The organism is Pseudomonas sp. CFSAN084952 (assembly GCF_009648855.1).
GTDB lineage: Bacteria > Pseudomonadota > Gammaproteobacteria > Pseudomonadales > Pseudomonadaceae > Aquipseudomonas > Aquipseudomonas paracarnis.
Genome location: NZ_CP045767.1, coordinates 3,098,810 through 3,214,152, shown reverse-complemented (window position 1 = coordinate 3,214,152; position 115,343 = coordinate 3,098,810). Strand labels below are relative to the sequence as shown.

94 protein-coding genes and 4 tRNA genes (1 of these 98 cut by a window edge) are annotated in these 115,343 nt (G+C 61.0%); 47 read left to right on the top strand and 51 right to left on the bottom strand.

Annotation, left to right across the window (positions count from 1 at the left end; all coding sequences use genetic code 11):
- On the bottom strand, positions 1-60 hold the 5' portion of the coding sequence (locus GH769_RS14220) for a 3-methyl-2-oxobutanoate dehydrogenase (2-methylpropanoyl-transferring) subunit alpha (protein WP_014719015.1). It extends 1,176 nt beyond the left edge of the window; only the first 60 of its 1,236 coding nucleotides appear in the window; its start codon is at positions 58-60; its stop codon lies off the left edge, out of view.
- Between the two features lie 195 nt (positions 61-255).
- Between GH769_RS14220 and bkdR the strand changes: the two genes are divergently transcribed.
- Positions 256-744: a Bkd operon transcriptional regulator BkdR gene (gene bkdR, locus GH769_RS14215; RefSeq protein ID WP_003174877.1), complete on the top strand. Its 489-nt coding sequence runs from the start codon at positions 256-258 to the stop codon at positions 742-744.
- Positions 745-1,438: 694 nt separating this feature from the next.
- Here bkdR and GH769_RS14210 read toward each other — a convergent pair.
- The gene (locus GH769_RS14210; RefSeq protein WP_014719014.1) at positions 1,439-2,302 is read right to left on the bottom strand and encodes an MBL fold metallo-hydrolase; all 864 of its coding nucleotides are present in this window, start codon (positions 2,300-2,302) and stop codon (positions 1,439-1,441) included.
- 94 nt (positions 2,303-2,396) lie between these two features.
- Here GH769_RS14210 and GH769_RS14205 point away from each other — a divergent pair, with 94 nt between their 5' ends.
- The 5 genes from GH769_RS14205 (at position 2,397) to GH769_RS14185 (ending at position 7,762) form a co-directional block, all read left to right on the top strand.
- A complete protein-coding gene (locus GH769_RS14205; RefSeq protein WP_003174875.1) occupies positions 2,397-2,732 on the top strand; it encodes a helix-turn-helix transcriptional regulator in 336 nt (111 codons plus the stop codon).
- 51 nt (positions 2,733-2,783) lie between these two features.
- Positions 2,784-4,028 (top strand): FAD/NAD(P)-binding oxidoreductase, encoded by a 1,245-nt coding sequence (locus tag GH769_RS14200; RefSeq protein WP_032903433.1) that lies wholly within the window; start codon positions 2,784-2,786, stop codon positions 4,026-4,028.
- On the top strand, positions 4,029-4,835 hold the full coding sequence (locus tag GH769_RS14195) for a sulfite exporter TauE/SafE family protein (RefSeq protein ID WP_032903434.1): 807 nt from the start codon (positions 4,029-4,031) through the stop codon (positions 4,833-4,835).
- A gap of 141 nt (positions 4,836-4,976) precedes the next feature.
- A complete protein-coding gene (locus GH769_RS14190; RefSeq protein ID WP_014719011.1) occupies positions 4,977-6,620 on the top strand; it encodes an MFS transporter in 1,644 nt (547 codons plus the stop codon).
- Positions 6,617-7,762, top strand: a complete 1,146-nt coding sequence (locus GH769_RS14185) for an HlyD family secretion protein (protein ID WP_014719010.1) — start codon at positions 6,617-6,619, stop codon at positions 7,760-7,762. The genes GH769_RS14190 and GH769_RS14185 overlap by 4 nt, the downstream gene beginning before the upstream one ends.
- Here the strand turns inward: GH769_RS14185 and GH769_RS14180 are convergent.
- The 9 genes from GH769_RS14180 to copC form a co-directional block, all read right to left on the bottom strand.
- The gene (locus GH769_RS14180; protein ID WP_014719009.1) at positions 7,751-8,626 is read right to left on the bottom strand and encodes an aldose 1-epimerase; all 876 of its coding nucleotides are present in this window, start codon (positions 8,624-8,626) and stop codon (positions 7,751-7,753) included. The two genes, GH769_RS14185 and GH769_RS14180, sit on opposite strands and share 12 nt — an antisense overlap.
- A 163-nt stretch (positions 8,627-8,789) precedes the next feature.
- The gene (locus GH769_RS14175; protein ID WP_153649786.1) at positions 8,790-10,070 is read right to left on the bottom strand and encodes a TRAP transporter large permease; all 1,281 of its coding nucleotides are present in this window, start codon (positions 10,068-10,070) and stop codon (positions 8,790-8,792) included.
- Position 10,071: 1 nt separating this feature from the next.
- On the bottom strand, positions 10,072-10,599 hold the full coding sequence (locus GH769_RS14170; protein WP_032903437.1) for a TRAP transporter small permease: 528 nt from the start codon (positions 10,597-10,599) through the stop codon (positions 10,072-10,074).
- A 65-nt stretch (positions 10,600-10,664) separates the two neighbouring features.
- On the bottom strand, positions 10,665-11,627 hold the full coding sequence (locus GH769_RS14165) for a TRAP transporter substrate-binding protein (protein WP_014719006.1): 963 nt from the start codon (positions 11,625-11,627) through the stop codon (positions 10,665-10,667).
- 45 nt (positions 11,628-11,672) lie between these two features.
- Positions 11,673-12,548 (bottom strand): SMP-30/gluconolactonase/LRE family protein, encoded by an 876-nt coding sequence (locus GH769_RS14160; RefSeq protein ID WP_032903438.1) that lies wholly within the window; start codon positions 12,546-12,548, stop codon positions 11,673-11,675.
- Positions 12,549-12,574: 26 nt separating this feature from the next.
- Positions 12,575-13,393 (bottom strand): NAD(P)-dependent oxidoreductase, encoded by an 819-nt coding sequence (locus GH769_RS14155; protein ID WP_032903439.1) that lies wholly within the window; start codon positions 13,391-13,393, stop codon positions 12,575-12,577.
- 230 nt (positions 13,394-13,623) lie between these two features.
- Positions 13,624-14,886: an OprD family porin gene (locus tag GH769_RS14150; protein WP_019818080.1), complete on the bottom strand. Its 1,263-nt coding sequence runs from the start codon at positions 14,884-14,886 to the stop codon at positions 13,624-13,626.
- A gap of 262 nt (positions 14,887-15,148) precedes the next feature.
- On the bottom strand, positions 15,149-16,009 hold the full coding sequence (copD, locus tag GH769_RS14145) for a copper homeostasis membrane protein CopD (RefSeq protein WP_032903440.1): 861 nt from the start codon (positions 16,007-16,009) through the stop codon (positions 15,149-15,151).
- A gap of 3 nt (positions 16,010-16,012) precedes the next feature.
- A complete protein-coding gene (gene copC, locus GH769_RS14140) occupies positions 16,013-16,378 on the bottom strand; it encodes a copper homeostasis periplasmic binding protein CopC (protein WP_014719001.1) in 366 nt (121 codons plus the stop codon).
- Between the two features lie 116 nt (positions 16,379-16,494).
- On the opposite strand from copC, the gene GH769_RS14135 reads away from it, so the two are divergent.
- Positions 16,495-17,115, top strand: coding sequence for a TetR/AcrR family transcriptional regulator (locus GH769_RS14135; protein ID WP_014719000.1), 621 nt, complete (start codon positions 16,495-16,497; stop codon positions 17,113-17,115).
- A gap of 113 nt (positions 17,116-17,228) precedes the next feature.
- On the opposite strand, the gene preA is transcribed toward GH769_RS14135, so the two are convergent.
- The 3 genes from preA to hydA form a co-directional block, all read right to left on the bottom strand.
- Positions 17,229-18,503: an NAD-dependent dihydropyrimidine dehydrogenase subunit PreA gene (gene preA / locus GH769_RS14130; RefSeq protein WP_014718999.1), complete on the bottom strand. Its 1,275-nt coding sequence runs from the start codon at positions 18,501-18,503 to the stop codon at positions 17,229-17,231.
- Positions 18,503-19,870, bottom strand: coding sequence for an NAD(P)-dependent oxidoreductase (locus tag GH769_RS14125; RefSeq protein ID WP_014718998.1), 1,368 nt, complete (start codon positions 19,868-19,870; stop codon positions 18,503-18,505). The genes preA and GH769_RS14125 overlap by 1 nt, the downstream gene beginning before the upstream one ends.
- Positions 19,871-19,975: 105 nt before the next feature.
- Entirely contained in the window at positions 19,976-21,415 is a 1,440-nt protein-coding gene (gene hydA, locus GH769_RS14120; RefSeq protein WP_019818077.1) for a dihydropyrimidinase, read from the bottom strand.
- Positions 21,416-22,008: 593 nt separating this feature from the next.
- On the opposite strand from hydA, the gene GH769_RS14115 reads away from it, so the two are divergent.
- Both GH769_RS14115 and GH769_RS14110 read left to right on the top strand, forming a co-directional pair.
- Positions 22,009-23,496 carry an NCS1 family nucleobase:cation symporter-1 gene (locus tag GH769_RS14115; protein ID WP_019818076.1) on the top strand — a complete coding sequence of 496 codons (1,488 nt, stop codon included), beginning with the start codon at positions 22,009-22,011 and terminating at the stop codon, positions 23,494-23,496.
- Between the two features lie 148 nt (positions 23,497-23,644).
- Positions 23,645-24,928: a Zn-dependent hydrolase gene (locus GH769_RS14110; protein ID WP_020301675.1), complete on the top strand. Its 1,284-nt coding sequence runs from the start codon at positions 23,645-23,647 to the stop codon at positions 24,926-24,928.
- 119 nt (positions 24,929-25,047) lie between these two features.
- Here the strand turns inward: GH769_RS14110 and GH769_RS14105 are convergent, their stop codons facing one another.
- Genes GH769_RS14105 through GH769_RS14095 form a run of 3 tightly spaced genes read right to left on the bottom strand, consistent with a single transcriptional unit; the run spans position 25,048 to position 30,827 of the window.
- The gene (locus GH769_RS14105; protein ID WP_020301674.1) at positions 25,048-26,463 is read right to left on the bottom strand and encodes an efflux transporter outer membrane subunit; all 1,416 of its coding nucleotides are present in this window, start codon (positions 26,461-26,463) and stop codon (positions 25,048-25,050) included.
- Positions 26,447-27,616, bottom strand: a complete 1,170-nt coding sequence (locus tag GH769_RS14100) for an efflux RND transporter periplasmic adaptor subunit (RefSeq protein ID WP_020301673.1) — start codon at positions 27,614-27,616, stop codon at positions 26,447-26,449. Before GH769_RS14100 ends, GH769_RS14105 begins: the two co-directional genes overlap by 17 nt.
- Complete coding sequence (locus GH769_RS14095) at positions 27,606-30,827, bottom strand: efflux RND transporter permease subunit (protein WP_032903441.1); 3,222 nt, start codon at positions 30,825-30,827, stop codon at positions 27,606-27,608. Before GH769_RS14095 ends, GH769_RS14100 begins: the two co-directional genes overlap by 11 nt.
- A 206-nt stretch (positions 30,828-31,033) precedes the next feature.
- Here GH769_RS14095 and GH769_RS14090 point away from each other — a divergent pair, with 206 nt between their 5' ends.
- Positions 31,034-31,444 (top strand): hypothetical protein, encoded by a 411-nt coding sequence (locus tag GH769_RS14090; protein WP_003192269.1) that lies wholly within the window; start codon positions 31,034-31,036, stop codon positions 31,442-31,444.
- Here the strand turns inward: GH769_RS14090 and GH769_RS28850 are convergent.
- Positions 31,441-31,602, bottom strand: coding sequence for a hypothetical protein (locus GH769_RS28850; RefSeq protein WP_003192266.1), 162 nt, complete (start codon positions 31,600-31,602; stop codon positions 31,441-31,443). The genes GH769_RS14090 and GH769_RS28850 overlap by 4 nt on opposite strands.
- Before the next feature lie 211 nt (positions 31,603-31,813).
- Between GH769_RS28850 and GH769_RS14085 the strand changes: the two genes are divergently transcribed.
- Positions 31,814-32,476 carry a cysteine peptidase family C39 domain-containing protein gene (locus GH769_RS14085; protein WP_032903451.1) on the top strand — a complete coding sequence of 221 codons (663 nt, stop codon included), beginning with the start codon at positions 31,814-31,816 and terminating at the stop codon, positions 32,474-32,476.
- 111 nt (positions 32,477-32,587) lie between these two features.
- Here GH769_RS14085 and pbpG read toward each other — a convergent pair whose 3' ends face one another.
- Both pbpG and folD read right to left on the bottom strand, forming a co-directional pair.
- Positions 32,588-33,511 (bottom strand): D-alanyl-D-alanine endopeptidase, encoded by a 924-nt coding sequence (gene pbpG / locus GH769_RS14080; protein ID WP_014718990.1) that lies wholly within the window; start codon positions 33,509-33,511, stop codon positions 32,588-32,590.
- Positions 33,512-33,719: 208 nt separating this feature from the next.
- Complete coding sequence (folD, locus tag GH769_RS14075) at positions 33,720-34,574, bottom strand: bifunctional methylenetetrahydrofolate dehydrogenase/methenyltetrahydrofolate cyclohydrolase FolD (RefSeq protein ID WP_014718989.1); 855 nt, start codon at positions 34,572-34,574, stop codon at positions 33,720-33,722.
- 275 nt (positions 34,575-34,849) lie between these two features.
- Between folD and GH769_RS14070 the strand changes: the two genes are divergently transcribed.
- The 10 genes from GH769_RS14070 (at position 34,850) to GH769_RS14025 (ending at position 44,274) form a co-directional block, all read left to right on the top strand.
- A tRNA-Arg gene (locus GH769_RS14070) sits at positions 34,850-34,926 on the top strand.
- 32 nt (positions 34,927-34,958) lie between these two features.
- Positions 34,959-35,034 (top strand) — tRNA-His (locus GH769_RS14065).
- Positions 35,035-35,092: 58 nt separating this feature from the next.
- Positions 35,093-35,177: transfer RNA gene (locus GH769_RS14060), tRNA-Leu, on the top strand.
- Between the two features lie 77 nt (positions 35,178-35,254).
- Positions 35,255-35,330, top strand: a tRNA-His gene (locus GH769_RS14055).
- A 401-nt stretch (positions 35,331-35,731) separates the two neighbouring features.
- The gene (tig, locus tag GH769_RS14050; protein ID WP_014718988.1) at positions 35,732-37,042 is read left to right on the top strand and encodes a trigger factor; all 1,311 of its coding nucleotides are present in this window, start codon (positions 35,732-35,734) and stop codon (positions 37,040-37,042) included.
- A 91-nt stretch (positions 37,043-37,133) separates the two neighbouring features.
- Entirely contained in the window at positions 37,134-37,769 is a 636-nt protein-coding gene (gene clpP, locus GH769_RS14045; protein WP_153649785.1) for an ATP-dependent Clp endopeptidase proteolytic subunit ClpP, read from the top strand.
- A 112-nt stretch (positions 37,770-37,881) separates the two neighbouring features.
- Entirely contained in the window at positions 37,882-39,165 is a 1,284-nt protein-coding gene (gene clpX / locus GH769_RS14040) for an ATP-dependent Clp protease ATP-binding subunit ClpX (RefSeq protein WP_003192254.1), read from the top strand.
- 187 nt (positions 39,166-39,352) lie between these two features.
- A complete protein-coding gene (lon, locus tag GH769_RS14035) occupies positions 39,353-41,749 on the top strand; it encodes an endopeptidase La (RefSeq protein WP_003192252.1) in 2,397 nt (798 codons plus the stop codon).
- 149 nt (positions 41,750-41,898) lie between these two features.
- Positions 41,899-42,171, top strand: a complete 273-nt coding sequence (locus GH769_RS14030) for an HU family DNA-binding protein (protein ID WP_003174819.1) — start codon at positions 41,899-41,901, stop codon at positions 42,169-42,171.
- 228 nt (positions 42,172-42,399) lie between these two features.
- Positions 42,400-44,274, top strand: a complete 1,875-nt coding sequence (locus GH769_RS14025; protein ID WP_020302360.1) for a SurA N-terminal domain-containing protein — start codon at positions 42,400-42,402, stop codon at positions 44,272-44,274.
- A 200-nt stretch (positions 44,275-44,474) separates the two neighbouring features.
- Here GH769_RS14025 and nhaA read toward each other — a convergent pair whose 3' ends face one another.
- Together nhaA and GH769_RS14015 are read right to left on the bottom strand one after the other, a co-directional pair.
- The gene (gene nhaA, locus GH769_RS14020) at positions 44,475-45,818 is read right to left on the bottom strand and encodes a Na+/H+ antiporter NhaA (protein WP_032903442.1); all 1,344 of its coding nucleotides are present in this window, start codon (positions 45,816-45,818) and stop codon (positions 44,475-44,477) included.
- 118 nt (positions 45,819-45,936) lie between these two features.
- Positions 45,937-47,118, bottom strand: coding sequence for an MFS transporter (locus GH769_RS14015; RefSeq protein ID WP_020302358.1), 1,182 nt, complete (start codon positions 47,116-47,118; stop codon positions 45,937-45,939).
- Between the two features lie 116 nt (positions 47,119-47,234).
- On the opposite strand from GH769_RS14015, the gene GH769_RS14010 reads away from it, so the two are divergent.
- Entirely contained in the window at positions 47,235-48,134 is a 900-nt protein-coding gene (locus tag GH769_RS14010) for a LysR family transcriptional regulator (RefSeq protein WP_014718984.1), read from the top strand.
- 88 nt (positions 48,135-48,222) lie between these two features.
- Positions 48,223-49,014, top strand: coding sequence for a DUF2242 domain-containing protein (locus GH769_RS14005; RefSeq protein WP_014718983.1), 792 nt, complete (start codon positions 48,223-48,225; stop codon positions 49,012-49,014).
- 366 nt (positions 49,015-49,380) lie between these two features.
- Here GH769_RS14005 and GH769_RS14000 read toward each other — a convergent pair whose 3' ends face one another.
- Both GH769_RS14000 and GH769_RS13995 read right to left on the bottom strand, forming a co-directional pair.
- Positions 49,381-50,415: an AraC family transcriptional regulator gene (locus GH769_RS14000; RefSeq protein ID WP_032903443.1), complete on the bottom strand. Its 1,035-nt coding sequence runs from the start codon at positions 50,413-50,415 to the stop codon at positions 49,381-49,383.
- A 4-nt stretch (positions 50,416-50,419) separates the two neighbouring features.
- Complete coding sequence (locus tag GH769_RS13995; RefSeq protein ID WP_019819478.1) at positions 50,420-51,550, bottom strand: carbon-nitrogen hydrolase family protein; 1,131 nt, start codon at positions 51,548-51,550, stop codon at positions 50,420-50,422.
- Between the two features lie 211 nt (positions 51,551-51,761).
- On the opposite strand from GH769_RS13995, the gene GH769_RS13990 reads away from it, so the two are divergent.
- Together GH769_RS13990 and GH769_RS13985 are read left to right on the top strand one after the other, a co-directional pair.
- Entirely contained in the window at positions 51,762-53,801 is a 2,040-nt protein-coding gene (locus GH769_RS13990) for an NADPH-dependent 2,4-dienoyl-CoA reductase (protein WP_019819476.1), read from the top strand.
- 57 nt (positions 53,802-53,858) lie between these two features.
- A complete protein-coding gene (locus tag GH769_RS13985; RefSeq protein ID WP_032903444.1) occupies positions 53,859-54,749 on the top strand; it encodes a 1-aminocyclopropane-1-carboxylate deaminase/D-cysteine desulfhydrase in 891 nt (296 codons plus the stop codon).
- 151 nt (positions 54,750-54,900) lie between these two features.
- Here the strand turns inward: GH769_RS13985 and GH769_RS13980 are convergent, their stop codons facing one another.
- The 3 genes from GH769_RS13980 to GH769_RS13970 form a co-directional block, all read right to left on the bottom strand.
- Positions 54,901-55,455 (bottom strand): cytochrome b, encoded by a 555-nt coding sequence (locus GH769_RS13980; RefSeq protein WP_014718978.1) that lies wholly within the window; start codon positions 55,453-55,455, stop codon positions 54,901-54,903.
- Between the two features lie 114 nt (positions 55,456-55,569).
- Positions 55,570-56,397: a phosphonoacetaldehyde hydrolase gene (phnX, locus tag GH769_RS13975; protein WP_014718977.1), complete on the bottom strand. Its 828-nt coding sequence runs from the start codon at positions 56,395-56,397 to the stop codon at positions 55,570-55,572.
- A 28-nt stretch (positions 56,398-56,425) separates the two neighbouring features.
- Positions 56,426-57,535 carry a 2-aminoethylphosphonate--pyruvate transaminase gene (locus tag GH769_RS13970; protein ID WP_032903445.1) on the bottom strand — a complete coding sequence of 370 codons (1,110 nt, stop codon included), beginning with the start codon at positions 57,533-57,535 and terminating at the stop codon, positions 56,426-56,428.
- Positions 57,536-57,647: 112 nt separating this feature from the next.
- Here GH769_RS13970 and GH769_RS13965 point away from each other — a divergent pair, with 112 nt between their 5' ends.
- Positions 57,648-58,502 carry a LysR substrate-binding domain-containing protein gene (locus tag GH769_RS13965; protein WP_014718975.1) on the top strand — a complete coding sequence of 285 codons (855 nt, stop codon included), beginning with the start codon at positions 57,648-57,650 and terminating at the stop codon, positions 58,500-58,502.
- Here GH769_RS13965 and GH769_RS13960 read toward each other — a convergent pair.
- On the bottom strand, positions 58,478-59,368 hold the full coding sequence (locus GH769_RS13960; protein ID WP_014718974.1) for a LysR substrate-binding domain-containing protein: 891 nt from the start codon (positions 59,366-59,368) through the stop codon (positions 58,478-58,480). The genes GH769_RS13965 and GH769_RS13960 overlap by 25 nt on opposite strands.
- 258 nt (positions 59,369-59,626) lie before the next feature.
- On the opposite strand from GH769_RS13960, the gene GH769_RS13955 reads away from it, so the two are divergent.
- Both GH769_RS13955 and GH769_RS13950 read left to right on the top strand, forming a co-directional pair.
- Positions 59,627-60,952, top strand: coding sequence for an MFS transporter (locus GH769_RS13955; protein ID WP_020302353.1), 1,326 nt, complete (start codon positions 59,627-59,629; stop codon positions 60,950-60,952).
- 109 nt (positions 60,953-61,061) lie between these two features.
- A complete protein-coding gene (locus tag GH769_RS13950; RefSeq protein WP_020302352.1) occupies positions 61,062-61,766 on the top strand; it encodes a YebC/PmpR family DNA-binding transcriptional regulator in 705 nt (234 codons plus the stop codon).
- Between the two features lie 122 nt (positions 61,767-61,888).
- Here the strand turns inward: GH769_RS13950 and GH769_RS13945 are convergent, their stop codons facing one another.
- A complete protein-coding gene (locus tag GH769_RS13945) occupies positions 61,889-63,187 on the bottom strand; it encodes a protein kinase (protein WP_032903446.1) in 1,299 nt (432 codons plus the stop codon).
- 37 nt (positions 63,188-63,224) lie between these two features.
- Positions 63,225-64,319, bottom strand: a complete 1,095-nt coding sequence (zapE, locus tag GH769_RS13940; RefSeq protein WP_032903447.1) for a cell division protein ZapE — start codon at positions 64,317-64,319, stop codon at positions 63,225-63,227.
- Positions 64,320-64,509: 190 nt separating this feature from the next.
- On the opposite strand from zapE, the gene GH769_RS13935 reads away from it, so the two are divergent.
- The 7 genes from GH769_RS13935 (at position 64,510) to GH769_RS13905 (ending at position 70,825) form a co-directional block, all read left to right on the top strand.
- Positions 64,510-65,001, top strand: coding sequence for a spore coat U domain-containing protein (locus GH769_RS13935; RefSeq protein WP_093114405.1), 492 nt, complete (start codon positions 64,510-64,512; stop codon positions 64,999-65,001).
- Positions 64,995-65,540: a spore coat protein U domain-containing protein gene (locus GH769_RS13930; protein ID WP_014718969.1), complete on the top strand. Its 546-nt coding sequence runs from the start codon at positions 64,995-64,997 to the stop codon at positions 65,538-65,540. The genes GH769_RS13935 and GH769_RS13930 overlap by 7 nt, the downstream gene beginning before the upstream one ends.
- Positions 65,541-65,558: 18 nt before the next feature.
- Positions 65,559-66,101, top strand: coding sequence for a spore coat protein U domain-containing protein (locus GH769_RS13925; RefSeq protein WP_003192220.1), 543 nt, complete (start codon positions 65,559-65,561; stop codon positions 66,099-66,101).
- Positions 66,102-66,103: 2 nt separating this feature from the next.
- Positions 66,104-66,592 carry a spore coat U domain-containing protein gene (locus GH769_RS13920; RefSeq protein WP_014718968.1) on the top strand — a complete coding sequence of 163 codons (489 nt, stop codon included), beginning with the start codon at positions 66,104-66,106 and terminating at the stop codon, positions 66,590-66,592.
- Between the two features lie 25 nt (positions 66,593-66,617).
- On the top strand, positions 66,618-67,406 hold the full coding sequence (locus tag GH769_RS13915) for a molecular chaperone (protein ID WP_014718967.1): 789 nt from the start codon (positions 66,618-66,620) through the stop codon (positions 67,404-67,406).
- Positions 67,407-67,478: 72 nt separating this feature from the next.
- Positions 67,479-69,827, top strand: a complete 2,349-nt coding sequence (locus GH769_RS13910; RefSeq protein ID WP_050587238.1) for a fimbria/pilus outer membrane usher protein — start codon at positions 67,479-67,481, stop codon at positions 69,825-69,827.
- Positions 69,828-69,904: 77 nt separating this feature from the next.
- On the top strand, positions 69,905-70,825 hold the full coding sequence (locus tag GH769_RS13905; RefSeq protein WP_014718965.1) for a spore coat U domain-containing protein: 921 nt from the start codon (positions 69,905-69,907) through the stop codon (positions 70,823-70,825).
- Here the strand turns inward: GH769_RS13905 and GH769_RS13900 are convergent.
- On the bottom strand, positions 70,822-71,559 hold the full coding sequence (locus GH769_RS13900; protein ID WP_032902816.1) for an anti-sigma factor: 738 nt from the start codon (positions 71,557-71,559) through the stop codon (positions 70,822-70,824). The two genes, GH769_RS13905 and GH769_RS13900, sit on opposite strands and share 4 nt — an antisense overlap.
- Positions 71,556-72,062, bottom strand: coding sequence for a sigma-70 family RNA polymerase sigma factor (locus tag GH769_RS13895; RefSeq protein WP_014718963.1), 507 nt, complete (start codon positions 72,060-72,062; stop codon positions 71,556-71,558). The genes GH769_RS13900 and GH769_RS13895 overlap by 4 nt, the downstream gene beginning before the upstream one ends.
- Before the next feature lie 167 nt (positions 72,063-72,229).
- Between GH769_RS13895 and GH769_RS13890 the strand changes: the two genes are divergently transcribed.
- The gene (locus GH769_RS13890; protein WP_014718962.1) at positions 72,230-73,312 is read left to right on the top strand and encodes a catalase family peroxidase; all 1,083 of its coding nucleotides are present in this window, start codon (positions 72,230-72,232) and stop codon (positions 73,310-73,312) included.
- Positions 73,309-73,848 carry a cytochrome b gene (locus GH769_RS13885; RefSeq protein ID WP_003192209.1) on the top strand — a complete coding sequence of 180 codons (540 nt, stop codon included), beginning with the start codon at positions 73,309-73,311 and terminating at the stop codon, positions 73,846-73,848. The genes GH769_RS13890 and GH769_RS13885 overlap by 4 nt, the downstream gene beginning before the upstream one ends.
- Before the next feature lie 158 nt (positions 73,849-74,006).
- Here the strand turns inward: GH769_RS13885 and GH769_RS13880 are convergent, their stop codons facing one another.
- Together GH769_RS13880 and GH769_RS13875 are read right to left on the bottom strand one after the other, a co-directional pair.
- Complete coding sequence (locus tag GH769_RS13880; protein ID WP_014718961.1) at positions 74,007-75,158, bottom strand: M14-type cytosolic carboxypeptidase; 1,152 nt, start codon at positions 75,156-75,158, stop codon at positions 74,007-74,009.
- Between the two features lie 465 nt (positions 75,159-75,623).
- Entirely contained in the window at positions 75,624-75,917 is a 294-nt protein-coding gene (locus GH769_RS13875; RefSeq protein ID WP_014718960.1) for a DUF6124 family protein, read from the bottom strand.
- Positions 75,918-76,104: 187 nt separating this feature from the next.
- On the opposite strand from GH769_RS13875, the gene GH769_RS13870 reads away from it, so the two are divergent.
- Positions 76,105-76,740, top strand: a complete 636-nt coding sequence (locus GH769_RS13870) for a LexA family transcriptional regulator (protein ID WP_014718959.1) — start codon at positions 76,105-76,107, stop codon at positions 76,738-76,740.
- Here GH769_RS13870 and GH769_RS13865 read toward each other — a convergent pair.
- The 4 genes from GH769_RS13865 to GH769_RS13850 form a co-directional block, all read right to left on the bottom strand.
- Entirely contained in the window at positions 76,737-78,662 is a 1,926-nt protein-coding gene (locus GH769_RS13865; RefSeq protein ID WP_032902817.1) for an acetyl/propionyl/methylcrotonyl-CoA carboxylase subunit alpha, read from the bottom strand. The genes GH769_RS13870 and GH769_RS13865 overlap by 4 nt on opposite strands.
- A complete protein-coding gene (locus GH769_RS13860; RefSeq protein WP_014718957.1) occupies positions 78,659-79,465 on the bottom strand; it encodes a gamma-carboxygeranoyl-CoA hydratase in 807 nt (268 codons plus the stop codon). Before GH769_RS13860 ends, GH769_RS13865 begins: the two co-directional genes overlap by 4 nt.
- 161 nt (positions 79,466-79,626) lie before the next feature.
- On the bottom strand, positions 79,627-81,234 hold the full coding sequence (locus tag GH769_RS13855) for a carboxyl transferase domain-containing protein (protein WP_014718956.1): 1,608 nt from the start codon (positions 81,232-81,234) through the stop codon (positions 79,627-79,629).
- A gap of 12 nt (positions 81,235-81,246) precedes the next feature.
- The gene (locus tag GH769_RS13850) at positions 81,247-82,410 is read right to left on the bottom strand and encodes an isovaleryl-CoA dehydrogenase (RefSeq protein WP_019819448.1); all 1,164 of its coding nucleotides are present in this window, start codon (positions 82,408-82,410) and stop codon (positions 81,247-81,249) included.
- A gap of 150 nt (positions 82,411-82,560) precedes the next feature.
- Between GH769_RS13850 and GH769_RS13845 the strand changes: the two genes are divergently transcribed.
- Entirely contained in the window at positions 82,561-84,192 is a 1,632-nt protein-coding gene (locus GH769_RS13845) for an AMP-binding protein (RefSeq protein ID WP_019819446.1), read from the top strand.
- 638 nt (positions 84,193-84,830) lie between these two features.
- Here GH769_RS13845 and GH769_RS13840 read toward each other — a convergent pair.
- From GH769_RS13840 to GH769_RS13830, 3 genes are read right to left on the bottom strand one after another with little or no spacing between them, the layout of a single operon-like run.
- Positions 84,831-85,733, bottom strand: coding sequence for a hydroxymethylglutaryl-CoA lyase (locus GH769_RS13840; protein ID WP_020302343.1), 903 nt, complete (start codon positions 85,731-85,733; stop codon positions 84,831-84,833).
- A gap of 16 nt (positions 85,734-85,749) precedes the next feature.
- A complete protein-coding gene (locus tag GH769_RS13835; protein ID WP_003192195.1) occupies positions 85,750-86,142 on the bottom strand; it encodes a MerR family DNA-binding transcriptional regulator in 393 nt (130 codons plus the stop codon).
- Between the two features lie 53 nt (positions 86,143-86,195).
- Positions 86,196-87,125, bottom strand: coding sequence for a LysR family transcriptional regulator (locus tag GH769_RS13830; protein ID WP_014718952.1), 930 nt, complete (start codon positions 87,123-87,125; stop codon positions 86,196-86,198).
- Positions 87,126-87,276: 151 nt separating this feature from the next.
- Between GH769_RS13830 and GH769_RS13825 the strand changes: the two genes are divergently transcribed.
- A complete protein-coding gene (locus GH769_RS13825; RefSeq protein WP_014718951.1) occupies positions 87,277-88,506 on the top strand; it encodes an acyl-CoA dehydrogenase in 1,230 nt (409 codons plus the stop codon).
- Between the two features lie 121 nt (positions 88,507-88,627).
- Here the strand turns inward: GH769_RS13825 and GH769_RS13815 are convergent, their stop codons facing one another.
- A complete protein-coding gene (locus GH769_RS13815) occupies positions 88,628-89,959 on the bottom strand; it encodes a substrate-binding domain-containing protein (protein WP_019819443.1) in 1,332 nt (443 codons plus the stop codon).
- Between the two features lie 197 nt (positions 89,960-90,156).
- On the bottom strand, positions 90,157-90,969 hold the full coding sequence (gene xthA / locus GH769_RS13810; RefSeq protein ID WP_014718949.1) for an exodeoxyribonuclease III: 813 nt from the start codon (positions 90,967-90,969) through the stop codon (positions 90,157-90,159).
- Positions 90,970-91,135: 166 nt separating this feature from the next.
- On the opposite strand from xthA, the gene GH769_RS13805 reads away from it, so the two are divergent.
- The 3 genes from GH769_RS13805 to GH769_RS13795 all read left to right on the top strand — a co-directional run bounded on the left by GH769_RS13805 (position 91,136) and on the right by GH769_RS13795 (position 97,264).
- Positions 91,136-91,786 (top strand): N-acetyltransferase, encoded by a 651-nt coding sequence (locus GH769_RS13805; protein ID WP_014718948.1) that lies wholly within the window; start codon positions 91,136-91,138, stop codon positions 91,784-91,786.
- Positions 91,787-91,850: 64 nt separating this feature from the next.
- The gene (locus GH769_RS13800) at positions 91,851-93,578 is read left to right on the top strand and encodes an autotransporter assembly complex family protein (RefSeq protein ID WP_014718947.1); all 1,728 of its coding nucleotides are present in this window, start codon (positions 91,851-91,853) and stop codon (positions 93,576-93,578) included.
- On the top strand, positions 93,578-97,264 hold the full coding sequence (locus GH769_RS13795; protein ID WP_177484474.1) for a translocation/assembly module TamB domain-containing protein: 3,687 nt from the start codon (positions 93,578-93,580) through the stop codon (positions 97,262-97,264). Before GH769_RS13800 ends, GH769_RS13795 begins: the two co-directional genes overlap by 1 nt.
- 130 nt (positions 97,265-97,394) lie before the next feature.
- On the opposite strand, the gene GH769_RS13790 is transcribed toward GH769_RS13795, so the two are convergent.
- The 8 genes from GH769_RS13790 to GH769_RS13755 all read right to left on the bottom strand — a co-directional run bounded on the left by GH769_RS13790 (position 97,395) and on the right by GH769_RS13755 (position 110,382).
- On the bottom strand, positions 97,395-99,875 hold the full coding sequence (locus GH769_RS13790; protein WP_020302338.1) for a fimbria/pilus outer membrane usher protein: 2,481 nt from the start codon (positions 99,873-99,875) through the stop codon (positions 97,395-97,397).
- An 85-nt stretch (positions 99,876-99,960) separates the two neighbouring features.
- Positions 99,961-100,710, bottom strand: a complete 750-nt coding sequence (locus tag GH769_RS13785; protein ID WP_020302337.1) for a molecular chaperone — start codon at positions 100,708-100,710, stop codon at positions 99,961-99,963.
- Positions 100,711-100,784: 74 nt separating this feature from the next.
- On the bottom strand, positions 100,785-101,372 hold the full coding sequence (locus tag GH769_RS13780; RefSeq protein ID WP_020302336.1) for a fimbrial protein: 588 nt from the start codon (positions 101,370-101,372) through the stop codon (positions 100,785-100,787).
- Positions 101,373-101,482: 110 nt separating this feature from the next.
- The gene (locus GH769_RS13775) at positions 101,483-102,130 is read right to left on the bottom strand and encodes a response regulator (RefSeq protein WP_020302335.1); all 648 of its coding nucleotides are present in this window, start codon (positions 102,128-102,130) and stop codon (positions 101,483-101,485) included.
- A gap of 22 nt (positions 102,131-102,152) precedes the next feature.
- Entirely contained in the window at positions 102,153-105,308 is a 3,156-nt protein-coding gene (locus tag GH769_RS13770) for a hybrid sensor histidine kinase/response regulator (RefSeq protein ID WP_153649784.1), read from the bottom strand.
- 61 nt (positions 105,309-105,369) lie between these two features.
- Positions 105,370-106,557, bottom strand: coding sequence for an EAL domain-containing protein (locus GH769_RS13765; RefSeq protein ID WP_020302333.1), 1,188 nt, complete (start codon positions 106,555-106,557; stop codon positions 105,370-105,372).
- The gene (locus tag GH769_RS13760; RefSeq protein WP_020302332.1) at positions 106,544-109,366 is read right to left on the bottom strand and encodes an ATP-binding protein; all 2,823 of its coding nucleotides are present in this window, start codon (positions 109,364-109,366) and stop codon (positions 106,544-106,546) included. Before GH769_RS13760 ends, GH769_RS13765 begins: the two co-directional genes overlap by 14 nt.
- Before the next feature lie 53 nt (positions 109,367-109,419).
- Positions 109,420-110,382, bottom strand: coding sequence for a fimbrial protein (locus GH769_RS13755; RefSeq protein WP_020302331.1), 963 nt, complete (start codon positions 110,380-110,382; stop codon positions 109,420-109,422).
- Between the two features lie 197 nt (positions 110,383-110,579).
- Here GH769_RS13755 and GH769_RS13750 point away from each other — a divergent pair, with 197 nt between their 5' ends.
- From GH769_RS13750 to GH769_RS13735, 4 genes are read left to right on the top strand one after another with little or no spacing between them, the layout of a single operon-like run.
- Positions 110,580-111,053, top strand: coding sequence for a MarR family winged helix-turn-helix transcriptional regulator (locus tag GH769_RS13750; protein WP_032896609.1), 474 nt, complete (start codon positions 110,580-110,582; stop codon positions 111,051-111,053).
- Positions 111,050-112,501: an efflux transporter outer membrane subunit gene (locus GH769_RS13745; protein ID WP_108538463.1), complete on the top strand. Its 1,452-nt coding sequence runs from the start codon at positions 111,050-111,052 to the stop codon at positions 112,499-112,501. Before GH769_RS13750 ends, GH769_RS13745 begins: the two co-directional genes overlap by 4 nt.
- A 15-nt stretch (positions 112,502-112,516) precedes the next feature.
- A complete protein-coding gene (locus GH769_RS13740) occupies positions 112,517-113,716 on the top strand; it encodes an efflux RND transporter periplasmic adaptor subunit (RefSeq protein WP_032902822.1) in 1,200 nt (399 codons plus the stop codon).
- Positions 113,716-115,245: a DHA2 family efflux MFS transporter permease subunit gene (locus GH769_RS13735; protein WP_003192178.1), complete on the top strand. Its 1,530-nt coding sequence runs from the start codon at positions 113,716-113,718 to the stop codon at positions 115,243-115,245. The genes GH769_RS13740 and GH769_RS13735 overlap by 1 nt, the downstream gene beginning before the upstream one ends.
- Positions 115,246-115,343 lie beyond the last annotated feature (98 nt).

Sequence of the window (115,343 nt, the reverse complement as noted above, 5' to 3'; positions counted from 1 at the left end):
GCCTGGGCGGCCCGAGGGTTCGGGAACATGCAGGCGCAGCGGTGCATACGGCTGGGTCATGGCTTTCTACGCTCTATCTTGTGAATTTCTTGTAGTGGGCGCGCTAGCTGACAGTCAGTCTTCGGGTAGAAGAAATCTTGTCCTACAACAATCATAGGCGTGGCGTAGAAGAATATTTATCTGTGTTTCATTGCGCTCACGGTCATTTGCGGATAAAAAAACTGCATAAACATAATAAACAGGTGATTTTGTCTCATGCGCAAACTGGACCGTACCGATATCGGCATTCTCAACGCCCTGCAGGAGAATGCCCGGATCACCAATGCCGACCTGGCCCGCTCGGTCAACCTGTCGCCCACGCCGTGTTTCAACCGGGTCAAGGCGATGGAAGAACTGGGGCTGATTCGTGAGCAGGTCACGCTGCTGGATGCTGATTTGCTGGGGCTGCACGTCAATGTGTTCATCCATGTGAGCCTGGAAAAACAGAACGAGCTGGCGCTGCAGCAATTCGAAGGGGCGATCTCGGATCGGCCTGAGGTGATGGAGTGCTACCTGATGGCCGGCGACCCGGACTATTTGATCCGCGTGTTGGTGCCCACGATCCAGTCCCTGGAGCGCTTTATGATGGACTTTTTGACCAAGGTGCCGGGGGTGGCGAACATTCGCTCCAGCTTTGCCTTGAAGCAAGTGCGCTACAAAACCGCATTGCCATTGCCGGCCAACGGCATCAGCCTCGGTTCCTGATTCAACACGGGACAAAATGTGGGGCTTGCCTGGGATGACGGCCTGCCAGCCGACGCCAATCTACCTGACACCCAACGATCCAACTGTGGGAGCTGGCTTGCCTGTGATGGCGGCCTGACAGCCGACGCCAATCTACCTGAGACCCCCGCAGTCCAAATGTGGGAGCTGGCTTGCCTGCGATGACGGCCTCCCAGGCGACACATATCTACCTGACACCCCCGCAATCCAACTGTGGGAGCGGGCTTGCTCGCGAAGGCGGCCTGGCAGGCGACACAGTTGGATTGTGTACATATCCATTCCTGCGGTAACGGCCACCTAGGGTTCCGCTTTTACAGCGGGTCACTTTTGGAAAAGAGCCCCAAAAGTAACCAAAAGGGCTCTTGCCCCACCACTCGGCACCTCGCCCAGGCTCGGTGTGCCCGTAATCCGCCAGTGATTTGGGGGGCCGCCGCCACGCGCCATCCATGGCGCGGGGCGGCTAAACCGGCATCCCTGCCGGTTTACCCCCCAAATCCCTGTCGAATTCCGGCCATCGTGGTTTAACGGGGCGCCTAAGATCAACAGCAGATCAAGATCAAGATCAAGAGCGGCTCGCTTCGCATCGTGGTTACCGTTTGCTGCGACAGCCTAAAAAGTTGTGTAGATACCTATGGCTATCGCAGTTCAAGCCAGCTCCCACAGGGGATCGGTGTTTCTAGAGTTGGTTGAGGGGGATTTTCAGGTACGTCACGCCGTTCTCTTCCGCCGGCGGCATATTCCCCGCCCGCACATTTACCTGTATCGCCGGCAGCAACAACGTCGGCATGCCCAATCCAGCATCGCGTTGGGTGCGCATCTCAACAAACGCCGCTTCATCCACGCCATCATGCACATGAATATTCCCCGCCCGTTGTTCCGCTACGGTCGTTTGGCACTTCGCCTCTCGACCCTCGGGCGGGTAGTCATGACACACGTACAACTTGGTGTCCGAAGGGAACGCCAACAGCTTGCGCATCGACGCGTACAACTGTCGCGCATCGCCGCCGGGGAAGTCGCAACGGGCGGTGCCGACGTCGGGCATGAACAGGGTGTCGCCCACCAGGATCAAGCGGCCATCGATCAAATAGGCCATGTCGGCGGGGGTGTGTCCGGGCACATGCAACGCCTGGGCCTTCAAGTTGCCGATATGAAAGATGTCATCCGGCGCAAACAGGTGATCGAACTGCGAGCCGTCCACGCGAAATTCCGGCTCGAGGTTGAACAGGTTTTTGAACACGCCCTGCACCTTGCTGATCGACTCGCCTATCGCGATCTTGCCGCCCAAGGTGCGACGCAGGTAGGGCGCGGCGGACAGGTGGTCAGCGTGGGCGTGGGTTTCCAGCAGCCATTGCACGTGCAGGCCATGCTCGCGCACAAAGGCAATCACCTTGTCGGCTTGCGTCGTGTCGGTGCGCCCGGACGCCGGGTCGTAATTGAGCACCGAGTCGACGATGGCGCAAGGGCCGCCATCGGCTTCATAGACGATATAGGTGTAGGTCGACGATGCGTCATCCAGAAAGGCTTGAATCAACGCTGGCATGGCGGCTGTCTCTGCTGAAGAAAAAATTGGTTACAATCAGTTTACGTTTACACATAATGTTTTGAGCTTAAGTGACTTAAAGGACCCGAGGCAAATGGAATCTACGTTGAGTGAGGGCGAGGTCGCCCAGCTGCGTGCATCGGCGTCCAAGGCCTGTGCCTTGCTCAAGGCCCTGGCCAATGAAGACCGCTTGTTGATCCTGTGCCAGTTGACCCAGGGCGAGCGCAACGTCGGCGAGCTGGAAGCCCTGACCGGGGTACGCCAGCCCACCCTGTCACAACAGTTGGGCATCTTGCGCGATGAAGGGTTGGTCGCCACCCGTCGGGAAGGCAAATACATTTTCTACGGGCTGGCCAGCCATGAAGTGATTCAAGTGATGAAGACCCTGTCCGGGCTGTATTGCGGCGCGGTCATAAAAAGCTGGGCGTGACGCCATCCGGCAGCGACCCTTGTGTGCATTGACTCAAAAAGGCAGTAGACAATGACCGAACAACACTGGGGACCCACCATCAGTGGCGATATCGTAGTCATCGGCGGCGGCTCGGCAGGCATCGGCCTGCTGGCCAGCCTGCTCAAGCGCGACCCGCAGCTGAACATCACCCTCATCGAACCTAACGACTACCACTGCTACCAGCCCGCCTGGACCCTGGTCGGCGGCGGCGCCTACGACCTGCAAAAGACCCGCCGGCCCCTGGCCGATGTGCTACCCAATGGCGTCAGCTGGGTGCAGGCCGCCGTCAGCGAAGTGCTGCCCGATGAAAACACCCTGGTGCTCGACAGCGGCCAGCGCGTCACCTGGAAGAACCTCATCGTCTGCCCCGGCCTGCGCCTGGCCTGGGAAAAAATCGAAGGCCTGCAAGACACCCTGGGCCAACACGGCGTCACCTCCAACTACAGCTACGAGCACGCCGCCTACACTTGGCAGCTGGTGCAGCAGCTCAAGGGCGGCAAAGCGTTGTTCACCCAGCCGGCGATGCCGATCAAATGTGCCGGCGCGCCGCAAAAAGCCCTGTACCTGTCCTGCGACCACTGGCTCAAGCAGGGCGACCTCAAACACATCGACGTCGAATTCAACCTGGCCGGTGCCGCGTTGTTCGGTGTGCCAACCTTTGTGCCGCCATTGATGAAGTACGTGGAGAAATACAACGCGCGCCTGGCGTTCAATTCCAACCTGGTGAAAGTCGATGGCCCGGCGCGCAAAGCCTGGTTTGAAGTCAAAGACGCCGAAGGCAACGCGACGGTCGAAGAGAAAACCTTCGATATGCTCCACGTCGTACCGCCGCAGTTGTCCCCGGACTTTATCCGCCAGAGCCCGCTGGCCGATGCCGCCGGCTGGTGCGAAGTGAACCCCCACAGCCTGCAACACCTGCGCTACCCACATATCTTCGGCCTTGGGGATGTGTGCGGCACCACCAACGCTAAGACTGCTGCGGCGGTGCGCAAGCAAATCGTGGTAGTGGCGGAAAACCTGCTGGCCGTGCGCAAACAGGCGCCATTGCCGCTCAAATACGACGGCTACGGTTCCTGCCCACTGACGGTGGAAAAGGGCAAGGTGGTGCTGGCCGAGTTTGGCTACGGCGGCAAGTTGCTGCCGACCTTTCCCCTCGATCCCACGCAGGCACGCCGTTCGATGTGGTTCCTCAAGGCCACGCTGCTGCCGTGGTTCTACTGGAACGGCATGCTCAAGGGCCGTGAGTGGCTGACCCGTCTGAGCAAGGTGGACTGAATGCTGCTGGCCAGTGTGTTGGGTGTATTGATGGGCCTGGTCATGGGTCTGACCGGCGCAGGCGGCGGCATCCTCGGGGTGCCGGCGCTGGTGCTGGGGCTGGGCTTGACCATGACCCAGGCCGCGCCCGTGTCATTGCTCGCGGTGGGCGCAGCGGCAGCGGTGGGGGCCATTGATGGCTTGCGCCATGGCCTGGTGCGGTATCGCGCGGCGTTGCTGATCGCCTTGCTTGGCGCGTTGTTTTCGCCGTTGGGTGTGTTCGTCGCCCATCAACTGTCGGAGCCGGTGCTGATGGGACTGTTCAGCGCGCTGATGGTGCTGGTGGCCTGGCGCATGCTGCAACGGGAAAAGCGCGAGGCCGGGCCGAGTGACCATGGTTCGGCGTCGTGGGGCCAGAAGAACTGCATGCTCAACCAGCAGACCGGGCGCCTGGCCTGGACCGCCAAGTGCAGCGCCACCCTGGCCGCATTGGGTGCGGTGACCGGCGCCGTGTCGGGGTTGTTGGGCGTGGGCGGCGGCTTCCTGATCGTACCGGCGTTCAAGCAGCTCACCGATGTGCAGATGCGTGGCATCGTCGCCACGTCGTTGATGGTGGTCAGCCTGCTGTCGCTGATCGGCGTGGCCGGTGCGTTTCATGCGGGCGTGAGTATCGAGCCGGTGGGCTGGGCGTTTATTGGTGCGAGTGTCGTCGGCATGTTGGCGGGAAGGCGGTTGTGTTCGGTGATTCCCGCGCGGGCCTTGCAAGTGGGGTTTGCCAGTTTGTGCGTCGTAGTGGCTGTTGGCATGTTATTCAAGGCCGCCCTATAAGGTTAAAAGCTTCTACTTGTGACTGTGTCCACCTGAGGATCAAATGCGTCCACGAGATGGCAAGATGAACGCCTCTCAGGTTACTGTTCCTCTGTGTAACGGATTCACCGGCCTTGCACCCCGGCTTACCAAGGTCACCGAATGGATAAATACACCCCCCACACCTGGCAACCCCACGAGCGGCCGAGCCTGCCTGGCTCGCCGTCGACGCCGCTGCACCCTACGCATAAGCGCTGGCTCTTCGCGCTGGTCGGCGTGCTGGTGGCAATCACCGGCGGCTTGGGTAACGCCCTGGTCATCGCCAACCTGCAATACCTGCAAGGCGCCCTGGGCGCGACCACCGCGGAAATGGCCTGGCTGCCCGCCGCCTATGTGATGACCAACGTGTGCATGAACCTGCTGCTGGTGAAGTTTCGCCAGCAGTTCGGCCTGCGTGCGTTTACCGAGGTGTTCCTGGTGCTCTACGCGCTGGTGACCTTCGGCCACTTGTTCGTCAATGACCTCAGTTCGGCAATTGCGGTACGGGCCGCCCATGGCATGGTGGGTGCGGCGCTCAGTTCGTTGGGCTTGTACTACATGATCCAGGCATTCCCGGCCAAGTGGCGGCTGAAAGCGCTGGTACTGGGGCTGGGCACCGCGCAGTTGGCGTTACCGCTGGCGCGGCTGTTTTCCGAAGACTTGCTGCAAATCGCTGAATGGCGCGGGCTGTATTTGTTTGAACTGGGCCTGGCGCTGATCTGCCTGGGCTGCGTGTTCCTGCTCAAGCTGCCGCCGGGTGATCGCTTCAAGACCTTTGAAAAACTCGATTTTCTAACCTTTGCCATCCTCGCCAGCGGCGTAGCCTTGCTCTGCGCTGTGCTGTCCCTGGGGCGTATTGACTGGTGGCTGGAAGCGCCGTGGATCGGCGTGGCCTCCGCCTGTTCCCTGGTGCTGATCATGGCGGGGCTCGCCATCGAGCATAACCGCAGCAACCCGATGCTGATGACGCGCTGGCTGGGCAGCGGCGTGATGATCCGCCTGGCGTTGGCGGTGGTGCTGATTCGCATGGTGCTGTCCGAGCAATCCACCGGTGCGGTGGGGTTCATGCAGATGTTGAACATGAGCTACCAGCAGATGCACACCCTGTACGTGGTGATGCTGGCCGGGGCGATTGCCGGGCTGGTGGTCAGCGCGTTGACGATCAACCCGGCGCATTTGCTGATGCCGCTGATCATCTCCCTGGCGCTGATGGCTACCGGTTCGGTGATGGACAGTTTTTCCAGCAACCTGACCCGTCCGCAGAACCTCTATATCAGCCAGTTCCTGCTAGGCTTCGGCGGTACATTCTTCCTGGGGCCGACCATGGTGCTGGGCACCAAAAACGTACTGACCAACCCGCGCAACCTGGTGAGCTTCTCGGTGATGTTCGGGATCTGCCAGAACCTTGGCGGCCTGATCGGCGCGGCGTTGCTGGGCACCTTCCAGATTGTGCGCGAGAAGTACCATTCGAGCATGATCGTCGAGCACCTGACCCTGATCGATCCGCTTGTGGCGGCGCGGGTGCAGAGTGGTGGGGCGGCCTATGGCAAGATCGTCGCTGACCCGGAACTGCGCAACCTCATGGGCATCCGCAGCCTGGCCACGGCGGCCACCCGTGAGGCGAACGTCATGGCTTACAACGATGTCTTCATGCTGATCGCGATTATCGCGATCCTGACCATGCTGTGGATCTTCACCCGCAGCCTGTGGCTGATGAGCACTACCAAGGCAACTCCTCCTGTTCAACCCAGCGGCGCGACTTCATGACTGAACCTTCAACCACCACCACGACTGCCATTGCCGCCACGCCGGAAGGCAGCACGCCACCGGGCGCGGTGCCCACCCAACTGCGGTCCTTGCGCGTGCGGATCATCTCGTCCCTGGGCTTTGCCGCCATCGCCATCATCGGTGTGCTGATCGTGTTGTACGCCTGGCAACTGCCGCCGTTCAGCAGCGCGGTGGAAACCACCGAAAACGCCCTGGTGCGTGGGCAGGTGACGATTATCGGCCCGCAACTCAGTGGCTATGTGTTCGAAGTGCCGGTGCAGGACTTCCAGTACGTCAAGACCGGCGACCTGCTGGTGCGCCTGGATGACCGTATCTACAAGCAACGCCTCGACCAGGCCCTGGCACAACTGGCGGTGCAGAAGGCCTCGTTGGCCAACGTGGTGCAGCAACGCAACAGCGCCGAAGCGACCATCAAGCTGCGCCAGGCCGCGTTGGTCGACAGTCAGGCTCAGGCACGCAAGAGCACTGCGGATTTGCGCCGCAATGAAGAACTGATCAGCGATGGTTCGGTGTCCAAACGCGAACTGGACGTGACCCGTGCCGCCAACGCGCAGACCATCGCTGCCGTGGCCCAGGCCCAGGCCAGCCTGGAAATTGCGCGCCAGGATTTGCAGACGGTGATCGTCAACCGCGGCTCCCTGGAGGCAGCTGTCGCGAGCGCCGAGGCGGCAGTGGAACTGGCGCGCATCGACCTGTCCAATACCCGCATCACGGCGCCACGGGATGGTCAGCTGGGGCAGATTGGCGTGCGCCTGGGCGCTTATGTCAATTCCGGCGCGCAACTGATGGCGCTGGTGCCCAAGCAGTTGTGGGTGATTGCCAATATGAAAGAAACCCAGATGGACAATGTGCAGGTCGGCCAGCCGGTGACGTTCACCGTGGATGCGCTGAACCACCGCAAATTCCATGGCACGGTGCAGCATATTTCCCCGGCCACCGGTTCCGAGTTCAGCCTGTTGCAGGCGGACAACGCCACCGGCAACTTCGTCAAGATCGCCCAGCGGGTGCCCGTGCGCATCACCGTGGATCCGGATCAAGCCGAGAGTGAGCGCTTGCGGCCGGGGTTGTCGGTGGTGGTGAGTATCGACACGGCAGGGCGTCTCAAAAATTCACCGCCCTGACACTGGCACGCTTGGCGTGTATTTCAGGTTGAAATTGAGGTGGGTTGACTGGCCTTGCTCCAACAGCTTCAGGCCAGGCTTGCCCGCCAGGTGATGGGCATTCACCGGATGGCTCACCGGCTCGATGCAGAAAAACTCCAACCCCGGCGGGCAGTACAACAGGAAATAATCGGCGCCGCTGGCCTGGCATTCGAGACGGTAGCCAAGCTCCGGTTGTTCGATCAGGCAGTGCCCATCCCAGCCGCAAAAGCCGTTGTCCACCAGCCCCTCTGGCAATCCTTTGAGTTGCCGGAAATCCCAGGCTTCGGGAACCGGTGCCAACTCGGTGGGCAGCTTGGCTGCATCACTCATCCACACTTGCCCAGCCTTGGCCTGCAGCCGCGTACCCGGCCGGCGAGGTAAGTACGGATGCAAGCCCAGCCCATGCCACGCGGGTTGCTCGGCCAAGTGAGTTACACACAATTGAATATTCAACTCACCGTTGTTCAAGCGCAACCGCTGGCGGGCGTGATAGGCGAAGGGTGTGGCGCATTCCAATTCCAGCACCACTTCATGCGTGGTATGGCTCACCACCTGCCATGCCTGCTGCCAGGCCGAGCCGTGAATCGGTAAAGGATCAGTGAGGCTATTAGCTGCCAGTGCCAGCCAACCACCGGGGTTGTCGAACCCGCCTTGGGCGATTCGGTTGGACCAGGGTGCCAAGGGATAGCAACCCAGCTTGCCCGGCAGCCCGGTATTGATCGCCTGTGCATCGCTGTGCCGTAACAGCGGCTGCCCGGTGGCGCGCACCGTCCAGTTGACGAGGCTGCCGCCGATGGCGGGGGCGAGCACCAGATGGGTGAATTGATCCGAAAGCTCAATCACGATTGACCTGCCTGATGAAGTCAAAACAAACACTGAGGATGCAAGTGTGGGAGCTGGCTTGCCTGCGATAGCGACCTGTCAGTCAATGCATCCGTGACTGATACACCGCTATCGCAGGCAAGCCAGCTCCCACAGCTGCTCACTTTTGTTTCTGAAAGAAGGTTTACAGCACCAAATGGGGTAACCACAGCGACAACGCCGGAACGTAGGTCACCGCAATCAGCACCAAGAACAACACCGCATAAAACGGCAGCAGTGCCTTCACGGTTTTCTCGATGCTGGTCTTGCCCACCGCCGCACCAACGAACAGCACCGCGCCCACCGGCGGGGTAATCAGGCCGATACCCAGGTTCACCAGCATGATCATGCCGAAGTGTACCGGGTCGACGCCGATGCCCAGGATCACCGGCATCAGGATCGGCGTGAGGATCAGAATCAGCGGCGCCATGTCCATCACCGTGCCCAGCAACAACAGCATGACGTTGATGCACATCAGGATCACGTAGCGGTTGTCCGACAGGGTCAGGAACAGCGTGGTGATCTTCGCCGGGATCTGCATCAGGGTCATGATGTAGCCGAAGCTGGCGGCGAAGGCGATCAGGATCATCACGATGGAAATGGTGCGCACCGTGCGGTGCATCAGCTTGGGCAGCTCGCGCCATTTGTAGTCGCGGTAGATGAACATGGTCACGAAGAATGCCCACAACACCGCAATCGCAGCCGACTCGGTGGCGGTGAAGATGCCCGAGAGGATGCCGCCGAGGATGATCACCATGGCCATCAGGCCCCAGAGCGCATCGGCGGCGATCTTCAGCGCCTGCTTCAAGGGGATGACTTCGTCTTTGGGGTAGTCGCGCTTTTTCGCGAAGATCAGGCAGAGCACCATCAGGCACGCGCTCATCAACAAGCCCGGCACCACACCGGCCATGAACAGCGAGGCGATGGAGACGGTGCCGCCTGCCGCCAGGGAGTACAGCACCGAGTTATGGCTGGGCGGCGTCAGCAGCGCCTGCACCGAACCGCTGACGGTCACGGCGGTGGCGAATTCGCGCGGATAACCCCGCCGTTCCATTTCCGGGATCAGCACCGAGCCGACCGAGGCGGTATCGGCCACGGATGAGCCGGAAATCGCGCCAAAAAACGTCGAAGCCATGATGTTGACCAGGGACAACCCGCCACGCACAAAGCCCACCAGCACCCCGGCAAAGGCCACCAGGCGCCGCGACATACCGCCCTCGGCCATGATCGCCCCGGCCAGCACGAAGAACGGAATCGCCATCAGCGAAAACTTGTTCACCCCACCGGCAATCTGAATCATCAGGGCCTGGAACGGGATGTCGATCCACCACGCGCCAATCAGCGCCGACAGCCCCAACGCGTAGGCCACCGGCATGCCGATCAGAATCAATACAACAAAGCTGCCCAACAGAATCAATGCGTCCATATCAGGCGGCCCCTTCGTTTTCTTCAACCAGGTCGAAACGCACCACCTTGCGGTTGCTCTGATCACCGAGCAGCAGCTTTTCGACCACGAACACCAGGGTCAGCACGCCGCCAATCGGGATCGGCATATAGGTGATGCCTACGCGCAGGGTAGGGATGGCGCTCATGAATTGGTTCCAGGTGGACAGGCACAGCTTGGTGCCCCAAATCGTCATGAACACGCAGATGGTGCCCATCAGCAGTTGCGAGAGGATGCCGACGAGGCGGCGTTGGACGGGCGGCAAGCGGTCAGTGATCATCGCCACCGACATGTGCGCGCCGGCACGGTAACTGGCAGCGGCGCCGATAAAGGTGAACACCAGCATCAGGAGGATGGCGGTGGGCTCCGGCCAGCTGGAACCGGTACCGAGGGCGTAGCGGGTGAAGATACCCCAGGGAATGATCAAGGCCACCCCCAGGACCGAAAGGCCGGCGACCCAGATACAGGTCATGTAAAGGCAGTCATTGAAGCGCAGCAGTAAAGTCTTCATGGCGTTCACCGTGACCGGGCGCGTCGATGCCGACCGCGCCGGGCCTTATGCAGGGGCAGGGGAGGTTATTGAACCGCGTCGATGCGCTTGATCATGTCCGCATACGGCGCACCGTACTTGGCACGCACCTGGGCGGTGGCCTCATAGAAGGGCTTTTTATCGACGGTGATGAACTCCACGCCGGCCTTCTTGAGTTTCTCTTCACTGCTGGCGGACTTGGCGTCCCAGAGCACGCGCTCGTCGGCCTGGGCGGCCTTGGCAGCGGCCTTGACCATGTCCTGCTGGGCGGGGTCGAGCTTGTTCCAGGTGATTTTCGACATCACGATGGGTTCAGGCAGGATCAGGTGTTCGGTGAGGGTGTAGTACTTGGCGTTCTGAAAGTGGTTGTGTTCCAGCAAGGTCGGCGGGTTGTTTTCCGCGCCGTCGATGACCCCGGTCTGCAGGGCGCTGAAGATCTCGCCGGTGTCCATGGCAATGCCGTTGGCGCCCATGGCGTTGAAGGCTTCGATGAAAATCGGGTTGCCTTGCACGCGGATCTTCATGCCCTTGAGGTCTTCGATCTTGCGCACCGGTTTCTTGGTATAGAGATTGCGCGTGCCGCCATCCATCCAGGCCAGGGCCACCAGGCCGAACTCGGAGTTGGTGATCTTGGCGAGGATCTCGTCGCCAATCTCGCCATCGATGACCTTGCGCATATGCGCCTGGTCGCGGAATACGAACGGCAGGTTGAACACGTTCACGTCCGGCACCACCGGGCCGACGATGCCGAGGCTGACGCGGGTCATTTGCACGGCGCCGACCTGGGCCTGTTCGACCACTTCCTTCTCGGAGCCCAGCACACCGCCGGGGAAGTACTTGAAGGTCAGCTCGCCGTTACTCGCCTTGGTCAGGGCCTTGCCCATGTTCTCTTCGGCGACCACGGTGGGGTAGCCAGCGGGGTGGATGTCGGCGAACTTGATTTCCAGCGCGTGGGCGGCGCTGCTGAGGGTGAAGATTGCAGCGGCGAGCAAGGTGCGTTTGAAGTCCATGGAAGTCACTCCTGTCTTGTTATTGTTGTATTCAAGGCACAGCGATTAAACGATGAAGCGGGGTTCGGGCAGCCCTTGGACGCCGGGGTTGAGGGCGAACACGCCACCAGACAGCGACTGCTCACTCGGGTCGTCACGGATGGAAGTGACGTACAAGGTGTCCAGGCGGCTGCCACCGAAGGCGCACATGGTGGGTTTTTTCACGGGCACGCTCAGGGAGCGGTCCAGGCGGCCGTCCGGGGTGAAACGGTGAACCAACCCGGCGTCGTTGGCGCAGATCCAGTAGCCGCCCTCGGCGTCCACGGCTGCACCGTCGGGCCGCCCGGGGAAGTCGTTCATATCAACGAACAGGCGGCGATTGGACGGTGTGCCGGTCTCGATGTCGTAGTCGAACGCCCAGACCTTTTGCACCTTCGGGTGCGAATCGGAAGCGTACATCGTGCGGCCATCGGGGCTGAAGGCCAGGCCGTTGAGGGTGATGAACCCGTCCAGTTGCGCGTGGGGCGTAGCCCCGGACCCATAGCGATAAAGGACACCATCGGCGGCGTTCAAGCCCATGTCCAGCACCATGCTGCCGGCCCAGAAACGGCCCTGGCGATCGCAGCGGCCATCGTTCAAACGCATGTCCTTGCGCGAATGCTCGAGGCTGGCCAGCGGCACGGTGTCGAGGCTGCCGTCGTTGTGGGGCGTGAGTTGGAAGAAGCCGGTTTGCATGCCGGCGACCCAATTGCCTGCTTGAGTGCGCGCAATACAGGCGAGCATCTCTGGGGCTTTCCACGCTGCCAGATGGCCGGTGGCGGCGTTCCAGCGTTGCAAGCCACCGTTGGGGATATCCACCCAATACAGCGCGTTTTCTTCAGGCACCCACACCGGGCATTCGCCCACGGCATTGCGGGCATCGACAATCAATTCAGCAGTCATGGTCATTCCCTTGGGTTGCTGGGCACTCAGTCACCGAACGGCCCCGCCGCGCAGAACGCACCGCCCTGGTAGACCTTGGCCGGGTCATCGGCGGCCACGGGCGGTTGGGCTTCGACCTGGGCGCGGAACACTTCGGAGCTGTCCTTGGGGGCAAAGCCCAGGTGCGCGGCGTAGCGGTTGTCCCACCAGGTGTCGAGGTTGGCCGACATGCCGTACACCACGGTATGGCCGACGTTGGGCGTGTACAGCGCCCGTTCGAGCAGTTGGGTCAGGTCGTCGAAGCTGAGCCAGGTGTGCATCATCCTTCGGTTCTGCGGTTGCGGGAACGAGGAGCCGATACGGATGCTCACGGTCTCGATGCCATAACGGTCGAAGTAGAAACTGGCCATGTCTTCGCCGTAGGACTTGGACAGGCCGTAGTAACTGTCCGGGCGGCGCGGGGAATGGGCGTCAAGTTGCTCGCCCTGTTTGTAGAAACCGATCACGTGATTGGAACTGGCGAAGATCACCCGCTTGACCCCGTGGCGGCGGGCGGCTTCGTAGATATGGAACACGCCACTGATATTCGCGCCCAGTACTTCTTCGAACGAGCGCTCCACCGAAACGCCGCCAAAGTGCAGGATGGCGTCGACGCCCTCTACCAACTGATGCACGGCGTGTTTGTCGGCCAGGTCGCAGGTGTGTACCTCTTCGCGAGCATCGGTGGCGGGGGCCATTTCAGCGATATCCGAAAGGCGCAGCACCTGGGCATAAGGACGCATGCGTTCACGCAGGACTTTGCCCAGGCCGCCGGCGGCACCAGTGAGCAACAGACGATTGAAGGGAGCGGGGGTGGTGGTGGTCATGGGCCTTCCAGATTTTTGTTGTAGGTTGTCGTATGACTATGGGGAAATAGTGTTAGGGATTCCTGGTGTTGTCAACGTCCTTCCAGGCACATGAGATCAAAGGTGGGAGCTGGCTTGCCTGCGATAGCGGTGAGTCTGAAAAGGATGTGGTAACTGACCCACCGCTATCGCAGGCAAGCCAGCTCCCACATGGATAGGTGGCACCTTAGAGATCGGATTTGCCTTTGGAGCTACAACAACGAAATCGGATAGCTGATAAAAATCCGGTTCTCATCGAACTCGTTATTGCTGAAATCCCGACGCATGGTCGAGTTGCGCCACTTCACATTGAGGTTCTTCAGCGCACCGCTCTGCACCGTGTAGGCCAACTCCGACTCACGTCCCCACTCCTTGCCGTCGGTGATCGCTCCGGTGTGTACATTGCTGCCGCTGATATAGCGGTTCATCAGGGTGAGCCCTGGAACGCCGAGCACCACAAAGTTGAAGTCGTGGCGCACCTGCCAGGACTTTTCCTTGGCGTTGTCGTAGCTGGCGTTGTAGCTGTCGTTGGCCAGAGTGCCGCCACTGGTGCCGTTGATGCGCATCCAGGCGCTGTCGCCGCTGAGTTTTTGCAGGCCAACGTAGAAGGTGTGGCCGTTGTATTTGGCCGAGAGCAGAGCGAACAGGGTCTTGTTATCGAGGTCGCCGGCCAGGGCGCTGCCGTCTTCCTTGCCGTTGAAGAACCCGAGGTTGGCGCCCAGAGTCCAGTCGCCCAGCGGCTGGCTGTGGGTGAGGTTGAGGTACTGCTGTTGGTAGATATCAGTCAGTTCGGCGTACCACAGGCCGACCTGGGTACGTTTGTCGTTGAAGGTGTATTCGCCGCCGCCGAAGTTGAAACGGTCCGAAGTGAACGCGGCTTTGCCGTTCATGAACATGTCTTCCATGCTCGCGTCGTTGCGCGGGCTGTTGCCGCGAAACTGGCCACCGTAGAGCGTCAGGCCGGCGATTTCATTGGAGGTGATTTGGCCGCCACGAAAGGTCTGGGGCAGGGAGCGGCCATCATCGGAACGCAGGATCGGCAGCACCGGCATCCATTCGCCAACCTTCAACTCGGTCTTCGACAGCCTGGTTTTCAGCGCGACACCCAGACGCCCGAAATTGTCGGCGGGGCGGCCATCGTCATGCACCGGCAACAGTTGGGTGCCGGCGGTGCCTTTGCCGCCATCAAGCTTTTGCGAATACAGGCCCAGCACGTCAATCCCGAAACCGACCGTGCCCTGGGTAAAGCCGGACTTGGCATCAAGGATAAAATTCTGCGTCCACTCTTCGGCCTTGCCCTGGGGGTTGGTCGGGTTGGTGAAGTTGCGATTGAAGTAGGCATTACGCAGGTTGAGCGTGGCCTTGGCGTCGTCGATAAAACCTTCGGCGTTGACGCCCAGCGGCAGGGTGACGGCCAGGCTGCCGAGACCGAGAAGGCCCAGGCGCGTGCAAGAATGACGGGCGGATTGACTCACAGTGAGGCTCCCTTTGTTTTGTTGTTTTTATTATTTGTTATACGTTGTCGTACAACATTGAGCGCGATATTTGCGAGGTTTTGAGGGCGTGTCAAGCAGAAGTTATACGATGACCTGGGTGAAACGATTCAACTGATGGGGGCACGGTCAGTGTGGGAGCTGGCTTGCCTGCGATGGCGGCGAATCAGACAGTATGCAGTCACTGATCCACCGCCATCGCAGGCAAGCCAGCTCCCACGTTGATTGCATTGCACAAGACTTTTCAGCCAGCCATGACCATCGGCGGCAGGGTGCCAAGCAGGGAAACCGCAGCCACCGCTGCAATGCCCAACAGCCACTCCATCATCACGCTGGCTTTCAAACTGCCCAGGCGTTGCTCGCAGCGTTTGATACGCAACCGATTCAACAGCGCCAACCCGAGCATGCCCAGCACCAGCCCCACCTTGATCAGCAAAATCAAGGCAAACCCTTGGAACAGCGGCGTGGGCCACAGTTGCCCAGTGAGCACCCGCACATTGATCAAGCCAGTCACCAACAGGCCGGCGACCAGGCCATATCCCACACCACTGAAGCGGCGCAAAATCGGCTTTAGGCGATGGTCTTGCGCATGCCTGAGGATCAGCACTAACACCAGCAACCCCCCGAGCCAGGCCCCCACGCACAGCAGGTGCACCACCTGGTTAAGGATCAGCAACCGCCCACTCAGCCCGTCGAGCATGGCGCCGTGGCCTACGGGGGCCAGGGTCGCCAGCAGCAGGGCGAGCAGCGGCAAGCGCAAGGCCGGCCAGGGCTTGATCAGCACGATCACCAGCAGCAGGTTAAGCAGCAGATGCCAGGTCCATACCTGGCCAAAAAAGGTCTTGCCCAGCACCAACTGCACCGTGGCCGGTTGCAGCGCCGAGTCCCAACTGCCAGCCATGCTGGCGGTGATCAACAGCAGCCACGCAACCCCGGTGAGCAGCCCCAGGCTGGCCAGGCCACGGGTGATGCGCAGCAATTGCCGGTCCAGTGTCGGCTGCACGACGTGAGCGCCGAGCAGCCAGGGCCTGAACACCCAGGCCCCGAACATCAGCAACACGACGCAAAAGTGCAGGAAGCGGCACAGCACCAGCAGGGTCGCCATGGGTTATTGGCCGACCTTGAAGCTGTAAGTGCCTTCGCTTTTGTGAGTGTCGACGGACACCGCATGCCATTCGACCTTATACGTGCCGCTTGCCAGCGGAGCGGCAGGCGTGACCACCAGGGTTTTCTTGTCGGCGTCCGGGGTTTCCAGGCCCTTGATGGCAATTTCGGTGCCGTCCTTGCTCAGGGAGACCTTGGTAAAGGTGGCTTCGACGCCTTCGCTGAAGGTCAGGCGCAGGTCTGTGGGGGCGGCGACGCGGCTGTCAGCCGCAGGTTGCGCGCTCTTGAGGTGGGCGTGGGCAAACGCGGCAGAAGCGCCCAGCAGGGCAGTGAACAGGACAGCAGCGGTCAGGGACTTCTTGAGCAACATTGTTCAACACCGATCAGAGGATAGGAGCCGGCAGTGTACGAAGTTTCGGCTTGGCCTGTCGCCCCGATCTAGAGCCGGTGGTAGTCTTTAGGCCGTGTTGTTGTCAGGGAGCCCTTATGGGCAATCACAAGATCGGAATTCGTCGGGTCAACGTCGAGAAAATCCTGCTGGCGGCGGAGAAGGTCTTCGCCAACAAAGGCTATGGCAGCACCGCCATGGCCGACATCGCCGAAGAAGCGCAACTGCCGCGCTCCAACCTGCATTACTACTTCACCACCAAGAGCGAGCTGTACAGCGCGGTGCTGTTCGACCTGCTGGAATTGTGGAAGCAGGACGCCCTGAGCTTTGAAACCTTTGATGACCCCCGTGTGGTGCTCAGCAGCTACATCCGCGCCAAGATGCAGCGCTCGCGCACGCGTCCGTATGGCTCCAAGGTCTGGGCCAATGAAATCATCCACGGCGCGCCCACACTCGGCGAGGCCTTGGATGAAAGCCTGTACGACTGGGCCAAGATGAAGGAAGCGAAGATTCGCCAATGGGTGCAAGACAAACGCATCCTGCCGGTGGAGCCCTCGAGCCTGCTGTACATGATCTGGGCCTCGACCCAGCACTATGCCGACTTTGACCACCAAGTGAAGATTTTGAATGATCACCAGCCGTTGTCGGACAGGCAGTTCGAGAAGGCCATTCAGACAGTGACCGGTGTGATTTTGCGCGGGATTGGCTTGGAACCCTGAGCTGATCGTTCCCACGCTCCGCGTGGGAATGCAGCCCTGGACGCTCTTGCCAGGGTGACGCGGAGTGTCACAGGATGCGTTCCCACGTGGAGCGTGGGAACGAGGGGCAAGGGTTACACCGCTTCGCGGTAAGGATTGCGCGGGTCCTGCGTCCAGTTCAAAAACGGCTTGCCGTTATCGATCGGCACCATCTCGATGCAGCCGGCCACCGGGCAGGTGATCTGGCACAGGTTGCAGCCGACGCACTCATCGTCGATCACCTCATACAGATGCGTGCCATCAGCCTGCTTCAAGCTGGCAATGGCCTGGTGCGAGGTGTCCTCGCAGGCAATATGGCAACGCCCACAGCCAATGCACGCCGCTTGATCAATCTTGGCGATGACCTGGTAGTTGATGTCCAGGTACTTCCAGTCTGTGGTATTGCCCACCGCCCGCCCGGAAAACGCCTGCAGGTTGGCATGGCCCTGGCTGTCCATCCAGCGCGACAAGCCGTCCTTCATCTCTTCAACGATGCGAAACCCATGCAGCATCGCCGCCGTGCACACCTGCACCGCGCCGCAGCCCAGGGCGACGAATTCCGCGGCGTCGCGCCAGGTACCGATGCCGCCGATGCCGCAGATCGGCAGGCCGTTGGTCTGTGGGTCACGGGCGATTTCGGCGACCATGTTCAACGCAATCGGCTTGACCGCCGAGCCGCAGTAACCGCCATGGGTACTCTGGGTGCCGACCACCGGCAGCGCGACCATGCGTTCCAGGTCCACGCTGGTGATGGAGTTGATGGTGTTGATCAGCGACACCGCATCGGCGCCACCGCGATAGGCCGCTCGCGCCGCCACGCGGATGTCGGTGATGTTCGGCGTGAGTTTGACGATCACCGGCAGCGAGCAATAGGTCTTGCACCAGCGCGTCACTTGCTCCACGTACTCCGGCACCTGGCCGACGGCGGCGCCCATGCCCCGTTCGGGCATGCCGTGAGGGCAGCCGAAGTTCAGCTCGATGCCGTCGCAGCCGGTCGCCTCCACCAAGGGCAGGATGTTTTTCCAGGACGCTTCGACACAAGGCACCATCAGCGAGACGATCAGCGCGCGGTCCGGCCAGTCCTTTTTCACCTGGGTGATTTCCCGCAAGTTGATCTCCAGGGAGCGGTCGGTGATCAGTTCGATATTGTTGATGCCCAGCACTTCGCGGTTGGCGCCATAGTGCGCGGAGTAACGCGACGACACGTTCACCGCCGCCGGATCTTCCCCCAGGGTTTTCCACACGACGCCACCCCAGCCGGCCTCGAAGGCGCGCACTACGTTGTAGGCTTTGTCGGTGGGCGGCGCGGAAGCCAGCCAGAACGGATTGGGCGCTTTGATTCCGGCGAATACAATCGAGAGATCGGCCATTACGCAGCCTCCACAGTCAGCATGAGTTGGGCATGCATGGCTTCGGCGGCCCGCTTGCCATGTTGTACTGCCTGAACGGTTAGGTCCTGGCCGAGGCTGACGCAGTCGCCGCCGGCATACACCCCAGGGATGCTGGTGCGCAGTTGCTCATCGACGAAGATGCGCTCGCCGACGCGGTGCAGCTGCTGGGCCAGCGGGTCGTGCAGGGCGTCGTTGTCGAAGCCTTGCCCGATCGCCTTGAAGATCGCATCGGCGGCCAGTTCGAAGGTTTCCCCGGTAGGCAGCAGGCGACCGTTCTCCAGGCGGGTGCGGGCAAAGCGCATGCCGCGTACGCGGCCTTGGTCGTCGAGTAACACCTCGTCGGGTTGGGCCCAGGTCAACAGCCGGACTTGATTGGCCTTGGCGATGTCCTGTTCGTGGTGGGTTGCGCCCATGTCGGCCAGACCACGGCGGTACACCAGGTTGACATCGCGGGCACCGAGGCGGGCCATCTGCACGGCCATGTCGATGGCGGTGTTGCCGGCGCCGAGCACGATGCAGCGGTCGGCCAGGGGCAGTTGGGTGAGGTCGTCGGCCTGGCGCAGTTCGCGGATATAGTCGGTGGCGGCGAGCAGGCCGGGGGCGTCCTCAAAGGGCAGGCCCAGCTGTTTGCTGGCAGCGAGCCCCAGGCCGAGGAACACCGAATCGAACTGCTGGTGCAGTTCGCTCAAGGTCAGGTTGTCACCCAGGCGCTGGCCGTGGCGAACCTCGATGCCGCCAATCTGCAGGAGGAAATCCAGTTCCTTCTGGGCGAAGTCGTCCACCAGTTTGTATTTGGCGATTCCGTATTCATTCAGGCCGCCGGCTTTTTCCCGCGCCTCGAATATCACCACGTCATGACCGTGCAAGGCGGCGCGGTGAGCGCAGGCCAAACCGGCAGGCCCGGCGCCGACCACGGCGATACGCTTGCCGGTGGACGCGGCGCGTTGGAACGGGTGTTCGCTGAAGTGCGCGTTGTCGATGGCGTAGCGTTGCAGCAGGCCGATCAGCACGGGGGCGCATTCTTCGGCGTTATTGCGTACGCAGGCTTGCTGGCAAAGGATTTCCGTCGGGCACACCCGTGCGCAACTACCACCGAGGATGTTGGCCGAGAGGATTTTTTGCGCGGCCCCCTGCACGTTTTCGGTGTGGATATTGCGGATGAACGAGGGGATATCGATCTCGCTGGGGCACGCATTCACACAAGGCGCGTCGTAGCAGTACAGGCAGCGCGAGGCTTCCAGTTGGGCCTGGCGTGCGTTGAGGGGCGGTGCCAGGTCGGTGAAGTGGCTGGCGAGGGTGGCCCCGTCTTCGCGGGGGTGGGGGAGGTGGGTCAGGGTCTGGATCACGGTGTTGGCCTCACGGTTATTGAGGTGCTGCCTCTGATGGGCGATCGTTCCCACGCTCTGCGTGGGAATGCCTCACTGGACGCTCCGCGTCCGCTTTTTTTGGACTCAGCGGTTCACGGCCACTGGCTTGCAAAGCGCTGCCCGCTTGCTCAACTGCTCGAACACCGACGGATACGCCGGCCGCTCCACATACCGTCCGGCCCCTCGCTCGGCGCGCAGGTCACCATCGGCCCACACCAGCTTGCCCTGGCTGATGGTATGGCTGGGCACGCCGCGCACGGTCTTGCCTTCGAAGATGTTGAAGTCCACCTGCTGATGGTGGGTCTTGGCGGAAATGGTCCGCGTGCCCTCGGGGTCCCATAGCACCAGGTCGGCATCGGCGCCCACGCGTATCGCGCCTTTACGGGGGTAGAGGTTGAAAATCTTCGCGGTGTTGGTGGAGGTCAGCGCGACAAATTCTTGCATCGATAGACGCCCGGTATTGACCCCTTCGTGCCACAGCAGCGCCATGCGGTCTTCAATGCCGGCGGTGCCGTTGGGGATCTTGCTGAAGTCGTCACGCCCGGCGGCTTTTTGCTCGGCGCAGAAACAGCAGTGGTCGGTGGCGGTGGTGTGCAGGTTGCCCGCTTGCAGGCCGTGCCACAGCGCCTCTTGATGCCCGCGTGGGCGGAATGGCGGGCTCATTACATAGCCGGCGGCGGTCTGCCAGTCGGGGTGCTGGTACACACTGTCATCGAGCAACAGGTGGCCGGCGAGCACTTCACCGTACACCGCCTGGCCTTTGCCTCGGGCATAGGTGATTTCATCCAGGGCTTCTTTCGTCGACACATGCACCAGGTACAGCGGCGTGCCGATGGTCTCGGCAATCCGGATGGCACGGCTGGCCGCTTCGCCTTCCACCTGGGACGGGCGCGACAGCGGATGGGCTTCCGGCCCGGTGATGCCCTGGGCCATCAGTTTGCGTTGCAGGTGATACACCAGCTCGCCATTTTCGGCATGCACGGTGGGCACGGCGCCGAGTTCCAGGCAGCGTTCGAAACTGGCGACCAAGGTGTCATCGGCCGCCATGATCGCGTTCTTGTAAGCCATGAAATGCTTGAAGCTGTTGATGCCGTGATGGCTGACCAACTCGGCCATTTCCTCACGTACCTGCTCACTCCACCAAGTGATCGCTACGTGAAACCCGTAGTCGGCGGCGGACTTTTCGGCCCAGCCGCGCCACTGGTGGAAAGCTTCCATCAGCGATTGCTGCGGGTTGGGAATCACGAAGTCGATGATCGACGTGGTACCACCGGCCAAGCCTGCCGCCGTGCCACTGAAAAAGTCTTCACTGGCCACCGTGCCCATGAAGGGCAGTTGCATATGGGTATGGGGGTCGATGCCGCCCGGCATCAAGTATTGGCCGCTGCCATCGAGTATTTCAGTGCCTGCGGGAATATCCAGATTCGTGCCAATGGCGCGAATTAGACCCTCTGCACATAACACATCGGCGCGGTAACTTTCATCATGGGTAATAACGGTGGCGCCACGGATCAACAGCGACATGTCGAGTTCCTCACAGGCTTGACCGGCTTGTGCCAGTTCTAAGTGTTGTAATACTGCGCACCGAGGGTCGGTTAATTCCTGTCATCGGTGACAGGAATAGAAACTAGCCCGAGTTTTTCGAATGAGCAAGCAGATTTTTCGCAAACTTTTGTGTGTTTCATCTTGTTGATATTTATAAGAAAAATCCTATTTTCACCAAAATGAAGCATGCCCACCCTGTTTTGACGCACTTGACAGGTTCTTGATCTGATCAATATTTCTTATTGCAAATCAGGCGCTTGAGATATGCCGCTTGACGCCGTCGAGAAATAAAAATAATTGTGATGCACCAGATTGAGACCTGAAGGTTCTGGCAACTTGCGTATTGTTTAGCCTGACGCATGCGGCAAGTACCGCAGGTTCAATTGGAAAGCTGATAAACATCAGCACGTTATATAAGCGGTGCGGGTTCAGAGGCGGTTGTCGGCACGGTTATTGAGTGCACGGGCAGTTGGCCGGAACCCTGGATGTCATGTTGTCGATGCGGTACTCCGGCCACCTGAACCTGGCGTGCAGGTGAGCAACAATAATTTAAAAAAAACCGTGGAGCGGCCATGCAACAGAACAGATCGCAAGTCATCGAGCGCAACGGCCTGTACGAACTCGACGCCGGCCCCGACGTCCTCGACAGCCCTCGCTACAACCACGACATGGCACCCACCAAAGTGCACGAGCGCACCTGGAACAAATGGCACATCACGGCGCTATGGGTCGGCATGTCGATCTGCGTGCCCACCTACACCCTGGGCGGGGTGCTCACGGCGTATTTCGGGCTGTCGGTGGGGGAGGCGCTGGTAGCGATCCTGCTGGCCAATATCGTGGTGTTGATCCCGCTGACCCTCAACGCGTTTCCCGGCACCAAGTACGGCATTCCGTTTCCGGTGCTGTTGCGTTCGTCCTTTGGCATCCTCGGCTCCAACGTACCGTGCCTGATCCGCGCGCTGGTGGCCTGCGGCTGGTTTGGTATCCAGACGATGTTCGGCGGGCTGGCGATCCACCTGTTCCTGGGCTCGATTTTCGACGGCTGGAAAGCCCTCGGCGGTACCGGAGAGGTGATCGGTTTCATGCTGTTCTGGTGCTTGAACCTGTGGGTGGTGCTGCGTGGCGCCGAGTCGATCAAGCGCCTGGAAACCTTGTCGGCGCCGTTGTTGGTGGCGGTGGGGGTTGGGCTGCTGGTATGGGCGATGCCCAACGTGTCCCTCAGCGAGTTGATGGCGATCCCACCCAAGCGCCCCGAAGGCGCCAGCCTCACCGGTTACTTCATGGCGGGGCTCACGGCGATGGTGGGTTTCTGGGCCACATTGTCATTGAACATTCCGGATTTCAGCCGCTACGCCAAGAGCCAGAAAGACCAGATTCTGGGGCAGATTTTCGGCTTGCCGCTGACCATGTTCCTGTTCGCCGCCCTCGGCGTGGTCATGACCGCCGCCTCGGTGAAACTGGTGGGGGTCAGCGTCTCCGACCCGGTGAGTCTGATCGGGCATATACAGAGCCCGGTGTGGGTGGCCATCGCCATGGCGCTGATCATCGTCGCAACCTTGTCCACCAACACCGCGGCGAACATCGTCTCGCCCACCAACGACTTCCAGAACATTGCGCCCAAGCTGATCAACCGCACCACGGCGGTGATCCTCACCGGCTTGGTAGGGCTGGCGCTGATGGCCCATGAACTGCTGAAAAAACTCGGGCTGATCGTCTCGGACGTGAGTCTTGAAACCGTGTATTCCAATTGGCTGCTGGGCTATTCAAGCCTGCTGGGGCCGATTGCCGGGATCATGGTGGTGGACTATTTCATCACCCGCAGACAGCAGTTGGACCTGGCCGGCCTGTACCGCGACGACGTGTACCCGGCCTGGAACTGGAGCGGCTTTATCGCCTTTGGCGTACCGGTGGTGCTGACGCTGCTGTCGCTGGGCAGCGATGCGTTCAGCTGGTTCTACAGCTACGGCTGGTTCACCGGCTCGGCGTTGGGCGGGGTGTTGTATTACGGCTTGAACGCCAAGCGCGGGGCGAGCCCGATCACCGCCAAGGCGCCGTTGTAAACCACGGTCGAGGTGGGAGCTGGCTTGCCTGCGATAGCGGACTATCAGTTAAAGCCGTGTCGCCTGACACACCGCCATCGCAGGCAAGCCAGCTCCCACAGTTGACCGCGTCAATTCATAAGAACCTGTAGCCTGAGGAGACCTCCCCATGAACGCTGCCCTCGACGTTCTGCAATCGCCCCATCAGCACATCAACCGCGACCGTCTGTGGCAGTCGCTGATGGACCTGGCCGAACTCGGCGCCACGCCCAAGGGCGGTGTGTGTCGCCTGGCCCTCACCGACCTCGACCGCAAGGCTCGCGACCTCTTCGTGCAGTGGTGTGAAGCGGCGGGTTGCACCGTGACCATCGACGGCATCGGCAATATCTTTGCGCGCCGCCCCGGTCGCAATCCCGACCTGCCACCGGTAATGACCGGCAGCCATATCGACACCCAGCCCACCGGCGGCAAGTTCGACGGTTGCTTCGGCGTGCTGGCCGGTGTGGAAGTGCTGCGCACCCTCAACGACCTCCAGGTGGAAACCGAGGCACCGCTGGAAGTGGTGGTGTGGACCAACGAAGAAGGCTCGCGCTTCCCGCCGTGCATGATGGGCTCAGGGGTGTTTGCCGAGAAGTTCACCCTGGCCGATACCCTGGCCAAGGTCGATGCGGACGGCGTCAGCGTGGAGGAGGCGTTGAACGCGATTGGCTATGCGGGAACGCGGCCGGTCAGCGGGCATAAGGTCGGCGCGTATTTCGAGGCCCATATCGAACAAGGGCCGATTCTGGAGGATGAACACAAAACCATCGGCGTGGTGCTCGGCGCCCTCGGGCAAAAGTGGTTCGACCTGAAGCTGCGCGGTGTTGAGGCCCATGCCGGCCCTACACCCATGCACTTGCGCAAGGACGCCCTGGTCGGCGCGGCAGCGGTGGTGGCCGCCGTGAACGCGGCGGCGTTGGCGCACCAGCCCCATGCATGCGGCACGGTGGGGTGCCTGCAAGCGTATCCGGGATCGCGCAACGTGATTCCCGGTGAAGTGCGCATGACTCTGGATTTTCGTCATCTTGAACCGGCGCGGCTGGATTCGATGATTGCCCAGGTGCGTCAGGTGATCGAAGACACCTGCGCCAAACATGGCTTGAGTTTCGACATGCAGCCTACGGCGGACTTCCCGCCGCTGTACTTCGACAAAAGCTGCGTGGAGGCGGTGCGCAATGCCGCCAATGGCTTGGGCTTGTCGAACCTGGACATCGTCAGCGGGGCAGGGCACGACGCGATCTTCGTCGCTGAGCTGGGCCCGGCGGGGATGATCTTTGTGCCGTGTGAAGGCGGCATCAGCCATAACGAAATCGAAAATGCCGCGCCGGATGACCTGGCGGCGGGGTGTGCGGTGTTGTTGCGGGCGATGGTGGCCGCTTCAGCGGCCATCGCCAGCGGCCAGCTCGCGGCCTGATCGTTCCCACGCTCCGCGTGGGAATGCACCCTGTGTCGCTCCGCGTCACGATTTTAGAGGCAGACGCAGAGCGTCCTGAGCGGCGTTCCCACGCAGAGCGTGGGAACGATCAGTGGGTATTAACCCGGCTGCCAGCCGCCGCCCAGTGCGGTCAACAGCCCTACGCTCGCCTGCAACTGCCGGGTCTGCACCGCCTGCAACGCTCTCTGTGCCTGCAACGCGGCGGTTTGGGCGGTGACCACATCCAGATAGCTCACTGCCCCGGCCTGATAGCTGTTCATCGCCAAGGCCTGGGTATGTTGCGCCGCCTCTGCCGCCGCTTGCTCGTCCTCGGCTTGCTGCTGCAGATCCCGCAGTTGCGCGAGGTTATCTTCCACCTCGCGCACGGCTTTCAATACGTGGCTACGGTACTGTGCCGCGGCCTCCTCGAACTCGGCCTTGGCCTGGCGCTCGTTGGCGCTCAAGCGCCCGCCGTCGAAGATCGGCAGGTTCATCAGCGGCCCCAGTGCCCAATACCGGTTGCCGGCGGACAGCAGGTTGCCAACACCTTGGGTCTGCCCGCCCAGCACACCGGTCAAACTGAAATCCGGAAACCACGCTGCCTTGGCCACGCCGATCGTTGCGTTGGCCGCAAACACGCGACGTTCAGCTGCGGCAATGTCCGGACGACGCTGCAGCAGGTGGCTGGGCAACTGCGCCGGAATGCCTGGCAACGCCATTAACTGCGAGCTGGGCGGCAGTGAAAACTCACTGGCCGTCACGCCCACCAATTCGCCGATGGCATGTTCGGCGAGGTTGCGCTGGCCACGCACTTCGTCCAGCTGCGCCTTGGCTTCGGCCAGTTGGTTCTGCGCGCGGGTCAGGTCCAATTCCGAGGCAATCTGGCCTTCATAACGGCTGCGGGTCAGTTGCAGCGCCTGGCTGAAGTCTTGCAACGAAGTGCTCAGGATTCGGCGCTGCGCATCCAGCCCATTGAGCTGCACATACAGGCTCGCCAACTGCTGTTGGAGGCTCAAGCGCACCACCGCCAAATCATCAAAGGACGCTTGTGCCTGGGCATCGCCCGCGGCGACCTGGTTGCGGATTCTGCCCCACAGGTCGAGGTCGTATCCCAGGGAGAACCCAGCGGTATTGCTGTTGTACACCGACGGCTGTGTAGTACCGCGTAACGGTCGTGAATCCGATTGACGCTGGCGCAGCGGTTGCACGCTGGCGGTGATTTGCGGGAAAAGGCCCGCGTGCAGTTGACTGGCATAGGCCTGGGACGCATCGAAGTGCGCCAGCGCCGCGGCCAGGTCCGGGTTGGCCTTGAGCAGTTGCTGCTGCAGCGCGTTCAGGCGCGAATCGTTGTAGAGCTGCCACCACTGGGGCGCCAGTTGGTCTGACGGTTGCGCGCTGTGCCAGGGGCCATCGCTGGTTTGTTCGCGGTAGTGGGCGGGCAGGTCAATCGACGGCACCGTATAGGTGGGCGCCATCGAGCAACCCTGTAACGCCAGCACCATCAGTGCCGCCAGCGACTTAAGCCTTGGGCGCATGCGCACCTCCCGAGGCGGCGGCCAGTTGCACTGGGTCGCCTTCGCGCAGTGCGTCGGGCGGGTTGTCGATGATGCGGTCAGCAGGCTTCAGGCCTTGGTCGATCACCAGGCGCTCGCCGAGGTCCAGGCCAATATGAATGTCTTGCAGGTGCACATGATTGCGCCCGTCCAGCACCGCAACCTGGGTGCCCTGGGCGCGGAAGATCAAGGCGCTGGCCGGGATGCTTACGCCATGGGTGTCAGCCGGAATCGGTAGGGTGACTTCGGCGTAGTCGCCCGGCAGCAGTTCGCCGTTGGGGTTGTCGGCGACGAACTGGGCCAGCAGGGTGCCGGAGCGGCGGTCGATGGCGGTGGAGTCACCGATCAGGCGTGCCTTGAAATGCTCGCCGGGGTGCTCGGGGACGGTCAGTTCGACCTCAAGGCCCGCATGAATGACCGCTGCATAGTTCTGCGGCACCGGCACGTACAAGCGCAATTGGTGGGTGTCGGCAATGTTGAACAGTTCTGGATCGCTGGCGTTATCGGCTTTGATCAACTGGCCGATGTCCGTGTTGCGGGCGGTGATGGTGCCGGCGAACGGCGCGCGCAGGGTCTTGTAGCTTTCCAGGGCGCACAGTCGCGCATAGTCTGCTGCAGCGGCTTCGGTGTTGGCCTTGGCGGCTGCGGCGTTGGAGGTTTTCTCATCGGCGTCCTGGCGCGATACCGAATGGCTGGCCAGCAGGTTTTGCCAGCGGGTCGCCGTGGTGGCTGCCAGGCGTGCATTGGCTTGTTGCTGGATCAGGCGCGCATGGGCCTGGGCCAGTTGTTGGTCAAGGTCGGGGCTGTCGATTTCGGCGAGGATTTGCCCGGTCTTGACCTGGGTCCCGATGTCGACTTTCCAGTCCTTCAAGTAGCCGCTCACCCGCGCATGGATAGCCGCCTTGCTCCACGCCTCCAGGTGGGCGGGCAGGCGCAGGGTGTCACCGCCGGCGTTTGGCTTGGGTTGGAACACCATCACCTGGGGGACGGCGGCGGCTTCGGTCCAGGCAGTGACCGATTGCTCGTGCAGCGTACGCGCGTGCAGGCCGCTGGCGACCAGCAAGGCAGCCAACGTCAGGCCACCGACACCCAGGAGCATCAGGCGCTTGCGCGAGGGTTTTTGATCAGGCGACATGGGGCGTTTCTCCAGCAGTTGCGCGAGTAGGATGACGACCGTGGACCAGGCTGAAGACCACGGGAACAAACAACAAAGTGGCGACGGTGGCGAAGACCAGGCCACCGATGACCGCTCGGCCGAGCGGGGCGTTCTGCTCCTCGGAAATCGCCAGGGGCAACATGCCAATGATCATTGCCAGGGCGGTCATGCACACCGGGCGAAAGCGTGTGTAGCCGGCTTCCAGCGCGGCGTTCAACGCATCGCCATGTTCGGCCAGGCGCTCACGGCAGAAGCTCACCACCAGGATCGAGTTGGCGGTCGCCACACCCATGCACAAGATGGCACCGGTGAGTGCTGGTACCGACAACGAGGTGCCACTGAGGAACAGCATCCACACGATGCCCGCCAATGCTGCCGGCAACGCCGTGATGATCACAAAAGGGTCGGCCCATGATTGGAAGTTGACCACGATCAGCAAGTAGATCAGCACCACCGCGCCGAGCAGTCCGAAGCTCAAACCACTGAACGCCTCATGCAGCGCATCGATCTGCCCGTGCAGGCTGATGGTCGCGCCTTTGGGGCGCATGGACGCCGTGTCATCCAGCACCTTTTGCACATCGCGGGCCACACCGCCGAGGTCGCGACCTTGCACGTTGGCGTACAGGTCCAGGGTCGGTTCGATGTTGTAGTGGGTCACCACGGCCGGGCTTTGTACCCGGGAAATAGTCGCCACGCCGCCGAGGATTTGCGCCTGGCCATTGGCACCGGTCACCGGCAGCGCTTCCAGGGACGGCAGGCTGTCGAGACGGTATTGCGGGGTAGCGGCGACGATGGAGTAAGACACGCCATTGGCCGGGTTGAGCCAGAAGGTCGGCGCGGTTTGCGAGCTGCCGGCGAGGGAGGCGACCATGCTGTTGGTGACGTCACGCTCGGTGATGCCCAGGCCATTGGCGCGCATACGGTCCACGTTTACTTGCAGCGAGGGGTAGCCGGTGGACTGCTGGATCCGCAGGTCGGCAATCCCCGGTACATGTTGCAAGCGCCGTTCAAGCTCGACGGCATAAGCGCGGTTTTCGGCGTCATTGCGCCCGGAGATTTTGACGTCCAGCGGGGCGGGGGCGCCGAAGTTGAGGATCTGGCTGCTGATGTCGGCGGGCAGGAACGCAAAGTGGCTGCCGGGGAAACTTTGCGGCAGGGCTTCGCGCAGTTTTTTCACATAGTCGGCGGTGGGCGCGTGGTGCGTTTTCAAGCTGACTTGAATATCGCCATCCTGCGGGCCGATGGTGCCGCTGCTGCTGTAGGCCATGTCGATGCCGCTGAGCGGAATGCCAATATTATCGACGATGGTGTCCAGCTCTTCGGCGGGGATGACCTCGCGGATCCGCGCTTCGATGCGGTCGAACGCCGCGGCGCTTTCCTCGATGCGCGTGCCCAGTGGCAAGCGCACATGCAGGGCCAAGGCACCCGCATCGGTGGCCGGGAAAAAGTCCTGGCCCAGGCTCGGCAACAACAGGAACGATGCGAGTACGCAGGCCAGGAACCCGACAACGAAGCGCTTGCGTGCGCCCAGTGCCAGCGTCAGCAGGCCATGGTAGGTGTCGCGGACATTGGAAAAGTGCCGCTCGAATCCCTGTTGAAAATTCAGCACCGATTGCAGCAACGCATTGCGTGGTTTCGGGTGTTGTTCACCCTCGTGGTGATTGATGAATGCATCTTCCGGATGATGCCCCGCGCCTGGCTCCGGCCTATGCGGTTTGAGCAAAAACATCGCCAGTGTCGGCACCAGGGTGCGCGAGAGAATGAACGAACTGGCCATGGCAAAGATCACCGCCAGCGCCATTGGCCGGAACAGGTAACCGGCGATGCCTTGCAGCAAAAACATCGGCACGAACACGATGCAGATGCACAACAGCGAGACGAACGCCGGGCCGACGATTTGCGCGGCGCCGTCGAGAATCGCGGCCTTCACCGCCTTGCCTTGCTCCAGGTGCCAGTTGATGTTTTCGATGGTCACCGTGGCGTCGTCCACCAGGATGCCCACCGCCAACGCCAGCCCGCCCAACGTCATGACGTTGAGGGTTTGCCCACTGACAGCCAATAGCGCGATGGCCGACAGTACTGCCAGGGGAATCGACGCGGCGATGATCAAGGTCGAGCGCCAACTGCCGAGAAACAGCAGGATCATCGCACTGGTGAGCAGTGCAGCAATGATGCCTTCCTGGGCCACGCTGCCCACCGACTGCTTGACGAACGCCGAGGCATCGCCCAGCAGCGAGGTTTTCAGCGACGGCGGCAGGGTTTCGTCGATGCGCGGCAGCATCTGCCGGATACCGTCGATGATCGACAGGGTGGAGATGCTGCCGTTTTTCAGCGCCGGCATCAGCACGGCGCGATGGCCGTCGACCCGCACGATATTGGTTTGCGGCGGTGAACCGTCGCGCACGTGGGCCACTTGGCCGATGGTGATCAGCGCCCCGTCAACCGTCTTGATCGGCAGGTCGTTGAGTTCATCGATGGCCTTGGGGCTGTTATTGAGCAGGATCGTGTATTCGTTGAGGCCCAGCTTGGCGGTGCCCACCGGGATGATCTGGTTCTGCAGCGCCAGGGCATTGCCCACATCCTGGGCCGACAAGCCTTTGGCGGCCAGCGCCTGAGGGTCGAGGTCGAGGGTGATCTGCCGTTGCTTGCCGCCCATCGGTGTAGGCATGGCCAGGCCAGGCAGGGCGCTCAAGGGCAGGCGGATATTGTTCTGCACCAGGTCGCGAATTTTGGCTTCCGACAGGCTGGGGCTGGAAAACGCCATTTGCAGGATCGGCACCGTGGAGGCGCTGTAGTTGAGGATCAGCGGCGGGGTGATGCCCGGTGGCATTTGCTTGAGCACAGTCTGTGACACCGCCGTGACCTGGGCGTTGGCGGTACGGATATCGACGCCAGGCTGGAAGAAGATCTTGACGATGCCCATGCCGGGCAGCGATTGCGACTCGATATGTTCGATGTCGTTGACGGTGGTGCTCAGGGAGCGTTCGTAGGTGTAGATCACCCGGCCGGCCATGGCGTCCGGGGACAGGCCGTTGTACTGCCAGACCACGGCGACCACGGGAATGCCGATATCGGGAAAAACATCCGTGGGCGTGCGCAGGGCCGCCATCGGCCCGATGATGCAGATGAATATAGCCAGCACGATGAAGGTGTACGGCTTGTGCAGTGCGGTCTTTACCAGCCCGAGCATGCGTGAGTCTCCGAGAAGAGCAGGATTGCAAACCCCGGCAGTCTTGACCGACCCACCTAACACGCACCTTTCAGCCAGGTGAAGGAAGTTTTAGTCAAGGGCTGAAGATACTTTCATAGGGATTCATTTGTTCCAGGAAGGGCGGCTGATCAAGCTTGTCAGCCATCGGATACGCCCTTTTTACATCTGCCCTTTGGAGCCCTGTCATGTCACTTAAACCACTGTTGTTAGTTCCCGTCCTTGGCTTTGTCTGTTTGTTGTCGGCGTGCGCCGGCCCGATCCCCAAGGCGGACCCCAGCCAAGCCTGGATCGGCTTGCAGGAAGAAGCGCCGAATGACCTGATGGCCGAGCGTGTCGATGGCAAGCGTGTGGACGATGGGCGCTATTTTGAAGTGACCCCGGGGGACCATCGCCTGGACGTGACTTTATTTGAAGACGAGCCGGGTGATGACAACCAGCAGGACTGCCAGGGCCGCATCGAGTACAAGCATTTCAAGGCAGGTGAGCACTACACCCTGGTGGAATCGAGCCTGGGCACCACGGTGCGTGCGTCCCTTGAGGACGGCCACGGCAAGGAAATTGCCGCGACCCAGGACTTCAATTGCATGCCTGGCTAGGCGTGATGCGCCGTCGTCTTGCGTGGCTCGGCGGGTTCAGCAGGTTTGACGTGGGGATGATGATGCCGGCGCGTCACGCGCATGACCCCCCACAGCATGGCGGCGGCGACGGCCAGCCAACCACAGATCAACAGGAAAATCGTTGTCGCAAGGCTCATTCGGGCCTCCTTTCGCCCACTTGGGGCACACACAGTCTTCTCAATGGACAGTCTAGCCAGCCGGCGGTTGCCTGCTATTGACCAATGGTCGAGTCTGTCCAACTTGTTTGCTCTATCAGCGCCGCTTTACTGGGCCAGTGGGCTATACCGGCGGGGCGGGGCGCCCTATGATCGGGGCCTTTACCGGCAGTTGATCAAGAGAGTGAAAAAATTGCGCTTACGGTCGAACCTTAAAACTTCCTTGCTGCTGGCCGTTGCCCTTGGGCTGGCGGCCTGTTCCAGTACCCCGTCGAAACTGCCAGGCTTGCCGGAGCGCGTTGAACTCAATGGCGTGCCAACCTTTCGCAGCGAGGCTTATCAGAGTGGTCCTGCGGCACTTGCCAGCATGCTGTCGCAACAAGGCATTGTCATGACACCGGGTTTGCTTGATAAACCACTGCGCCTGCCCGGCGCCGAGGCGGACCTTGAACGCAACATGCAGGTGCTGGCGCGTGAGTATGGGCTGATGGTGTACCCATTGGACGCCAAGCTGACCGCCGTGTTTGCCCAGGTAGCGGCGGGTTACCCGGTGATGGCGCGGATCAACGCCAGCTATTGGTCCGGGGAGCGTTATGTCGTGGTGGTGGGGTTCAACCAGCAGAAAAGTACCGTGCTGTTGCGCTCAGGCAAGGAGCGTCGATTGAGCATGAGCTTCAGCGACTTCGATTCGGCGTGGAAGGGCGCGGGCCATTGGGCCATCCTCACCCAGCGCCCGAGCCAGTTGCCGGCCAACGTGGATGCGCAGCGCTGGCGCGATGCGGCCAACGCCACGGCGCAGGCGGGGCAGGAGCAAGCGGCGGCCCAAGCGCTCAAGGTGTTGGCAGAGAAGAAGTGAAACTCAAATGTGGGAGCGGGCTTGCTCGCGAAGGCGCAGTGTCAGTCGCTGAATGCTTAGGCTGACCCACCGCATTCGCGAGCAAGCCCGCTCCCACACTAAAATCGCTGTTTATCGACGTACTTCCGTAGCAGTCGCTCGATTCTTGAGGTTCTTATCGGCCTTGTAACGCAGCGCCACATCCGGCACGGCGCCGCCTTTGCCGGTCTCGACCCAGCTACGAATACGGCTGGCATCGGCAAAGTGGGTGAACTTGCCAAAGGCATCCAGGATTACCAGCGACACCGGGCGATTGCCCATGCTCGTCACCAGCACCAGGCAATGGCCGGCCTGGTTGGTGAAGCCGGTCTTGGTCAGCTTGATATCCCAATTGGCGCGGTTGATCAGGTGGTCGGTGTTGGAGAAGCCCAAGGTGTAGTTGGGCTTGCGGAACGACACAGTCTTTTCCTTGGTGGTGCTCAACTGGCTGAGCATCGGAAACTTGCGCGCATAGGCCAGCAGCTTGCTCAGGTCGCGGGCGGTCGAGACGTTATGAATCGACAGACCGGTGGGCTCCACGTAGTGGGTGCTGGTCATGCCCAGGGATTTGGCCTTGGCGTTCATCGCGGCGATGAAGGCCGAATAACCGCCTGGATAGTGGTGGGCCAGGCTGGCGGCGGCGCGGTTTTCCGAAGACATCAGCGCGATCAGCAGCATTTCCTTGCGCGGCATCTGGCTACCGATCTTCACCCGGGAGAACACGCCTTTCATCTCGGGCGTGTCGGTGATGTTGATGTCGATGTACTCGTCCATATTCTGCTTGGCTTCGAGGACGATCAGGCCGGTCATCAGCTTGCTCACCGAGGCGATGGGTACAACCACGTCGGGGTTGCTGGAATATATGACTTTATTGGTCTGCAAATCGACCAGCATGGCGCTGCCGGAGGCGATCTGCAGCTTGGAGGCGTCACGCGGGGCCAGGGTGGTTTCGGCGGCGTGGGCGAAGGTACCTGCCAAAGCAAAAAACAGGCTGACAATAGAAAGACGAATTTTCACGCGGATGAACTCGCTAAAAAAGTAAGGAAATGCCGTTGTAGAACGGATCTTGTGACAAAGGGCGTTACATTTTAGGAGTATGGATGAAGAACTGTCGAATGTTCTTCTAGAACCAGACGAAAGTGCTTAAAAACTAAGAAAAAACGGTTTTTTTACGTGCAATAAAAAGCCCTGCGCTAAGGCAGGGCTTTTTCATTACGCCTGGTTATTAACCATGCAGGGTTTCCGCTGCGTACAAGGTATTTTCCAACAGGCAGGCCCGGGTCATGGGCCCGACGCCGCCTGGCACTGGTGTGATCCAGCCAGCGCGGGGCAGGGCGGTTTCATACACCACGTCGCCCACCAACTTGCCGTCTTCCTGGCGGTTGATGCCCACGTCGATGACGATGGCGCCTTCCTTGATCCACTCACCCTTGACCAGGCCCGGCTTGCCGGCGGCGACTACCACCAGGTCAGCGCGGCCGACGTGGCCGGCCAGGTCCTTGGTGAAGCGGTGGGTGACGGTCACGGTGCAGCCGGCCAGCAGCAGCTCCATGGCCATCGGGCGACCGACGATGTTCGATGCGCCCACCACCACAGCGTCAAGGCCATACAGGTCGACACCGGTGCTTTCCAGCAGCGTCATGATGCCTTTGGGGGTGCATGGGCGCAGCAGGGGAATGCGTTGGGCCAGGCGGCCGACGTTATAAGGGTGGAAACCGTCGACGTCTTTGTCCGGGCGGATGCGCTCCAGCAGCTTGGAGGCGTCCAGGTGCTCTGGCAGTGGAAGTTGCAGCAGGATGCCGTCCATGTTCGGGTCATCGTTGAGGCTGTCAATCAGGTCGGTCAGGGCCTGTTGAGTGGTGTCCGAAGGCAAGTCATAGGCCTTGGAAATAAAGCCGACCTCTTCACAGTCTTTACGCTTGTGCGAGACATAAACCTGAGAGGCAGGATCGCTGCCGACCAGGATCACCGCGAGGCCAGGCGTGCGCAGGCCTTGCTGGCTGCGCTCGGTGACTCGTTTGGCGATCTGCTGGCGCAGGCTGGCGGCGATTGATTTGCCGTCGATAAGTTGTGCAGTCATTACGCGTGATTAACCATCGAGAGGGGGAAGAAAAGTGCGCGCATTCTCGCATGCCAAGGCGCGAGGGCAAAGGCGCTTGGTCTGCAAATTGCCCTAACCCCTTAAATAAAATCAGTTTTTTTCAAAAAAGATTTGACGGGTTTCCGGGGCATCTATACTATTCGTCGCACTTGTCGGGCACAGCCTAGCACTGGTTAAGAAGGTCGAGCAGAATAGTTGTACTGCAAGGCTGGAAGCACTTAGTTTGTAATCCTCCAAGAGTACAGATTAATAAGGCGCCCGTAGCTCAGCTGGATAGAGCATCCGCCTTCTAAGCGGATGGTCGCAGGTTCGAGTCCTGCCGGGTGCGCCATTAGGCAGCTTTGGCACAAGTAGCGCTATATGGTGGGCGTAGCTCAGTTGGTAGAGCACGGGATTGTGACTCCCGTTGTCGAGGGTTCGATCCCCTTCGTCCACCCCATATTCTGAAAAGGCGCCAGATTTAACAGTCTGGCGCCTTTGCTTTAAGAGCTTCAAGCGCGGATGTGGTGGAATTGGTAGACACACTGGATTTAGGTTCCAGCGCCGCGAGGCGTAAGAGTTCGAGTCTCTTCATCCGCACCAATTAAAGCTTTTCCCGGTCGTCAGGCGGGGCAGGGCTCAACAAAGAAGTGGTTTGGTTTCTTTGTTAACGCAATATGGTGGGCGTAGCTCAGTTGGTAGAGCACGGGATTGTGACTCCCGTTGTCGAGGGTTCGATCCCCTTCGTCCACCCCATATTCGAAAGGCGCCAGATTTAACAGTCTGGCGCCTTTTTTGGTTTTGGCGGTTTGAGATTGGGTGGTCGCAGGTGCTGGGCTGCCCCGGCAGGGCGTGTCGTCGTATTTGTGTATCTCGATGATGCCGCGTTGCTTGCTCGCTCTGTTCGCAGGGCGGGCCGTCAGGGAGATGGATGCGTGTTCCTTCTATATATAGAGAGGGGCGGCGCAGAGCCCTGGCGCAATTTGGCTGTATTTGTCACCGGGGCGAGGTACTTCAGTGCTTTCGTACCGATAAATTGCCGGCTGTTTTCCGCTGTGTTTTCAGTAGGGTGACTTCTTGAGTTTGACCCACTAGAATGCATGCCCTTGATTGGGGTCGGAAATGGCCGGCTAATGTCTGTGCAACGAGGAATATCCATGCAAGTTTCTGTTGAAAATACTACTGCTCTCGAGCGCCGCCTGAGCATCACCGTGCCGGCAGAGCGTATCGAGACTGCGGTCAACAAGCGTCTGCAGCAGACTGCCCAAAAGGCCAAGATCGCTGGTTTCCGTCCAGGCAAAGTGCCGATGAGCGAAATCAAGCGTCGTTTTGGTGCCGATGCGCGCCAGGAAGCTGTAGGTGACGTGATCCAGGCTTCTTTCTACGAAGCCGTTGTCGAGCAAAAGCTGAACCCGGCAGGCTCGCCTTCGATCGAGCCCAAGTCCCTGGAAGCGGGCAAGGACCTGGAATACGTTGCCGTATTCGAAGTGTTCCCGGAATTTGAAGTGGCCGGTTTCGACGGTATCGAAATCGAGCGTCTGAGCGCCGAAGTGGCCGATTCGGACCTGGACAACATGCTGGAAATCCTGCGCAAGCAGAACACTCGTTTTGAAGTGGCCGACCGTGCCGCCCAGAACGAAGACCAACTGAACATCGATTTCGTTGGCAAGGTTGACGGCGAAGTGTTCGCTGGCGGCTCCGCAAAGGGCACTCAACTGGTGCTGGGTTCCAACCGCATGATCCCTGGTTTCGAGGACGGCCTGGTTGGCGCCAAAGCCGGCGAAGAGCGCGTTCTGAACCTGACTTTCCCTGCTGACTACCAGAACCTGGACCTGGCTGGCAAAGCCGCCGAGTTCACCGTTACCGTCAACAGCGTTTCCGAGCCTAAGCTGCCAGAGCTGAACGAAGAGTTTTTCGCCCAGTTCGGCATCAAGGAAACCGGCATCGAAGGCTTCCGCACCGAAGTTCGCAAGAACATGGAGCGTGAGCTGCGCCAGGCTATCAAGTCCAAGGTCAAGAACCAGGTCATGGACGGTCTGCTGGCCGCCAACCCGATCGAAGTGCCTAAGGCCCTGCTGTCCAACGAAGTGGATCGTCTGCGCGTTCAAGCGGTTCAGCAGTTTGGTGGCAACATCAAGCCTGACCAACTGCCGGCCGAGCTGTTCGAAGAGCAAGCCAAGCGCCGCGTTGTGCTGGGCCTGATCGTGGCTGAAGTGGTCAAGCAGTTCGACCTCAAGCCAGACGAAGACCGCGTTCGTGAAATGATCCAGGAAATGGCTTCGGCCTACCAGGAGCCTGAGCAGGTCGTGGCTTGGTACTACAAGAATGAGCAGCAGATGAACGAAGTACGTTCGGTTGTGCTGGAAGAACAAGTTGTGGATACTGTTCTGCAGAAGGCTAAGGTGACCGATAAAGCGGTCTCTTACGAAGAAGCAGTCAAACCGGCGGAAGCAGCACAAGCCGACTGATTGTCCAACTCGTTGGAAATTCAACCATAAGCCAGCCTCGCGCTGGCTTATGCGTTTTCAAGACATGACTATTTGGGAGTAACTGCAGAGCATGTTCCGTAATTCCTATATTCAGCAGAACTCTGATATCCAGGCCGCAGGCGGCTTGGTCCCGATGGTTGTCGAGCAGTCCGCTCGTGGCGAACGCGCCTACGACATCTACTCGCGCCTGCTCAAGGAGCGAGTGATCTTTCTGGTTGGCTCGGTAGAGGACTACATGGCCAACCTGATCTGTGCGCAATTGCTGTTCCTTGAAGCGGAAAACCCGGACAAGGACATCCATCTCTACATCAACTCACCGGGCGGTTCGGTGACTGCGGGCATGTCGATCTACGACACCATGCAGTTCATCAAGCCAAACGTGTCGACCACCTGTATTGGCCAGGCGTGCAGCATGGGCGCCTTCCTGCTGACTGCGGGTGCCGAAGGCAAGCGTTTCTGCCTGCCGAACTCGCGCGTGATGATTCACCAGCCGCTGGGCGGTTTCCAGGGCCAGGCGTCGGACATCGAAATCCACGCCAAGGAAATCCTCTTCATTCGTGAGCGTCTCAACACGCTGATGGCCAAGCACAGCGGGCGCACCCTGGAAGAAATCGAGCGCGATACCAACCGTGACAATTTCATGAGCGCTGAAGCCGCCAAGGAATACGGGTTGATCGACGCAGTGATCGACAAGCGCCCCGCTTAATATAAGCCGCTCAAAATAGGGCTGGTCGGCATGTCTGACCACTGGCGGGCTTGAAAAAGCCCGCATAAGCCTTCATCTTGTGTTGCAAGCCTATCGGATTTGGATCGAACGAATGACTGACACCCGCAACGGCGAGGACAACGGCAAGCTGCTCTATTGCTCCTTCTGTGGCAAAAGCCAGCATGAAGTACGCAAATTGATTGCCGGCCCCTCGGTGTTTATCTGCGACGAATGCGTCGACCTGTGCAATGACATCATCCGTGAGGAGGTGCAGGAAGCCCAGGCCGAGAGCAGTGCGCATAAATTACCTTCGCCTAAAGAAATCAGCGGCATCCTTGACCAGTACGTCATTGGTCAAGAGCGTGCAAAGAAGGTTCTGGCCGTAGCGGTGTACAACCACTACAAGCGCTTGAACCAGCGTGACAAGAAAGGTGATGAGGTTGAACTCGGCAAGAGCAACATCTTGCTGATCGGTCCTACAGGCTCGGGTAAAACCCTGCTTGCAGAAACCCTCGCTCGCCTGCTGAACGTTCCGTTCACCATCGCCGACGCCACCACCCTCACCGAGGCTGGCTACGTGGGTGAAGATGTCGAGAATATCATTCAGAAACTGCTGCAGAAGTGCGACTACGACGTAGAGAAAGCCCAGATGGGTATTGTCTACATCGACGAAATCGACAAGATTTCGCGCAAGTCTGATAACCCGTCGATCACCCGGGACGTTTCCGGTGAAGGCGTGCAGCAGGCCCTGTTGAAACTGATCGAAGGCACGGTTGCGTCCGTACCGCCGCAAGGTGGTCGCAAGCATCCGCAGCAGGAATTCCTTCAGGTTGATACGCGTAACATCCTGTTCATTTGTGGCGGTGCGTTCTCCGGTCTGGAGAAGGTGATTCAGCAGCGTTCCACCCGTGGCGGCATTGGTTTCAGTGCGGAAGTGCGCAGCAAGGAAGAGGGCAAGAAGGTGGGCGAGTCCCTGCGTGAAGTCGAGCCTGACGATCTGGTCAAGTTCGGTCTGATCCCGGAATTCGTTGGCCGTCTGCCGGTCCTGGCCACGTTGGACGAGTTGGATGAGGCGGCTTTGATCCAGATCCTCACCGAGCCGAAAAACGCCCTGACCAAGCAATACGGCAAATTGTTCGAGATGGAAGGTGTAGACCTCGAGTTCCGGACCGACGCGCTGAAATCGGTGGCCAAGCGAGCACTGGAGCGTAAGACCGGTGCACGTGGCCTGCGTTCTATCCTCGAAGGCGTGTTGCTCGACACCATGTACGAAATCCCCTCGCAGTCTGAGGTGAGTAAAGTGGTGATCGATGAAAGCGTGATCGAAGGCAAGTCCAAGCCACTGTATATCTACGAAAACAGTGAGCCGGCTGCCAAGGCTGCACCCGACGCATAAGCGTTCAGCAGTTGCGGTACAAGCAAGGGGCCTCTAGGGGCCCCTTGTCTTTGGGGGCGTTTCTTAGGGCGGTGGTTAAATTCGCGTGTATTCATGCGTTTAACTACTGGCATTGAGCTTGTTTTTTTTGCATGTAACCCCCATCTTGGTTTCAAGCTTATTTTTGAACTGTCATAGAGGCGAAATCATGAAGACAACCATCGAATTGCCTCTCCTGCCGTTGCGCGATGTCGTCGTCTATCCGCACATGGTTATCCCGCTGTTCGTGGGGCGCGAGAAGTCTATCGAAGCCCTCGAGGCCGCGATGACGGGCGACAAGCAAATCCTGCTGTTGGCCCAGAAGAATCCTGCTGATGATGATCCGGGTGAAGATGCCCTGTATCGCGTCGGCACCATTGCCACTGTCCTGCAATTGCTCAAGCTGCCCGATGGCACCGTCAAGGTGTTGGTCGAAGGTGAGCAGCGCGGTGCCGTAGAGCGCTTTATGGAGGTGGACGGCCACCTGCGCGCGGAAGTGGCGCTGATCGAAGAAGTCGAAGCCCCGGAGCGTGAATCCGAGGTGTTCGTGCGCAGCCTGCTGTCGCAGTTCGAGCAATATGTGCAGTTGGGCAAGAAAGTCCCGGCTGAAGTCCTGTCTTCGCTCAACAGCATTGATGAACCGAGCCGCCTGGTCGACACCATGGCTGCACACATGGCGCTGAAGATCGAGCAGAAGCAAGACATCCTCGAAATCATCGACCTGTCGGCCCGTGTCGAACACGTATTGGCGATGCTGGATGGCGAAATCGACCTGTTGCAGGTTGAGAAGCGTATCCGTGGCCGCGTGAAGAAGCAGATGGAACGTAGCCAGCGCGAGTACTACCTGAATGAGCAGATGAAGGCCATTCAGAAGGAGCTCGGCGACGGCGAGGAAGGCCACAACGAAATCGAAGAGCTGAAAAAGCGTATCGATGCCGCTGGCCTGCCCAAAGACGCCCTGACCAAGGCCACCGCCGAGCTGAACAAGCTTAAGCAGATGTCGCCAATGTCGGCCGAAGCCACTGTGGTGCGCTCGTATATCGACTGGTTGGTGCAAGTGCCGTGGAAGGCCCAGACCAAGGTGCGCCTGGACCTGGCCCGTGCTGAAGAGATTCTCGACGCTGACCATTACGGTTTGGAAGAGGTCAAGGAGCGCATCCTTGAGTACCTCGCCGTGCAAAAACGTGTGAAAAAAATCCGCGGTCCGGTGCTGTGCCTGGTCGGGCCTCCAGGTGTGGGTAAAACTTCCCTGGCGGAATCGATTGCCAGCGCGACTAACCGCAAGTTCGTGCGCATGGCCTTGGGTGGCGTGCGTGACGAAGCTGAGATCCGTGGTCATCGCCGTACCTACATCGGTTCGATGCCAGGAAGATTGATTCAAAAGATGACAAAAGTGGGTGTACGCAACCCGCTGTTCCTGCTCGATGAAATCGACAAAATGGGCAGCGACATGCGTGGCGACCCGGCGTCGGCCTTGCTCGAAGTGCTTGATCCCGAGCAGAACCATAATTTCAACGACCATTACCTGGAAGTCGACTACGACTTGTCTGACGTAATGTTCTTGTGCACCTCCAACTCCATGAACATTCCGCCAGCCTTGCTGGATCGGATGGAGGTGATTCGTCTGCCGGGCTACACCGAAGACGAGAAGATCAACATCGCGGTCAAGTACCTGGCGCCCAAGCAGATTTCGGCCAACGGCCTGAAGAAGGGCGAGATCGAATTCGAGGTCGAGGCGATCCGTGACATCGTGCGCTACTACACCCGCGAGGCCGGTGTACGGGGCCTTGAGCGCCAGATCGCGAAGATCTGCCGCAAGGCGGTGAAGGAGCACGCGTTGGAAAAACGCTTCTCTGTGAAGGTGGTCGCCGATTCCCTGGAACACTTCCTGGGCGTGAAGAAATTCCGCTACGGCCTGGCCGAGCAGCAGGATCAGGTCGGCCAGGTGACTGGCTTGGCGTGGACCCAGGTGGGTGGCGAATTGCTCACCATCGAAGCGGCGGTGATTCCGGGCAAAGGCCAGTTGATCAAGACCGGCTCCCTGGGTGATGTGATGGTCGAATCCATTACGGCCGCGCAGACCGTGGTACGCAGCCGCGCCCGCAGCCTGGGCATCCCGCTGGACTTCCACGAGAAGCACGACACCCATATCCACATGCCGGAAGGGGCGACCCCCAAAGACGGCCCTAGCGCTGGCGTAGGCATGTGCACGGCGCTGGTATCAGCGTTGACCGGCATTCCTGTGCGCGCTGATGTCGCGATGACCGGAGAAATTACCCTGCGTGGCCAGGTATTGGCGATCGGTGGTCTGAAAGAGAAATTACTCGCTGCGCACCGAGGTGGAATCAAGACCGTGATCATTCCTGAAGAGAATGTTCGCGACTTGAAGGAAATTCCTGACAATATCAAGCAGGATCTTCAGATTAAACCGGTTAAATGGATTGACGAGGTCCTGCAAATTGCGCTGCAATACGCGCCGGAGCCCTTGCCGGATGTGGCCCCGGAGATCGTCGCGAAGGACGAAAAACGCGAGTCCGATTCCAAGGAAAGAATTAGCACGCATTAATGTGTTGGAGCCTGGGGGGCTTCCTTGACAGCTTTTTAGAGCCCTTGTTATAAAGCGGCTCTTAAGTGTCTGTAGGCCATTCAGCACTGGTTTTGCTTTTTACCAAAAAACTTAGAATCATACTCAATAGATATATAAGGGGACTTAGAGTGAACAAGTCGGAACTGATTGATGCTATCGCTGCATCCGCTGATATCCCGAAAGCTGCTGCTGGCCGTGCGCTGGACGCAGTAATCGAATCCGTCACTGGCGCTCTGAAGGCCGGCGACTCCGTGGTACTGGTAGGCTTCGGTACTTTCTCTGTGACTGACCGCCCAGCTCGCACTGGCCGTAACCCACAGACCGGCAAAGCACTGCAAATCGCTGCTGCCAAGAAACCAGGTTTCAAAGCCGGTAAAGCCCTGAAAGAAGCCGTTAACTAAGCTTCGTTCAAGCCTTTGCTTACCCGGGTCGGACGCAGGTCTGGCCTGGCAGCGGAGCGGTAGCTGACCCACGTATCGGGTCGCCACGCCGGGGGTGCAGATTCGAACCCCCGTCCGCTCCGCCAGTTACGAGAAGGCGCATCCTCGGATGCGCCTTTCTTCTATCCGGACTCTACCCACGCTCCACGGTTGCCTAATTTTTGAAGTTCAACCGTTTCTGGGGGACGCATGCTGCAAAATATCAGGGACAATTCACAAGGCTGGATTGCCAAGACCATTATCGGGATCATCGTCGCTTTGATGGCGTTCACCGGTATCGAAGCCATTTTCCAGGCTTCGGGTAATAACAAGCAGGACGTGGCCAAGGTCAACGGTGAACAAATCACCCAGACCGAGCTGAGCCAGGCTGTCGATATGCAACGGCGCCAGCTGATGCAACAGTTGGGTAAGGATTTCGATGCTTCCCTGCTCGACGAAAAACTGCTGCGCGATGCTGCCCTCAAGGGCCTGATCGATCGCAAGCTGCTGCTGCAAGGCGCTGCCGATTCCAAGTTCGGCTTCTCGGAAGCTGCGCTGGATCAGGTGATCCTGCAGACGCCGGAATTCCAGGTGGACGGCAAGTTCAACGCCGAACGCTTTGACCAGGTGATCCGCCAGCTGGGCTATAGCCGCATGCAATTCCGTCAGATGCTGACCCAGGAAATGCTGATCGGCCAGGTTCGCGCAGGCATCGCCGGCAGCGGGTTTGTGACCGACGCCGAGGTGCTGGCATTTGCCCGTCTGGAAAAACAGACCCGCGATTTCGCCACCGTCAACATCAAGGCTGATCCCGCGGCGGTGAAACTCACCGACGATGAGGTCAAAGCCTACTACGACCAGCACGCCAAAGAGTTCATGACCCCGGACCAAGTGGTCATCGACTATCTGGAATTGAAGAAGTCTTCCTTCTTCGACCAGGTGACTGTCAAGGACGATGAGCTGCAGGCTGCCTACGAGAAGGAAACCGCCAACCTCGCTGAACAGCGTCGTGCCGCGCATATCCTGATTGAAGTCAACGACAAGGTCACCGAGGCGCAAGCCAAGGCCAAGATCGAAGACATCCAGGCGCGCCTGGCCAAGGGTGAGAAGTTCGAAGCTCTGGCCAAGGAGTTCTCCCAGGATCCAGGTTCGGCCAACAATGGCGGCGACCTCGGTTTTGCTGGCCCTGGTGTTTACGACCCGGACTTCGAAACCGCCTTGTACGGCTTGAAGCAAGACCAGGTGTCGGCGCCGGTGCGCACCACCTTCGGTTGGCACCTGATCAAGTTGCTGGGCGTTGAAGCGCCTGAAGTGCCATCGTTCGCCAGCCTGAAAGACAAGCTGACCCGCGATCTCAAGGCACAGCAGGTTGAACAGCGTTTTGTCGAAGCGACCAAGCAATTGGAAGATGCGGCATTCGAAGCCTCTGACCTGGCCCAGCCGGCGTCTGACCTGAAGCTGACCGTCCATACTTCCGCGCCGTTTGGCCGCGAAGGTGGCGAAGGTGTAGCGGCCAACCGTGCCGTGGTCACTGCCGCATTCAGCCCGGAAGTGCTGGATGAAGGTGCCAACAGCAGCGCCATCGAACTGGACCCGGAAACCATCATCGTGCTGCGTGCCAAGGAGCATCTCAAGCCGGCCCAACTGCCGCTCGAGAAGGTCGAGGCGGCCATTCGCACCCAGATGACCAAGGAGCGCGCAAGCGCTGCTGCCAAAGCCCGTGCCGACGAGTTGATCGCCAGCCTGCGTGATGGCAAGACCGCGCTGGACCAGCCGGTTGACGGTCAGGCTTGGAAGGTGACTGAGGCGGCTACCCGTGGTCAGGAGTCTATCGACCCGGCCGTGCTGCAAGCCTTGTTCCGCATGCCTAAGCCGGCGGCCAAGGACAAGCCTACCTTTACCACCGTGACCCTGCGCGATGGCAGCCTGATGATCGTGCGCTTGAACGGCGTGAACGAAGCGGCGGCCCCTACGGACGAAGAAAAGGCGCAATACCGCCGCTTCCTCGCTTCCCGTATTGGCCAGCAGGACTTCGCGGCCTACCGCAAGCAGCTGGAAACCCAGGCAGACATCAAGAAGTACTGATGCCGGCCTGAATAAAAAGACCCCGACCTGAAAAGGCCGGGGTCTTTTTTTGCCCTTGATAAAGCGGCTACTCAGTTAAATGGGACTGTCACTGTGGCGAGGGAGCTTGCTCCCGTTGACTGCGCAGCAGTCCCAGCTTTTTAGGGCCGCTTCGCGACCCAGCGGGAGCAAGCTCCCTCGCCACAGGTTAGTGCTCTGCCTCAGATAGGCTTGGCAGCAAACTTGAGCTTGCCCCACGTCAACCCGATCACCGCCGCCAGGGTTGAAGCCGCCAATACGCTCAGCTTCGCAGCCGACAGCAGGGCCGGGTCGGAAAATGCCAGGGACGAGATAAAGATCGACATGGTGAAACCGATCCCCGCCAACAGCCCTACCAGGCCAACGCCCGTCCAGGTCACACCGTCAGGCAGTTTGCAGATGTTGAGCTTGACCAGCGCCAGGCTCGCCAGCATCACGCCCAGAGGCTTGCCGAGCACCAGGGCGAAGACGACACCCATAAATACGCCATGGGCCAGCGGGTCATCCAGATTGAAACCGTCCAGGCTCACACCGGCGTTGGCCAATGCAAACAGCGGCATTACGCCGAACGCGACCCAGGGGTGCAGCGCCGATTGAACACGCTGCACTGGCGGCAGTATTTCCCGTTGAGCTTCGCGCAATTGTTTGAGGGGCGTGGCGACTTGCTGGGCCCCTTCGGCTGGCTGCGAGAACCGGTCCATCAGCTCGTTGAAGGTGCGTTCGATGGTTTCCAGCGGGCGTTCCCGGGTGGGCTTGGAATTGACGGGGGTCATCAAGCCAAGGATCACCCCGGCGAGTGTTGGGTGCACGCCGGTCTTGAGCAGGCCAAACCACACGATAGCGCCTGGCAGCAGGTAGATCGCCGCCTTGCTGATGCCCATGCGTTGGAACACCAACACCAGGGCCAGCCCGCCGACAGCAATCACCAAGCCCATGTAGTCGAGGCTGGCGGTGAAAAAGATCGCGATGATCAGAATCGCCACGATGTCATCGATGATCGCCAAGGCCAGCAGCAGGATGCGCACGCCACTGGGAATCGATTTGCCCAGCAGCGCGAGCACGCCCACGGCAAAGGCGATGTCGGTCGCGGTGGGGACCGCCCAGCCACTCGCGGCGGGGGTGCCGTGGTTGAGCAGGGTGTAGATGAGGGCGGGCATCAGCACACCGCCCAACGCCGCGCCCAACGGCAGCGTGGCCAGCTTCAGGTTAGCGAGGGCGCCGTCTTTGATTTCCTGGCGGATCTCGGCACCGACTACCAGAAAGAAAATGGTCATCAGCCCGTCATTCACCAGAAAATGCAGGGAGCGCGACACGCTGTAATCGCCCAGCCCGAGGGTGATGGGCGTGTTCCAGAAATGCTCGTAGGTCGCGGCGGCGGGGCTGTTGGCCCACACCAGCGCGACGATGGCGGCGAGCAGCAGCACGATACCGCTGACGGCTTCGATGTGTGAAAAGCGCTCAAGGGCGGACAGCGCGCCCTCAGTCAAACGTTGGGGGCGGGGAATGGCGGGGTGTTTATCAGGCACGACAAATCTCCATTGGCGGCCCGACCAATGCTTGGCTTTTAACCTGCGCCGTGCTTTATGCAACAACGCACCCAGGGGCGATGATAGGAAGGTGAGGAATAAGTTGTAAACAAACTTGTCATCGCGCGGGCAGCGCTTTACCCCGGATTGCACCCAGCGCCAACACGATCAATCCTAGAACTGCCCATGGAAATGCCACGACGCCCCAACGTTCGAGCAAGAGCCCGCCCACTAATCCACCTCCTGCGATGCCCAGGTTCCATACCGTAACCAACATCGATTGGGCGGTATCGGCCGAGTTGCCAGCCGACTTGGCCAGCGCGGTTTGCAATAGCGCTGGGAGGCCACCGAAGGCGAGCCCCCACAACGCCACGCTGACGTAAATGGCGACTACGCAGTTGAACCATAGTCCGAGCAGCAGGGCCGCAACGGCGAACATCGCGCAACTGATGAGGGTCAGCAGCCTCAGGTGCTGATCAATCCAGATGCCTACCAGCCAAATGCTCAGCAGGGCCATCAGGCCGAACACCAGCAGCACGCGATCAATCTCGCGGTCGATACCGGCGGGCACCAGCAAAGGGGCGATGTAGGTATAGAGAATGTTATGCGCGAGCACGTAGGTAAAGGTCACCCAGAGCACCGGCCTGATGCCTGGCAACGCCAGTACCTGACGTAAGCTGAGGCGTTTGCTTGGCGGTTCACCGGCAAAATCCGGCAGTTGCCAACGCGCCCATATCAGCAGTAACAGGGTCAGGCCAGTCATGATGGCAAAACTGGCGCGCCATCCGACAAGCGTGCCCAGCAGGGTGCCGGCGGGCACGCCGAGGGACAAGGCCAGCGGCGCACCCAGCATGGCCACGGCAATCGCCCGGCCCTGCAGATGAGGTGCGACCATACGACTGGCGTAACCCGCCAACAAGGCCCACAGCAAGCCAGCGAACACACCGGCGAAAAATCGTGCAGCCAAGGTCAAGCCATAGTGGCTGGAGAACGCGGTGACGCTGTTAACCAATGCAAAACCGCCGATGGCGATCAACAGTAGCGGCCGCCGGCGCCAACCCTGGGTCAGCAATGTCAGGGGGATAGCAGCAAGCAACGAGCCGAGCGCATAGAGGGTCACCAGTTGCCCGACCAGGGCCTGGGAGACCCCAAGCCCAGCACCGATTTGCGGTAATAAGCCGGCGGGCATCGCCTCGGTCAGGATGGTGATAAAGCCGGCGCAGGCCAACGCCAGCAGACCGGCCAGGGGCAGGCGTTCAGCGTGGGGCGCTGTATCGACCAATAGGGGACTGTCGTTCATGGGCGCTCTCCTTGAAAGGGCAAGGAGCCAGGGTAGGGGGCTGCGAGGCGCGGAAAAACAGGCTAAGGTTCCGAACTTATCGGACGTTGATGTCCGCAATCGGTAAAGGCATCACCATGGACAATCTGGGCAGCCTCTCGGTTTTTGTGCAGGTCGCGCAAACCCTCAGCTTTACCGCTGCGGGCCGCGTACTGGGCGTGTCATCGTCGGCGGTGGGTAAAAGCATTGCGCGGATGGAGGAGCGCCTGGGCGTCAGGTTGTTTCATCGCAGCACCCGCAGTATCACCCTGACCAGCGAGGGCGCGCTGTTCCTGGAGCGTTCGCGGCGCATCCTGGCGGAACTGGAGGCGGCCGAACAGGAGTTGACTGAGGTCACTGCCAGCCCTCGCGGCAAGCTGCGGATCAGTGTGCCCCAAGTGCGCGGCTTGTTGATGCCGGTGATCAGCGATTTTATGCGCGCCTACCCGGACATTGAGTTGGATGTGGATTTTTCCGACCGCATGGTGGACGTGATAGAGGAGGGCTTCGACGCGGTGATTCGCACCGGCAAGCCAGAAGATTCGCGCTTGATGGTGCGCCATCTAGGGCATTACCAGTTGGTTCTCGTCGGTACGCCCGGCTATTTCGACCAGCATGGTACGCCCCATCGGCCACAGGACCTGAATCATCACGCCTGCCTGCGGCACAAATTCTGCGCCACCGGCAAGCTGGAGCCCTGGCCACTGCGTCCTGTCCCGGGGGCTGCGGAACTGAACCTGCGCGCACCGCTGGTCAGCACCACCATCGAGTCCCTCAATCATGTGGTGCAAGAAGGACTGGGCATTGCGTGCCTGCCGGACTACATGGTCAACCAGGCCGTACAACATGGGCGTTTGCGACGGGTGCTGGATGAGCACCTCGAACATCGCGGCAGTTTCTGGTTGCTGTGGCCGGCCAGTCGCCATGCTTCGGCCAAGCTGCGGGCCTTTATCGATCATATGTGCGCCGGGCTTTTTCCTACTGACGCCGCTGTCTGAGCTTGAGATGTTTTACCGACAGGAATCGCGCTTCAATGTCGCGTTCTGTTGCACAATACCGTCCGGACCGTTTTCTTCAGGATTTTCAATGTCGACATCATTTCACTTGCGCAATCTCGGGTTGGCGCTGGTGCTGGCGGGCGCCGCGGGCTGCTCGTCACCCAAGACCGCTATCTATGAACATGAGAATTTCGACGATTCCGGTACGTTTTCCCGCGATTACCCGGTCAGCGATGTGGCGGCCTGTGAAGCTGCGCGCCGTGCCCTGCTGAGCCAGGGCTACATTATCACCAGCAGCGATCCGAAACTGGTGGCCGGCAACAAGAGTTTCCAGCAGACCGGCGAGACCCACCTGCAGATCAGTTTCAATGTGGTGTGCGCTGCTGATGGCAAGGGCAGCAATCACTCGACGATGTTTGCCAATGCCTTGCAGGACCGCTATGCGCTGAAGAAGGTCAACAACTCCGCGAGCCTCGGTGTAGGCGTGCTGGGCTCGGTGTCGATGCCGATTGGCTCCACCGACGACTCGATGGTGAAGGTGGCAAGCGAGACCGTCTCGGCACCGAAGTTCTACGAGCGTTACTTTGCGTTGGTGGACGTGTTCCTGCCGCAGGAAGTAAAGCAGGCCGAGCATATCCCCGAGCAGCCCAAGGCTGACCTGGGCGTGCCTGAACCCAAGGCCGCTCCGGCACCCGAGAAGGTCGAAGCGCCGAAGGAGGTGCCTGTAGCGCCTGCCGCTGCAGAGCCGCTTGCGCCGCCACCTGAGGCTGCACCGATTGCACCGGTGACAGAGCCCGCTCCGGTTGCGCCGGCGCCGACTGATCCTGCCTTGCCGGCCCCGACAGAAGCGATTCCACCGCTTCCGATGCCTGCGCAATAACGCAATGCTCTTCTACTGTTGGAGCGGGCTTGCTCGCGAATACGGCGTAACAGTCGCCAGGTGTGTTGAATGACACACCGCTTTCGCGAGCAAGCCCGCTCCCACATTTTGACCGAGGTTGCGGTTAAGTTAAATCCAGTGATCGCCGCTACGTTTAATCCTGAAGAGCAGGAATGTCACGACGTCGACATTTTTTCGTCATGACGGCACTTTAGGCTGGGTTCGCAGGTCATTAATCTGCAACCGCTTTCAACACGAAAAGGAGTCCACCATGGACGATTACCAGGAAGAGCTGCTGGAGTACCAGGCATTCGAATTGGACCCGCTGGATCCGGTCGACGATGCCACCGAGCTGTAACGCTGACTTCAGGCGGAATGCCGCTGACTGCGGCGAAATTCCCCTGGGGTCTGGTTGTTCCAGCGTCTGAAGGCCCTTTGGAAGGCTTGGGCCGAAGCAAAACCGAGCAAGTAGGCGATCTCGCCGAACGCCAGTTCCGTATCGCGAATGTAGGTCATGGCCAGGTCGCGACGGGTGTCATTGAGGATCGCGCGAAACTGCGTGCCTTCCTCGGCCAGTTTGCGCCGCAATGTCCAGGTTGGCAGCTTCAAGCGTGCCGCCACTTCCTCCAGGTCGGGTTCCCGGCCGCCATTGAGCATCGGCCCGAGCAAACGGGTAATGCGCTCGCGCAGGCTGCGGGTGCGGGTCAATTGCTCTAATTCCCTTTCACACAGCTGTAGCAACAGGTGCCAGGTGCTTGGGCAATGCTGCGGGTTGCGCAGCGCCAGGGTGGGTTGGCTGAGGCGCAGTTGATTGACCTCGGCGCCGAAGTGGACCACGCCCTCTCCCAACACCCTGTAGTGTTCGTGGTAGTCCGGCGCGTCGAATTCGATTTCAATCCGCTGGGCCTGCACCGGCTGTTGGGCCAGGCCAGACAATTGCTGCAGCCAGCCGGCGATGATCGAATCCACCACAAAGCGGTTGTAGGCGTTATAGGGGCTGATGGAATAAAACCGCAGCCACGCGCCTTCAGCGTCTTCATGAAAGCTTGATTGCCCGCGATAGTTGGAGCCGTACAGCGCTTCAAAGCGTGTGAGCGTGCGCGCCGCTTCGCGCACTGTAGGCGCTTGAGCGGCAGTGACGCCGGCAAGACCAGCCTGGCTCAAGCGGCTGAGCTGGCCCATACGCAGGCCCAGGCCGGGGTTGCCGGTCAGTTGGATGGCCGCGTGGCCCAGGCGCATGTAGCGCGGGATCGACAAGCGTGCGCCGGCCTCAGCCAGGCGAGCTGGATCAAGGCCGTATTGCAGCAGCAGGGGCTGTGGGTCCAGGCCGTGGCTGTGGATGGCGTCGGCCAGGGTGTGCACGAAGCCCACCGACAGATCCCCCAGGCGCACCGGCTTCAAGGCGCTACAGCCAGATATTCAGCAAGCGCGCACCACGGGCGTCGCCATCGGCGAAGACTTGCCCATTGCGGCTGAGAAAACTCTGGCCGGCGCTGCCCAGGTCCCAGAATTGCCCGCGCAGAAAGACGCTCATGCCCGCGGTGGCTTCGCTGACAGGTGGCTGGCTGATCAGGGTAAGACGACGCCAGGCCGCGCCCTCACTGGTTTCTTCGGGCTTGAGGCTCACTTCTGAGGGCGTAGATACGCTCTTGAAACCGCGCCACGGACGCTCCCAGGTATCGCGGCCGGTGACAAAAGCGGGTACCGCGATCAATTGCGCGCCTTGCTCGTTGAGCTTGCGGTAGTTGTCCGGGTACCAGCTGTCGCTGCCGACCAGGATGCCCAGGCGCCCGGCGGGGGTGTCGACAACGTTGACGACATGCTCATCGCCCGGCTCGATAAAGCCACGCTCATCGTAGATCGGGTAAAGCTGGCGCTGCGGCTGGCCCAGCGGCAAGCCGTCGGCGGCAAACACCACGCTGACGTTGTACAGCGCGCCGTGGCCGATCTCCAGTTGTCCCTGGATCACGCTTGGGTTGGGCAGGGCGATGGAGCCGGCCACCAGGGTCACACCAAATTCTTTGGCGAGGCCGCCAAACAACACTTGATAGTCGCGGGCCATGGCCGGGGCTTTCATGCGCAGGTATGCATCGTCCATGCGGTTGTCGCCGGTGGCGCTGATCCAGGCTTTGGCAAATTGCAGCGGGTTGCTGATCGACAGCCAGTTCATGGCGTCCTTGAGGTGAGCGGCCTGGTACAGCTCATTCTTCTCTGCGCCGAGCATCAGCCAGGTGCCGATATGTTCCGGCAGCACCACCACGGTCTTGGCATTGATCAGCCCAAGGTCCCGGGCATTTTGCAGGTAGGCCGACAGCTTCAGGTGCAGGCGTTCCAGGCTTTGGTAATCAGCAGGGAACAGTTCCGGCTGGATGCCCAGCAGGTTGCCCCGGTCGGCGGGTTCGCCCTCGTTGACGGCGAGGGTGATGCGCAGGTCGGACAGGTAATGCGCCACGGGGCGCTCCTGGGTCCAGACCAAGTACGCGGCGAGGGAGGCAACCAGGGCCATGATGACGGTGAACGCTAGAAGTTTACGCATGGGGCAACAGACAACAGACCAGGTGCAGGGTTCGCGACTAGGGTAGGGCCCATGGCGTGGCTTGCCAAGGGGCGCTGTGCATTTGGATCAATAACTTGTCAGTTTCAGTCATTGAGCCGTGGTCCACCGCCTCTTAGTCTGTGGGACATAAACCGATGGCACGCCGTTCGAGCGCGCCACGTCCCGTGATGATCCGTTGTGGAGCTGTACCATGACCGCTGCTGCCTACCCGCACCTGCTGGCCCCGTTAGACCTGGGTTTTACCACCTTGCGCAACCGTACCCTGATGGGCTCGATGCACACTGGCCTGGAAGAAAAGCCCGGCGGTTTCGAGCGTATGGCCGCTTACTTTGCCGAGCGTGCCCGTGGCGGCGTGGGCCTGATGGTCACCGGCGGTATCGGCCCCAATGACGAGGGCGGCGTGTACGCCGGTGCAGCCAAGCTGACCACCGAAGAAGAGGCGCGCAAGCACAAGATCGTCACCCAGGCCGTGCACGACGCGGGTGGCAAGATCTGCATGCAGATCCTCCACGCTGGGCGTTACGCCTACAGCCCCAAGCAGGTGGCACCGAGCGCTATCCAGGCGCCCATCAACCCGTTCAAGCCCAAGGAATTGGATGAAGAGGGCATCGAAAAGCAGATCCAGGATTTTGTCACCTGCTCGCTGCTGGCCCAGGTCGCCGGGTATGACGGCGTCGAAATCATGGGTTCCGAAGGCTATTTCATTAACCAGTTCCTTGCCGCCCACACCAACCATCGCACCGACCGTTGGGGCGGCAGCTTTGAAAATCGCATGCGCCTGGCGGTGGAAATCGTGCGCCGGGTACGCGAAGCCGTAGGCCCGAACTTCATTATCATCTTCCGCCTGTCGATGCTCGACCTGGTGGAAGGCGGCAGCGTCTGGGAAGAAATCGTGCAGTTGGCCAAAGCCATCGAACAGGCCGGCGCGACGCTCATCAACACCGGTATCGGCTGGCACGAAGCCCGCATCCCGACCATCGCCACCAAGGTACCCCGTGGTGCGTTCAGTAAAGTCACGGCCAAATTGCGCGGTTCGGTACAGATCCCGCTGATCACCACCAACCGCATCAACACTCCGGAAATTGCTGAGCAGATCCTGGCCGAAGGCGACGCCGATATGGTCTCGATGGCGCGGCCGTTTCTCGCCGACCCCGAGTTCGTCAACAAGGCCGCTGCCGGGCGCGCTGATGAGATCAATACCTGCATCGGCTGCAACCAGGCCTGCCTGGACCACACCTTTGGCGGCAAGCTCACCACCTGCCTGGTCAACCCGCGGGCGTGCTACGAAACCGAACTCAATTACCTGCCGGTCAAGCAGATCAAAAAGGTCGCGGTCGTCGGCGCAGGCCCCGCGGGTCTGGCCGCTGCCACCGTGGCCGCCGAGCGCGGACATCAAGTGACCTTGTTCGACTCGGCCAGCGAGATCGGCGGCCAGTTCAATATCGCCAAGCGCGTGCCGGGCAAGGAAGAGTTCTTCGAGACCCTGCGTTATTTCAAGCGCAAATTGCAGACCACCCACGTCGAGCTGTGCCTCAACACCCGTGTGGACGTTGCGCAACTGGTAGCGGGTGGTTATGACGAGGTGATCCTGGCCACCGGCATCGCACCGCGTACCCCGGCGATTCCCGGTGTCGACAACGCCAAGGTCCTGAGTTACCTGGACGTGATCCTTGAGCGCAAGCCGGTGGGCAAGCGCGTGGCCGTGATCGGCGCCGGTGGCATCGGTTTTGACGTGTCTGAATTCCTCGTGCACCAAGGCGTCTCCACCAGCCTGGATCGCGAGGCGTTCTGGAAAGAATGGGGCATCGACACCCAACTGCAAGCCCGTGGCGGCGTGGCCGGGATCAAACCCGAGCGCCATGCACCGGCCCGTGAAGTGTTCCTGCTGCAACGCAAGGCTTCCAAGGTGGGCGACGGCCTGGGCAAGACCACGGGCTGGATCCACCGCACCGGCTTGAAGAACAAGCAGGTGCAGATGCTCAACAGCGTTGAGTACCTGAAGATCGACGATGAAGGCTTGCATATCCGCATCGGCGCTGAGGGCGAGCCGCAAGTCCTGGCGGTGGACAATATCGTCATCTGCGCCGGCCAGGACCCGCTGCGCGAATTGCACGACGGCCTGGTCGCAGCCAACCAGAACGTGCACCTGATCGGCGGCGCCGATGTGGCGGCCGAACTGGACGCCAAGCGCGCCATCAACCAGGGCTCGCGCCTGGCGGCCGAGTTGTAAGGCGACAATAGGGGCGGTGTTAGACTACCGCCCCTTTTTTCATGCAGATGCGCCCACATGGGTCCTTTCGACTGGCTGCCCCACGCGCCCCTTGAACCTTTGCAACTGGATTGGCTGAACGGCGTCGAGCTGGCCGTGCTGCGCCTGGACCGTATCGATCCGCTGATCAGCGGCAACAAGTGGTTCAAGCTCACCGAGCACTTGGCCCAGGCTCGCGATGCCGGAGCGTCAGGTATTATCAGCCTCGGCGGAGCCTACTCCAATCATCTGCACGCATTGGCGGCCGCGGGCAAGCGCTTTGATTTCCCCACCGTCGGCCTGTTGCGCGGCCATCCTCAAGACACACCCACGGTGCTCGACCTCAAGGCCTTCGGCATGCAACTGCATTGGCTCGGTTATGGCGGCTATCGCGCACGCCACGAGCCGGGCTTTTGGCTGCCTTGGCGCGAACAATATCCCCACCTCCATCCGATACCTGAAGGCGGCGGTGGGCTGGCCGGTGCGCAGGGCTGTGGCGTGTTGGTCGAGCAGGCGCGGGCGCAGTTGGGCAGCCTCGGTTGGACCGATTACGACGCCTGGTGGCTGGCGGCAGGTACCGGCACGACAGTGGCGGGGCTGGCACTGGCGGAGGCGGGTGCGCATCGGGTGTATGGTGCTCTGGCGGTGCCGGATGATCACGGTGTAGCGCAGAACGTGAGTGCCATCGTGCAGGACGGCTATACATTGCTGGACGCCAGTCGCGGTGGCTTTGCCAAGGTCGATCCGCTGTTGCTGGACTTCATCCAGTGCACCGAGCAAGCATGCGGTCTACCGTTGGAACCGGTCTACACCGGCAAGGCGCTGCTGGCATTGAAACAGCAGATCGAGGCCGGACGCTTTGCCCCCGGCACGCGCCTGATCTTCATCCACACCGGCGGCCTGCAAGGCCGCCGAGGCTTCAGCGACTGACGCAAACCCCTTGTGGGAGCGGGCTTGCCTGCGAAAGCGGTAGTGCAGTAGGAGATACTGTGGCTGACACACCGCCTTCGCGGGCAAGCCCGCTCCCACAAGGGAGTTGCGCTTAACTGATGGCCTGAGTTCAGTCGATGAATGGGTTGGCTTAAAGCCTCCTCCCACCCGGCATCATGCGCAGCGCCGTGTTATCGCGCACCACATAATGATGAAAGATCCCCGCCAGTGCATGCAGCCCGATCAACCAATAACCGACCTGGGCGAACAGCACATGCCAGCCTTCAATCTCCTCGGCCAGCGCCTTGTTTTCCGCGATCAGCGGCGGCAATTCCATTCCATAGAACATCACCGAATGCCCTTTGGCACTGACGATCAACCAACCGGCAATCGGCAACCCGATCATCAACGCATACAGCGCCCAGTGCATCAGCTTCGCCAGCAGATTCTGCCATTGCGGCGGTGCCGGCACGATCTTCGGCGCCACCCCCAGGCTGCGTGCGAACAGGCGCAGCCATACCAGCACAAACACGGTAAGGCCGAGCATAAAGTGCATTTCCACAATCAGCGTGCGTGCGCCGCTGCCTTTGGGGAATTGCCCGCGCAGTTCAATGCAGGCGTAGACCACCGCCAGCAGCACCACCATCAACCAGTGCAACGCAATGGACATAGTGCTGTAGCGCGTATCGGAATTTTTCCACGGCATCGCTGTGTTCCTCACTCATCAGGGCATACCTCCATTCTTTAGCGATGGAGTGCATTAACTGTATGCCTGTTTTGAGCGCTGCGCTTGTTGCCAATGCCCTTGTCTTGACTTCGGTCAGTAGGCCTGCGGCATTTCCCCGCGGGCCAGTCGCTGGTTGATGTCACTGATGACCCGTGGCAGATCGGTGATGGTGTCAATCAGGTAGTGTGGACGTGAAGCTTCGAACATCGCCTCGATGCGCTGGCGCTCGCTGGCCAGTGTGTCGCTGTCCAGGGCGCGGAATTGCTCGTAGGTGAGGCCCAGCGCGTTGCCCGAGCAGGTCAGGGCCACGGTCCACATGCCGGCACGTCGGCCTTCGAGAATGCCCGGCACGGTGTCGTCGACCTTCACGCAGGCGGCCACATCATCAATGCCCAGGGCGATCACGTTGGCCAGTGCCTGGGCCGGCCAAGGGCGACCGTTGGGGACTTCGTCGGTAGCCACGACGTGGTCGGCGACATAGCCGTTGGTGGCGGCCAGGGCCACGACCTTGTCCATCACTTGCTTGGGATAGCCGGAGCAGGAGCCGATCTTGATCCCTTGCGCCCGCAGCGCTGCAATGGTGTCGAGGGCGCCGGGGATCAGGGCCGAGTGTTCAGCGATCTTCTCGATCTGCAGCGGCATGAAGCGCTGGTAAATGGCGGTCACATCGTCGTCGGTCGGCGTGCGGCCGAACGCCTTGCGGTAGCGTTCGGCAACCTGCGGCTGGTCGCAGAGGGTACGGATATGGTCCCACTTGCCCATGCCCATCGGGCCACGGGCTTCCTCGATAGACACCTGCACGTCGAACTCGGCGAAGGCCTCGACAAAAATCTGCGTGGGGGCGAAGGAGCCGAAATCGACCACGGTGCCGGCCCAGTCGAGGATAACGGCCTGGAGGGTGTTGGGGTTTTGATAGTTCATGGTTCAGATCCTGTGGTAATGGGGGGAGTCAAATATCCAACACTTCCATTTCTTGCAGCACCTCGGCGATGGCCTCGACCGCCGCGCGCATGCCGGCTGCGTCGACATGGCCGATGCAGCCCACGCGAAAGGTTTCCACCTGGGTCAATTTGCCGGGGTACAGGATGAAACCCTGGGCCTTGACCCGTTCGTAGAAGTCCTTGAACTGGTAGCGCGGGTCTTTTGGGGCGTGGAAGGTGACGATGATCGGCGCCTGGATTGCCGCCGGCAGAAAGCTGCGCAGGCCCAGCGCGGCCATGCCATCCAGCAGTGCCTGGCAGTTGTCCGCGTAGCGTTGATGGCGGGCGGGCAGGCCGCCTTCCTCAGCGTATTGCAGCAAGGCTTCATGCAGGGCGGCGACCACGTGGGTCGGCGGGGTGAAGCGCCATTGTCCGGTCTTGGCCATATAGGTGTGCTGGTCGAACAGGTCCATCGCCAGGGAATGGCAGTTGCCCTGGGACGCAGCCAGCGCCGCTTTTTCGGCAAAGACAAAGCCCATCCCCGGCACGCCTTCCAGGCATTTGCCCGAGGCGGCAATCAGCGCGTCGAAGGGGATTTCACGGGCATCAATCGGTAGCGCGCCGAAGGAACTCATGGCGTCGATGATCAGGCGCTTGCCGTGGCGTTTGACCACCTCGGCGATCTGCGGCAACGGGTTGAGAATGCCCGTGCTGGTTTCGCAATGGATCAGCGCAACGTGGGTGATGGCGCTGTCAGAGCTCAACAGGCGATCCACATCGGCGGCAGTGGTGGGCTCGTCCTCGGCGGTTTCAAAGGTGCTGAATTCGCGGCCAAGCACCTCGCAGATTTTCGCCAGGCGCTTGCCGTAGGCGCCGTTGATCAACACCAGCACCTTGCCATTGCGAGGAACCAAGGTGCCGATCGCCGCTTCGACGGCGAAGGTGCCGCTGCCTTGCAGCGGCACGCAGTGGTGGCTGTCCGCACCGTTGAGGATCGCCAGCAGCTGCGTGCACACACTGGCTGTGAGCTGGTTGAAGCGGTCGTCCCACGACCCCCAATCCACCATCATCGCCTGGCGGGTGCGGGCCGAGGTGGTCAGGGGGCCGGGGGTCAACAGGATCGGCGCGGCAGTGGGCATATCAAATCCTCGCAAGGTGTTGGGGTTCAAGCTACGGCGCCTAAATTGCAGTTTGGCTTGTCATCAATCAAATTGTTTGTTGTTATGCGAGCTATCAGTGAGGCCGATAACGATGAACCTGTTCCAACTGCGTGCATTCGATGCCGTGGCCCGTGAGGGCAGTTTTACCCGCGCGGCGGCTCGGCTGTTTATCAGCCAGCCGGCAGTGACCGGGCATATCAAGGCGCTTGAGGAGCACTACCAGATCCCGCTGTTGCGCCGCACCGCCCGCCGGGTGGAGTTGACCGAGGAGGGCGCACGCCTGGCGGCCATCACGCGGGCGATCTTCGGTTTGGTCGACGAGGCGCAAACCATGCTGGAGGCCAACCGCCAGTTGCTCACCGGGCGCCTGGAAGTGGCGGCGGACGGCCCTCACTTGGTCATGCCGATGATCGCCAGCCTGCGCGCGCGCTACCCTGGCATTACCGTGAACCTGCGTTTGGGCAATGCTCAGGAAACCCTGGCGGCGCTGCTGTCCGAACATGCCGATGTGGCGGTGCTCACCGAGGTGGAGCCGCGCAATGGCCTGCACTTGCAACCCCTGGACGAGTCACGGATTTGCGCCTTGGTGCCGGCTGCGCATCCGTGGGCCAGGCAGGCCAGCGGTATTGAACTGGCGCAGCTGCATGAGGTGATCATGGTGCTGCGCGAGCCGAGCTCCATCACCCGCCGCACTTTTGATGACGCGTGCCTGGCGGCGAATGTGCAACCCAAGGTGCTGCTGGAACTGGACAGTCGTGAAGCCGTGACCGAAGCGGTGGCGGCAGAGTTAGGGGTGGGCGTGGTGTCGTCGATGGAGGTCAGCCCGGACCCGCGTGTACAGGCGGTACCGATCCTGGGCGATGGCCTGCTGAACCGGCACATGCTCGGCTGCATGGAGCGGCGCCGCTCGCTGCGCTTGATTCAGGCGTTTTTCGAGTTGGCGTGAAGGCTCTCACGCACGATCTCCAGGAAGGTCGCGACCACGCGGCGTGAACTCTGCTCTTTCAGGCACACCAGGGTTTCTTTCATGCGTTGTGTGCAATCGCGGATCGGCATGGCGTATACCCGCGCGTCGGCGCCGAACTCTGCCGCCGACACCACGCCCACGCCAATTCCCACCACCACGGCTTCCCGGGCGGCTTCGCGGCCTTCCACCTGGATGGCCGGGCGAATGCGCAGGCCGGCCTGGCGCATTTCCTGCTCCAGGGTTTGACGGGTGACCGAGCCGGTTTCCCGCAGCACCAGCGGAGTGTTATCGAGGTCGGCCAGGCAGATCGATTCGCGCCCGGCCCAGGCATGGTCACGTGCGACAAAAGCCAGAAGTTGATCGTCGGGCAGCGGCAGTGACAACAGGCGCGGATCATCGACATCGCGCCCCAACAGCGCCAGGTCGGCCTGGTAGTTGTAAAGGCGCGACAGCGACTCATCGGTGTTGCCGGTTTCGATTTTCACGCTGATCCCAGGGTAGCGCTGGCAGAAGCGCGCAATCTGCGGCAGTACGTGCACGGGTGCATCCACCGCCAGGGTGAGGGTGCCGGTGAGCAGGGCGCGCGAATCCTGCAGCAATTCTTCGGCTTCGGCTTCGATCACAAACAGGCGCTGGGTGATGCCCAGCAGGCGCTCACCCAGATCGGTCAGGCGCACCGAGCGCTTGTTGCGGTGGAACAGCAACACGCCGAAGCGCTCTTCCAGTTTGCGCACCTGGTCGGAAATCGCAGGCTGGGTCAGGAACAGGCGTTCGGCCGCCCCGGTAAAACTGCCGTGAATTGCCACCGCATGGAAGGCTTTGAGCTGGGCATGGGAAACCGACATAGCGCGTCCTCTTACAAGCTGGGCTTATATTTGAAATACGATAAATCGATTTTACCTATGAGTCAGCCATTGCTTTCATGCGCCTCAGTCGCCGTAGGTTGAGTCCTACAACCACGGCTGCCATGGGGGCAGGCACACCGCACCCATCTGACCAATACCGCGCTCTCCAAGGCCCGGCATTGCAGTGCTCAACCATAAAAACAACAGGCGTTTTCTTTCGATTCTGCCGGCACACTCACACCTGAGGTCAGAACCACCATGAATATCCCTATGGGTAGCATCAAGCGTTGGCGCGTGCAGATTTTTGCCATCACCTGGCTGGCGTATGCCGCGTTCTATTTCACCCGCAAAGCGTTTTCAGTGGCGAAGCTGGGGATCGGCGACGACCCGAGTTTCCCCCTCGACAAAATGATGATGGCCAACCTGGATGGGCTCTACCTCGCCGCGTATGCCGTAGGCCAGTTCACTTGGGGCATGCTTGCCGACCGCTTTGGACCACGGGTGGTGGTGCTCGGTGGCTTGCTGATTTCCGCAGGCGCAGCGCTGGTGATGGGCACCTTTGCCACCTTGCCGATCTTTGTTACCTGCATGTTGGTACAGGGCTTGGCCCAGTCCACTGGCTGGTCGGGGCTGTGCAAGAACCTCGGCAGTTTCTTTCCGGCCCAGCAGCGGGGGCGGGTGCTGGGGTTATGGAGTTCGTGTTACGCGTTCGGCGGATTGGTCGCGTCACCGTTTGCCGGTTGGTGGGCCTATACGCTGATCGGTAGTTGGCATGCGGCGTTTATTTCCAGTGCCGCAGTGGTAGCGGTGGTGGCCGTGCTGTTCTTTATGTTCCAGCGCAATACCCCGCAGGATGTGGGCTTGCCGGCAGTCGAGCCTGAGCCGGTGCTGAGCGCCGAGCAGTTGGCCGCCCAGCAGCGCGTCAGCGTACTCGAACCCCTGCGCGCGATCCTGCGTAACCGCACAGTGTTGACCCTGGGGCTGGCGTACTTCCTGCTCAAGCCGGCGCGCTACGCGATTCTGTTGTGGGGGCCGGTGATCGTCTACGAGCAGATGCCGTCGGTGGGCAAGGTCGGCGCCGCCATCGTGCCCACCGCGTTTGAGTTGGCTGGTTTACTGGGGCCAGTGTTGATCGGCCTGGCCTCCGACAAACTGTTCGGCGCCCGGCGCATGCCCGCCTGTGTGCTGAGCCTGTTGGCGCTGACGGTTGCCCTGGCGCTTTTCATGGGCGCGCTGCACACCGGCAGTGTGGTGCTGGTGATGACGTTGCTGTTTGTCATGGGGCTGACGCTGTATGGGCCCGACTCAATGATCAGCAGCACGGCGGCCATCGACTTCGGCACCGCCAAGGCCGGCGCTACCGCCGCGGGTTTTGTGAACGGCTGCGGTTCGGTGGGGGCGATTCTGGGTGGTTTGCTGCCAGGCTATTTCGATACCGTGACGGTATTTATCGTGTTTGCCGGTGCGGCGCTGTTTTCTTCGTTGGTGCTGATGCCCTACTGGAATGCCAGGCCCGCCGTACTGGCCCAGGCGGGGGATTTTGTGCCGGACCGCAATGCGGTGATCAAACCCTTGCGCACCTGAGTACCCTGGCCGGTTTTTTGGTGGAACGAAGCGTTCTCGCGCTATAAACTCTGCCCCCAAAGCGCCGGCCAGTAGACGTTTCGGCGCGATGGAAATAAGAGAGTGAGTCATGGGCGCACAGTGGAAAGTCAAACATAAAGAAGCGGCAGCCAATGCCAAGGGCAAGATTTTCGGCAAGCTGGTGAAAGAAATCACCATCGCCGCCCGCAACGGCGCCGATACCGCGACCAACGCGCACCTGCGCCTGGTGGTGGAACAGGCCAAAAAAGCCTCGATGCCCAAGGAAACCCTGGACCGCGCAATCAAAAAGGGCGCCGGTCTGCTCGGTGAGACCGTGCAATACCACCGCGTGACCTACGAAGGTTTCGCGCCGCACCAGGTGCCTTTGATCGTCGAGTGCGTGACCGACAACATCAACCGCACCGTGGCGGAAATCCGCGTGGCCTTCCGCAAGGGCCAACTGGGCGCTTCCGGTTCGGTGGCCTGGGATTTCAACCATGTGGGCCTGATCGAAGCATCGCCGGACACGCCAGACGCCGATCCAGAAATGGCCGCCATCGAAGCCGGCGCCCAGGACTTTGAAGAGGGTGAAGAAGGCTCCACCTTGTTCATTACCGAAACCACCGACCTGGATGCCGTGCAGAAAGCCTTGCCGGAGCAGGGCTTCACCGTGCTGTCGGCCAAGCTGGGTTATATCTCCAAGAACCCGGTCAGCGGTTTGACCGATGAGCAGATGGCAGAAGTCGAGGCGTTCCTGGAAGGCCTGGACAACCATGATGATGTGCAGGATATGTTTGTCGGCCTGGCGGGCTGATGTTTATCTGAGTACACGCGGTCAACCTGTGGGAGCGGGCTTGCTCGCGAATGCGGTGTGACAGTCAACAGATGTATTGGCTGTTCCACCGCATTCGCGAGCAAGCCCGCTCCCACATTGGTTTAGTGGTGTTGCATAGATTCGAGCAAGACCTCAATTTCTTCAAAGCCCGGCCGCGCCAGCACATCCGGCTGGCAGCAGCGTTGTTGAAGTGCCTGCAAGCCTTCGTCACTGGCCTCAACCCGCTCCAACAATTCCCCCAGCAACACTCCGAACGCGCGCACTTCAATACGCTGCAGCGCGCGGGTTTCCAACGTGTCCGCCGTGGCATGGAAGGAGGCCGCGCCAAAGTCTCCCAGCAAGCAATCACCTTCTGCGTTCCACAAAATATTGTGACCATACAGGTCACCATGGGTAATGCCGTGCCGATGCAGGTGCGCCGCCACCGAAGCAATGCCCTGCGCCATGCGCAGTGCTACGTCCAGGCTGAAACGGGTGGTGGGTGCGTAGACATCCCGCGTGCACGACGCCAGGCTCGGCAGGGCTGCGAGGTTGCGGTAACTGGGGTCGATCAGCTCCATCACCAGGGCGGCCTGGTTATCGGGATGGCCGACGACGCGTCCTTCAACCTTGATCAGGCTGGGATGCAGGCCGGCAGCGATGCAGGCTTGCATTTCATGCAGCGGTGAACCGTCGCTGGTGATGGTGCCCTTGTACAGCTTGACCGCGACCGGCAACGCCCGGGGTTTCCACAGCGCCTTGCGAATAATCCCCGAAGCGCCTTCGCCAAGGACTTCGCCCATGTCCAGTTCCTGCCAGGCGATGTTCGGCGTCGCCTCATCACTGCTCACCTGCACGGCCATTTCCACCGGGTTGCCGGCGTAGGCCAGCCAGGTCAGGCTCGGCAGGGTCAGCAGCCACTGCGGTAGTTGGGTGAGGCGGTTGGAGGCGATGCGGATCAACTCCAGGTGTTGGCACTGGGCCAGGCTTGGCGGCAGGTCGGTCAACTGGTTACCGGCCAACATCAACTTTTGCAGTAACGGGCGCTGACCCAGTTCATCGGGCAATTGGCGGATGCAGTTGTCGGTGAGGATTAGCCAGCGCAATTGTGGCGGCAGGGCAGCGGCGGCTACCTGGCTGATCTGGTTGGCCTTGAAGCCGATCATGCTCAGCTTGGCGCACTGGCCCAGGCATTGCGGCAGTTCGGTAAAGGCGTTGTCCGAACAGAACAGCACGCGCAGGTTCGTCAGGCGGTGCAGGTCGTCGGGCAAGCTGCTCAGGGCGTTGCCGGTGAGGTTGAGGATTTCCAGCGAGTCGGCCAGTTCGAAGATTTCCCGGGGAAACTCGGTCAGCCCGCAGGCCAGGTCCAGGCGCGTAACGCCAGCCAATTGGCCAGCCTTGAGTTGGGCGAGGGTATTCATGCAGGGCGCGGTGCTCGGAAGAGGGCGTAAAAGGCGCTCATGATAGCGGCTCGGACGCGGTTTGCGGGCACAGCGTCTGCAATTGGCGCAGGCGACTGGCGGTGCGGGCGAGGTCGATGGCTTGGCCTTCCAGGCATTTATCCAAGGGCTGATGGCCGATCAGCGTCACTTGCTTGTCCTGGTCGTAGAGCACGTCTACCAGGTTGATAAAGCGCTGTTGCACGGCGATGGGGCATTCGGCCAACTGCGGCAGGCCGTCGATGATCCAGTGGTCGAAGTCCTGGCACAACAACAGGTAATCCATGACCGCCGTGAGTTTTTCGCACAGGTCATTGAAGGTGAACGCGATGGTGCGTGCCTGATGGCCTCGGCACGTTAACTGCCGAGTGCCGACCTTCAGGGTTTGCGCCGGGCAATCTGTGGCAGGCAGGCCCAGGCTTTCACGCTGGCCAGCGGTACCTGGCCAGACGTACTGGCCGCCCGTGAAGCGCTGTTGCGCGTGGGCCTGGGCCAGGCTGCGAAAGTCCTGAGGCGCACTGACTTCCAGCACCTCCATGCGCGCGGCGATCAGCTCGATCACCGGTTTGAAACGCTCGTGATACAGCGGATTGGGCAGCAAGCCTTCGGGTGGGTAGTTGGAGGTCACCAACACCAGCACACCGCGCTGGAACAGGGCCTTGAACAAACGGCTGATGAGCATCGCATCGCCGATATCGTGCACATGGAATTCGTCGAAACACAGCACTCGGCAGCCGGCCAGCAGCTCGTCCAGCGTGACGCCCAGAGCATCATCATGTCCGCGGTGCAGGAACATGCCTTGGTGCAGCCGGGCGAAGAAAGTGTGGAAATGCACACGTTGCTTCTCGGCGATGGGCAGTGCCTGGAAAAATCCATCCAGCAGCCAGCTTTTGCCACGCCCCACCGGGCCATGCAGGTACAGGCTGCGCGTGGCCTGGCCGTTGAGCAGGTGTTGAGCTTCGCGATTCAGGGCGGTAATCGCCCGGATTTGCCCATCACTGAGGGTATAGCCCTGTTGTTCGGCCTTTTTTTGAAAATACGCCGGGATAGGCGAGGCGTCCGAGGCGTCGGTTTTTTTACCCAGCAGGCGCTGGAGCAGGGCAAGCACGGCCAAGAATAAACACTCTGTATTACGGTGGTCGCTCACTGTAGGACGCCCGATGCCATTTGACCAATGGTGAAGGGCCCCAAGCCTTGCAAACTGGCACTTTCGCGTTAACTGGCTAACCTCATACACAGTTGTCACCCCTGTATAAGGAATTGGGGCTGTGAAGGGACCGTCGGTATTGGCTGTCATGGGCACGATGCTCTGCAACACGGTGTTTGCTGCGCAACTCCAGGTGCAGGTGCGCATCGACGTGCAGCGGGGTTGCCAGTTGGTGGGCACCACCCGCAATGCGGGCATCGAGCAACTTGGCGTATTGGATTTCGGCAGCGGCCCGCGTCTGGATGACCCGGCCGGCCCCCTGAGTGCGGCCCTGATCAGCCAGCGCCAGCCGCGCCTGGAATGTAACCCCGACACGCCTTACCAAATGCGCGTTGACGGCGGCCTGCATGGCGGCGCCGGCGAAGTGCGTTATCTCGCCAATCCGGCGCCCTCCAGCCGGCCCATTCCCTATCGAATCTATGCTGACGCCGCGCGGCTGATCCCCTTGCCGGTGGACGTGCCGATCAGTGGCCGCGTGCCGGACACTGGCTCTGTCGACCTGCCGCTGTATGGGCGCATCGAACCGCTCAAGGACATCCCCGCCGTCGGCCGTTATTCCGACCTGCTCAAGGTCACGGTCACATGGTAAGCCGCTACCTGGCCGTGACGGCCCTGGGTGGCCTGCTGTTGCTGGCGGATGACGCGCAGGCGGCGGTGGTCAACGGCCAGGTCCATGCGCGGTTGGTAATCACCGCCAGTTGCGAAGTGAGCAAGGGCGTGGAAACCGCGCCGGTCACACCCGAAGGCGGCACCGCGCTGTTGGACTTTGGCAGCCAGGGGCCGACGTGGAACGAGACCTTGGACGCGGCGATCTCCGATGGCGACAAGGCGCCGCTGTCGGTGTCCTGCAATCCTTCGGTGGTCAGCAGTTTCACGGTGACCATCGATGGGGGGGCTAACGGCGACGGGACCACGCGGCGCCTGAGCAATGGCCGCCAGACCATTCCCTATCGACTGTCGGCTGACCCCCAGGGGCGCAGTGCCTACAGGATCGGCCAGCAACGCAATTTCGTCGTGACCCAGGGCACCCAGGTACCGATCCCGGTATTCGGTTCCGTGGTGGCGAATACCAGGGCCCTACCGGCCGGCCTCTACACAGACACCCTGACGGTGACTCTGGATTGGTAAACCATGAGGATGGATATCATGCATGTACTTGTATCGCGAATCGGCCTCTGTGCCCTGGGCCTGGGGCTGGCGTCCAGCCTGAACGCGGCGACCACGGTGACCGGGCAGATCAGTTCCAGCCTGACCTTGATCGCCAGTTGCCAGGTCAACGGCTCTGGAGCGGCCACCGGGCTGAATTTCGGTAGCTTGAACTTCGGCACCACCAACAGCCTGTTTACCAATGCCGACGCCCAGCTGCTCGGCGGCACCGGTACCGGCGGGGCGTTGTCGATCCTGTGTTCGGCTGGCACCGCGCCAACGATCAAGGTGCGTGCCGGCGCCCACGACGGTGCTTCCCCCGGTGGCACCCGTGCGCTGGCCGATGGCGTGGGTAACTTCGTGCCCTACGATTTCTACACTGACAGCGGGCGTTCAGCGCTATTGGCGATTGACGGCGTGGTGACCCTCGCCACCAGTACCGGCGTGGCGCAGACCGTCAACCTTTACGGCCGGGCGGTGGGCAAGGCGGGACTGCCGGCGGGCACCTACACCGACACCGTGGCCGTGGAACTGACGTTCTAACGATGTGGCCCAGGGTGTTGCTCGCCATCGGCCTGGCGATACCGTTGCCGCTGTCGGCGGTGGTCAACCAGAGCTTCCAGGTGAGTGCGACCATCACGCCGGGCTGTCTGATTGTGGGCGGCGGCGCCAACTACGGCACCTTGGCCTACGGCAGCTATTCGGCCCTGGCCACCAGCACGGTCACAGCGGCTCTCACTGGCGGCGTAACCCTGCAATGCACGCCGGGCGTGGCCCTGAGCATGAGCGTGGATGGCGGCCTGTACAGCAGCACCGGACGCAATTTGCAGCTCAACAGTGGCAGCGCGCGGGTGGCTTACCAATTGTTTCGCGATGCGGCGTTCAGCCAGAGCCTGGGGATCAACCAGAGCGTCAGCGTGACCTACAGCGATGCGAGCAACATCAGCCTGCCGATTTACGGGCGGGTGGTTTTACCGGGCAATCAGCCTGGGGGGACGTACAGCGACACGCTGCAGGTGCAGCTGACGTGGTAGGGCTAACGGTTTAAGGAGGGGTGTCATGGGTTGTGCTTTGCGACGGTTATGGACCGCGGGTTTCGCCTTGGGGGCGTTGTGCTCGGCAGGGTTTGTACAGGCGGCCAGTTCGGTGCTGATCTGGCCCATCGACCCGGTGCTGGAGGCTGACCAACAGGCCAGCGCGCTGTGGCTGGAGAACCGTGGCACCGAGACCGCCAACCTGCAGATCCGCGTGTTTGCCTGGAGCCAGAATGGCTTTGACGAGCAGTACCAGAACCAGCGCGATGTGATCGGCAGCCCGCCGGTGGCCAAGATCGAGCCGGGCCAGAAGCAACTGGTGCGCCTGACCCGCACCCGGGAAGTGCCGCCGGGGCAGGAGTTGGCCTATCGCATCATCATTGATGAAATCCCCTCGGCGTTGCAGGTGCCGGCGCCGCCGGAGGGCAAGAACACGGCGGCGGCGATTCGCTTTCAGATGCGTTATTCGGTGCCGCTGTTTGCCTACGGCGCCGGCTTGTGGAGCAAAGATGACGCTACCCGGCAGCGCGATCCCAAGGGCGCGGGCAAGCCGCAGTTGAGCTGGCAAAAGGTCAACGTGGCAGGGCGCAACTACATCGAGGTGCGCAACCAGGGCGCCGTGCATGCGCGGCTTACCGATGCGTCATTCAAACAGGGCGGGCAGACCCGGCCGTTGGTGGACGGTTTGCTCGGCTATGTGCTGCCGGGCGCGAGCATGCGTTGGCCGGTGCCGGACGCCGTATCGGCCGACCAGCCGTTGCAGGTCAGGGTCAACGGCGCGCCGCAACTGGAGAGCCTGGCGCCCAAGCGCTAACCGTTATGTAGCGCAACGGGCACACGCCCGGGTTTTCACAGGATGGAGATGTCCATTGAAGGACACAACGCCATGGTGAGTCGTGGTTGGGCTCGGGTTTTATGGCCGTCGGTGGCAGTGGCAAGCGGGCTGTGGGGCGCAGCGATGGCGGGCGACTTGCCGCCGCCGCCCGGCAGCATGGAGGCAGTTGCCGATGCACAGCTGTTTCTGGAACTGGTGGTCAACCAGATGGACACCGGCCGCGTTATCGCGGTCGAGCAGCGCGCCGGCCAGCTGTTTGTGCCGGCCAGCGCGTTGCAGGACGTGGGCATGAAACTGCCCGGTGAGCCCGTCGGCAGTGTGGCCCTGGACCAGGTGCCGGGCCTGCACAGCGACTACGACAGCAACGGCCAGCGCCTGCTGCTGGATGTGCCGCCTTCCTGGCTGCAGGAACAGTTCATCGGCAACCGCAATACCTATCCGCGTACCCAGGCCATGAGCAGCTTCGGCGCCTTGCTCAACTATGACGTGTATTTCAATGACACCGACGACGGCGGCAGTTACCTCGCGGCGTGGAACGAAGTGCGGCTGTTCGACACCTGGGGCACCTTGTCCAACACCGGGCAACTGCGCCAGACCCTGTCCGACGGAGTCAGCGGCGGTACCCTCAACAATGGTTACCGACGTTACGACACCACCTGGCGTTTCTCCGACGATGAGCGCCTGCTGACCTACGAGGCTGGCGACGTGATCAGCGGCGCGCTGCCCTGGAGCAGTTCGGTGCGCCTGGGCGGGGTGCAACTGTCGCGGGACTTTGCCGTGCGCCCCGACCTGGTCACGTACCCCTTGCCGCAGTTTGCCGGTGAGGCGGCGGTGCCGTCGTCGGTGGATCTGTTTATCAACGGCTATAAATCCGACAGCGCACAGTTGGAACCCGGCCCCTACACCCTGACCAACATCCCGTTTATCAACGGTGCCGGCGAGGCCGTGGTGGTCACCACCGATGCCCTGGGACGCCAAGTGTCGACCACGGTGCCGTTCTACGTCACCAGCACCTTGCTGCAACAAGGCTTGACGGATTTTTCGCTGGCCGCCGGTACCTTGCGCCGTGACTACACTCTGCGGGACTTCGGCTACGGGCCGGGCGTGGCCAGTGGCACGTTCCGCTACGGCTATTCCGATAACCTGACCCTGGAAAGCCACGCCGAAGCCTCCAGCGACCTGACCCTCGGTGGGCTCGGCGGCAACCTGCGCCTGGGCAACTTCGGCGTGCTCAATACCGCCCTCAGCCAGAGCCAGTTCGACAGCCGCACGGGCCAGCAACTGAGCCTCGGTTACCAGTACAACAGCACGCGCTACAGCTTTATGTACCAACGGGTGGAGCGCCGCGACGACTACGCCGACCTGACCCTGGTCGATACCCCTTACGCCAGCCTCAGCAAGCGCAGCGAGCAGGTGACCCTGAGCCTCAACCTCCAACGTTTCGGCAGCCTGGGCCTGGGTTATTTCGACGTGCAGGCGGCGGACGACTCGCGCACGCGCCTGCTCAACCTGAGCTGGAGCAAACCGTTGTGGCGCAACACCAGCTTTTATCTGTCAGCCAACCGCGAAATCGGTGACAGCAACTGGGCCATGCAGGCGCAACTGGTCATCCCGTTCGACCTCAACGGCAGCCTGGCCTTGAGTACCGAGCGCAGCAAGGACGGCGCCAGTCGCCAGCGCATCAACTACAGCCGCGCGGTGCCCAGCGAAGGCGGGGTGGGCTACAACCTCGGCTATGCCCAGGGCGATGCGCCCAGCTATCGACAGGCCGACCTGACCTGGCGCTTGCAGTCGGTGCAGTTGCAGGCCGGCGTGTACGGCAGCAGCGAGGCCATGACGCGCTGGGCCGATGCCAGCGGCTCACTGGTGTGGATGGGCGGCGAAACCTTTGCCGCCAACCGCATCAATGACGCCTTTGTGGTCGTGAGCACCCAGGGCTTTGCCGGGATTCCGGTGCGCTACGAAAACCAGCTGGTGGGCCAGACCGACCGCAACGGCCATTTGCTGGTGCCGTGGAGCAGTGCCTATTACCGCGGCAAATACGAGATCGACCCGTTGAACCTACCGGCGAATGTGCAAAGCCCCAATGTGGAACAGCGCGTGTCGGTGCGCCGAGGCAGTGGCTACCTGCTGGAATTCCCCCTGCGCCGGGTGCTCGCTGCAAGCATCACCCTGGTGGACCGCCAGCATCAGGAGTTGCCGCTGGGCAGCCTGGTGGTGCACGAGCAAAGCAACACCCAGGCGGTGGTCGGCTGGGATGGCCTGGTGTACCTGGAAAACCTCAGCGCCCACAACACCTTGCAGGTCACTTTGGGACAGGGCCGCACCTGCCAGGCAACCTTCGATATGGACGAGCAGCAACAGGACGTGCCCTTGATCGGGCCATTAGTGTGCCAATGAGGGATTGAACAGGGAGTGTTCAGGTGAGGGGCAGCGTAGGGTTGTATGGCGTGGGTTTGTTGTTTTGCGGGCAGGCCATGGCGGCGTGTTCGGTGGTGTCCACCGTGCCGGCCAGTTTTGGTTCGATCAGTTCGATGACGGTGCGCACCGCCGCGCAAACCAGCTCTACGGCCAACTCAGGGTTGAGTTGCACCTCGGCGCTGATATCGCTGCTGGTGTCCACCGACCATTTTTACGCCACGATCACCTCGCCCCAGACCGGTATGGTCGGGCCGACCGGTGATGTGATCAGCTACACGATTTATGGCAACAACAGCACCAGCTATCCCATCACCCGTGGCAGCCAATTCGATTTCGGCGGCGCTGGCGGCATCGCCCAGAGCATCGGCCTGATCGCCGGGCCCGGCGCGAAAACTGTGCCGTTGTACCTGAGCAGCATCACTGGCAGCAACGTCGCCGCCGGGGTGTACACCGAGACATTGAGCATCGCCTGGGTGTGGAATTATTGCTCGGGGATCGGCCTTGGCGGCATTTGCCTGGGACGTGACATTGGCAGCGGCACGGCGTCCCTGACCGTCAGCATGACCGTGACCAACGATTGCCAGATCACCGCCCCGAATATCAGCTTCGGCAGCGCGCCGGTGGTCAGTGGGTTTAGTGCGGTGAGCGGGCAGACCATCAACATCGCCTGCACCAAGGGCAGCGCCTATACCGTGGGCTTGAGCGATGGCCAGAACCCGGTGAGTGTCGGCGGCCGGCGGCGCATGGTTTCCGGCGGCAATTACCTGGCCTATGACATTTTCAAAAGTGCCGGCACCACGCGTTGGGGCAGTGTCGGCGCGGCGCGGCGGGCCAGCTCCACGGCCGAGGTCAATCCCGGCAACGGCTTGGGTAATGGCAGCCAGGTGTACAACTACAACGCCAAGGTCTACACCGACCAGCCCACGCCGCCGGCTGGCACCTATCTGGATAACGTGGTGCTGGACGTCGGTTTCTAGAATGGCGTCTGCAACGCGGCGGCCTGATCCACCGGGCTGACCATCGCGTAGTTGTAGCCGCCGCCCGACCAGTAGTCGGCCTGCAAGCCATCGGCACTGCGGCTGCCGCGAGGCAGGAAACCGTTGTTCGGGCCCGGCGGGCGGATATAGAAGCTGATGCGCCGGCCTTGCGCGTCCTGGTACAGCACCATGGCTGCCGCGCCTTGGTCGGTGGTGAGCAGGCGCCCGCTGACCGGCTTGAAACCGGCTTGGCTCAGGTCGGGCAGGCGATGGGCCTGGTTGAAATAACGGTCGAGCCAGGCCTGCATGGTGCCAGGGTCCTGAGCGTTGTAGTCGGCAGGCATGATGCCGTCCTGGGCAAACAGGCGGTAGGCCTGCATGGCGTCGGTCATCGGCAACAGCGGCGGCTGGGTGGCTTCACGGGCGTGCCAACCGCCAACCCCGCCGAGGCTCACGGCGATCAGCAACAACGCCGCCGTGGCCAAGTGCCGACGGGACTGTTTCTTGATGCGCTGGTGAATCAGCGCCGGGTCCAATGCCGGGTTGTGCGGCTGTTGCAGGGCGCCGCTCAACGACGCGCGCAGCAACTGCGCATCTTGTTGCCAGGCCTGTACCCGGGCCGCCACTTCGGGGTGGCTGGCCAGCCAGGTTTCAAGCACACAGCGATCAGTGTCCGGCAATTGGTGATCGACGTAGGCATGTAAATCGCGTTCGCTGGGGGGCAGGCTGATCATTTGAGTCTCCGCAGGGCAGGGCCGGCCATTTCGCCATCGCTGAGCTGACGCAACGCTTGGCGTGCGCGGGACAGGCGTGACATTACGGTGCCGATGGGCACCTTGAGGATCTCGGCCACTTCCTTGTAGCTCAAGCCCTCGACGGACACCCACAGCAACAGGGCGCGCTGTTCGGTGTTCAGTTGGTCGAAGGCTTGCAGGGTGGATTGGGCCAGCACCGTGCGTTCTACCGAAGGTTGCACGTCATCGCGGCCGGTGAAGAATTCGAGCATGCGCGCATAGCGGCGGTTGCGGCGGTGGGCGTCGAGGAACTGCCGGTAGAGGATCGAAAACAGCCAGGCGCGCAGGTCGCCCTCGATACGTTTATCGGCCCAGGCGACGATCGCGCGCTCCAGGGTCGATTGCACCAGGTCATCGGCGCTGCTGCTGTTGCGCGTCAGGGACACGGCAAAACGCCGCAACCTGGGGATGAGTTCGCGTAACTGTTCGTCGAGTTCATGCATGGGTGTCTGGCTGATCACTACGCTGGGACTAGAGAGACGTTTGGCGTTGAAGGTTATTCCCCGTCCCGCAAAATAAATCCAGGGCCTGGGAATAGAGCCCATCGGCGTTCGTCTTAATGCTCCGACCTTATGTTTCAGCCTGAGGCCTCTGGCCCTGGAGTTCCTGCATGGTAGATCACTCATCACCACCCCGTCCTCCCTTGAGCACTGCGAGCCTGATCGCACGACTCGCCGGCATCGGTGCCGTGGTTGCGGTTGTTGCCGGCGCATTTGCCTACGTCAATGGCACGCTCGACCCACAACGCCTGCGGCCAAAAACCTTGGTCAATGCCCTGGAAACCAATAACGGCGTGCATCCGGGTTTTCGCCGTAACCATGCCAAGGGCGTATGCGTGGCGGGTTATTTCCAGAGCAGTACCGAGGCCCGTGCCTATTCCAGCGCCCAGGTGTTCAGCGAGGCCAAGACCCCGATCATCGGCCGGTTTGCCTTGCCCAGCGGCAACCCCTACGCGCCGGACAGCAGTGTGCCGATTCGCAGTTTCGCCGTGCAGTTCAGCCAGGCCAACGGCCAGCAATGGCGTACAGGGATGAACAGCATGCCGGTGTTCCCGGTGGGCACGCCCGAGGCGTTCTACCAGTTGCTCAAGGCCGGCGCGCCAGACCCGGCCACTGGCAAGCCGAACCCGTCGAGCATGCCGGCTTTTTTTGCCGCACACCCGGAGACAGCGCCATTCTTGGCCTGGGTCAAGACCGCCAGGCCATCGGCCAGTTATGCGACTGAAACCTATAACGGCATCAACGCGTTTTACCTGGTGGCTGCCGATGGTTCGCGCCAGGCCGTGCGCTGGGAGGTGGTGCCCCAGAGCCAGGATGCGGCGGGTGATACCGCACCTGCTGGCAGTGACTTCCTGGAGCAGGATTTGGTGCGACGCCTGGCTGCTGGGCCCTTGCGTTGGCAGTTGAACATGACCCTGGCCAACCCCGGCGACCCGCTGGACGACGCAAGCAAGACTTGGACCGGCGCGCACAAGGTACTCAACGCCGGCACGTTGGTGTTGCAAAGCAGCCAGCCCCAGGCAGACGGTGATTGCCGCGATATCAACTTTGACCCGTTGATTCTGCCCAGTGGTATCCAAGCCTCCAACGACCCCTTGCTGGCCGCACGTTCGGCCGCGTATGCCAGTTCGTACCTGCGCCGCGCCGGTGAAGTCAGCCCGTTGCACAGCGCCCCACAGGAGTCGAAGCCATGAATGCTCAACCACGGTTCTTTGCGCCCTTGGCGCGCGTGTTGCACTGGCTGATGGCGTTGATGATCATCGCCATGCTGTTTATCGGCGCGGGTCTGGCGGCGTCGGTGTCGGAGCGCCATGAGTGGCTGATCCACCTGCACAAGCCGCTGGGCATTGCGATTCTGGCACTGGTGATCGTGCGCCTGGCGGTACGTTTTTCCACCCGCCAGCCGCCGTTACCAGCGGATTTGCCGGTGTGGCAGAGGCTGGCAGCCAAGGCCTCTCATGTGCTGTTGTACGCGTTGATGCTGGTGTTGCCGCTGCTGGGTTGGGCGATGATTTCAGCGGCCGGTGACCCGGTGATGCTCAGTAGTAACCTGCAACTGCCCGCGCTGCTGGGGGCGAATGCGCCGTTGTTTGCGTTGTTGCGCAAGGCTCACGGTTATTTGGCCTATCTGCTGTTTCTCACCGTGCTGGTGCATCTGGCAGCCGCGTTATTCCACGGTTTGATCCGCCGCGATGGTGTCTTGCAAAGCATGACCGGCAGCAAGGATTGACCGCTCTTGTGGCGAGCGAGCTTGCTCGCGCTGGGCTGCGAAGCAGCCCCAAAACAGCCTGCTCGGTGTGTCAGGTGATCCGGCAGTGATTTTCATGGGGCCGCTATGCGGCCCAGCGCGAGCAAGCTCGCTCGCCACAAAAAGCTTGTCACAGGGGGTTAGCGCAAACGCCCGACGATATCAGCGACGCTGCTCAAGACGTCCTTGCCCAACTGTTTCGAACGATCGCCTGACCAGCCAGTTCGCAGGTTGGGTGCGTCGTCGTTGTCCTTGAAAGGCATTTCCAGGGTCAGGGACAGGCAGTCGTACTTTTCCCCCACCGCGTTGCAGGCCAGGGTCATGTTGGCTTGGCCAGGCAGGTCGCGGGTGTAGCCGTGGGTGGTCTGGAAGTCTCGGGTCAGGTGGCTCAAATGGCTGCGGAAATGTTTTTCCAGGGCTTCGATGCGCGGCGTGTAGCCGGGGTTGCCTTCGCAGGCGGCGGTGAACACGTAGGGGATTTCTTCATCGCCGTGGATGTCGAGGAACATATCCACGCCGTATTTTTCCATCTGTTGCTGGACGAACAGGACTTCCGGGCTGAGTTCCTGGCTGGCGCTTTGCCATGCGCGGTTAAGGTCCTGGCCCATGGCGTTGGTGCGCAGGTGGCCATGGAAGGCGCCATCCGGGTTCATGTTCGGTACCAGGTACAGGTCTGCGACGGCCAGCAGTTTTTTCAGTTCGTCGTCGCCGTCCTTTTGCAGGCGCTCAATCACGCCCTCCATAAACCACTCGGCCATGTGCTCGCCGGGGTGCTGCTGGGCGATGATCCACACCTTGCGCCGGCCTTCGATCCCTTTGCCACGGCGCAGCAGTTGGATATCGCGGCCTTCAGCGCTCTTGCCGGTGGCTAGCAGGGTGACCCCGGCGTACTTCAGGGCTTGCTCGATCAACCAGTCATGACGTTCACGGCTGTAGGGCTCGAAGTAGGCAAACCAGGCGTACTTTTGCCGGGTCTGGAGGGTGATGTGCAGGATCTCGCCATCAAAGCGCGTCGGTACCCGGAACCAGTTGATATGGTCATAGGACGCCACGGCGTTGTAACCGCTCCAGGCATGCTTGTAGGACGAGCGCCCTGCGTTGCTCAAGCGAAAGGTGTGGGTGTGCCCCACGTGCATGCCTTCGGCCTTGAAGTGGAACCATTGGTAGTGATCGCTGCGGGTGTCGGGATTGATTGCCAGCAACAACTGATAAGCGTCGCTGGCATCCAGGACCTGGATGTTGCCGCTGTCGAAGTCGGTGCTGATCTTGATGGAGGTCAAGGCCACGGTCATAGTCTGGTTGCCTGAATATGAGTGATGTGGCGGCTATCTTACACAGGCGTTCGGTAAAACCTGGATGCAAAAATTGTTGCAGGGGGAGGGGGCGTCATCCCTGACGCCGCCGCAGCTTAGAGTCTATGAGATTGATTCTCAAGCGCTAATTCGCAGAGATACGCGCTAGAGCACTCGGACGACTTTCGTTGGGCGATAGTCTTTTGCTACCATGCGCGGCATCAAGCAACACACAGTCTTCATTAGCCTGAAGCCACGCCAGGAAAACTGGCAAAAAAAAGACCCGGCCAAAGAGCCGGGTCAAAAACCGTGATTAGCCTGATGAGGAGATATTCCAAGAGTCCGACCTAAGGTCTCTTGGTCTATCGACTGATCTTGCGATCAGCTGAGCCCAATAATAATCATTATCATTTGCAAGTCAAATGTTTTTATCCGTGGGATAGAAATATTTTTCTTTCATGCCTGCTACGCGTTTGCCGCCGCTCTGGGCGCTTGCAACGACCGCTCCACCATCGCCTTCGCCATATCGATCAAATACACCACTGAAAACGCCAGGTCGCGTTGGTTGCCCTGATGGCTGCACGCCGACTCGTAGGCGGTTGCCGCTGCACTGCGCAACAGGTCCGAGGCGTGTATCAGGGCTTCCTCCTGGCTGACATCGGATTTGATCGCGAACATGGCCCCGTCCGAATCCGGCGTCGACCGATTTTCTTTCAAGTAGTAGTCCAGTGCGCGCTGGGCTGCGCCACTGTTGCACATGTCGTTTACTTCAGTCAGTTCGGATGTGTCGGGCGTTGGGTGTGTGCGGGTCGTCATAAGCGGCAGTACTCCGGTGGGTGTCGAAATCCTTGGGCTTGATGATAGTACGTATCGTATTCCTGTCGTTTTATGGATTACTACAAACTGTTTATTGCCCGCAAAAATGGGCGCCGTATTGTGATGCGCCATGGATAACTGGATAGCGTTGGTCAAAGCCAACATGAAAGACCGCAAGGTCACGCAGGATGAACTGGCGCAGCGCCTGGGGATGTCCCAGGGCGGCATCGGCCATTGGCTCAATAAACGCCGCGTGCCGAGCCTGGCGGACATGAACCGCGTGCTGGCCGAACTGGGGCTGGGGTATTTGGAGGTGGCGCTGGAGATTCGTGAACGGGCCGCGCAAGTGCCTGAACGGGAAGCGCACTACAACCCGTATTTCCGCTACCCGGTCAGCGACTGGAAGCAGGCCTGCGAGCTGCGTGAAGAGCGTGCGCCTTATAGCACCGAGCGCTACGAATTGACCGATTACCACGCCCGAGGCGAGGCATTCTGGCTGCCGGTGACGGGAGACGCCATGACCGCCCCCACGGGCATGAGCATTGCGGCTGGCATGATGATCCTGGTTGACCCGGCCATCGCGCCCGAGCCCGGCAGGCTGGTGGTGGCCCAATGGGCTGGCACCCCCCAGGCCACCTTTCGCCGATTGCAGGAAGAAAGCGGCCAGCACTACCTGGTGCCGCTCAACCCCACTTACCCCAAGGTGCTGCTCACCGACGGCTGCCGCCTCCTGGGTGTGGTGGTGCAAGCCACGGCGAAGTTCTAGCCGGCCGTTTCAAGCTCCACCAGCGCGCTGCCTTCTGCCACCATTTCACCTTCCTGGCAGAACAGCGCCTTGACCACCCCGGCGTGGGGCGCCCGGATGCTGTGCTCCATCTTCATGGCTTCGAGCACCACCAGTTGAGCGCCGGCTTCAACAGTTTGGCCCACCTCCACGAGTACTCGCACGATGCTGCCGTTCATCGGTGCGGTGAGGCCGCCCTGATGAGATTGACTGGCTTCGACCGCCGCAATCGGGTCGAACAGGCTGACGGCATGCATCTCGCCGTCCCAACGCAGGTACAGGCTGCCTTCACTGCGCACCGCCAGATGAGCACGGCGCACGCCCTGATGTTCAGTCAGCAACTGTTCGCCGCATAACTGAGACGGTTGCCCGGTCAGTGTCACCAACCGATCCTGCCCATTGCAGCTCAGGTGCAGCGACACCTCGGCAGGCAGGCCCGCACGAAAGCCCTGGCGATTGGCCCAAGGCCCGTCACCCGCCGGCAAGCTCTGCATAAACGCCGAGCCCGCCGCCTGCCAGAACTCATCGCTCAAGGCCCCTGGCGTCGGCAACAGCTCATCCTGATAGCGCGGGATAAACCCGGTGTCCAATTCGGCGGCGGCAAACGCAGGGTGCCCGATGATGCGCCGCAAAAAGCCCAGGTTGGTCTTGAGCCCGCCGACCGCAAACTCATCCAGCATGCTCAATAAGCGCAGGCGCGCCTGTTCGCGGTCTTCACCCCAGGCAATCAACTTGCCGAGCATCGGGTCGTAGAAGGGCGACACGCTGTCGCCTTGCTCGACGCCACTGTCCACGCGGCGTCCAGGGCCCTGGCTGGACTCGCGGTACAGCGCCAGGTGCCCGGTGGCGGGCAGAAAGTCATTGGCCGGGTCTTCGGCATACAGCCGCACTTCAATTGCATGACCGTTCAACGCGACCTGTTCTTGCGTGATCGGTAGCGCCTCACCTTGGGCCACCCGGATCTGCCAGGCCACCAGGTCGAGGCCGGTAATCGCTTCGGTCACCGGATGCTCGACTTGCAGCCGCGTGTTCATCTCCATGAAGAAAAACTCGCCACGGGCATCCAGCAAAAACTCCACCGTACCTGCGCCGACATACCCGATGGCCTGGGCAGCGCGCACGGCCGCTTCGCCCATGGCCCGGCGCTGCTCGACACTCAAGCCGGGTGCCGGGGCTTCTTCCACGACTTTCTGATGGCGCCGCTGGATCGAGCAGTCGCGCTCATTGAGGTACAGGCAATGACCTTGCTGGTCGGCAAACACTTGGATCTCGACATGCCGCGGCTTGAGCAGGTATTTCTCCACCAGCATCTGCCCGTTGCCGAACGACGACAGCGCCTCACGCTGGGCGGAGGCCAGGGCTTCGGCCAGTTGGCTGACGTCCTCGACCACCTTCATACCCTTGCCACCGCCGCCCGCCGTGGCCTTGAGCAGCACCGGGTAGCCGATACGCTCACAGGCGGCGCGGAAGGTCTCCAGGTCCTGGGCCTCGCCGTGATAACCCGGCACAAGGGGTACGCCAGCCGTTTCCATCAAGGCCTTGGCCGCGGATTTGCTGCCCATGGCGTCGATGGCCGAGGCGGGCGGGCCGAGGAAGATCAAGCCTGCCGCCTCGATGGCTCGGGCGAAGCCGGCGTTTTCTGAAAGGAAGCCGTAGCCGGGGTGAATCGCCTGGGCGCCGCTGGCGTGGGCGGCGGCAATCAGCTTGTCGATTTGCAGGTAACTGTCGGTGGCTTTGCTGCCGCCCAGGTCGACGCGGATATCGGCTTCACGGCTATGGCGGGCATCGCGGTCGATGGCGCTGTGCACAGCCACGGTGGTCAACCCCATGGCCTTGGCGGTGCGCATGACCCGGCAGGCGATCTCGCCACGGTTGGCCACCAGAACGGTGGTGAGTGTGCTCATGAGCGTGGCTCCTGATTTTGCCAACTTGGCGCACGCTTTTGCAGAAACGCGCGCAAACCTTCCTGGCCCTCGGCGCTCACCCGAATACGCGCAATGGCATTTTCGCAATAGCGTCGCAATGCGGGGGTGAGGGCACCGTTGCCCACTTCGCGCAGCAAATCCTTACTGGCACGCATGGCCGCCGGGCTGTTTTGCAGCAGGTTGGTGACCCACAGGTCCACCTGTTGATCCAGGCTCTCGGCCGGATAACTGTCCGCCAGCAAGCCGATCTCCCGTGCGCGCTGGCCGCCGAACCGCTCGGCTGTCAGTGCATAACGACGGGCAGCGCGTTCGCCGATGGCCTGCACCACGAACGGGCTGATCACCGCCGGCGCCAGGCCGATACGCACTTCCGACAGGCAGAACTGCGCATCATCGGCGCCGATGGCCATGTCACAGCAACTGATCAGGCCCAGCGCGCCCCCGTAGGCCGCGCCTTGCACCACCGCCAACGTGGGGATTTTCAGCTTGGACAGGTTGTACATCAGCTCTGCCAGTTCCCGGGCGTCGTCCAGGTTGGTGTGGTAGTCCAACTCGGCCGATTGCTGCATCCAGGCCAGGTCGGCACCGGCGCTGAAGTGCTTGCCACGCCCGCGCAGTACCAGGAAGCGCAGGGACGGGTCGCCTTGTACGCGGTCAAGGGCCAGGATCAGCTCGCGGATCATCTGCGCGTTGAACGCGTTGTTCTTGGCTTCGCGGCTGAGCCACAGCGTGGCAAAGCCACGGCGGTCAGTGATCAGTTCGAGGGTGTTGAAGTCGCTCATGCAAGGAGCTCCGAAATAATGAGAGGCCTCCTGTAGGAGCGAGCTTGTTGTGGCGAGCAAGCTTGCTTGCGCTGGGGTGCACAGCGCCCCCAAAAAAGCCGGGACTGCTGCGCAGTCAGCGGGAGCAAGCTCCCTCGCCACAACAGGCGCGCTCCTACAGGCTACATGCGGAACACGCCGAAGCGGCTCGGCTCGATGGGGGCGTTCAGTGCGGCGGACAAGGCCAGGGCCAGCACGTCACGGGTCTGCAGCGGGTCGATCACGCCGTCATCCCACAAGCGCGCGCTGGAGTAGTAGGGGTGGCCCTGGGTTTCATACTGGTCGAGGATCGGCTGCTTGATCGCGTCTTCCTCCTCGGCACTGAAACCGTTGCCGGCGCGCTCAGCCTGTTCGCGCTTGACCTGCACCAACACCCCGGCGGCCTGCTCGGCCCCCATCACGCCAATGCGTGCGTTGGGCCACATCCACAAAAAGCGCGGGTCATAGGCGCGGCCACACATCCCATAGTTACCCGCACCAAAGCTGCCGCCGATGATCACGGTGAATTTCGGCACCTTGGCGCACGCCACGGCGGTGACCAGCTTGGCGCCGTGCTTGGCAATGCCGCCGGCTTCGTACTTCTGGCCGACCATAAAGCCGGTGATGTTTTGCAGGAACAGCAGCGGAATCCCGCGCTGGCAGGCCAGTTCGATAAAGTGCGCGCCTTTTTGCGCGGCTTCGGCGAAGAGGATGCCGTTGTTGGCCAGGATCGCTATCGGGTAGCCATGCAAGTGCGCAAAGCCGCACACCAGGGTCGTGCCGAACAGGGCCTTGAACTCATCGAATACCGAGCCGTCCACCAGTCGTGCGATGACTTCGCGCACATCAAAGGGTTGCTTGGCATCCGCCGGGATCACGCCGTACAACTCTTCGCTGCTGTACAGCGGCGCCACCGGCGGGCGTTGCAGCAGCTCACCCTGCTTGCGCCAATTGAGGTTGGCCACGCTGCGCCGCGCCAGCGCCAGGGCGTGTTCATCGCTGTCGGCATAGTGGTCGGCCACGCCCGAGACCTTGCAGTGCACATCGGCACCGCCCAGGTCTTCGGCGCTCACCACTTCACCGGTGGCGGCCTTCACCAGCGGCGGGCCGGCGAGGAAGATGGTGGCTTGCTGGCGCACCATGATCGTTTCGTCGGCCATGGCCGGCACGTAGGCGCCGCCGGCGGTGCACGAGCCCATCACCACGGCAATCTGGGGAATGCCCTGGGCGCTCATATTGGCCTGGTTGAAGAAGATCCGCCCGAAGTGCTCGCGGTCGGGGAACACCTCGTCCTGGCGCGGCAGGTTGGCGCCGCCGGAGTCCACCAGGTAGATGCACGGCAGGCGGTTCTGCTCGGCGATGGTCTGGGCGCGCAGGTGCTTTTTGACGGTCAGCGGGTAATAGGAGCCGCCTTTGACCGTGGCATCGTTGGCCACGATCATGCATTCGACGCCTTCCACCCGGCCGATGCCGGCAATCACCCCGGCAGCCGGGACGTCTTCGCCATACACCTGGTGGGCGGCCAGTTGGCTCAGCTCGAGAAACGGTGAGCCCGGGTCGAGCAGACGGTTGATACGCTCGCGGGGTAACAGTTTGCCGCGTGAGGTGTGGCGTTCCTGGGCCTTGGCGCCGCCACCTTGATGGACATGGGCGAGCAGGCTGTGCAGGGCGTCGACCTGTTCAAGCATCGCCGCGCGGTTGGCGGAAAATTCCGCAGAACGCGGGTTGAGCTGGGTGTGCAGGGTGGCCATGGGCGTGCTCCTTCAGCGGGTTTCGTTGAACAGTTCGCGACCGATCAACATCCGCCGAATCTCACTGGTGCCCGCACCAATTTCGTAGAGCTTGGCGTCACGCAACAGGCGCCCGGCGGGGAATTCGTTGATATAGCCATTGCCGCCCAGAATCTGGATCGCATCCAGGGCCATTTGCGTGGCGCGCTCGGCGCTGTAGAGGATCACGCCCGCGGCGTCCTTGCGCGTGGTCTCGCCACGCTCGCACGCCTGGGCCACCGCGTAGAGGTAGGCGCGGCTGGCGTTGAGTTGGGTGTACATGTCGGCGACCTTGCCCTGGATCAACTGGAATTCGCCGATGCTCTGGCCGAACTGCTTGCGGTCGTGGATGTAGGGCACGATCAAGTCCATGCATGCCTGCATGATCCCGGTAGGCCCTCCGGAGAGCACCACGCGCTCGTAGTCCAGGCCGCTCATCAACACTTTCACGCCGCCATTGAGCACGCCGAGGATGTTTTCTTCGGGTACCTCGACGTCGTCGAAAAACAGCTCGCAGGTGTTGGAGCCGCGCATGCCCAGCTTGTCGAATTTATTGCTGCGGCTGAAGCCTTTCCAGTCGCGCTCGACGATGAAGGCGGTGATGCCGTGGGGGCCTTTTTCCAGGTCGGTCTTGGCGTAGATCACATAGGTATGGGCGTCCGGGCCGTTGGTGATCCAGGTCTTGCTGCCATTGAGTACGTAATGGTCGCCGCGCTTGTCGGCGCGCAGTTTCATCGACACCACGTCGGAACCGGCATTCGGCTCGCTCATGGCCAGGGCGCCGATGTGCTCGCCGCTGATCAGCTTGGGCAGGTACTTGAGTTTTTGTGCGTGGTTGCCGTTGCGGTTGATCTGGTTGACGCACAGGTTGGAGTGCGCCCCGTAGGACAACGCCACCGAGGCCGAGCCACGGCTGATTTCTTCCATGCTCACCACATGGGCCAGGTAACCCAGGCCGGCACCGCCGTATTCCTCGGGCACGGTGATGCCCAGCAGGCCCATGTCGCCGAACTTGCGCCACAGGTCGGCGGGGAACAGGTTGTCGATGTCGATCTGGGCCGCGCGCGGTGCGATCTCCTTGGCGACGAAGGACTGCACCTGGTCGCGCAGCATGTCGATGGTCTCGCCGAGGGCGAAGTTCAGGGACGGGTAACTCATGGACAGGCACCTTAATGTGAGCTTTGTTGTTGTGTGGGCGGGGCGCGGGAGGAGGGCGCTCACCTTTACGTTAACGTAAGCTTGCGTTACGGCGCTGTCAATCGTAGTTTACGTATACGTCAACCTACAAAAAAGATAACAGGGGTCGTTATGGATCAACTGCACCCGAGCTACAGCCGTGGCTCCCAGGACAAGACCTTGCTGGCCATGACCATTGGCCAGGCATTCGATCACACCGTTGCGCAGTATCCAGATGGCGAAGCCTTGGTGGTGCGCCACCAGCAGCGGCGCTACACCTGGCGGCAGTTGGCCGAGACGGTCGAGCTGCACGCCCGCGCGTTCCTCGCCCTGGGTATGCAAACCGGTGACCGCCTGGGTATCTGGGCGCCTAACTGTGCCGAGTGGCTGATCTGCCAAGTGGCAAGCGCCAAGCTCGGGGTGATCCTGGTCAATATCAACCCGGCCTATCGCAGCAGCGAATTGGACTACGTGCTCAAACAATCCGGCTGTCAATGGCTGGTGTGCGCCGGCTCGTTCAAAAGCTCCGATTACCACGCCATGCTCCAGGCGCTGAAGCCCGAGCTGCGCGGCCTTCTCAGCCTGGACCCCAGCCCGCCGCCTGAATTCATGCCCTGGTCGCAGTTGGCGGCCCTTGGCGCAGGCGTGCCGCCCGAGCAACTGCAAAGCCGTCAGGCCAGCCTGCATTTCGATCAACCTGTGAATATCCAGTACACCTCCGGCACCACCGGCTTCCCCAAGGGCGCCACCCTCAGTCACCACAACATCCTCAATAACGGTTACATGGTCGGTGAAAGCCTGGGCCTGACGGCAGGGGACCGCCTGGTGATCCCAGTGCCGCTGTACCACTGCTTCGGCATGGTCATGGGCAACCTCGGTTGTATCACTCACGGCACCACCATGATCTACCCCAATGACGGCTTCGACCCGTTGCTGACGCTGAGCGCCGTCGCCGAAGAACAAGCCACCGGCTTATATGGCGTGCCGACCATGTTTATTGCGCTGCTCGATCACCCACGCCGGGCCGAGTTCGAGGTGTCCAGCCTGCGCACCGGGATCATGGCCGGGGCGACATGCCCGATCGAGGTGATGCGTCGGGTCATTCATGAGCTGCACATGGCAGAGGTGCAGATTGCCTATGGCATGACTGAAACCAGCCCGGTGTCGCTGCAGACCGGCGCAGATGACGATATCGAACGGCGTGTCACCACGGTGGGCCGCACCCAACCGCAACTGGAAACCAAGATTGTCGACGAGGCCGGTAACACCGTGGCCCGTGGCGTGATCGGTGAACTGTGCACCCGGGGCTACAGCGTGATGCTGGGTTACTGGAACAACCCTGAAGGCACCCGTGAGGCCATCGACGATGCCGGCTGGATGCATACCGGTGACCTGGCGACCATGGATGAGGAGGGTTACGTGTGCATTGCCGGGCGTAACAAGGACATGATCATTCGTGGGGGGGAGAACGTTTACCCGCGGGAGCTGGAAGAGTTTTTCTTTACTCACCCGGCGGTGGCGGACGTGCAGATCGTTGGCATCCCGGATGAGCGTTATGGCGAAGAGATTGTTGCCTGGATCAAGTTCCATCCCGGTCAGGTGGCCAATGAGTTGGAGTTGTTGAGCTGGTGCAAGGACCGCATCGCCCATTTCAAGACGCCCAGGTATTTCAAGATCGTGGATGAGTTTCCGATGACGGTGACGGGCAAGATTCAGAAATTTCGGATGCGCGAGATTTCCATCCAGGAGCTGCAAGCGCGCTGACAACGTCAAGCCCTGGGAGCTGGCTTGCCTGCGATGGCGGCCTGACTGCCGGCCCACATCTACCTGATACCCCGCGAACCTGCTGTGCCACCCAAATAGTGAAACCCAGAAAGCACAAAGGGAACCCGAAGGTCCCCTTTAATTTGTCGTTGCGTGCTCTTTTCTTATTATTGAGGGGCGGCCTGTTGTTGTTTTTGGTAGCCGTGGCCCGTACCGCTTTTTTTGGCGACCCCCATCCGGGGTCAAGAGCAAACGTATTTTTTTGAACGCTGACCTGCTTCTTCGTAAACGATCCAACCAGTGGGTAGCTACCTGAGGTAGTTTTATTTTTCTCTATCCGGTTGCGGGTTGCGGCATGCCGTACCCTGGGAAGCACATCTTCTCCAAAAAAATCTGTTAGCTGCGTCTCTGCCGTGTTGTTTTTGTTATGTCAGAGTCGTTTCGTCTTATTTTTATTAGGTTTGGCGCTTTTTATTCTTGTTATGCCATAGAGATAGCAGAAGGCGTGCCAACTTTTTAAAAGCCTTTAAAATCAACGAGTTGGTTTTTTGTCAGTATTTTCTTTCAGTTTGCACGGCGGATTTTGTTCCCGCGTTACCCGTTATGCCGGGAAGCGGTAACACATTCTCACAGCTGTGCTACTCACCTGCGTTACGCACCTTCGCCACGCGGGAACCCGTAGGCCGTCCCAGCACCTGGCTGATCTGCTGGCCGGCGCCAATCAAGCGTTCCAGGTCGATGCCCGTGTCGATGCCCAGGCCGTTGAGCAGGTACAGCACGTCCTCGGTGGCGACGTTACCGCTGGCGCCTTTGGCGTAAGGGCAGCCGCCCAGGCCTGCGATTGAGCTGTCGAACACCGTGATGCCTTCCAGCAGGCTGGCGTAGATGTTAGCGATGGCCTGCCCGTAGGTGTCATGGAAATGCCCGGCCAGCTTGTCCCGTGGCACTTTGGCGCCGACCACTTCGAACAGGCGCCGGGTAGCGCCCGCCGTGCCGGTACCGATGGTGTCGCCCAGGGACACTTCATAGCAGCCCATGGCATACAGCTCGCGGGCGACGGCCGCCACTTGCTCCGGGGCGATCTCGCCTTCATAGGGGCAACCCAGCACACAGGACACATAACCGCGCACGCTGACGCCGTGCTGCTTGGCGGCGGCCATGATCGGTGCGAAGCGCTCCAGGCTTTCGCTGATGGAACAATTGATATTGCGCTGGGAGAACGCCTCGGACGCCGCCGCAAACACCGCGACTTCCTTGACCCCGGCCGCCAGCGCATCCTCGAACCCGCGCAGGTTCGGTGCCAGTGCGCCATAGGTCACGCCGGGCTTGCGCTGGATCTGCGCAAACACTTCGGCTGAACCTGCCATTTGCGGCACCCATTTGGGCGAGACAAAACTACCGACTTCGATATAGCTCAAGCCAGCGGCGCTCAACGCGTCTACCAATCTGACTTTATCCGCCACGCTGATGGGCTGGGCTTCGTTCTGCAAACCGTCGCGCGGGCCGACTTCAACCAGGCGTACGTGGGAGGGGAGGGACATGGCAGTTACCTTCTGGTCAATGGCCGGCTTGGCTGATGGTCTGCGCCAGGGCCTGGGTGCAACGCTCTTCAGCGGTGTCCAGTTCCAGCTTCATCTGTTCGATATCCAGCAGTTGTTGTTCCAGCTGTTCACGGCGTTCGGCGATCTTGGCCAGCATGCTGTTGAGTTGGATCTGGTTGCCGCCGGTGGGGTCGTAGAGTTCGATCAGTTCGCGGCATTCGGCCAAGGAGAAGCCGATGCGCTTGCCACGCAGGATCAGCTTGAGGCTGACCTTGTCCCGCGCCGAGTAAATGCGCTCCTGACCCCGACGTTCGGGGGCCAGCAGGCCTTGTTCTTCATAGAAACGAATGGCGCGGGTGGTGATGTCAAGCTCGCGGGCGAGGTCGGAGATGCTGTAGGTGGTGCTCATGGCGGTGCTCAAGGAAGTCTTGGCGCTAAGCTAATTGCAGGTTGACGTAAACGTCAAGGCTGCTGGGCTTTCTTTTCCTGGGCCGTCACCTGCTGGCACAACTCGATCATCTGTTCACGCATCCAGCGGTTCGCCGGGTCCTGGTCGGTGCTTTCGTGCCAGTACAAATGGGTTTCCACCGGCGGCACGTTGTTGACCGGCAAATGGAACCAGTGCAGTTCATGACGGCGAGCGAAACGCTCGGGCACGGTCATCACCATGTCGGTCTGTTGCAGCACCTGGGAGGCCATCAGGTAATGCTGGGAACGCAGGGCGATCTTGCGCTGAATGCCCATCTTGCCCAAGGCCAGGTCCACATAGCCCAAACCGTTGCGGCGGCTGGAAATATGGATATGGGTCAGCGACAGGTAATCATCCAGCGTGAATTTATCCTTGCCCGCCATCGGGTGGCCCTTGCGCATGGCACACACGTAGCGGTCTTCCATCAGCTTGACGTGACGCACCTGCGGGTCGGTATTGAGCGGCGCATCCACGGCAAAATCCAGGCGCCCGGCGGCCAGTTCCTTGGTGGTTTCGCGGCGTTTGGACAGGAAACTCTCGATCACCACGGTCGGCGCCAGGCGACGCAGGCGCTGGAACAGCAGCGGCAGGATCACGGCCTCGGTCAGGTCGGTCATGCTGATGCGGTAGGTCTTGGCCGCCTGCTGCGGGTTGAAGATGCGGCTTTCCTGCACCGACACGCGCAACAACGACAACGCATTGCGCACCGGGCCGATAATATTCTGCGCCATGGGCGTGGGCACCATGCCTTGGGCGGTGCGCACGAACAGCGGGTCGTTGAAGGTCTCGCGCAACCGTGCCAGGGCGTTGGACACCGCCGGCTGGGTGATACCGACGATCTGCCCGGCGCGGGTCAGGTTGGCTTCGGTGTAGATCGCATCAAAGACGATGAAGAGGTTGAGATCGACCTTGCTCAGATTCATTTCGTTGCGCTCTTATTGTGAGGTGCTCATACGCCGATCATATATCGGTGATGAATGTTAATACACGGCGAGAATAGGCTAGGTAAATTATGAGCGCTGTTCTAGCATCGAATGCATGACCTAAACAACCTCTCAGAGAAGGGAGCTGCTCATGGATTTCGCCTATTCGCCCAAGGTTCAGGAACTGCGTGAACGCGTCACTGCGTTCATGGACGCTTATGTCTACCCAGCCGAACCGGTGTTCGAACGCCAAGTCAGCGAAGGTGATCGCTGGCAGCCCACGGCAATCATGGAAGAGCTCAAGGCCAAGGCGAAGGCCGAGGGCTTGTGGAACCTGTTCCTGCCGGAATCCGAACTGGGCGCCGGCCTGAGCAACCTGGAATACGCACCCTTGGCGGAAATCATGGGCCGCTCGTTGCTGGGCCCGGAGCCATTCAACTGCTCCGCTCCCGACACCGGCAATATGGAAGTGCTGGTGCGCTACGCCAACGAAGAACAGAAGCAGCGTTGGCTCGAACCCTTGCTGCGCGGCGAGATTCGCTCGGCTTTTGCCATGACCGAACCGGACGTGGCGTCCTCGGACGCCACCAACATGGCCGCCCGCGCCGAACGCCAGGGCGACGAGTGGGTGATCAACGGCAAGAAGTGGTGGACCTCCGGCGCCTGCGACCCGCGCTGCAAGATCCTGATCTTCATGGGCCTGAGCAACCCCGATGCACCGCGTCACCAGCAGCACTCGATGATCCTGGTGCCGGTCGATACCCCAGGTGTGAAAATCCTGCGGCCGCTGCCGGTATTCGGTTACGACGATGCGCCCCACGGCCATGCCGAAGTGCTGTTCGACAATGTGCGCGTGCCTTATGAAAACGTGTTGCTGGGCGAAGGCCGTGGCTTCGAGATCGCCCAGGGCCGCCTTGGCCCTGGCCGTATCCACCACTGCATGCGTTCGGTCGGCATGGCCGAACGGGCATTGGAATTGATGTGCAAACGCTCGGTCAGCCGCACCGCATTCGGCAAGCCCTTGGCGCGATTGGGCGGCAATATCGACAAGATCGCCGACTCACGCATGGAAATTGACATGGCGCGCCTGTTGACCTTGAAAGCGGCGTACATGATGGACACCGTGGGTAACAAAGTGGCGAAAAGCGAAATCGCCCAGATCAAGGTGGTGGCGCCGAATGTGGCCTTGAAGGTCATCGACCGCGCGATCCAGATGCACGGCGGCGCCGGGGTGTCCAATGATTTTCCGCTGGCCTATATGTACGCCATGCAACGCACCCTGCGCCTGGCCGACGGCCCGGACGAAGTGCACCGTGCGGCGATTGGCAAGTTCGAGATTGGCAAATATGTGCCGCGGGAATTGATGCGCGGCGGGCAGTAACACCGATGATCGTTCCCACGCTCTGCGTGGGAACGCCTCCCGTGACGCTCTGCGTCACCCTTTCAAGAGCGGACGCGGAGCGTCCAGAGCGGCATTCCCACGCGGAGCGTGGGAACGATCCTCAGTACACCCAAACCTCCACCCGCCGATTCTTGATCCGGCCTTCATCCGCAGTATTGGCCGCCACCGGCATCTGTGCGCCAAACCCGCGAATATCCTTGAGCACCACGCCGCTCTTGACCAGCTCCCGGCGTACTGCCATCGCCCGCAACTTCGATAGCAGCGCCGCACGTTGCGGATCATTCTTGGTATCGCCAAACCCCACCAGCGTCACCTGTTTATTCAGCTTGCCGTGGCTTCTGATATAGGCGACCACCCGCTGCACATCCTGGCGCGCTTTATTGTCGAGGCTGGCGCTGCCCTCGTCGAAGCGAAAATTCACCGTCAGGCGCTGAGCGTCTCGGGCGATGGCCTGGTAATCGTCGGGCATCGGCGGGCGCGGCGCGACACCGATCGCTTGCACCTGCTGGGCGATGAAGCCATTGGCAGCCACAATCGCCTGGCCCTTGCTGCCTTGGGAAAACTCCACCAACGCCTTGGCCCATGGGTTGCGGGAAGAGGGCGGCAAGTAGAAGAACAGCCGACGTGACAGCGGGTAATCCTCGGTGGCGATCAGGCTGGTCAGCGGCAACATCGGTTGCGAGTCGCCGTCGACAATCGCCACCGCCTTGGCCTGGCGCACAGAGGGCAGGCCGATAAAACCGATGCCCTGGGGGTCCTGGCTCACCGCATCGGACAGCTGTTCGCTGGATTCAAAGCGCTTGGCCGAGGGTGCAAGCGGTTGGCCGCGGCGGCTCAGCACCAGTTCGCGGAAGGTGTCGAAGGTGCCGGATTGATCATCCCGGGCATATAAATGAATGGGCCCGCCTGTACCTCCCAGCGCCTCCCAGGTGCTGACCTCGCCGTTGAAGATCTGCGCCAGTTGCTCGGTGTTGAGGCTATTGAGCGGGTTGCGCGGGTTGACGATGATTGCCAGGCCATCGATGGCGATCACATGCTCGGCGCCTGGGCTTTTCAAGTCCCCCAGGGGATCGAGGTCCACCAGCTCGCTGTCTTTGATCGGGCGGGACGCTGCGGCGAGGTCGGCGCGGTTGTTTTTCAGCGCCGCAAAGCCGGTGCTGGAACCGTGGGCCGCGACCTCGATCGTGACCGTCTGGCCTTGGCGTGTCTTGCCGACCACGCGCTGCTCATTCACCCCGGCACCCGGTTCAGCACGCACATCCTGCAAGCCCTGATACTCCATCAAGCCTTTGACCAGCGCCGGGCCGAGTGCCGCGCCGATGGTGTTGGAGCCCTGGATGCGCAGGGCCGGGCCTTGGTCGGGAATGGACAGAGGGGCCGCCACGGCGGGGAGTGCGATTGCAAAACACAGGAACAGAACGCGCAGCATCATGCCGGCACCTTCTCAAGCCAAGGGAGTGCCGGGAGATTAAGTCAGTTGGATTGCAGTCATATGACCGACACAACACAAATCAACTGTGGGAGCTGGCTTGCCTGCGAAAGCGTGAGTGCAGCAGCAGGTGCGGTGACTGACACACCGCCTTCGCGGGCAAGCCCGCTCCCACATTCAGATCTTCACCAAGCCAACTGTCAGCTCAGTTCCAACCAGATCGGCGCATGGTCCGACGGTTTCTCCAGCCCACGCAAATCATAATCCACCCCGGCGTCCTTGACCCGTGGCACCAACCCGGTGGACGCCAAGATCACGTCGATGCGCAGCCCGCGCTTGGGCTCGTCCTCAAAGCCACGGCTGCGGTAATCGAACCAACTGAAACGGTCGGTCACGTCCGGGTTGAGGTGGCGGAAGCTGTCGACCAGGCCCCAGTTCTTCAAGCGTGCCATCCACTCGCGTTCTTCCGGCAGGAAGCTGCACTTGCCGGTTTTCAGCCAGCGCTTGGCGTTGTCGGCGCCAATGCCGATGTCGCAGTCCTCTGGGGAAATGTTCACGTCGCCCATCACCACCAGTGCCTGGTCATTGCTGAACTGGGTTTCCAGCAAGTGCTGCAAGTCTGCATAGAAGCGCTGTTTGGCCGGGAACTTGGTTGGGTGGTCGCGGCTTTCGCCCTGGGGGAAGTAGCCGTTCATGATGGTCACTGGGTGGCCGTTTTCGTCGGCGAAGGTGCCCCAGATAAACCGACGCTGGGCGTCTTCTTCATCGCTGGCAAAGCCTTTGTGCACGCTCAACGCTTCTTTGCGCGAGAGCAGGGCCACGCCGTAGTGGCCTTTCTGCCCGTGGTAGTACACGTGATAACCCAGGGCCTGCACTTCGGCCAACGGGAACTGATCATCGTGGACCTTGGTTTCCTGCAAACCGATCACGTCCGGTTGATGCTTTTCAATCAGCGCCGCCAACTGATGAGGGCGAGCACGCAGCCCGTTGATATTGAAGGAGACGATTTTCATGGTCGGCAGTCCAGTCTGGCAAAAGGGCGATGCTAGCCGACAAGTCGGACGGGGGCCAGCGTGGCGGTAGGGTGAATGCGCTGCTAAGGTGGGAACGACTGGAGCTGTGCAGGTTCGTACCCATAAGAACGCCATGTTTGAGTGGCGCCCAGGGAGATTGATTGTTATGCCAGACACTTCGACGGCCACTGCCGAAATCCGCCTGCTCAATAGCGGCTACTCCCGTGAAGCGCGATCCCTGCTGTACCAGGCGTATCGCCATGAGCCGACCTTCGCCTACATCTTCGAAGCCGAGCGGCCGGGCTATGAGCAGCGAGTACGTGCCACCGTGCGCGAACTGGTCAAGCAGCATTTCTTCCAGAAACTTCCGGCCATCGGCCTGTTCGTCAACGACCGGCTGATCGGCATCGCCCTGATTGCACCGCCGCAACGGCGCCTGGGCATCACCGAAAGCTGGGCCTGGCAAATCCGCATGTGGCTGAGCACGGGCGTGCGCGGTACGCGGCGTTACCTGGAATACCATCATGCCGTCATGGCGTGCCTGCCCAACGAGTCTGTGCATGTGCTGCCGTTGCTGGGCATTCACCCGCAGTTTCAGGGCAAGCACCACGGTGAGCAGTTGCTGGAAGCGGTACACAATTGGTGTGCCGACGACCCGCATTCATCCGGCGTGGTGCTCGACACCGGCAACTCCCGTTACCTAGATTTCTACAAGCGCCAGGGCTATGAGGAAATCGGCGAAGTCGCCGTAGGGCCGGTGCGCGAGCATGTGTTTTACCATCCCAATCCCCAGGCGTTACATCCTGCAACGGCTTAGAACAGAATTATTCAGACTAATCCTGGTTCAAAGTTCCTCCCTCGCTCGTGTAGCATCCGCGCCTATGAAGTTTCCAGGAAGATTTACCAGCGGCTTGATTCTGCTGTTCACAAGCTGCGGCGCATTGGCGCAAAGCGAACTGGACGTGCGGATCAAACCCTCAAACGACGCGCTGAAAGCCAACATCGAAGGCTATATCGGCGGTGTGGGCGATCGTGATGAAGAAGCCTTGCTGCGGTTCAGCCGTGGCGCCGAGGAGCAGGCGCGCAAAGCCGCGCAGGCCTTGGGCTACTATCAGCCACAGATTGCCAGCGAGGTGAAGGGCGGCAAGAACCCGCGCCTGACCCTCACCATCGACCCCGGCGAACCGGTGCATTTGCGCAACGTGACTCTGCGGGTCGATGGCCCGGCTGCGAGCCTCAAGGCCTTTCGCGTGCCCGCCAGCGACGACCTCAAATCCGGCGCCGTGCTCAACCACGGCCATTACGAAGACGCCAAGCGCCTGATCCAGAACCAGGCCTCGCGCTACGGTTTTTTCAGCGGGCGCTTCACCAGCCAGAAACTTGCCGTAGACCCTCAAGCGGGCGTGGCCGACATCGAACTCATTTACGACAGCGGCCCGCGCTACAGCATGGGCAAGGTCAGCTTTACGGGCGACACGCCCTTTGATGAAGAGCTGTTGCAGCGCATGGTGCCGTTCAAACCCGGCACGCCCTATGACTCCGAACTGGTCGCCGAACTCAATCAGAACCTGCAAGCCAGCGGCTTCTTTGAAGGCGTGCGCGTCGACGCCAGCCCCACCGCCGCCACCGATGACGTGATCCCGGTGGCGGTGCAACTGGACACCCGCAAGCCGCGCACCATGGGCCTGGGCCTGGGTTACTCCACCGACGTCGGCCCACGGGGCAAAGCCAACTGGACGCGCCATTGGGTCAACCCCCAGGGCCACAGTTATGGCTGGGAAGCCGAACTGTCGGCGCCGCGGCAGAACGTCGGGCTGTGGTACGACATCCCGCTCGACCCGCCGCTCACCGACAAACTGCGCTTTGCCGGCGGCTATCAGAACGAAGAGATCGCCAACACCGACACCTTGAGCAAGCTGCTCACCATCGGCCCCGAATGGCACAGCAAGTTGCCCAGTGGCTGGACGCGTGTGATCTCCCTCAAGTACCAACGCGAGGAATACCGCCTGGGCAATGACTCGGGCCTGAGTAACCTGCTGATGCCGGGCGTGAGTTATTCCTACCTGCGCAGTGACAACCGCATCGACCCGCACCATGGTTACCGCCTGATGTTCGACACCAAGGTCGCCAAAGAGGGGCTGGGGTCTGACACCAACCTGCTTTACGGCACGGCCACCGTCAAAGGCCTGACCACCTTGTGGGACAACCACCGCTTCCTGGGCCGTGCGCAATTTGGCGGCAGTGCCACCAACGGCTACAAATCCGTGCCGCCGTCGTTGCGCTTCTTTGCCGGTGGTGACCAGAGCGTGCGCGGTTACGAGTACCAGACCCTGTCGCCAGAGAACGATCGCGGCGATCGCATCGGTGGTCGCTACATGGTGGCCCTGAGTGCCGAGTATCAATACTCCATCACCGACAAATGGCGTATCGCGACTTTTATCGACCAAGGCAACTCGTTCAACAACCTCGACCTGCCGAGCCTGAAAACCGGCGTGGGCGTCGGCGTGCGCTGGGTCTCCCCGGTGGGGCCGATTCGCCTCGACCTGGCCCATGCCCTCGAAGATCCGGGCGGCGTTCGCTTGCACTTTTCCATGGGGCCTGAGCTGTGATGCGTGGTTTGAAAATAGCGGGGCTGGCGCTGGTCGCCATCCTCGTGCTGTTGCTGTTGACGCTATGGACGGTGCTCGGCACTCAGGCGGGCAGCCGCTGGGTGCTGGGCCAGGTGCCGGGCTTGAGCGTGGAGAATTTTCATGGCCGCCTGGGCGGGCAGTGGAGCGCCGACCATCTGCTGTGGCAGCAGGATGGCAGCCGCGTCGAGTTGAATGCGCCAAAGTTTGACTGGTCGCCCGGCTGCCTGCTTCGCATGACCCTTTGCATCGACCAATTGGATGTGGAGCAGGTCAGCCTGGAATTTGCGCCCAGTACCGACGAAAGCAGCAGCGGGCCGATCCAATTGCCTGAGCTCAAGCTGCCGGTTGCGATCCAGTTGGGCGATGTGCGCATCGGTCGCCTGCTGTTCAACGGCAGCGAAGAACTCAAGGGCCTGCAACTGGCGGCGCATTGGACTGGCGCCGGTATGCAGATCGACTCGGTACATTTACAGCGCGACGACCTGGTGCTGGACCTCGCCGGCCTGCTGCAACCCACCGGCGACTGGCCGCTGAACGCCACCGGCAACCTCAGCCTGCCCTACGCACCAGGCGGTGTTCCCTGGAGCGTTGCGCTCAAGATCGATGGCGACCTGCTCAAGACCCTCAAGCTCGACGCCGACAGCAGCGGCTACCTGCCCGCCAAGCTCACTGGCGAGCTGCAACCCCTGGTGGAAAACCTGCCGGCGCAGGTGCACATCACCTCCGAATCATTCAAACCCAGCGCAGACCTGCCCGATACCCTGCAACTCAACCAACTGGACCTGAGCGCCAAAGGTGACCTGAGCAATGGCTACCAGTTGCTGGGCAAGGCCGTGCTACCGGCCGAAAAAGGCCCGGTGGATTTACTGCTCAAGGGCAAGGTTGACGTCAAGGGCGCGCAGATCGCCGGTCTGGACCTGACGGCCGGCGACAAGCAAAGCCTCAAGCTCAGTGCCAACCTGGACTGGCAGCAAGGCTTCAGCGCGGACGCCAAGATCGACTGGCTGGATTTTCCCTGGCACCGCCTCTATCCGGTCATCGACGAACCGCAAGTGGCCTTGCGCACCTTCAACGGTGAAATCTCCTATAAAGACGGCAACTACCTGGGCAATCTCAAGGCTGACCTCGACGGCCCGGCGGGCAAGTTCAATGTGGTCACGCCCTTCAGTGGCGACCTCAAGCAGGTCTTCCTGCCTGAGCTGAAACTGAGTGCCGGCCAAGGCAAGGCCGAAGGCCACCTGAACCTGCAATTTGCCGACGGCATTGCCTGGGACACCGCCTTGGATCTGTCGGCGCTGAACCCCGCCTACTGGGTCGCAGAGCTGCCCGGCACCCTGGCCGGACCGCTGCGCAGCAAAGGCGAGTTCAAGAACGAACAGCTCAAGCTCAACGCAGACCTGGACCTCAAGGGGCGCCTGCGCGGGCAAACCGCTGTGTTGGCGGCCAAGGCCGAAGGTGCCGGCGAACAATGGACCCTCGCCAACCTGGACATCCGCCTGGGCGACAACCGCATCAACGGCAGCGGCAGCCTGCAACAGCGTCTGGCCGGGCAGATCGACATCAAGCTGGCGCGCCTGGCCCAGCTGTGGCCGCAACTGCGCGGGCAAGTCAACGGGCGTGTCGAGGTGGCCGGCACCTTGAAAGCCCCTCAAGGCAAGCTCGACCTCAAGGGCCAGCAACTGGCCTTTGCCGACAACCGCCTGCAAACCCTCAACCTGGACGCCAACCTCGATAGCGCCCAACGCGCCAAGCTCGACCTCAAGGCCAGCGGCATTCAAAGCGGCGAGACGCAAGTTGGCAACCTCACCGCCAGCGCCCAGGGCGATATCAAGAGCCAGAAGGTCCAACTGGCCCTGACTGGCCCGCTGGTCAAGCTGGCCCTGGCATTGGATGGCAACCTCGACAAAGACAACTGGCGCGGGCGCCTGGCCAGCGGCGACGTGCAAGCCGGTGGCCAGGACTGGCGGCTGCAAGCCCCGGCAAAAATCGAGCGCCTGGCCGATGGCAAGCTGACCTTTGGCGCGCACTGCTGGGTCTCCGGCGGCGCCAGCCTGTGTGGCGAAGACCAGCGCCTGATGCCCGAGCCGAAGTTGCGTTACCACCTCAAGCAATTCCCCCTCGACAGCCTCGCGGGGTTCTTGCCCAAAGACTTCGCCTGGCAGGGCAGGCTCAACGCCGATGTGCAATTGGACCTGCCCCAGAGCGGCCCAAAAGGTGTGGTCGCGGTGGACGCCAGTGGCGGCACCCTGCGCGTGCGCGACAAGGGCCAGTGGCTGGATTTCCCCTACGACACCCTGAAACTGGAAACCACTCTCAACCCCAAGCGCATCGACACCCAGCTGAATTTCCGTGGCGGCAAGCTCGGCGAGCTGTTGTTGCAGGCGCAGATCAACCCGTTGCCGAACAACAAGCCGATCACTGGCACGTTCAGCCTCACCGGCCTGGACCTCGCCGTCGCGCGGCCCTTTGTGCCGATGGTGGAAACGCTCAACGGCAAACTCAACGGCAATGGCCGTATCTCCGGCGGCTTGCTCGCGCCCCTGGTCAACGGCAACCTGAACCTTGTGGACGGCGAAGTCTCCGGGCCGGAACTGCCCATCAGCCTCGAGGGCCTGAACCTGCAGGCGCAAATCGCCGGCGAAAGCGTGCAGCTCAACGGCGGCTGGCACAGCGGCAAAGCCGGGCAGGGCAGCCTCACGGGGCAGATCGACTGGGGCCGTGCCCTGGTGGTTGACCTCAGCCTCAAAGGCTCGCAACTGCCGGTCGCCGTGGAGCCCTACGCCAAGCTGGAAGTGGCCCCCGACCTGAAGATCAGCCTCAAGGACGACAAGCTGGCGATTGCCGGTAAAGTCCACATCCCCCGTGGCGACATCACCGTACGCGAACTGCCGCCTTCGACGGTCAAGGTGTCCGACGACACCGTGATCATCGGCAGCCAGACCGAAGAGGGCAAAGCGCCGATGGCCATGGCCATGGATATCGACGTGGAGGTGGGCGAGGACCAGCTCAACTTCGCCGGCTTCGGCCTCACCGCCAAGGTCCAGGGCCATGTGCATATCGGCGACAACATGGACACCCGCGGCGAGCTGTGGCTCAACGACGGCCGCTACCGCGCCTACGGCCAACGCCTCAACGTGCGCCGTGCACGGCTGTTGTTTGCCGGGCCGCTGGACCAACCGTTCCTGGATATCGAAGCTGTGCGCGTGGTGGTCGAATCGTCGCGCACCGTGACCGCTGGGATTCGCCTGAGCGGCAGCGCCGAACAGCCCACCACGCAGATCTTTTCCGAGCCGGCCATGGCCCAGGAAGATGCGTTGTCATACCTGGTGCTGGGCCGTTCACGCACCAACACCGGCGAAGACAACAACATGCTCGCCGAAGCCGCCCTGGGCCTGGGTTTGATGGGCAGCGCGGGGGTGACCTCGGATATTGCCAACAAACTGGGGATTCAGGATTTTGATCTGGACACCCAGGGTACGGGTAACAGCACCGCAGTGGTGGCCAGCGGCAAGATCAACGAGAAGCTCAGCCTGCGTTATGGGGTAGGGGTGTTCGAGCCGGCTAACACCATTGCCTTGCGCTACCTGCTGAGCAAGAAGGTGTACCTGGAGGTGGCGACGGGTGTGGCCAGTTCTCTGGATATCTTCTACAAGCGCGATTTCTAAGCCTTGCCCGGTCAAAAAATGTAGGAGCGAGCTTGCTCGCGAAAGACGTCAACGATAACCCGTGCATCCTGAATGCACGCGGCGCCCTTGAGTTTTTCGCGAGCAAGCTCGCTCCTACAAGGTCGGCGAACTAAGGACGGCAAGTCAGCTCAACCCGTTCGTAGTTCAACGCCTTATTACGCTGCGGCAATGCATAAGCCGCCTCGCACCGCTGCCCTTGCCAACTGATCACCAGGGTGCCCGTGTCGGCCTCAACCAACGCCAGGGCCTTGCCGCCAGGGTCGGCAATTTCGATCTGCTTGCCCGCGCTGTCTTCCAGCGCCGCGCCAAACGGAATCGGCTGGTGCTGGGCATCGAACAAGGCAAACTGCACACGTCGGCCAGTCTTGCTGGCATAGCGCGCCAGCACCACTGCACCACGTCGCGGCACCACTTGCTGGGTGGCGTTATCGATCTCGATATCGGTGCCCAGGTCACGGGTGTCCAGGCTGATCCAGTTAACGCGATAAGGCTGCGCGTTAGGCACCACGGCAAAGCCGTTGCTGCCGGTCTTGGCGCCGGAAAAACTGCCGATTTTCGCCCCTTCCACGCCTTCCACCTGCGCCAGCGCAAAGGTCTCGCCCACGGTTTGCCCCAGGTTGATCCCGCCTGCGTGGCCCACCACGGAACCGGCGAGGTTAAGGTTCTGCGAGTTATAGCCGCGGCCCTGGCTGTAACCGGCACTGATATCCATCACCGAAGTGCGGGTGCTGAGGTTGGCCGAGCCGGTGCTGCCGCCGGTGCTGCTGTTACCGCCTTGCACCGAGTAATAGGTGTCGCTGTCTTCGGACAGGTAGCCGTTGATGCCCACTTGGGTGGTGTTACTGGCCTTCTGCGTGCTGGCGGAGACAAACGCCCGCGGTGCACGGGGTTTTGAGCCCAGGGGGAAGGACAGCGACAGGTTGACCAAGGTGTCGTTGTTCGCCGGCCCATAGTTGCCGACATCCTTGGTGTAGGTTGCGCCCAGGTTGTAACTCACCTCGCCCCAGTAGTTGCTGTAGCCCGCCGACAGACTTTGCGAACCCCCACGCCCCCAGTAACGCTGGTCACTGGCGTTCACGTAAATGGTGCCATATTGCTGGTTGAGGCCAAGGCTCTGGTTGATGGTGAGATCGGTACGGGTTTTCGAGTTGCCGGTGCGCTTCTCGCCTTCATGGCCCAGTTCCTCGACGTGATCGCTGAGGGTGCGGTAACCCTCGGTGGAATAGCGATAAGCGGCGAGGGTGAAGCTGGTGTCGGTGCCGGTAAACGTCTTGGCATACAAGGCCCGCACGCTGTTGCCCGTGACCGCCTGGCCAAAGGTGCGACTGACCGAATGGGTCACGTCCAGGGACACCGCACCAATCGCGGTATTGCGCCCGGCGCCTATGGACATCGCCTGGAAATTCTCCGTGGCCTGGGCACCGATGATCCCGGACAAGTTGCTGCTGATGCCGTAGGCCAGGGTGCTGCTGACGAACTGCGGCGACTTCTGGTCATCACTGTTGCTGTTGTACTGCCCGGCAGACACGCTGTACTTGAGCTGACCCTGGCGCACCATGATCGGCAAGCTGGAAAACGCCTGCACCGTGACCCGGCGTCGGCCATCGGCTTCGATGATCGTTACTTCCAGGTCGCCGTTGGAGCCACTGGGGTAAATGTCGCTGATCTCGAACGGGCCGGGCGGTACGTTCGCCGTGTAAAGGATGTAGTTATTTTGGCGAATCTCCACGGTCGCGCTGGACTGGGCAACCCCGCGAATGATCGGCGCATAGCCGCGCTCGCTGTCGGCGCGCATGCCGTCGTCGGAGGCCAGTTTCAAGCCGCGATAGCGCACGCTGTCGAACAGGTCGGCGTCGGAGAAAATGTCCCCGGCACTGAACTGGCCCTTCAACACCGTGACGTCATGCTGCAGGTAGCTGCGGTTGCTTTTGAACGTACTGGGGCGACCGGTGCTGCTGTTGAAGTTCGATTCGTTACGCAGCCGCCAGCCGCCCAGGTTTATACCATTGCGCAGGCCAATGTTGTTGGAGAGCGTGGTTTCACCTTGGTTGCTGTTGCGGCTGCTGCTCAACTGGTAGTTGATGAACGCGGCGGGCACACCATCGTCCCATAAGGCCGGGTCTACATAGCCGCGCCGGCCGCGCTCCATGGCGCTTTGGGGCACACTGACCAGCAAGCGCAGGCGCGGCACGTCGTAGCGCACGCTGGCCTGGTCGATCAGGGCGGGCAGGTTGATGCAGGCGTTGGGGTCATCGCCGGCCAGTTTGCCGGCCGCTTGCAGCCTGGCGATGTCGACCCCCAATTGCTGCACCATCTCAAGTGTCAGGCAGGCATCGGTTTTGCCCGTGGCCGGGTTGTGAAGAAAGTCGATATCGCGACGGCCCACCAGGGTGTCGTTGCCGTACAGGTCGACCCGGTAGTTGCCGGGCAGCACAGTGCTGCTGGCGAGCAGTGCTTGTACGTCGACGGCAGAGGCTGCGCCCTGCAGAAACGAGGTATTGAATTGTTCTTCGCCGTCGGCCAGGCAGGCGTTGCTGAAGATCAGGGCCACCGACAGCGGTGCCAATCCTTGGTAGTTGAATACAAACATGCAGAAACCCTATATCACCTCCGATACGAACTAGCGGAGCGAAGATAAATACAGTGAAAGTGCGGCCGCTGAAGAACCGGGCGTATTAAGGGGTGTCTTTAATTGCACTGGCCTGCACATCGGCCGAGTTTGAAAGTTGCGCGCTATAACGGTCTTGCGCGCCGTAATCGTTAATGCTGCGAAATAACAAGTTAGGGGTCTGCCCCGGCGTGAAGTGTTTCAGGGCGAACTCTTTTTGTTCGCCGGGCGCAATCATTAATGAATCAAATGGTTGCTCGCGCAGTGCACCCGAGGTCAGGCTGATTTCGGCAATGGACACGTGATACAAACCAGGGTTGTTTACCATCAGCAGACTTTTGCCGCCACGCTCAACCAGACGCCATTTCAATGTGGCGGGTGCCAAGTAAGCCTCGGCCTTGAGCCCGGCAGGGCGGAAGAACACCTTGATGCGCTGGCGTACGGCGAGCTGCAAGGTGTTCTGGGTTTTCGACGCCTTGGGGATTTCCTGCACGTTGAGCCACATCACCGACTCGCGGTCGGTGGGCATGCCCGTGCCCTCATAGATCACCCGCAACAGTTGCTGTTCGTCGTTGCTCACCCGCACCAAGGGCGGGGTGACGGCAAAGGGTACCGAGGTGGCATCGCTGCTGTCGGCGTCGATCCACGACTGGATCAGCACGTCTTCACCGCTGTTACGCACGGTGATGCCGGCTTCCTTGTGCTTGCCGTCGAACACCAGGCGCGTGCTGCTCAACGAGATACCGGCCGTGGCCTGGCTGGCCACCAGCAGGCCCAACAGGCCTGCGCAGAAGGACAATGACTGACGATAAAACATGATGACTACCGCGCAAAATGAATGAAGGTGCAGGGGCCGGTCAGACCCTGCACGACCCGTAATGCTCGTGCGGGTTATTCGTATTGCAGGGTGAACGGCAGGGTCGCGTCGCCACGACCGGCCACGGCCAGTTTCGGATCGGCGGTGGTGACATACGCGGCCGAGAATTTCAGCGAGGCGTTGCTGTCCTGCAGGTTGCTTTCGATCTTCGCGGTGGCTGGGGATTTCAGATCGATCAGGGCGCCATTGCCATCCAGCAAGGCAATACCGATATTCTTGGCGGCGCCCAGGCCGTCGATGACTTTCAACACGCCAGTGCCAGTCACTAGGCCGCTGCCTTTGCCAGAAGTCGGTTGGAAGAGCATGGCCACCTTGGTACCGGCGTTGCAGTTGACCTTCATCTCGAAGTTCTCGGCGCTCAGCGTGCCGCTACCTTTTGGCGCGGTGGCGGTGCCCATGTCCTTGATAGACACTTCACCCATGTTCACCGAAATGGTCTTGTTGGCGCCGGCGCCTTCAACGGAGCAGGCATCGTTGTTGATGGTGCCAGTGAAGTTGATGGTGCCGCTGCCGGCCTTGGTCGGAACAGGGTCGGCTGCCAGGACATTGCCTGCTGCGGCGAAAATCGACAGGGCCAGAAGTACTCGAGAGAACGTTTTCATGTTGCTTATCCATAATTGGGGTTGAAGCAACACAATAAAGCGTCAGCACTTAGTGGAGAATCAGACGATCCTTAGAAATAGCAGGGTTCAAGTAGTTGCGGGTAAGTTTGTTAGTTGAACACGTTGCGCTCTATGCAATAAGTCAGTAAATCCTGATCACTGCTTACTTCCAGTTTTCGCATTGCAGAGACCTTTTGCGTGCTGATGGTCTTGGCACTTCTGTTCAGCCCGCGCGCAATCTCGTTAACACTTTGCCCCGAGACAAATAAACGTAGAATCTCGTGCTCCTTGGGCGACAACCGGGTGAATCGTTGGTCCAGGTCAGCGCCATGGTCCATCACCGATGTCGGTTGTGGCCCGTTGTGGTGAATGGGCTTGCCCCGGGCGATAGCCTTGAGCGCGGCCTGGATTTCATCGTGTAATTGGTGCTTCTGGATCACCGCCAGCACCCCGAGTTCTTGCAGGCGCGTCAGTATCAAAGGGTTGGAGATCATCGTCAGCACCACTATCCCCACCTTGGGAAAGTGCCGTGTCAGGTATTCAACCAACTTGAGGCCATCGCCATAGGGCGAATCGCCGGGCATGTTGAAGTCGGTGATCACCAGGTCCACCGGTTTGGATACCAGCAACGCGACCAGTTCATTCGAACATACGGCATCGCCCACCACCTTAAAGCGTGTATCACGCTCGATCAGCTCACGCACCCCCACCAGTACGATGGGGTGATCATCGGCAATGACAACATTGAGGGTATCCATGGGATGATTCTCCAAAGTGAATTTATTCAAGGGAGTCGAGCAGGGCATTCAATCGAGCGAGGTGCTGACGCACTTCCAGGGCGAGGGCGGGCGTGACGGCCATGCCGGTCAGGCGACATTCGAGTTCGACAAACGCGATGGCCATCGCTTTGAGCTGCACTGAGCCCAAGGCTCCGGCGATGCTGTGCAGCTGCTGCGCCACCTCATTGGCATTGGCACGTTCCAGCGCTGCCAGTGTGGCATGAACATTCTGGCGCACAGTAGTGACAAACAGCTCGCGCATTTCGGGCGACAACATGGACGGTTCGGCCACTGCCGGCAGGGCGATCCTGCAATGTTTCTCCAGTTGCGCGCGCAAGGTCGCCAGGTTCATCGGCTTGACCAGCCACGCATTCATGCCCACAGCAGCGCAGCGTTCGCCTTCTTCGCGCAGGGCGTTGGCGGTGATGCCGATGATCGGCAGGGTTTTATCCTGCTGGCGCAGGCCTTGAGCCAATTGATAGCCGTTCATCAGCGGCATATTCACGTCGGTGAGTACCAAGTCGAACCGGCCCGGTTGCCATTGCACCAGCGCTTCTTCGCCGTTGGTGGCGGCTACCACCGAGCAGCCCAGGGCTTGCAGTTGCTCCTTGATGATTGCCAAATTGATCGCATTGTCTTCGGCGACCAGCACCTTGAGGTTCAAACGACGGTTTTTTTCCGGTACTTCGGGCGGGCCTTCAGCGCGGCTACCGTGATGCGCCAGGTAAACCGCCCAGGCAATCGCGCGCACGTCATCGACGTCGACGAGCCAGCCGGCCTTGGATAACTGCGCAGGGTTGGGCCCGCCCGGTGTGGCAATGACTCGCTGGTTGGGCCAGGGTAGGCTTTGGGCTGCGGGCGACAGGTCCACCAGCAGCGCGGCAGTTGGCTCAGCCCGCAAGGCCCGGCAGTCGAGGCCCAGGCGGTTGAGCCAGTCGATAAGATGCTGCGCCTGTTCGTGGATGGGCGCATGCACATACACAGCCGGTGCATCAGGCGTGAACACCGGGCAATCGGCGAGGTTGCCTGGTACGGTCGCCAGCGCCAGTTGCAGACTGAAACTGCTGCCCAGGCCGGGCTCGCTAACCACGCTCAGTTGGCCATGCATTAACTCGCACAGCCATTTGCAGATCGCCAGGCCCAGGCCTGCACCGGCCTGGCTGGTCGCATCGTTGACCTGATAAAACGGATCGAACAGTTGCTGTTGCTGCGCCGAGGAAATTCCCACACCTGAATCGCTGACCTGCCACTGCACATCAGCGTTTTCCAACACCCGCACTCGCAGCAGTACACGGCCGTTATCGGTGAATTTGATCGCGTTGCTCACCAGGTTGTTGAGGATCTGGCGAATCCGCAGCGGATCACCGCGCAGCCGATCCGGCAGTGTTACATCGATGCTGGCATACAGGTGCAAACCCTTGGCTCGGGCAAACGCACTGTAGGTGCGCACCACATCTTCGCTCAGTTCCAGCGGACAGAAGTCCTGGAGTTCCAGCGTCATTTGCCCGGCTTCGATCTTGGACACGTCCAGCACATCGCTGATCAGCTGGAACAAGGTGGCGGATGAGCGTTGAACGGTTTGCAGGTAATCCTGTTGACGTGGGGCGAGGCTGGTCAGGCCAAGCAGTTCGAGGGTGCCCAGCACACCGTACAGCGGCGTACGGATTTCATGGCTCATGGTGGCGAGGAAGCGCGACTTGGCCCGGTTTGCCGAGTCGGCGGCCTGGCGGGCCTCTTCCAGGGCCGCGGCGTCTTCGATGTGCCGGGTGACGTCATGGAAGGCGCAGAGCCAGGCGTCCTGGCTTTGATAGCGGGTGTTGATAAACGTGATATGCAGATGGCGGCCATCAATATCCAGCTCGGCCTGGCCTGCTTCGCAGAGGTCGTAGTGGTGGCGCAGGGTGCTGACCAGCCGGTTGGTACCTTTCCACTCCAGCGCGCGTCGGTTCTCCAGTAACACTTGATGGTCGCTACGGCGTATTACACAAAGGCCAGTAGGCGCGGTATCAATCACCGCACGGCTGAATGCCTCGCTTTCGGCGATGCTGGCGTGGGCCAGTTGGGCGGGCAGCACTACCTGCTTTTTGTACCAGCGGTTGAAGGCGCGACCACCCCCAAGCCCTGCGAGTACCAGTGCGAGCAGGCACAGCAGTGGCCAAAAGGCTGAGTCCAGGAAACTCTTGAGCCCTATGACGTAGATCGCCGTCCAGTGCTGTTCACCAGGGCTGGTCAATTTGAATACCAGGCCGTCACGGGTGAGGTTCATGCCCTCTTGCAACCGTTGTTCAGGTTTCAGGACGCCAGCCAGCACCTCGCCGGATGGAGCGATCAGTGTGAAGTGGTCGTAGATCGACCATTGCATCAAGCGCTCAATGTTATTGATCTGCGAAGGATTGAGCAGCGACGCTACCAGCACGTGCGGGCTTGCGCCCTGGATATGCCGGCGTGCCGGAGCCAGTTCGATGTGGATATAAGCCAGCAATGTCGGGGGGCTCGCCGTTTGCGTGGGGTCGCTGTAGGCTTTCCAGTGCACCTGGCCGTCTGGCGGTTGCTGAGGGTCGGCATGCAGCCGCGCTTCTACCTGGCGTACCACGTCGGCAAAAAAACCGCCCTGCACCTGCCCATCGCCACGCAGATGGCCGGCGGCTGGCACCGAAATATCGAAGTTGTCCGGCCCGTTGAACAGTAAAACCTGGGGTGACTGGTAGTGCGAGGCAGACCAGAAGGCGCTGTAATAGGCGGCCAGGTGAGCTGCCAGATCAAAAACCTTCGCCTTTTGGCTGGCAGCCAGGCGTTTGGGGTTGAGTTTTACGCTATAAGGCAGAGAAAAGCTGAATTCGCGCCCCTCATAGATATCTGGTCCTTGCTCGGGCAACGCTTTGAGGGCGGGTGGAACAGAGACTGACGCAGGCAGGAGATCGCCCTGAGTACTTTGCTGTGAGAGGCTGACAAGAAACGCTTGCTGCTCGCCAATGTTTTCCATCAGCCGGGCAAAATGAAAGCGGGTGGTATCACTTTGTTCGCCGACCATGCGCTGCACGCCCAGGTAACTGACCACCAGCAACATCAGCACCAGGGCGCCGAGCGCTATCAAGCTTTTGTGCAGGCGCAGAGAACTGCTGGTCAGTTTCTCCAGGAAAGCATTGGGATGGTTCATTAAGCGAACCGGCGGGCGGGAAGGGGGGTATGGTCGGACACAATGGCCTCTGAACAAAGACTCAATAGGTGCTTGCCGGGCCGTCCTGGTTCAGCAGTTGCTGGAACTGGTCTGAGGACACCGCATGGGAAATCAGGAAGCCCTGGACCTGAGTGCAGTTGATCTTACGCAACAGTGCAAGTTCTTGCGCGGTTTCCACACCTTCGGCTACCACGGTCAAACCCAGTTGCCGCCCCAGGGCCACAATGCTCGTCAACGCCTGCGCCAGCTCTTCGTTCTCATTGCAGCCTTGCACCAGCGCCCGGTCGATCTTGAGCTCGGTGAAGGGCGTCGAGACCAGGTTCATGTACGAGCTGTAGCCTTTGCCAAAGTCATCCTGGGACAGGCCGAAACCCTTGATGCGCAAACGGCATGCGCCAGCGTAGAAGTTGCTGATGTCCTTGGGCACCGAACACTCCATCAACTCAAAGCAAATTCGTCCGGGAATGCCGTGATGTTGCAAGACGAAGGCGAGGATGCGATCGGCCAGGTCGTAACTGTTGAGCAAATGGGTGGGCAAATTGATTGACACCGGGATGTCATAACCCTGTAGTCGCCAGCGTGCCTGGGCAGCGATGGCCTGTTCCAGTACACGCCATAACAAGCGCTCCTCCAGGTGGTAGGCTCTCAGCGCGGGCAGGAACGAGCCCGGCAGCAATACGCCATGCTCCGGGTGGATCCAGCGTATCAAGGCTTCGGCGGCGACGATGCGTGCGTTGACCAGGGCTTTCTTGGGTTGAAACCAGGCCTGTAATTGGCCGTTGTCCAGGGCTTCGAGCAGGGCCTGGCGTTCAATACCTGGGGCAGTCTCGGGCAACACCACCTGACGCAGATCCAGCAGTTGCTCGGTCAGGCTACGCAGGGCCGCAAGGTTCACCGGCTTGGAAATCAACCCGATGACATTCACCTGCAGGTTGCTCGCTACCAGACTCGCGCTCATCAGCATGCGCCTGGACGCAGCACTCATGATCGCCAGGGCCGGTTTGGCACGCAGTGTGGCAAGGCCTTGGATAAACTGCACGCCGTCCATGCCGGGCATCAGCAGGTCGGTGAGCACCAAGTCGAAATTGCGCCTGCGCAAACAGCTCAGCGCTTGCTCGCCATCGCGCGCCGACTCCAGGTCGAAGTCCCCCAGTTCGCCGAACAGATGCTGCAGGTACTGATGTTGAAAGGGGTGGTCTTCGACGATCAAAATGCTACAGCGATTCATGGGGGGCTCGTTCATAGGGAGCCAGTTCATTGAACAAGGCTCGCAGGGTAAAGGGTTTGACGAGGCAATGGTTCATGCCTGCCGCCACGCACAAGGCGGCTTCGCCACGCATGGCATTGGCGGTGGCGCCGATGATCGGTACGGTGCAGCCCAGGCGCCGCAGCTCCCGGGCCAGGACATAGCCGTTGAGCTTAGGCATATTGACGTCGCTGAGGACGATATCGAACGTTCCCTCGTGCCAGCGAGACAACGCCTCTTCGCCATCCGACGTCAGTTCCACGGTGCAGCCCAGCTCCTCCAATTGATCACGCAGGATCAACTGGTTGATAGCGTTGTCTTCGGCCACCAGTATGTGCAGCTTCAACTTGCGCAGATCATGTGGCTCATTCACCGCTTGTGGCAGTGAAACCCATACACCTTGGGCCTGGCTTACCGCTTGATGGATGGCATGCAGGTCATTGAGGTTGACCTTCCAGCCTCCGAGCATGATCTGCGGTACATTGCACCCGTCGCTGGTGGCAAGCACCAACGGCCCGGTCCAATCGGGGATCAGGCGCTGTTCAAGCGGGCCCGGATGCAGCTCAAGCAGTACACTGGCCGAGGGCAGGTCCAGAGAGGATGGGTGACCGATCAAGGGGTGGGCGCCCCAGCGTCGTAGCCAACCGCTGATGACTTCGGCCAACTCGCGAACCGGTGAAAGCACCAGAACGACTTCCGGGAGCAAGCTTGTCATGGTCGGGGGCAGCGCGTCTTTGACGCACTCGACCAGCGGTAGGGCGAGGGTAAAACTGCTACCCAGGCCCGGCTCACTCACCATACGCAGGCTGCCATTCATCAATTGGGTCAAGCGCAGGCAAATCGGCAGGCCAAGGCCGGTTCCCGCCACTACGTTGGGGTTGCCCTGAGTCTGGTAAAAGGGCTCGAAAATGCACGGCTGCTCTTCGCGCGCGATGCCTTTGCCGGTATCCGAGACTTGCCATTGCACGCTGGCGCGCTCGCCATCACGGCTTAACAGCGTGGCTCGTACCACGACCCGCCCGGAGTCGGTGAACTTGATGGCATTGCTCAACAGGTTATTGAGCACCTGGCGGATTCGGCTGATGTCGCCAATCATCCGGTCCGGCATCTGCGGGTCGATGCAGGCGTAGAGCAGCAACCCTTTGCTCTGGGCCGCCGCTGCATAGCCGTGGACCACTTCCTGCACCAGGGCGAAGGTGGAGAACTCACCCAGCTCCAGGGCCAGTTGCCCGGCCTCAATCTTGGATACGTCCAGCACGTCACAGATCAATTGCAACAAAGTGGACGACGAGCCCTCTATCGCCTTCAGATAGTTTTTCTGCTGTGCATCCAGACGGGTGCGGCCCAGCAGTTCCAGAGTGCCCAGTACGCCATAGAGCGGCGTGCGGATTTCATGGCTCATGGTGGCCAGAAACAGGGTTTTTGCTTCATTTGCGCTGTCGGCCAGCCGGCGCGCCTGTTCCAGCGCTGCTTCGATCTGGGTGCGGGTACTGATGTCGCTGAAGGCACATAACAATACGTCCTCACCTTTGTAACGGGTGGGCGCGCAGCTCAAGTAAAGGTGGCGGCCATCGGCGGTTTCAAAGTAATCGGTAAAAGTCGGTTCGTGGGCATCGAAGGCTTGGTGGATCCAGCCTGGGCACAGCTGTTCGCGTTCGCCACTCTGGCCGAGCCATTGCTGGGACAAGGTGTTTTCCAGTACCACCTGGCCGTCGGTACGACGTAATACACACAGGGCCACGGGCGCTGTCTGGATCACGTCACGGCTGAACAGCTCGCTTTCCACCAAGGCCTGGATACGCTGCACCGCGGGTGTAATGAAACGGTGTTCAATGCGGTGTATCAGCAACCACACCAGACTGATACCGAACACGCAGAACACCAGCGTCCCGGCCAATTGCGGCCACAGGGATAGGAGAACCGCGCGCAGGTCGATGGAGTAAGCCAGTTGCCAGTCCGAAGACTTCAATTGTTTGCGCAACACGAGTTGTTCGGGCAGCCATCCCGCGCCGACAAAACCAAAGAAATCGTGCTGCTGCAGGCCTGGCAGGTTGTGGCTGAACTGCGGCTTGGTGCTATTGCTGAACAAGGGCATGCCCTGGGAATTGAACATGGTGAACTCCCCGGCGCTGTGATCGTTCAGGGTGTTGGCGACTTCTCGGTCGTCAATTTCCAAGCCTAGCCAACCCGAATTCATATCGCGCTCATCCAGGCGAATGAAAATGTACAGCTGCGAATGGCCTTCGGTGTTCTGGGTTAACCACAGCTCCTGCAAGGCCGGACGAGTGTCGCGCTGAAGCCGCTTCAACTGTTCTAGCATATCCGTTGGGAACGCGTGGATCGTTGGCGTGGCGTTGTAAAGGCGTACCACTTTGGCTTCTGCATCGCTGGCCACGTAAATCAGGTTGAGTTGCCTGGCCTTCAAATAGTCGCGCATGCGCTGGGTCAGCCAGATACTCCACTGCTTGCCGGGGCGTGTGCCTAATAGCAAATACACTTCCTCTGCAGACACGGCGCCATCGGCGCTTTTGTAGCGCCGTGTAGCCGACAGGCTGAGGCTTTCCAGCAGCGCTTCGCGGGTGGTGAAAAAGGTGTGGGCTTCGGCAATGGCGCTGCTCATGTAGCTGCGTCGCTGGGAGATCTCGGTGTTGAAAGTGAACAGCAGAAAGCTGTAAGCCCCACCGATGATGCCCACCAGCAGCACCAGCGCAAAAATGCGCAACAAGCGGCGGGCGGCGTTCGGGGTAGACAGGATCGGGCTGATCTGATGGAGGTAGGTCTTCAATCGCATGTCGGCACTTTAGGTGGGACAGCGCGTGGAGAGAATCAGACGATCCTTAGTTTTTACAGGTAGTTCACGATGAAGGTCACGTCGGTGTTGGCGCTGCCCGCTTTCAGGTCGCCCGTGGGCAAGCGGTAATACGCTGCCGACAGGGGTATCTGGAAGTGGGTGTCGGTGGTGGTGAAGGCGTCGAATGGGTAGGTGGTGTCCAGTGCGATGGGTTGCCCCGCGTCATTGAGCAATTGCAAGCCGATACCGGCGGCGGTGGAACTGCTATTAAGTGCGACTATACCGTTGGCTGCATCAATGACGGACGTGGTTGCCTTGAGTGAATAGGTGATCTTCTTGATGCCGGCCTGGCATTGGTTCAAGCCGATACTGAAGCGCACCTTGCGGGGTGTCGCGCCGGCTTTGTCAAAATCCTGGAGCTGATAGTCGTCGCCCATGGCAACCGGGACGGCGGGTGTCTGGCAGGAGGCGGTGTTCAGTACGATTGGGTTGGTCAGGTTGAAGGTTTTCAGGATCACGTCACCGATTTGGTAGTTGGCCAAGTGGCCTGAAGCTATCTTGGTGTTTACCAATGGGCCGGTCTTGACGATTTCCAGCCTTATTTTCCCCGGGCTGACGCCGTAGCCGGTGCTCGGGGTGGGGGCTAAACTGAACAAGTACATATCCATGGCATCGAGCCAGATGCGAAACGAGAAACCTGATTTGCCAACAGGGAAGATCGTTGCCCCGCTTGCCACAGTGCCCAGCGTGGGATTCAGCTTAATGCCATACATCGAAGTCGTTGTGCACTTCCAGATATGACCGGTCACTTGCACGGTTTCTTGATAGACCACTGTTCCGTCAGGCGTATCGGCGGGAATGCTCAGACCGCTGTTTGCCAGGCTAGCGCCAAAGTTGAGGTTCTCTGTTTTGGAGTTGATGGCGGTGCAATTCCCCGCCAGGGCGAGCGTCGAGCACGTCAGCGTCAACATGGTGATAAAACAACGCACGGCAAAACGTGATTTCAAACACTTCATGAGCAGCGATGTACCAGTTAGTCAAGAATTGGCTTACGTTAAGCAGACCCGGCGCGCTAGCCCATCAGGCAATCCTTAAAGCCCTCCGCTTATCCGCCAACTACCAAGCAACCTAATTATTCCATTTGACATTCGCTGCCTAAGCAGTAACATTTCGTCACACATTCACTGCCTAGGCAGTAATAAGGTGACTTTCGATGCCTCACTTCACCCCTGACAACTTCCACAACTGCCACCTCGGCCTGTTGCTGGGCCGCGCCGCGATTCTCAAGGACCGCATCATCGACACCCATATGGAACCCCACGGCATCACCGCCGCGCAGTTCAAGGTGTTGATCATCATGGCCCAGTTCGGCGTCGATACCCCGGCGGAGCTGTGCCGCAACCTGTCCCTGGACAGCGGTTCGATGACGCGCATGCTCGACCGGCTGGAGCAAAAAGACCTGCTCAGCCGCAAGCGCTCCGAGCTGGACCGGCGCCAGGTGCAGTTGGTGCTGACCGCCGAGGGCCAGCGCCTGGCGGACATGCTCCCGAACATTGGCGCCAAGGCCCTCAACCAGTTGGCCGGCGTGCTTGAGCCGGGCGAGCTGGAAACCCTGGAGCGCATCCTGAAAAAAATGCTGATCGCTGCGGGTGACCCCATCACGATCCAGCGGGTAGGTCGATCATGAACACTCGCGCACTCAGCCTGGTGCTGGCGGCGATGACGTTGGCCGGTTGCGCCAATTACAGCGGCCTCGACACCCAGGGCCAGCGCCTCGACGCCAATACTCTGCACACCGGCAAATCCCTCAGCGGCGTGACGCTGTCGAGCGCCGCCTGGCCGGCCGCCGACTGGTGGAAAAGCCTGGGCGACCCACAGCTTGACGGCCTGATCCAGGAAGCCCTGCAGAACAGCCCCGACATGCAAGTCGCCGATGCCCGCGCCCACCAAGCCGAAGCGGCGGCCTATGCCGCCAACGCCGCCCGTATGCCGACCGTGGATGCCAGCGCCGGCGTGAGCCGTTCGCGCCTGGCCAAGGACCAGGACCCCCGCGGGCAGGGCGATGCCTATTCGACGGTGCGCAACATCGGCGCCAGCTTCAATTACAACTTCGACCTGTGGGGCGGCCAGCGCGCCGCCTGGGAAGCCGCGTTGGGCGAGGCCCGTGCTGCCGAGGTCGATCGGCAGGCCGCGCGCCTGACTCTGGCCGCGAACGTGGCCAAGGCCTACAGCGACCTCGGCCAGGCGCATATCGTGCGTGACCTGGCCGTCGATGACCTCAAGCGTACCCGCCAGATGCTCGACCTGAGCAAGCGCCGCCTGAGTTCCGGTATCGACAGCGAGTACCAGTTCCAGCAGACCGAGAGCCTGGAAGCCAGTTCTCAGTCGCAACTGATTGACGCGGAAAAACAACTGCAAAGCGCCAAGATCGCGTTGGCTGTGTTGCTCGGCAAAGGCCCGGACCGCGGTGACGAGTTGGCGCGCCCAGCGGTGCTCAAACCCAGCGCCGTGGCCGTGCCGGCGGTGTTGCCTGCCGAGCTGCTCGGCCGTCGTCCGGACCTGGTCGCCGCACGCTGGCGCGTAGAGGCCGCGAGCAAGAACATCGATGCCAGCAAGACCCGCTTCTACCCCAACCTCAACCTGAGCGCGAGCGCCGGTGCCGAGTCGTTGCTGGGCGATGCGATGTTCGGTTCGGCCAGCCGCTTCTTCAATATCGCACCGACGATTTCGCTGCCGATTTTTGACGGCGGCCGCCTGCGCGCCGACCTCGATGCCCGCGACGCCGACTACGACCTGGCCGTGGCCCAGTACAACAAAACCCTGGTGCAAGCCTTGGGTGATATCGGCAGCAGCCTGTCCCAACTGCGCGACACCGGGCGGCAGATCCAGGCCCAGCAACACGCCGCCGACATCGCGCAGCAGTCCTACGACACCGGGGTGCAACGCTACAGCTCAGGCATCGGTAACTACCTGGATGTGCTCAGCATCGAACAGCAATTGCTACAGGCCCAGCGTCAGCTGGCCACCCTGAATGCGGCGCAGATCGACCTGTCGATTCAATTGATGCAGGCCCTGGGTGGCGGGTATCACGCCAACAGCGTGGCCGCGACCACCCCCGCAACACGCACGGAATAATTTGAGGTATTTGTCATGGCCACTGCCGAAAGCACCAACGCAACCGAACAACCCAAAGACACCAACCCGCGCAAACGCAAAGTGATGCTGATCGGCCTGGCGCTGATCGTCATCCTCAGTGTGGTGGGCGTGTGGGCCTGGTATGAGTTCTACGGGCGCTTCAATGAAAGCACCGATGACGCCTATGTGAACGGCAACGTGGTGGAAATCACCCCGCTGGTCACCGGCACCGTGGTCAGCATCGGCGCCGACGATGGTGACCTGGTGCATGAAGGCCAGGTGCTGATCAATTTCGACCCCAACGACGCCGCAGTCGGCCTGCAAAGTGCCCAGGCCAACCTAGCCCGCACCGTACGCCAGGTGCGCGGTTTGTACAGCAACGTCGATGGCATGAAAGCCCAAGTCAATGCGCAGAAAGCCGATGTGCAAACCGCCCAGGACAACTACAACCGCCGTAAGACCCTGGCCCAGGGCGGCGCGATTTCCCAGGAAGAACTCTCTCACGCCCGCGACAGCCTGACCGCCGCCAAGAACGCCTTGACCAACCTTGAGCAACAACTCAAAACCACCAATGCCCTGGTGGATGACACGGTGATTTCGTCCCATCCCGATGTGCAAGCGGCCGCCGCGCAACTGCGCCAGGCGTACCTGACCAATGCCCGCAGCACCTTGATCGCGCCGGTCACCGGCTATGTGGCCAAGCGCACCGTGCAACTGGGCCAGCGCGTCCAGCCGGGCACGGCGCTGATGGCGGTGATCCCGCTGGACCAGCTGTGGATCGACGCCAACTTCAAGGAAACCCAACTGCGGGATATGCGCATCGGCCAGCCAGTGGATATCGAGTCGGACATCTACGGCAGCGACGTCAAGTACAGCGGCACCGTCGACAGCCTCGGCGCCGGCACCGGCAGCGCGTTCGCCTTGTTGCCTGCACAGAACGCCACCGGCAACTGGATCAAGATCGTGCAGCGGGTACCGGTGCGCATCCACATCAATGCTGAAGAGCTGGCCAAGCATCCGCTGCGCGTGGGCTTGAGCACCGTGGTGAATGTAGACCTGCACGACCAGAGCGGCCCGGTGCTGGCGAAACAAGCGCCGCAAAAAGCCTCGTTCACCACCAACGTGTATGACCGCCAACTGGCCGAAGCCGATGCCATGATCAACCAGTTGATCCATGACAACAGCGTCGCCGCTCCCAAGGCTGCGCAACGCTGATGAGCAATAACGCCTCGTTCACGCCACCCAGCCTGTTGATGGCCACTATTGGCCTGTCGCTGGCGACCTTTATGCAGGTGCTCGACACCACCATCGCCAACGTGGCGTTGCCGACCATCTCCGGCAACCTGGGGGTGAGTTCGGAGCAGGGCACCTGGGTGATCACCTCGTTTGCGGTGAGCAACGCCATCGCCTTGCCGCTCACCGGTTGGTTGAGCCGGCGCTTTGGCGAGGTGAAGCTGTTTTTGTGGGCGACCCTGCTGTTTGTGCTGGCGTCGTTCCTGTGCGGTATTTCCACCTCGATGCCTGAGTTGATCGGCTTTCGGGTGCTGCAAGGCTTGGTCGCCGGGCCGTTGTACCCGATGACCCAGACCTTGTTGATTGCGGTCTACCCTCCGGCCAAGCGCGGCATGGCCCTGGCGTTATTGGCGATGGTCACGGTGGTGGCGCCGATTGCCGGGCCCATCCTCGGCGGCTGGATCACCGACAGCTACAGTTGGCCGTGGATCTTTTTCATCAATGTGCCCATCGGTATCTTCGCGGTGATGGTGGTGCGTGCGCAGCTGAAAAAGCGCCCGGTGGTCACCAGTTACCAGCCGATGGACTACGTTGGGCTGCTGAGCCTGATCGTCGGTGTGGGAGCCTTGCAGATCATCCTCGACAAGGGCAATGACCTGGACTGGTTCGAGTCCAACTTCATCATCATCGGTGCGGCCATTTCGGTGATCGCCCTGGCGGTGTTCGTGATCTGGGAGATGACCGACAAGCACCCGGTGGTCAACCTGCGGCTGTTCGCGCACCGTAACTTCCGGATCGGCACCATTGTGCTGATCCTCGGTTATGCGGGCTTTTTCGGCATCAACCTGATCCTGCCGCAGTGGCTGCAAACCCAGATGGGCTACACCGCCACCTGGGCCGGGCTGGCGGTGGCGCCGATCGGCATTCTACCGGTGCTGATGTCGCCGTTCGTGGGCAAGTACGCGCACAAGTTCGACCTGCGCCTGCTGGCGGGCCTGGCGTTCCTGGCGATTGGCTTGAGCTGCTTCATGCGCGCCGGTTTCACCAACGAAGTGGACTTCACCCATATCGCCATGGTGCAGCTGTTCATGGGCATCGGCGTGGCGCTGTTCTTCATGCCGACCTTGAGCATTCTGATGTCCGACCTGCCGCCGCACCAGATTGCCGACGGCGCGGGGCTGGCGACCTTCCTGCGTACCTTGGGCGGCAGTTTCGCGGCGTCGCTGACCACCTGGATCTGGATCCGCCGGGCCGACCAGCACCATGCCTACATGAGCGAGAACATGACCGTCTACGACTCGACCACCCGCGATGCGTTGCAGGCGCTGGGTGGGGCAGGGCAGAAGGCCTATACCCAACTGGACCAGATTCTCACCAGCCAGGCGTACATGATGTCCACCGTGGATTACTTCACGTTGCTAGGGTGGATGTTCATGGGCTTGATGTTGCTGGTGTGGCTGGCCAAACCGCCGTTTACCGCAAAGGCCGGGCCGGCGGCTTCGGGGCACTGATCATAAGGTCAGCGCGGTTCCTGTGGGAGCTGGCTTGTGTGGGAGCTGGCTTGCCTGCGATGCAGACACCTCGGTGTATCAGATGCACCGAGGTGATG

What these genes read in the sequence shown, in the direction of transcription:
- lon (WP_003192252.1), top strand. Translation starts at nt 39,353, where the DNA reads ATGAAGACAACCATCGAATTGCCTCTCCTGCCGTTGCGCGATGTCGTC.
- GH769_RS13760 (WP_020302332.1), bottom strand. Translation starts at nt 109,366, where the DNA reads ATGCGATTGAAGACCTACCTCCATCAGATCAGCCCGATCCTGTCTACC.
- tig (WP_014718988.1), top strand. Translation starts at nt 35,732, where the DNA reads ATGCAAGTTTCTGTTGAAAATACTACTGCTCTCGAGCGCCGCCTGAGC.
- hydA (WP_019818077.1), bottom strand. Translation starts at nt 21,415, where the DNA reads ATGTCGCTGTTGATCCGTGGCGCCACCGTTATTACCCATGATGAAAGT.
- GH769_RS13840 (WP_020302343.1), bottom strand. Translation starts at nt 85,733, where the DNA reads ATGTCCCTCCCCTCCCACGTACGCCTGGTTGAAGTCGGCCCGCGCGAC.
- GH769_RS14095 (WP_032903441.1), bottom strand. Translation starts at nt 30,827, where the DNA reads ATGCTCGGGCTGGTAAAGACCGCACTGCACAAGCCGTACACCTTCATC.
- GH769_RS13785 (WP_020302337.1), bottom strand. Translation starts at nt 100,710, where the DNA reads ATGTTTTATCGTCAGTCATTGTCCTTCTGCGCAGGCCTGTTGGGCCTG.
- GH769_RS13915 (WP_014718967.1), top strand. Translation starts at nt 66,618, where the DNA reads ATGGGTTGTGCTTTGCGACGGTTATGGACCGCGGGTTTCGCCTTGGGG.
- GH769_RS14135 (WP_014719000.1), top strand. Translation starts at nt 16,495, where the DNA reads ATGGGCAATCACAAGATCGGAATTCGTCGGGTCAACGTCGAGAAAATC.
- GH769_RS13935 (WP_093114405.1), top strand. Translation starts at nt 64,510, where the DNA reads ATGCTCTGCAACACGGTGTTTGCTGCGCAACTCCAGGTGCAGGTGCGC.
- GH769_RS13830 (WP_014718952.1), bottom strand. Translation starts at nt 87,125, where the DNA reads ATGAATCTGAGCAAGGTCGATCTCAACCTCTTCATCGTCTTTGATGCG.
- GH769_RS13885 (WP_003192209.1), top strand. Translation starts at nt 73,309, where the DNA reads ATGAATGCTCAACCACGGTTCTTTGCGCCCTTGGCGCGCGTGTTGCAC.
- GH769_RS13870 (WP_014718959.1), top strand. Translation starts at nt 76,105, where the DNA reads ATGGATAACTGGATAGCGTTGGTCAAAGCCAACATGAAAGACCGCAAG.
- clpP (WP_153649785.1), top strand. Translation starts at nt 37,134, where the DNA reads ATGTTCCGTAATTCCTATATTCAGCAGAACTCTGATATCCAGGCCGCA.
- GH769_RS13795 (WP_177484474.1), top strand. Translation starts at nt 93,578, where the DNA reads ATGCGTGGTTTGAAAATAGCGGGGCTGGCGCTGGTCGCCATCCTCGTG.
- GH769_RS13960 (WP_014718974.1), bottom strand. Translation starts at nt 59,368, where the DNA reads ATGTCGGTTTCCCATGCCCAGCTCAAAGCCTTCCATGCGGTGGCAATT.
- GH769_RS13945 (WP_032903446.1), bottom strand. Translation starts at nt 63,187, where the DNA reads ATGAATACCCTCGCCCAACTCAAGGCTGGCCAATTGGCTGGCGTTACG.
- GH769_RS13835 (WP_003192195.1), bottom strand. Translation starts at nt 86,142, where the DNA reads ATGAGCACCACCTACAGCATCTCCGACCTCGCCCGCGAGCTTGACATC.
- GH769_RS14195 (WP_032903434.1), top strand. Translation starts at nt 4,029, where the DNA reads ATGCTGCTGGCCAGTGTGTTGGGTGTATTGATGGGCCTGGTCATGGGT.
- GH769_RS13735 (WP_003192178.1), top strand. Translation starts at nt 113,716, where the DNA reads ATGAGCAATAACGCCTCGTTCACGCCACCCAGCCTGTTGATGGCCACT.
- GH769_RS14165 (WP_014719006.1), bottom strand. Translation starts at nt 11,627, where the DNA reads ATGGACTTCAAACGCACCTTGCTCGCCGCTGCAATCTTCACCCTCAGC.
- GH769_RS13800 (WP_014718947.1), top strand. Translation starts at nt 91,851, where the DNA reads ATGAAGTTTCCAGGAAGATTTACCAGCGGCTTGATTCTGCTGTTCACA.
- GH769_RS13950 (WP_020302352.1), top strand. Translation starts at nt 61,062, where the DNA reads ATGGGCGCACAGTGGAAAGTCAAACATAAAGAAGCGGCAGCCAATGCC.
- GH769_RS14015 (WP_020302358.1), bottom strand. Translation starts at nt 47,118, where the DNA reads ATGAACGACAGTCCCCTATTGGTCGATACAGCGCCCCACGCTGAACGC.
- clpX (WP_003192254.1), top strand. Translation starts at nt 37,882, where the DNA reads ATGACTGACACCCGCAACGGCGAGGACAACGGCAAGCTGCTCTATTGC.
- GH769_RS14010 (WP_014718984.1), top strand. Translation starts at nt 47,235, where the DNA reads ATGGACAATCTGGGCAGCCTCTCGGTTTTTGTGCAGGTCGCGCAAACC.
- GH769_RS13755 (WP_020302331.1), bottom strand. Translation starts at nt 110,382, where the DNA reads ATGAAGTGTTTGAAATCACGTTTTGCCGTGCGTTGTTTTATCACCATG.
- GH769_RS14110 (WP_020301675.1), top strand. Translation starts at nt 23,645, where the DNA reads ATGAACGCTGCCCTCGACGTTCTGCAATCGCCCCATCAGCACATCAAC.
- GH769_RS14090 (WP_003192269.1), top strand. Translation starts at nt 31,034, where the DNA reads ATGTCACTTAAACCACTGTTGTTAGTTCCCGTCCTTGGCTTTGTCTGT.
- GH769_RS13890 (WP_014718962.1), top strand. Translation starts at nt 72,230, where the DNA reads ATGGTAGATCACTCATCACCACCCCGTCCTCCCTTGAGCACTGCGAGC.
- GH769_RS13740 (WP_032902822.1), top strand. Translation starts at nt 112,517, where the DNA reads ATGGCCACTGCCGAAAGCACCAACGCAACCGAACAACCCAAAGACACC.
- GH769_RS14100 (WP_020301673.1), bottom strand. Translation starts at nt 27,616, where the DNA reads ATGTCGCCTGATCAAAAACCCTCGCGCAAGCGCCTGATGCTCCTGGGT.
- GH769_RS14105 (WP_020301674.1), bottom strand. Translation starts at nt 26,463, where the DNA reads ATGCGCCCAAGGCTTAAGTCGCTGGCGGCACTGATGGTGCTGGCGTTA.
- GH769_RS13750 (WP_032896609.1), top strand. Translation starts at nt 110,580, where the DNA reads ATGCCTCACTTCACCCCTGACAACTTCCACAACTGCCACCTCGGCCTG.
- phnX (WP_014718977.1), bottom strand. Translation starts at nt 56,397, where the DNA reads ATGAACTATCAAAACCCCAACACCCTCCAGGCCGTTATCCTCGACTGG.
- GH769_RS14175 (WP_153649786.1), bottom strand. Translation starts at nt 10,070, where the DNA reads ATGGACGCATTGATTCTGTTGGGCAGCTTTGTTGTATTGATTCTGATC.
- GH769_RS13955 (WP_020302353.1), top strand. Translation starts at nt 59,627, where the DNA reads ATGAATATCCCTATGGGTAGCATCAAGCGTTGGCGCGTGCAGATTTTT.
- GH769_RS14115 (WP_019818076.1), top strand. Translation starts at nt 22,009, where the DNA reads ATGCAACAGAACAGATCGCAAGTCATCGAGCGCAACGGCCTGTACGAA.
- GH769_RS13845 (WP_019819446.1), top strand. Translation starts at nt 82,561, where the DNA reads ATGGATCAACTGCACCCGAGCTACAGCCGTGGCTCCCAGGACAAGACC.
- GH769_RS13765 (WP_020302333.1), bottom strand. Translation starts at nt 106,557, where the DNA reads ATGAATCGCTGTAGCATTTTGATCGTCGAAGACCACCCCTTTCAACAT.
- GH769_RS14185 (WP_014719010.1), top strand. Translation starts at nt 6,617, where the DNA reads ATGACTGAACCTTCAACCACCACCACGACTGCCATTGCCGCCACGCCG.
- GH769_RS14160 (WP_032903438.1), bottom strand. Translation starts at nt 12,548, where the DNA reads ATGACTGCTGAATTGATTGTCGATGCCCGCAATGCCGTGGGCGAATGC.
- GH769_RS14005 (WP_014718983.1), top strand. Translation starts at nt 48,223, where the DNA reads ATGTCGACATCATTTCACTTGCGCAATCTCGGGTTGGCGCTGGTGCTG.
- GH769_RS13825 (WP_014718951.1), top strand. Translation starts at nt 87,277, where the DNA reads ATGGATTTCGCCTATTCGCCCAAGGTTCAGGAACTGCGTGAACGCGTC.
- GH769_RS13805 (WP_014718948.1), top strand. Translation starts at nt 91,136, where the DNA reads ATGCCAGACACTTCGACGGCCACTGCCGAAATCCGCCTGCTCAATAGC.
- GH769_RS13990 (WP_019819476.1), top strand. Translation starts at nt 51,762, where the DNA reads ATGACCGCTGCTGCCTACCCGCACCTGCTGGCCCCGTTAGACCTGGGT.
- GH769_RS14170 (WP_032903437.1), bottom strand. Translation starts at nt 10,599, where the DNA reads ATGAAGACTTTACTGCTGCGCTTCAATGACTGCCTTTACATGACCTGT.
- GH769_RS13900 (WP_032902816.1), bottom strand. Translation starts at nt 71,559, where the DNA reads ATGATCAGCCTGCCCCCCAGCGAACGCGATTTACATGCCTACGTCGAT.
- GH769_RS13965 (WP_014718975.1), top strand. Translation starts at nt 57,648, where the DNA reads ATGAACCTGTTCCAACTGCGTGCATTCGATGCCGTGGCCCGTGAGGGC.
- GH769_RS14210 (WP_014719014.1), bottom strand. Translation starts at nt 2,302, where the DNA reads ATGCCAGCGTTGATTCAAGCCTTTCTGGATGACGCATCGTCGACCTAC.
- GH769_RS13905 (WP_014718965.1), top strand. Translation starts at nt 69,905, where the DNA reads ATGGCGGCGTGTTCGGTGGTGTCCACCGTGCCGGCCAGTTTTGGTTCG.
- GH769_RS13815 (WP_019819443.1), bottom strand. Translation starts at nt 89,959, where the DNA reads ATGATGCTGCGCGTTCTGTTCCTGTGTTTTGCAATCGCACTCCCCGCC.
- GH769_RS13985 (WP_032903444.1), top strand. Translation starts at nt 53,859, where the DNA reads ATGGGTCCTTTCGACTGGCTGCCCCACGCGCCCCTTGAACCTTTGCAA.
- GH769_RS13930 (WP_014718969.1), top strand. Translation starts at nt 64,995, where the DNA reads ATGGTAAGCCGCTACCTGGCCGTGACGGCCCTGGGTGGCCTGCTGTTG.
- GH769_RS13860 (WP_014718957.1), bottom strand. Translation starts at nt 79,465, where the DNA reads ATGAGCGACTTCAACACCCTCGAACTGATCACTGACCGCCGTGGCTTT.
- GH769_RS13745 (WP_108538463.1), top strand. Translation starts at nt 111,050, where the DNA reads ATGAACACTCGCGCACTCAGCCTGGTGCTGGCGGCGATGACGTTGGCC.
- GH769_RS13865 (WP_032902817.1), bottom strand. Translation starts at nt 78,662, where the DNA reads ATGAGCACACTCACCACCGTTCTGGTGGCCAACCGTGGCGAGATCGCC.
- GH769_RS13920 (WP_014718968.1), top strand. Translation starts at nt 66,104, where the DNA reads ATGTGGCCCAGGGTGTTGCTCGCCATCGGCCTGGCGATACCGTTGCCG.
- GH769_RS14200 (WP_032903433.1), top strand. Translation starts at nt 2,784, where the DNA reads ATGACCGAACAACACTGGGGACCCACCATCAGTGGCGATATCGTAGTC.
- GH769_RS13780 (WP_020302336.1), bottom strand. Translation starts at nt 101,372, where the DNA reads ATGAAAACGTTCTCTCGAGTACTTCTGGCCCTGTCGATTTTCGCCGCA.
- GH769_RS13790 (WP_020302338.1), bottom strand. Translation starts at nt 99,875, where the DNA reads ATGTTTGTATTCAACTACCAAGGATTGGCACCGCTGTCGGTGGCCCTG.
- GH769_RS13970 (WP_032903445.1), bottom strand. Translation starts at nt 57,535, where the DNA reads ATGCCCACTGCCGCGCCGATCCTGTTGACCCCCGGCCCCCTGACCACC.
- GH769_RS14190 (WP_014719011.1), top strand. Translation starts at nt 4,977, where the DNA reads ATGGATAAATACACCCCCCACACCTGGCAACCCCACGAGCGGCCGAGC.
- GH769_RS13995 (WP_019819478.1), bottom strand. Translation starts at nt 51,550, where the DNA reads ATGCGTAAACTTCTAGCGTTCACCGTCATCATGGCCCTGGTTGCCTCC.
- GH769_RS13980 (WP_014718978.1), bottom strand. Translation starts at nt 55,455, where the DNA reads ATGCCGTGGAAAAATTCCGATACGCGCTACAGCACTATGTCCATTGCG.
- GH769_RS13895 (WP_014718963.1), bottom strand. Translation starts at nt 72,062, where the DNA reads ATGCATGAACTCGACGAACAGTTACGCGAACTCATCCCCAGGTTGCGG.
- bkdR (WP_003174877.1), top strand. Translation starts at nt 256, where the DNA reads ATGCGCAAACTGGACCGTACCGATATCGGCATTCTCAACGCCCTGCAG.
- folD (WP_014718989.1), bottom strand. Translation starts at nt 34,574, where the DNA reads ATGACTGCACAACTTATCGACGGCAAATCAATCGCCGCCAGCCTGCGC.
- GH769_RS13775 (WP_020302335.1), bottom strand. Translation starts at nt 102,130, where the DNA reads ATGGATACCCTCAATGTTGTCATTGCCGATGATCACCCCATCGTACTG.
- GH769_RS13875 (WP_014718960.1), bottom strand. Translation starts at nt 75,917, where the DNA reads ATGTGCAACAGTGGCGCAGCCCAGCGCGCACTGGACTACTACTTGAAA.
- preA (WP_014718999.1), bottom strand. Translation starts at nt 18,503, where the DNA reads ATGGCCGATCTCTCGATTGTATTCGCCGGAATCAAAGCGCCCAATCCG.
- GH769_RS13910 (WP_050587238.1), top strand. Translation starts at nt 67,479, where the DNA reads ATGGTGAGTCGTGGTTGGGCTCGGGTTTTATGGCCGTCGGTGGCAGTG.
- GH769_RS13925 (WP_003192220.1), top strand. Translation starts at nt 65,559, where the DNA reads ATGCATGTACTTGTATCGCGAATCGGCCTCTGTGCCCTGGGCCTGGGG.
- copC (WP_014719001.1), bottom strand. Translation starts at nt 16,378, where the DNA reads ATGTTGCTCAAGAAGTCCCTGACCGCTGCTGTCCTGTTCACTGCCCTG.
- GH769_RS13880 (WP_014718961.1), bottom strand. Translation starts at nt 75,158, where the DNA reads ATGACCGTGGCCTTGACCTCCATCAAGATCAGCACCGACTTCGACAGC.
- GH769_RS13850 (WP_019819448.1), bottom strand. Translation starts at nt 82,410, where the DNA reads ATGAGTTACCCGTCCCTGAACTTCGCCCTCGGCGAGACCATCGACATG.
- copD (WP_032903440.1), bottom strand. Translation starts at nt 16,009, where the DNA reads ATGGCGACCCTGCTGGTGCTGTGCCGCTTCCTGCACTTTTGCGTCGTG.
- GH769_RS14025 (WP_020302360.1), top strand. Translation starts at nt 42,400, where the DNA reads ATGCTGCAAAATATCAGGGACAATTCACAAGGCTGGATTGCCAAGACC.
- xthA (WP_014718949.1), bottom strand. Translation starts at nt 90,969, where the DNA reads ATGAAAATCGTCTCCTTCAATATCAACGGGCTGCGTGCTCGCCCTCAT.
- GH769_RS14155 (WP_032903439.1), bottom strand. Translation starts at nt 13,393, where the DNA reads ATGACCACCACCACCCCCGCTCCCTTCAATCGTCTGTTGCTCACTGGT.
- GH769_RS28850 (WP_003192266.1), bottom strand. Translation starts at nt 31,602, where the DNA reads ATGAGCCTTGCGACAACGATTTTCCTGTTGATCTGTGGTTGGCTGGCC.
- GH769_RS14205 (WP_003174875.1), top strand. Translation starts at nt 2,397, where the DNA reads ATGGAATCTACGTTGAGTGAGGGCGAGGTCGCCCAGCTGCGTGCATCG.
- GH769_RS13770 (WP_153649784.1), bottom strand. Translation starts at nt 105,308, where the DNA reads ATGAACCATCCCAATGCTTTCCTGGAGAAACTGACCAGCAGTTCTCTG.
- GH769_RS13855 (WP_014718956.1), bottom strand. Translation starts at nt 81,234, where the DNA reads ATGGCCACCCTGCACACCCAGCTCAACCCGCGTTCTGCGGAATTTTCC.